This window comes from Amorphoplanes digitatis, from assembly GCF_014205335.1.
GTDB lineage: Bacteria > Actinomycetota > Actinomycetes > Mycobacteriales > Micromonosporaceae > Actinoplanes > Actinoplanes digitatus.
Genome location: NZ_JACHNH010000001.1, coordinates 1598880 through 1713831, shown reverse-complemented (window position 1 = coordinate 1713831; position 114952 = coordinate 1598880). Strand labels below are relative to the sequence as shown.

The following is a 114952-nucleotide window of genomic DNA, read 5'->3' as shown; positions in this document are numbered from 1 at the left end:
GCGGCCGCCAGCGCCAGCGACACCGCGTCCGGCCGGGCCCGGCTCGCCATCAGGACGGCCCGGTCGGCCAGGTCCGGGCGCGCCAGGAGCACCTCCTGCACCACGTACGCGCCGAGCGACGTACCGATCAGCCGGCACGGACCGCCCGCGACCCGCTGGATCACCGCGACCGTGTCCGCGACCAGGTCCGCGACGGTCAGGCCCGGCCGGGCCGGGCCGCTCCGGCCGACGCCGCGGTTGTCCAGGGTTATCGCCCGGTAGCCGGCGTCGACGAGGGCCGGCACCTGGTGCAGCCACCAGGTGCGGCCGCGCGCGGCGGTGCCGGGAATCAGCAGCACCGGCGCACCACTCCCGGACTCCTCGAAGTGCAAGGTGATGTCGCCGACATCGATCGCAGGCATGATCGTGAGGCTATCGGACGCCGAAGGGCGGATACTGTCCCGATGCGACCGGAGATCCGCCGGGTCACCGCCCGGCACCGCGAGAGCACGACAGCGGAGGGACCCGGCGCCGCAATCCTGGCCCGGCTTCCCGCAACGCGGCGGCGAACCGGCCCCCGCCATGGTTAGGTTTTCGGCGGGACTGTCGCTCTCTGAGGAGGAGTTTTCTCATGCCGTTGACCGGTGAATACGAGCCGAGCACGTCCGACTGGGCCCGCGAGCAGGTGGAGCAGTTCGAGGCCACCAACGGCGCCGAGGCGAACGAGCTCCAGGGCAAGCCGATCATCGTGCTCACCTCGGTCGGCGCGAAGAGCGGCAAGCTGCGCAAGACCCCGCTGATGCGGATCGAGCACGACGGCCATTACGCGGTGATCGCCTCGCTGGGCGGCGCGCCGAAGCACCCGGTCTGGTATTGGAACCTGGTCGGTAATCCGCACGTCGAGCTCCAGGACCTCGCCGTCAAGCGCGACTACGAGGCGCGCGAGGTGCACGGCGAGGAGCGTGAGCTGTGGTGGAAGCGGGCCGTCGAGGCCTGGCCGCCGTACGCTGATTACCAGACCAAGACGGACCGCGTCATCCCGGTCTTCGTACTCACCCCGACCTCCGACTGAGGAGTCCGCATGCCGCTGACCGGTGAGTACGGACCGAGCACGTCGAACTGGGCCCGCGAGCAGGCGGAGACGTACGAGGCGACGAACGGCGCGAAGGCCGGTGAGATCCTGGGCCGGCCGGTCATCGTGCTGACCTCGGTCGGCGCCCGCACCGGACTGCTGCGCAAGACGGCGCTGATGCGCGTCGAGCACGACGGGGAGTACGCGGTGGTCGGCTCGCTGGGCGGCGCACCGAAGAACCCGGTCTGGGTCTACAACCTGCGCAAGAACCCCGAGGTCGAGCTCCAGGACGGCGAGGAGAAGCACGAGTACGTCGCGCACGAGGTCTCCGGCGCCGAGCGGGCGCTGTGGTGGGACCGCGCGGTCGAGGCGTTCCCGAACTACGCCGGCTACGAGAAGAAGACCAAGCGCTCGATCCCGGTGTTCGTGCTGCGGCGGGCTAGCGCTTGAGGCGGGCGGCACGCGCCGCCGGTACCACCAGCGGCGTGTGCGTCTGCGGGTCCGGGATCACCTCGCAGGCCAGGCCGTACACGTCGGCCACCAGTTCGGCCGTGATGATCGCGCTCGGGTCGCCCTCCGCGACGATCTTCCCGCCCTTCATCGCGATCAGGTGGCTGGCGTAGCGGCAGGCCTGGTTGAGGTCGTGCAGGACCGCGACGAGCGTCCGGCCCTGCTCGTTCAGGTCGGCGCACATGTCCAGCAGGTCGATCTGGTGTGCGATGTCCAGGAAGGTCGTCGGCTCGTCCAGCAGCAGGATGTTCGTCTGCTGTGCCAGCGCCATCGCCATCCAGACCCGTTGGCGCTGGCCGCCCGAGAGCTCGTCGACCGCGCGGTCCGCCAGCGCCGTCACGCCGGTCGCCTCCATCGCCGCCGCGACCTGGTTCTCGTCCTCGGGGGTCCACTGGCGCAGGAGCCGCTGGTGCGGATACCGGCCGCGGGCCACCAGGTCCGCCACCGAGATGCCCTCCGGCGCGGTCGCCGTCTGCGGCAGCAGCCCCAGCCGGCGGGCCACCTCCTTGGCCCGGTACGAGCTGATCGACGCGCCGTCCAGCACCACGGCGCCCTGCTTCGGCGCGAGCAGGCCGGCGAGCGCCCGCAGCAGCGTCGACTTGCCGCACGCGTTCGGCCCGACGATCACCGTGAAGGAGCCGTCGGGGATGCTCACGTCGAGGCCGGAGGCGATCACCCGGCTGTCGTACGCGAGGGTCAGGTCCGAGCCGGACAGCCGCGATGTCATCAGCCCTCCCTTCGAAATTGGAGGCTGAGCAGCCAGGCCAGGTAGACGCCGCCGACCGCGCCGGTCACCACGCCGACGGGTAGCTGGGCGGGTGCCAGCAGCCGCTGCGCGACGAAGTCGCTGAGCACCATCAGCAGCGCGCCGGTGATCGCGGCCGGCAGCAGCTGCGGTGCGGGCGCGGCGGTGAGGCGCCGGGCGATCTGCGGCGCGGCCAGCGCCACGAACGCGACCGGGCCGGTCGCTGCGGTCGCCACCGCGCACACCGCGACCGCGAGGACCACCAGCATCAGCCGGGACCGGTGCACCTGTACGCCGAGGGACTGCGCGGACTCGTCGCCCATCTCGAGCATCCGCAGCCGCCGGCAGAGCAGCAGCAGCGGCGGCGTCAGCACCAGCAGGGCCAGGCCGAGCAGGCGCGTGTACTCCCAGGTCCGCCCGTTCAGGGTGCCGACAAGCCAGACCGCGGCGGACTGGGCCGCGTCGAGCCGGGCCTGGCTGATCAGGTAGCTGTTCACCGCGACCAGCATCGCGCCGATGCCGATGCCGACGAGTACCAGGCGCCGCACCGCGCCGCCACCGATCGCCGCCAGCCCGTACACGATCAGGGCGGTGAGCAGGCCGCTCACGATGGCCGCGCCGGCGGCGCCGGCCGGCCCGGCGCCGAGGACCACGATCGCGAGGATCGCGCCGGTGGCGGAGCCGGTGGTGAAGCCGACGATGTCGGGGCTGCCGAGCGGGTTGCGCGACAGGCTCTGGAAGACCGCGCCGGACATGGCAAGCGCGGCGCCTACGAGCAGGCCGAGGGTCACCCGGGGCAGGCGCAGGTCGAGCAGGATGAAGCGGTCGGCGCGCCGGCCGCCGCCGCCGGCGATCTCGACGATGTCGGCGAGCGGGAGCCAGATCCCGACCGCCGCGATTGTCAGCGCGACCATGGCGGTCACGGCCAGCAGCAGGGCGCCGCCGACCCAGAGGGTGCGCACGTCGAGGCGCAGGGCGACGCCCGGCGCGCGGACGGTGATCCGGCGCCTCAAAGCGGCACGATCCGGCGGCGCATGATCACGCCGAGGAAGACGGGCGCGCCGAGGAACGCGGTGACCAGGCCGGCCTGTAGCTCGCCGGGGCGCACGACCAGGCGTCCGATGATGTCCGCGAGCAGCAGCAGGGTCGGCGCGAAGAGCAGCGAGTACGGCAGCAGCCAGCGCTGGTCCGGCCCGACCAGCATGCGGGCGATGTGCGGCACGGCGAGCCCGAGGAACGCGATCGGCCCGACGGCGGCGGTGGCGGCGCCGCAGAGCAGCGTGACGGCGATCGCCGAGAGCACCCGCGTGCGGTTCAGGTCGGCGCCGAGGGCGCGCGCGGTGTCCTCGCCGAGCGCGATGACGTTCAGCGACGGGCCGAGGAGCAGGGCCAGCAGCGTGCCGACGGCGATGAACGGCAGCACACCCCAGAGGACGCCGAGGTCGCGGCCGGAGAGGGAGCCGACCGTCCACAGCCGGTAGCGGTCGAAGGTGGTGACGTCGAGCAGCGCGACCGCGTTCGTGACCGCCAGCAGGGCCGCGCCGACGGCGGCGCCGGCCAGCGCGAGGCGCTCGGGGGAGGCGGCGGAGCGGCCGCGGGTGCCGAGCAGGTAGACCACGACGAACGCGCCCGCCGCGCCGGCGAACGCGAACCAGATGTAGCCGGTCAGCGTGCCGACGCCGAGCACCCGGATGCCGAGCACGACGGCGGTCGCCGCGCCCGCGTTGATGCCCAGGATGCCCGGGTCGGCCAGGGGGTTGCGGGTCAGCGCCTGCATCAGCGCGCCGGCCAGGCCGAGCGCGACGCCCGTTGCCAGCCCGATCAGCGTCCGCGGTATCCGCAGGTCGAGGACGATCCGGGCGTCCTCGCTGGTGCCGCCTCCGGTCCGGATCGCGTCCCACACCGTGCCGAGCGGGATCGACTTGGTGCCGACCGCGACGCTCAGGGCCGCGACCGCGACCAGCGTGGCGGCGGCGAGCGCCAGCCCGAGGCCGCGGGTGGTGAGTCCGCCCCGGTGGCGGACCCGCGCCTCGAGGGTGGTGTATCCGGCCCGCTCGGCGGCGGCGTGGGTCACGCCAGGGCGTCCTTGACCATCGGCACGAACCTTTCGATGGTGTACGGCGTGCTCAGCACCGAGTTGGTGGAGAACGCGTTGGCCAGATCGGGGTCGTCGATGATCAGCATCCGGCCGTCCTTCGCGGACGGGATGCTGTTCAGGATCGGGTCATCCGCGAGCTCCTTGCCGGCGCCGATGCCGAAGACGACGGTGAGGTCGGCGTCGAGCAGGGCGACCTGCTCCTTGGAGATCGGGGCGTAGTAGGTGGGCGGGTTGAGTGCCTCGATCTTCGGCGAGTTTGTGAAGCCGAGCGCCTCCATGAACTGCACCCGGCCGTCGCCGCTGGTGTAGGCGCCGTACTGCCCGTTGAAAGCGGCCGCGACGACGACGGTCTTGCCCTGGAATCCCGGGTTGGCCGCCTTGGCGTCGGCGAGCGCCTTGTCGTTGGCCGCGACCAGGGCCTCGCCCTCGGACTCGCGGCCCAGCGCCTGGGCGATCGTGAGTGTCTGGTCCTCGAGCGTGGTGCCGTACGGCTGGGTGCCGGCGGGCCCGGAGAGCGTGGGTGCGAGCTTTTCCAGCTGCTCCCAGGTGGCCTTCACGTTGTCGCTCTTGGTCAGGGTGACGAAGTCGGGCCGCAGCGCGGCGACCTTCTCGAAGTTGATCTCCGGGCCGGTGAGGACGGTGGGCTTGGCGCCGCCCAGCTTCGGCTGAGCCCAGGGCCCGACGCCGGTCGGCCAGGCCTGGAACCAGTCGAGGATGCCGGTGGGCACGACGCCGAGGGCGAGCAGGGCGTCGGCGTCGGCCCAGCCGAGCGAGACGACCACGGCGGGCGACTCGTCGAGGGTGGTGCTGCCGAACTGGTGCGTCACGGTGGTCGGGAACGTGCCGCCGGAGGCGGCCGGGGAACTCCCCGTGTCAGGGCTGTCGTCATCGCCGCAGGCCGCGAGCATTCCGGCGGCCGCGACACCGGCCGCGCCGCGCAACAGGTTCCGGCGCGAGATAGGTGTCGCCACGTCGGTCTCCAAATCCTTGATTACACAGGGTTAGGTCAACCTAACGCGATCGAAGGTCGAGGATCTTGGAAACCGGGGACATGCGGGAAAACGGGATGCTCCTGCCCCACCCAGGGTCGATCATGGGGTAATGCGCACCCCCCATCAGTCCGTCGACCGGCTCGGCAGCCGCGCCGCCGAGCCGGCCGTCGCCGCCTCGCTGCCGCTGTCCGGTGCAGTCGACGACTGCGACCGGCTGGTGGACGTCGTCGACCTGCTCGCGCTCGATGCCTTCGTCACCGGACGGGAGCCGTACGGCCGCACCACGCACCTCGAGAACGTCCGCGCCGAGGCCCTGCTGACCACCGACGACGCCCGGATCGTCCGGGACGCGGTCGAGGAGGACGGCCACGGCCGGCTCTCCGTCGGCGAGGGCTGGACCCTGCACGTCACCCGCTGGAAGCAGAGCCGCCGCGCCCGCGTGACGGTCACCGCGGTCAGCGCCGAGATGGCCGAGTCGGTGCTTGCCGTCGCGGTGGAGAACGCCGTCGAGGAGCCGCCCCCGGCCGCGGACAGCGTGCCGATCGGCTTCTGGCACTTCGGACCGCACGGCCCGCGGCGCGTGCAGCGCGAGATCGACGCCGCGCCGTGGGAGAAGATCCGCGCCAACTACGCGGATCCGGTGGCGCGCACCCTGGAACGGCTCATGGCCATCGACGGCACGACGGTCAACGGCCGCCTCATGCTGCTGCACGGCGAGCCCGGCACCGGCAAGACGACGGCGCTGCGCGCGCTGGCCCAGCAGTGGCGCCCGTGGTGCCAGGTCGACTGCGTGCTCGACCCCGAGCGGCTGTTCGGCGACCCCGCGTACCTGATGAGCGTGGCGCTGGGCAGCGGCGACGACGACGAGCCGCGCTGGCGGCTGCTCATGCTCGAGGACTGCGACGAGCTGATCAGCGGCGAGGCCAAGGCGGCCGCGGGGCAGTCGCTCTCCCGGCTGCTCAACCTGACCGACGGGCTGCTCGGCCAGGGCCGCAACGCGCTGATCGCGATCACCACAAACGAGGATCTGGCGTCGCTGCACCCCGCGGTGGTCCGGCCGGGTCGGTGCCTGGCCAGCATCGAGGTCGGGCGCCTGCCGTACGGCGAGGCGGTCGCCTGGCTCGGCACCCCGGCGGGCGTCGGCCCGGACGGGGCGACCCTCGCCGAGCTGTACGCGCTGCGGACCGGCGCCCGCCCGGTGACCGTGCCGACCGCCCCGCCGGCGACCGGCATGTACCTATAGCACCGGCACCCGGAACCGCTTGTCGGTGCGGCACGGCCCGTGCGACTCGAGGAACACCGGCGCGTCCAGCAGGTCCGCGATCCGGGCCGCGAAGTCGCCGGGCCGCTCCAGGTCACCGGGGCGGGACCGGGCCAGCAGCGCCGTCAGCGCGGCCTGCCGGCCCAGGTCCCGCGGCGGCGCCGGGACGATGCGCTCCCACCGCGCGCCGTCGAGCTCGTACGAGGTGCAGACGCGCAGCCGCGGATCCCGCGCCGGGGCGTCGAGGTGGGTGACCGCCAGGGCGTCCACGCCGCCGGCGACCTCGGCGGCGTAGCGGTGCGCCACCGCGTCGAAGTGCCCGACCCGGAACTCGCCCTGCCACTCCCCCACGCCGTTGTGCGCCTCGGGCAGCTCCAGCGGCGCTTCGGTGACGAACGGCCCGGCGCCGTGCCGGGTGGTGTACGTCCGCACCACGCCCAGCCGCAGGAAGTCGGGGCAGAGCGCCGCCACGTTGTCGAACGTCGTGGTCGACCACGTCGTGTACGGGTGCCAGCCCCGCCACTCGTCCAGCAGCACCCCCTGCGCGCCCTCAAAGACGCACCGCCCGGCGTCCAGCAGCACGCCGACGTACGAGGAGTCCACAATCCGCACCGCGCGGCCGAAGGCGAGGAACGCGTCCACGACGTCGTCCAGCGGCGCCGCCGCCAGCGGGCCGAACGCGGCCTGCACCGCGGCCAGCCGCGACCGGAGCCGGGCCGGCGAGAGCACATCGCGCACCCGGGGCGCGTCGGCGTGGCCGAGGGCGTACTCCACGGTCTGCCCGACGCCCATGCCGCACGAGCCGTGCCGGTCCCGCCCGCGCCGCCGCTCGCGGGCCTGGTTCGCGGCCCGGTGCCACGGGGTGGCGAGCAGCGCGTCGCCGTCCACCGTGAGCAGGTGGAACGGGTTGCCGAGGGCGGCGGCCTCGGCCGCGAGCGCGAGCGGGTCGACCACCGTGAAGCGCGACAGGTGGGTGGGCACGCCCTGGAACGTGCCCGACCCGAACTGCGCGAACGTGTGGTGCCGGCCCTGCGGCGTGACCACGTTGTGCGCGGCCTGCGCACCCCCGTTGAACCTGATCACCGCGGTGACCGGCCCGGTCGCGCAGATCGCGTCCACCACCGTGCCCTTGCCGGCGTCGCCGTAGCCGAGATCGACCACGGCGACGTGCCCCGCAGGGTTCACAGCCGTTCGTTCCCGCTCGGCGTTGCCGCGCCGCCCGGGTCGAGGGAGGAACGAACGGCCGTGACCCGCCCCGCGCCGAGCGGCGCGAGCGCCCTGCTGACCGACGGGCCGGCCACCGATCCGACGTCGACCAGGTCGGCGAGGCCGGCGTCGAGGTCGATGGACTCCTCGCCGAGGCCGACGGTCAGCGCGATGGTCTCGCAGACCGCGTCGAGGTCGTCCAGCTCGATGACCTGCTGGCCGAGCAGGGTGCGCCAGTGGCCGAGGATCTCCGGGTCGCCGCCCCAGCCGGCCGCGGTCGGCATGATGTAGTAGACGTCGAAGCTGCGCCGCAGCTCGGCCAGCACCGCCTCGATCGCGATCGGCTCGCCGAGCCGGTCGCCGATGAAACGCTTGACCTCCTTCGGCTTGACCTGCGGGTACGGCATCTCGTCGCCGATGATGAACAGGTAGCCGCGGCGCCCCCGCGCGGCGATGGAGTCCAGGCTGGTGTGCCGGGCCATGAAGTACATGGCGAGCTCGTACGACTCGCGGCGCTGGCCGCCGCCACCGCCCTCCAGGACGATGCGGGCCAGGTCCTCGTCCATGCGGTTGTCGGATTCGAACTGCCCGATCTGCAACGGCACCCGGTCGCAGGTGGCGTCGCCGATCGCGCCGAACAGGATGTGCGGATCGGTGGCGTAGCCCTTGCGGGTCAGCAGGCCGAGCAGCTGCGGCAGCTTCGTCTGCAGCACCCGCGGCACGGTGCCCATCGAGCCGGTCACGTCGAAGAGGACGGCGATCGGCGTGCTGTGCGGGTGTTCGTCGCTGTCGCGGCTCTCCCGCTTGCCCACGTTCATCGGGTCGAGCGCCGGGTGTGCCTTGCGGGCGCCGCCGTCGCTGTACGCGAAGGCGCTCGTGCCGCTGGCGGCCCGATAGCCGGCTGCCGCGGCGTAGACGTCGGTTGACCAGTGTCCGCTTCCCATCTCATACCTCCTGGTGAGTCACGCCGGCATCGCGAACGGGCGAAAGCGGCGGGGTCCGTACAGGTTCCCGAGCAGCTCGTCGAGCTCCCCGAGCAGTGACCACGCGTCCTGCGGACGCATGCGTGGCGCGTCGTAGGTGCAGCCGGCCGCGAAGCGCGCGAGCGGTGCCGGCGGGTCGGCGATCAGGCGCAGCATCAGGCCGGTGGCCATGAAGATGTCGGTGGCGGCGGTGGCCGGCTTGCCGGCGGTCACCTCGGGCGGGTAGGCGGCCCGGTGCCGAGCGACCAGCGCCGGCACGGGCGTGCCGGGCGCCACCGAGTAGCACCAGTCGACGAGGACCACGCCGTGCTCCGCGGGGTGGACGATGACGTGCTCGGGCAGCACCGCGCCGTGCACGACGCCGGCCCGGTGCGCCCAGCCGAGCCCGGTGAGCAGCCGGCGCCACATCCAGGCGGCGTCGCGCGGGTCGATGCCGCCCGGGTAGGCGCGGCGCACGTCCGCGAGGGACACGAAGCCGTTCTGGCGTTCGACGATGGTCGCCGTCCGGCGCGCCCTCGCGCCGTCCTCGTGGGTGAAGCTCTCGATCGGCCGAGGCGCGTAGGCCCGGTATCGCGGGTCGCCGTCGGACGCCAGCCGGTCAAGTGCGGCGGCCTCGGCCCGCATCAGGTCGTTGTCGCCCGGCCGGCGGGGCAGCTTGAGCAGCGCCGCGCCGCCGTCGACGGCGTAGAGCTCGGCGATGTCGCCGCTCGCGACCACCTCGCCGACCCGGTAGGTCGCCCGCCCGGTCGTCAGCACCCGGCCGTCGCGGTCGGCCCAGAGCCGCGCGAGCCGGGCGAGGGCCGCCGTCGCGGCCGCGGCCCGGCCCGCCGGTGCGACGTCCGGATGCACCGCCTTGACCAGCATCCGGTACGCGTGCCCGGCGGTCTGCCCGGGCGCGTCGTCCACCAGGTCCGCGAAGGTGCGCGCCGCGGTGATGCGGCCGACGGCGTCCGCGAACGACGGCGCCGCGGTCATCGGATGCCGTCCTCTCGGGCCGGCCGCAGCAGCGCCGGGTGCAGCAGCCGCGCGTCGCCGGCCCGGTAGAGCCGCGCCTTGGGCCCGCCGCGCTCCCCGCCGCGGGCCGCCGTCTCGCCGGTGCTCTCGACGAAGCCCGGCACCGACAGCACCTTGCGGTGGAAGTTGCCGGCGTGCAACTCCTCGCCCCAGACCGCCGCGTAGACCGCCCGCAGCTCGCCGATGGTGAACTCGTCGCCGACGAACGCGGTGGCCAGCGGCGTGTACTCCAGCTTGGCGCGGGCCCGGTCGAGGGCGTCGGCGAGGATCGCCGCGTGGTCGAAGGCCAGCTCGCCGGCCTCGTCGACGGGCACCCAGAACGCGCCGGACGCGTCGCCGCCGGCCCTCGGGTCGGGCAGGCTCGGCGCGAACGCCAGGTAGGCCACCGAGACGACCCGCATCCGGGGATCGCGGCCCGGGTTCCCGTAGGACCGGAGCTGCTCGAGGTGCACCCGGTCCAGGTCGTCCTCGCCCGGGCGCAGGCCGGTCTCCTCGGCGAGCTCGCGCAGGGCGGCACCGTCGAGTGTCTCGTCGCGCACGAAGCCGCCGGGCAGGGCACGCCATCCGGTGAACGGGTGGCCGCCGCGCTCGACGAGCAGGACGTGCAGCCGGGCGTCCCGGATGGTCAGCGCCACGACGTCGACGGTGACGGCGACCGGGGCGTATGCACCCGGGTCGTAGCCCTCGAGGAACTCCCGTTCGTTCGTCATCGTCGCCCCGCGTTGTTCTCGATGTGAGTAAGACTCGATCTGAGAACAACCTAGCCGCTGCGCCCGGCCGGGTCAACCCCGGGGCCGGCGCGCAACCAGGCCCGACAATGAATAACGATCAGCAGAAAGGCCGCCGCCCAGATTTCCGGCGGCGGCCTTTTAAGGCAAGGCTTAGTTAATCGAAACGCTTATCGCGCCTCGAAGGTGAGGCAGTCCGCCCGATCCTGCGCGGCGCCGACGACGATCGACGGCGCGTGACACTCGAGCTCGGTGTTGTGCACGCACTCGGACCGCTTGCAGGCGCCGACCTGCGCCGTGGCCTGGCCCATCCCGCCCTTGTCGGTGGTTTCGACGAACGTGTCGCACGCCGAGTTCACGCCGCCGATGGTGATCGCGAAGGCCGTGCAGCCGCCGTGGTTGTAGCCGCAGGCCGTGACCGTGCAGGTCTGAACGCGCGGCATCTCCAACATCTGAGTCATGGTGGGGCCCCTTTCTTCTAGCCGACCATAAACTATGTGAAGCGGCTTCGCGCGGCATGACCGACGTCATTTTTCGCGGGTTTACAAATGAGGTAAGCCTCCATTCACCATTCTTTAGGGAAGGCAATCCTCACCCGATCAAAGCTGGCATAATCGGGCAAAACACTCAATCGTCGGAGGGACGCGCCGCATGACCGACGAGCGACCGCGTGGCCCGAGGCTGTGGCGGGCCGGCGTCGCGGCGCTGATCCTGCTCGCCGGGCTCGGCGTCGCCCTGGCGAACACCGCCGGCGAACCCCGGCCGGCCGCGACGCCGACCGCGACGCCGTCCAGGCCCACCTCCGCGTCCCGCGGCGCGCCGTCCTCCGCCGAATCGCGCTCCGCTCGGCGACTGATCGCGCTCCCCCGCCAGGACGGCGAATGGCCGGGCCCGAACGGCCTGTCCGGCGTCAACGGCGACCCGAAGTTCGACACCGCGCACGTCAACGCGTTCTGCGCCGCGCGCGGCCGGCCGTGCCATGTCGCGCAGACCTACACGGACCGGACGTCGTGGGAGTCGATGACGGCCGGCACCGGCTGGACGTTCGACCTGTTCGCGGACTTCGAGGGCATGCTCGTCGTCTCGCAGGGGCTGGTGCCCATCGGTGCGGCCGCGGACCTGGCGGCGTGCGCGAACGGCGAAAAGGATCGGGACTGGAGGAATTTCGGCGCCCTGATGACCCGCCACGGCCGCGGCGACTCGGTGGTGCGGCTGGGCTGGGAGTTCAACGAGCGGACCTCGCCCTGGCGGGCCGACGACCCGGCGACCTGGATCGCCTGCTACCGCCGCGCCGCCACCAACATCCGCGCCGGCAATCCGGACGTGCTGCTGGACTGGACGATCAACGCGCACGGCACGCCGGCCGGGGTGTGCGGCGGGGTGAGCACGAACTGCTACCCCGGCGACGCCTACGTGGACATCGTCGGCATCGACAACTACGACCACTACCCCTGGTCGCCGACGAAGGCGGCGTTCGACCGGGTGGCCGCGGCCCCCGAGGGCCTTGACTGGCTGTACCGGTTCGCCCGGGCGCACGGCAAGCTGTTCGCGGTCGGCGAGTGGGGCGTGGTACCGACCGGCGACGCCGGCCGGGAGAACCCGTCGTTCGTGACCTGGATGCACGCCTGGTTCGCCGGCCATGCCAGGTACCTGGCGTACGAGACCTACTTCTCCGACTGCGGCGCGGGCGGGGTGCAGTCGAGCCTGTACCGCACGGACGCCGGCTGCTTCCCCAATCCGCGGTCGGCGGCGGTCTACAAGAACCTCTTCGGCGCATAGGCTTGGCGGCATGCAGAGACGCGCGCTGGTGCTGGGTGGTGGCGGCGTCACCGGCGTCGCCTGGGAGATCGGCCTGCTGCACGGCCTCGCCGAGCGGGGCGTCGACCTCACCACGGCCGACCTGTTCGTCGGCACCTCGGCCGGCTCGGTCGTGGCCGCCCAGCTGACCGGCGGCGCCTCCGTCGCCGAGCTCTACGAGCGCGAGCTCGCCGACACCGGCGGCGACCGCAGCGCCACCATCGGCACGCGGGTGCTGCTCGGCTTCGTGATGGCCGCGCTCTGGCCCGGCGGCCGGGCCCGCGGCCGGGCCCGGCTGGGCCGGGCCGCGCTGAAGGCCCGCACGGTGCCGGAGTCCGAGCGGCGCACGGCCATCGCCTCGCGCGTGCGGCGCGACGACTGGCCCGCGGCCCGGCTGCTGATCCCGGCCGTCGAGGCGCGCACCGGCGAGGTCGTGGTCTTCGACAGCGACAGCGGGGCGTCGCTCGTCGACGCGGTGGCCGCGAGCTGCGCGGTGCCGCTGGTCTGGCCGCCGATGACGGTCGGCGACCGCCGCTACATCGACGGCGGGGTGCGCTCGGTCGCCAACGTGGACCTGGCCGCCGGTTACGACCGGGTGGTGGTGATCGCGCCGCTGGTCGCGGCGGCCCGGCGCGCCGACCGCCCGGGTGCGCAGGCGGCGGCGCTCGGTGCCGGCGTGCGGACCGCCGTGGTCAGCCCGAACCGGGCCGCCCTGACCGCGATCGGCCGCAACCCGCTCGACCCGGCCCGCCGTGCGCCCGCCGGCGAGGCCGGCCGGGCGCAGGCGGCCGAGGTGGCCGAGCGGGTCCGCGCGGTCTGGGCGTAGCGCTAGCCGACGCCGACCTGGTTGTTGCCCGCGGGCAGGGCGCGGCCGCCGCGGTCAAAGGCCTTCAGATTCGCGACGGCCTCGGTCGCCGGGTCGAACCAGAAGAACTTGATCCGGCGGTCCTTGCTCCACGCCGCAACCTTCGCCACGACGGTACGGCCGCCCGCCCGCGCGGTGATCCGCGCCGCGTCGCCGGCGTAGTAGCCGAAGGACGGTGTCGGCTCGCCCTCGACCTCCATGCCGCCCTGCACCGCGTGGAAGCCGGGCGCCCGGTCCCGCCCCTCGACCTCGTTGGTGACGACCACGTCGACGATCGTGCCGTCGGCCAGCCTGCGGCCGGCCATCACCCCGAAATGCGTGCCGGGCAGCGACTTCTCCTTGACCGGTACGGCGTAGAGCACCCACGTACCCTGCTTGGCCGCGAAGCCGGCGTCGACCACGTCGCCCAGCCGCTCCCGAGCGGACTCCGGCTCCGCGGAGGCGGGCGCGGAGGCGGGTGCGGAGGCGGGTGCGGAGGCGAGTGCGCTCGCGGCCGGCCGCGGTGCGGCCCCCGTGGGCGGAACCGCCGGCTTCTCCTGCGCGGCGTTGGCGGCCACGGCGCCCGCCACCACCACGGCGAGTGCGGTTCCGGTTACCCCGGCGGTGAGGATCCAGCGGTTTCGGGACAGTCCCATTGCGTATCTCCATCAGGATGGGCGGATGGTGCATGACGATGATCGAGACGGGCGGTCGCCGGGAAAGGTTGCCGCAACCTTTTCCGCCCCTCAGCCGTCATGGCCGTCGTGGGATTAGCTCGAAGAGGCGACGACGAGTTCGTCGAGTTCGCGCAGGCGAACTCGGCGCGGCTGCAACGCGCCGCGTACCTGCTGACCGGCGACCGACATCAGGCCGAGGACGCGGCACAGGCCGCCCTGGTCCGGGTGTACGCGGCCTGGGGCCGGGTGCGCCGCAAGGACCCGTACGCGTACACCCGCACGGTGCTGGCCAACCTGATCACCGACCAGTGGCGCCGCCCGATGCGCGAGTACGCGACCGAGCAGCTGCCGGAGCAGCCGCTGCCCCGGGACCTGGCCGACGACGTCGCCCGGCGCCGCTGGCTGATCGGCGCGTTACAGGCGCTGTCGCCGCGCGAGCGCGCGGTGGTCGTGCTCCGGCACTTCTTCGACGCGACCGAGGTCGACGTGGCCCGGGAGCTCGACATCTCCCTCGGCACGGTCAAGAGCCTCAACTCCCGGGCGCTCGCCAAGCTCCGGGTCTCCATCCCTTCACCCCGGCGCGCCGAAAGCGGAGTACGCACGTGAACGACCTCGATGACCTGAGAGACGCCATGAACACGCCGGACTTTTCGCCGAAACCCCTCGATCTCGGTGCGGTCATGGCCGCAGGCGGCCGCCTGCGCCGGCGCCGCCGCCTCGCCGTCGGCGCGACCTCCGGCCTCGCGGTGCTGGCCCTGCTGGTCGGCGGCGCGCAACTGGCCCGCCCGGACGGCGCCCAGCCCGTGAGCGCCGGGTCGCCCGGCACGGGGGTGAACGTCACCCCGGTCGAGCCGCGGCAGGACGGCGCGTTCGGCGACGTCGTCGACACCGGGATGACCATCGGCGGCGGGCCGCGGCTGCTGTGGGTCACCGAGCTCGAGGACCCCGCCCTGCCGGACACCGGCATCGGGATCGCGGTCGGCCGCCGGGACGCCGGGGGCGGGCTCGTCGTCGACGTCATGTCGAACGAGTCCGTGGGCTCGGATCGGGCGCCCGGCTTCCATGCCGCGCAGGCGCCCATGACGATCGGCAGCGGGCCGTCGCCGGCGTTCGGCTACTACGTCGGCGACGCGGCGAAGATCACCGTGACGGCCGACGGGAAGAAGGTCACGGCGCGGCAGGCCACCTGGAGCGAGGATCCCTCGGTCGTGCTGTTCTGGTTCACCCTCGATCAGGTCGCCCCCGGCGCCCGGCTGGGCAAGCTCAGCGCGCACGACCGGGACGGCCGGCGGCTGCCGGCCGGGAACGCGTCCTTCGGCGTGGGCTGACTCGCCGCAGGCCGGTTCAGCCCCGGAAGGTGCGGCGCAGCCGGTCGCCCAGCCCCACCGGGGGCGGTGCCGCCACGACCCGGTCGGCGCGCGAGGGCGTGGTCGGCCGGGAGCGGCCGATCGGCCGGTCGTAGTCGGCCGCCGCGATGGCGTCGATGATCTGCTCGTCGCCGAAGTTCTCCGAGCCGGGGATCGACGACACGAAGCCGACGAGCACCCCGTCGCGCATCACCTGCGCCTCGAGGCCGGCCGTGCCGTCGTTGTCCCAGATCGCCTCGCGCCCGTCGGGCAGGACGACCCGGATCCCGTACTGGGTGATGCCGGCGTGCGGCAATTTCACATGGGCGAAGACGTTGCGTCCGCGCAATGTCTCGACGACTCTCCGGGCCCGCTTCTCTTCCATGCCCCCGACGCTATTCCGCCGACCTGAGCGCGCGCTGAAGACCGGCTGGACTGCCGGTAAGAAATAATCGCGCTCCGCACACGAAACATGACTGCATGACATAGATGCAGGTCACATCGATGGATGTTACTACGAGGTAACAGGAATGTCACTATGTTTCTTTCCATGAAGTCTTGACTTACTGTTCGGTAACCGGAGCGCTCCGGCCCCCATCCCCCCGCGGATCCGGAGGCCAACCCGATGAGCAGACGCACCAACGTCCTCGCCTGCCTCGTCACCTCGACCCTTCTCAGCCTCGTCATCGCCGCGCCCGCCGCGGCGGCCGCGGCGGCCGTGTCCGACTGGGACTACGTCGCGCTCGGCGACTCGTACTCGTCCGGCGTCGGCGCGTCCGGGCAGACCGGGCTCTGCCTGCGCAGCTCGAACGCCTACCCCGGCCTGTGGAACACGGCGAACAGCCCGAAGACGTACCGGTCGAACGCCTGTAGCGGCGCGACCACCGCCACCCTGCGGTCCGGGCAGCTGTCCGGCCTGAACGCCGAGACCGACCTGGTCACGCTGACCATCGGCGGCAACGACATCGGCTTCGCCGACACGGTGATCACCTGCACGCTGGCCAGCGACAGCGGCTGCGCGTCCGCCGTGGCCGACGCCCTGGTCAAGGTGCGCGACCAGCTGCCGGCCAAGCTCAACGCCACGTACGCCGACATCCGGGGCAAGGCACCCAACGCCAAGGTCGTCGTACTCGGCTACCCGATCCTGTTCGACGAGACGGTCGCGAACTGCGGCGTCGGCGGCATGAGCGTGACCAAGCGCAAGTCGCTGAACAAGGGCGCCGTCGAGCTCAACAAGGTGATCGCCGCGCGCTCACAGGCGGCCGGCTTCACCTGGTCGAGCGTCGAGGACGAGTTCGCCGGCCACGGCATCTGCGGCACCAACGCGTGGCTGCACGGCCTGACCGTCGTACCGCCGACGAACTCGTTCCACCCGAACAACGCCGGCTACCGGTACGGCTACCTCCCGGCGCTGAACGCGGCGCTCGGCTGACCCGCCCCCCGAAAACGGCCCGGGCGGGATCCACCACCCGCCCGGGCCGGTGCGGAAGGCCCGGATCTGCGAAGATCTCTGGCCATGATCCGCCTCTACTCGCTTTTCGTGCTGATCGACCTCGCGCTGCTGGTCATCGCCCTGATCGACTGCCTCTCCGCCGAGGAGTTCCAGATCCGGGCCCTGCCTCGGATCGCCTGGGTCTTCATCATCCTGCTGTTCTCGCCGATCGGGCCGATCGCCTGGTTCGTCGCCGGGCGCCCGGCCCGCGCCGTCCAGCTCAGCAACGGCACCACGTGGCGGCCCGGCAGCGGGTTCCCGGAGGACCAGCGCCCGAGGAAGGGTCCGGTCGCCCCGGACGACGACCCGGAGTTCCTGAAGAGGCTCGCCGGCTCGCTGCGCGAGGACGAGTCGATGATGAAGCGCTGGGAGGCCGACCTGCGCCGGCCCGAGCAGGAGCTGCGCAAGCGCGAGTCCGAGGAGCAGTGACGGCCGGTGCCGCCCGGGCGGGTTCCCGGACGGCACCGGCACGTCAGTCGAGCAGCTCCGTGACCGTTCCGGCCGCCACCGTGTGGCCGCCCTCGCGGACCGCGAAGCCGAGGCCGGCGTCCATCGCGACCTCCTTGCCCAGGTACACGGTCACCTCCGCCGTGTCGCCCGGCATGACCATCGGCCGGTCGCCCAGGTCGATCGCGCCGGAGACGTCGGTGGTGCGGAAGAAGAACTGCGGACGGTAGTTGGCCACGAACGGCGTGTGCCTTCCGCCCTCCTCCTTCCTCAGCGCGTACAGCCGCGCGCGGAACGCGCGGTGCGGGGTGACGCTGCCGGGCAGCGCCACGACCTGGCCGCGCCGCACCTGGTCGCGCTTGATGCCGCGGAGCAGCACCGCCGCGTTGTCACCGGCCTCCGCGACCGGCAGCGACCTGCCGAACGTCTCGAGGCCGGTGGCGACCGTCGCCACCGTCGGGCCGAGGCCCACGATCTCGACCGGCTCGCCGACCCGCAGCGTGCCGCGCTCGATCTTCCCGGTGACGACCGTGCCACGCCCGCTGATGGTGAGCACGTTCTCGATCGGCATCAGGAACGGCTCGCCCAGCTCGCGCGGCGGGACCGGCACGTACGCGTCGACGGCGTCGAGCAGGTCGACGACCGACCGGGTCCACCGCGGCTCGCCTTCGAGGGCACCCAGCGCGCTGACCCGCACCACCGGCACCTCGTCGCCGGGGAAGCCGTACTCGCCGAGCAGCTCACGCACCTCCAGCTCGACCAGGTCGAGCAGCTCCGGGTCCTCGACCGCGTCGCTCTTGTTGAGCGCCACGACCAGGTACGGCACGCCGACCCGCTGGGCGAGCAGCACGTGCTCGCGGGTCTGCGGCATCGCGCCGTCCTGCGCCGAGACCACCAGGATCGCGCCGTCCACCTGCGCCGCCCCCGTGATCATGTTCTTCACGTAGTCGGCGTGCCCCGGCATGTCGACGTGGGCGTAGTGGCGGCCGGCGGTCTCGTACTCGACGTGCGAGATGTTGATGGTGATGCCGCGCAGGGCCTCCTCGGGTGCCTTGTCGATGCCCTCGAAGGCGACGAACCGGTTGGCGGCCGGGTCGCGGTCGGCGAGGACCTTCGTGATGGCGGCGGTCAGGGTCGTCTTGCCGTGGTCGACGTGACCCATCGTGCCGATGTTCAGGTGTGGCTTGTTACGGACGAACTGGCTCTTGGCCATGGGAATGCCTGTCCTCACTGGATGCGAGAAACGTCGGGTCGGAAAGCGGAACGCGAGCCTTGCCCAGGGACGCGCGCCAGAACGGCACGGGCCACCCTTCCCCGTGTTCTGCCGCAGTCTGGGGAAGGGTCAGATTCGCGTATCGCACGCGGGAGCCACCGGCAGGGTGATCCCTGCGGGCAGCTGCATACCGGGCGCGGCGAACATGGCGATCACGGTAGGTGGAAACGCCGGCGCGGGCGACCCTATTTCCCGCGCCGCCGTTCACCAGTCGAAGTCGTCGCCCGTCGCCTCGCCCGTCGTCGCCGGCCGGCCGGCCGGGGTGAAGGTCCACTCCACGACCACCTGGTACCGGTGGCCGTGCGGCGGGTCGAGGGTCACCGGGCCGCAGTCGTGCATCGGACGCTCCCGGCCGTAGTCGAGGCCCGCGCAGACCTTCGGTGCGCCGGCGAGGCGCCCGGTGCCGGCGTCCCGCAGGGCCACCGAGATCCGGCCCTCGCCCCGGCTCGGCGCGGTCATTCCGCCGCGGATCTGCACCTTGGCGCCGATCGCGTGGCAGGCGTTGTGCAGCATCGGGTTGCTGAAGTCGACGACGGTGAGGCGCCTGCGGCAGTTCTCGGGGCCGTACTCCTTGGCCTCGCGGACCGGGGGCCGGGTGCCGGCCGTGCGCGGCGCGGCGGGCCGGCGGGTCTCCTGTGGCTTGCGCGGGCGCACCGGGGTGAGCGCCTGCGCGGCGATCGGCGCCGGGCGCCGTGCGGTGCCCTTGGCGGGCGCGGCTGTCTTCACCGGCGAGTGGGGCGTGGTCGCCGGGGTCGCGGCGGCCGAGCCGGCCGGGCGGACCACCGGCACCCGCGGGATCGGCTCCTGCGCCACGGCGGCGCCGGGATCATCGGCGCGGCCGAGATGCCAGGCCGTCGTGGTCACGCCGGAGGCCACGATCGCCGCGGTGACCAGCCCGATCATCGCCCAGGGCCGCCCCCATCGCCAGCCGGCCGGCTGGTTGCCGCCGCGCGGCGCGGGTACCCGCGGCCGGCCGTCGAGCGAGGGGTGCACCGGTTCGGGCGGCGGGGTCACCGGGTGGTGCGACGGGGCCGGGGCGCGCGACGGCGCACCGGCCGTCCTGGGCAGCGCCGGCGCGCCCCCCGCCCGGCGCTCGACGTCGCCGAGGTCGGCGATCAGCTCGGCGGCCGTCGGGCGCAGCCGCGGCCTCTGGTCGAGGCAGCCGACGATGACGTCCCAGAGCACGTCCGGGATGCCGGGCGGCCGCACCGGGTTGCCCTGGAGGTGCAGCTGCATCAGCTCGTGGACGCTGTCGCTGTCGTACGGCGGCCGGCCGCAGACCGTCTCGTAGATGAGCACGCCGAGCGCGTACACGTCGGCGGCCGGGCTGGTCGGGGTGCTCTGGAACGCCTCGGGCGCCATGTAGTGCGGCGTGCCGACGACGGCGTTCGAGGTGGTGAGGCTCGGCGTGTTCAGCACCCGGGCGATGCCGAAGTCGGTCAGCCGGATGTCGAGGCGGCCGTCCTCGCGGTGCAGCAGGATGTTGTCCGGCTTCAGGTCGCGGTGCACGATGCCCAGCTCGTGCGCCTCGGCCAGGGCCGCGGCGACCTGCGCGGCGACGCGGGCGGCCTCACCGGGCCGCAGGGTGTGGTGCTCCCGCAGGTATTCGCGCAGGCTGCCGCCCGGTACCAGGTCCATGACCAGGCCCAGCGACTCGCCGACGGTGATCAGGTCGCGGACCCGCACCACGTTGCGGTGCCGCAGCATCATCAGGATCGTGCGCTCCTGCACGAAGCGGGTGACCAGCTTCGGCTGGCGCAGCAGGCTCTCGTGCAGCAGCTTGACCGCGACCGGCTCGCCCGAGGCCCGGTCGACCCCGCGCCACACCGTGCCGGTCGCGCCCTGCCCGATGGGGCGGACGAGGAGGTACGAGCCGCCGACGCACCGCCCGCTGAGATCGAGGGTCGACGCGCCGAGGGAATCCGGGCGTGCGCCGCCACCCGTGGCATCCTGGTCCACCGTGGTCGTGTCCTTCCGGCCGCTGTGGTGTGCTCCGTCGTCGAACCAGCTGTGCGGTCAACAAGCTCGAACCGACCGGAATAATGCTGTTTGTCCGGATCAACTTGCAAGTTTCAGGGTCGGAGTTCGCACGTGAGGTGGTTGTCCGGCGCTACCCGTCACCGCCGTCCCGGACTGTCGTTCATCGAGGTGGAGCGCACTTGACCAGGGAAAACGTCGACACGGTCTGGCCATGCGCCGACGACGAGGAGGATTTCGACTTCGTCGCCCGCGACGAGGAGGCGCTCGGCCCCGGCGTCCGCGCCCTCTGCGCGTCGCTCGGCGTCACCGGTGCCGCGTCGCGCTACCCGACCGGATCACTTCCCGTCTACGCCGTCGGCGACCTGGTCCTGAAGCTCTTCCCGCCGGTGCACGTCGACGAGCTGCCGGTGGAGGCCGGGGTCCTGGCGGCGGTGCACGGCCGCCTCCCGGTGCCGACGCCCGCCGTGCACGCCACCGGGAGCTTCGAGCGGTGGGGCTACGTCCTGATGGACCGGATGCCCGGCGTGCCGCTCTCCTCTGTCTGGCCGGGCCTCGCCGCGCCCGAGCGGGACGCCCTGGCCGATCAGCTCGGCGCGGCGATCGCCGCCCTGCACGCCCTCGCCGTACCCGAGATCGACGAGTGGTGGCCCGCCGACTGGGCCGAGTTCGTCGGCGACCAGGCGAGCGGGTGCGCCGGCCGGCAGCGGGCGCTCGGGCTCGGCCCGGCCTGGGTCGCCCAGATACCGTCCTTCCTCGCCGAGGTGCCGCTCGGCGCGGAGACGCCCGTGCTGCTGCACACCGAGATCCTCGACGAGCACCTGCTGGTCGCCGACGGCCGGCTGACCGGGCTGATCGACTTCGAGCCGGCCATGCGCGGCGCCGCCGAGTACGACTTCGTCGGGCCCGCCGTGTTCCTCGCGAACGGCGACGGGCGCTTCTACGGCCGGATGCTGCGGGCGTACGGGATCGAGCCGGACCGGGAACTGCGGCGGCGACTGATGGCCTGGACGTTGCTGCATTACTACAGCAACCTGGGCGCGTACCTGAAACGGCTGCCCGCCCCGGCCGAGCCCACGTTCGAGTCGCTCGCCGAGCGCTGGTTCGCCACGGCTTGACCGGGTGGTCGGTTGCATTGAGGGGAAACGCCCGCGCCGCACCTCGCTATTGCAGATAGTGAACTGCATGGGTGTCATGGCATATCCCCTCCGGTACGCGTTGGCCGACTTGGCGCTGGCCCTCAGCCGGGCAGCCGAGGACGTGGCCAAGATCCGTGCCACCGCGGCGCAGGCCGCCGCCGACATGGTCGGCGACGGTGCCGGGATCCAGCTGCTGCGCGAGGACGGCCGTTACGACGCGATCACGTTCCATCATCCCGATGATGGGCTCCGCGCGCCGTACGCCGGGCTGCTCGACCGCGAGGGTGAGCTGCCCGACGACGACTTCTCGACCGGGCTGGCCGCGAGCCGCCGTCCGGTCGTGCTGGCCGGCGAGGGCACCGAGCCGCTCACCGAGCTGTTCCGGCCGCCGGCCGGCGCCGAGCCGGGCGCCCGGCCGGCCGCCGTCCACGCGGCCGTGCTCTGCCCGGTCATCGTCGACAACACCTACGCGGGCTACCTGGTGGTGGTCCGGGGCACCCCCGGCGCGATCTACACCGAGGCCGAGGTCGAGCTGGCCCGCGACATCGCCGGTGAGCTGTCGCTGGCGCTGTCCTCGGCCCGGGCACAGGAGCGGCTGCGGGCCAGCGAGGAGCGCTACCGCCGGGTCCTGGAGACCATCCCGGAGGGCGTGCTCCAGCTCGACGACGAGGGCGTCGCCACGTACGCGAACGAGCCGATCGGCGTCGTCCTGGGCCTGCCCCGGGCCCAGCTGATCGGGGTCTCGCTGCGCGGCTTCCTCGACGACCACGGCCAGCGTGAGCTGATGCGCCGCCTCGCCGAGTGCCGGGCGGGCCGCTCGACGGTCGGCGCGACCCGGCTGATGCGCGCCGACGGCTCGCAGCGCAGCGTGCGGATGAGCATGATGCCGCTTGACGACGAGCACGGCCAGCACGGCCACGTGCTCTGCATGATCACCGACACGACCGACCACATCGACGCGCGCGGCCTCAAGCGCCAGCTCGACCACCTGCGCCGGCTCGACAGCATGGGCCAGCTCATCGGCGGCATCTCGCACGACTTCAACAACCTGATGACCGTCGTGCAGGGCTCCGCCGACATGATCGCCACAACCACCCCCGAGGACTCGCCGCAGCACCGGATGGCCGAGGACATCATGGAGGCGGTCAACACCGGGCGGACCCTGACACACCAGCTCCTGGCCTTCGGCCGGACCGAGGGCAACCGGCCCGAGATCATCCCGATCCCGGACCTGCTCACCGACGTGCAGAGCCTCTTCAGCCGTACGCTGGGCGAGCGCATCGGCCTCGACCTGGCGTTCGGCCCCGACGTCTGGCCGGTACGGGCGGAGCGCGGCCCGCTGGAGCAGGCGCTGGTGAACCTGGCGGCGAACGCCCGCGACGCGATGCTGCACGGCGGGATGCTGCGGGTGGCGGCGACCAACGAGGTGATCGAGCCGGGTCAGCTCGCCGAGGACGCGCCGAACGGCCGCCTCGTGCACATGGTCATCCAGGACACCGGGGTCGGCATGACCGACGAGACCCGCAAGCGGGCGCTGGAGCCGTTCTTCACCACCCGGCCCACCGCCGCCGGCCTGGGCCTGGCCACGACCGCCGGCATCGTGAAGGGCATCGGCGGGCACATCGAGCTGGAGTCGGAGCCGCGAATGGGCACGACCGTGCACCTGTACCTGCCCGCGGCCGAACAGCGCGCCGGTGTCGACCGGCGGACCAAGCCGGCGGTGATCGGCCGGGTGCTGATCGTCGAGGACCAGCCCGAGGTGGCCCAGCTGGTGCAGCGGCTGATCGCGCCGGCCGGCTACGAGATCACGGTGGCGACGGACGCGCTCACCGCGGTCACCGAGGTGGCCTCGGGCGCGCAGCCGGACCTGCTGATCACCGACGTGGTGATGCCGACGATGACCGGGCCCGAGCTGGCCGCCGCGCTGCGCACCCACCACCCGGACCTGCCGGTGCTCTACATGTCGGGCTACACGGCCGCGTCGCTCGGCCCGCAGCTGCACCTGGACGAGAACAGCATGCTGGTGGAGAAGCCGTTCACCCGCTCGACGCTGCTCGGCGCGATCCTGTCGCTCTGCGGGCCGCAACCCTCGCCGAAGTCGGACTAGCTACGCGAACAGCGCGCTGACCGACTCGCCGTTGTGGATGCGGCGCATCGCCTCCGCCAGCGCGGGCGCCACCGACAGCACGGTGAGCTTGTCGGTGCGGGTACCGGCCGGGATCGGCACGGTGTTGGTGCAGACGATCTCCTCGATGTCCTTCTCCGCCGAGAGCCGGGCCACCGCGCCGGCGGTGAAGAGCCCGTGCGTGCAGGCCACCCGCACGCTGCGGACGTGGCGCTCGCGGAGCCGGTCGAGCAGCTCGAAGACCGTGCTGCCCTTGGCGATCTCGTCGTCCAGCACGATCACGTCGCGGTCGGCCACCTCGCCGATCACCGAGCTGATCACGACCTTGTCGTCCGCGAACCGCTGCTTGGCGCCGGCCGCGACCTCGATGTCGAGCATCCGGGCGAACGCCGCCGCCTCCTTGGCGTTGCCGAGGTCCGGCGAGACCACGACGGTGTTGCTCAGGTCGTAGCCGCGGAAGTGGTGCGCCAGCTCGCGCAGGGCGTGCAGGTGGTCGACCGGGACGCTGAAGAAGCCGTGCACCTGCGGCGAGTGCAGGGTCATCGCCAGGATCCGGTGCGCGCCCGCGGTTTGCAGCAGGTCCGCGACCAGGCGTCCGCCGATCGAGATGCGCGGCGCGTCCTTCTTGTCGCTGCGCGCGTACGCGTAGTGCGGCAGCACCACGGTGATCCGCCCGGCCGAGGCGCCCCGGGCGGCGTCGAGCATGAACAGCAGCTCGACGAGGTTCTCCTGCACCGGCGGCACGAGCGGCTGGATCAGGAAGACGTCCCGTTCGCGGCAGTTGCCCTGCAACTGCACCTCGATGCAGTCGTTGGCGAACCGGGACGTCTTGGTCGGCAGCAGCGGCACGCCCAGCTGCTCGCAGATCTCTGCCGCCAGCTCCGGATGGGCACTCCCGGTGAATACCGCGATGTCACGCACGGGCACCACCCTAGGGGCTGCTCCCGCGACACCTTCGGGCGACCTGTACCCGGCGCCCGCCTCAGAGCTGGACGACCTGGCCGACCCGCGGCGGCGTGTGGCCCCGCAGGACCTCCAGCCACGCCTGCCGCAGGGCGTCGGGCCCGGTGCCGACCCGGACGTCGAGCCACCCGCCGACGACGTCGGCGAACCGCTGCCAGGCCTCGGCGAACCGCCGGTCGAGCTCGTCACGGCCCCACTCCTCGCGGCGCTTGCGCATCCGTACCGGCGCGAAGAAGAACTCCCCGGCGGCGTCCATGTTCGGGATCTGGTTGGTGAGCCCGACCGCGACATCGCGCACCAGCAGGTCGCCGAGGCGCCGCCGCAGGGCGGCCCGGGTCGCCGGCGCGCCGGACAGGTCGAGATACGCCGTCGGCACCTCGTCGAGGTCGCCGATCTCGTCGTAGGCGACGACGTCGTCGTAGCAGCCGAGCGACCGGGTGAACTCGACGTTGCCGCGCGAGGTGAGCCCGACCAGGCGCGGGCCGCGGCCGTGCAGCTCGAACGCGGCGGCGTAGGCGGTCTTGCTGGACGCCGACGACAGCACCAGTGCCCGCGCGCCGTAGTAGTCCTCGTCGATGACCTGGTCGGCCAGCATGAAGGAGGTGAAGAAGAGCGGCCGGAACAGGACAAGCAGGTCCTCGGCGTCCGGCCGGTACGCCGGGTCGCCGGTCGTCGCCCGGTACACGTTGTACGGCGACGGCAGGTCGGCCCGGTGCGCGCTCGCGTCGCGGAACCCGGAGGCGTCCACCCGGTCCGGCCGCACCACCAGGTGCCCGGCGGACGGGAAGTAGCCGTAGACCCGCAGGCCCACCGCGACGCCCGGCACCGTCGACGCCGCCACCTCGGCGAAGCCCCACAGCGGCGGCAGCCCCCAGCCCGGCCCGAGCCCGAACGCCCCGGGCGGGAAGAACTGCCAGTACCGCATCGACTCGCCGAGCACCGCGTAGGTCACGTTGTTGGCGGTGAGGCCGACGCGGTCCACCCGCAGCAGAGCCTCCCCGTCGGCCAGCGCGGGCGTCTCGCCCTCGATGAGCGTTGTCTCGCCGAGGTCGTCGCGGGCCACGGCGAACGTCCAGGAAGCAGGCATGGTGTGACGCTAGGTTTCTACGCACACCAAGACAAGTGCACGACGAGTGCAAAATCCCACTCGCCGCCCGGACGCCCGCCGCGGCCCGGGCGTCACGACTGCTCCCGCAGCCCGAGCCGGTCGTGCAGCGCGCGCAGCGGCCGCGGTGCCCACCAGTTCCAGCGCCCGGCCAGCCGCATCAGGGCGGGCACCAGCACCGGGCGTACCAGCAGCGCGTCGAGGATGATCGCGAGGCTGGCGCACAGGCCGAAGAACTGGATGAACGACACCCCGGACGACAGCATGGCCAGGAACGACACCGACAGGATCGCCGCGGCGGCGCTGATCACCCGCCCGCTGCGGGACAAGCCGTCGACGACCGAGGTGTGCAGATCGGCGCCCTGGCCGTGCCGTTCGATGATCCGCGAGAGCACGAAGACCTCGTAGTCCATCGACAGTCCGAACGCGACGCAGAACAGCAGCACCGGCATGGCCACCGCCAGCGGCGTCGCGGTATGGCCCAGGACGCCGGAGAGATGACCGTCCTGGAAGACCCAGACGGCGACCCCGAAGACGGCGCTCATCGTCAGCAGGTTCAGCACCAGCGCCTTGATCGGCAACAGCACGCTCCCGGTCAGCAGGAACAGCAGCGCGAACGTGGTGCAGGCGATCAGCACCAGCGCGACGGGCAACCGGTCACCGATCGAGCCGGTCATGTCGACAAGCTGCGCGGCCAGCCCGGTGACCAGCACGGGTACGCCCTGCGGCACCGGCGCGGCGCGAAGGGCGCGGGCCAGGTCGGCGCCGGCGTCCGAGTACGGCTCGAGGTTGCTGAGCACCGAGAACCAGGCCGTCTCGCCGGCGATGAAGGCCATGGGCGGCGCGGCCGTGACGACCGCGGTGCCGCCGCCGAACGAGCCGGCCATGCTGTCGACCCGCTGTACCCCCGGGATGCGGGAGAGCCGGGTGGCGTAGTCGGCGGCCCGGATGACGGCCTCCGGCCCGTGCCCCCAGTGCTCCGCGACGATGACGGCGGCGCCGTTCCCGGTACCGCCGAACTCGCCCCGGATCGAGTCGGCGACCGTCCGGCTCTCCGCGTGCTTGGGCAGCACCCGGTCGTCGGCGACGCCGAAACCCACGTGGGTGAACGGCAGCGCGAGAACCAGCAGCACGAGCACGACCGGCGCCGCCGTCAGCGCCGGGCGGCGCATCACGTGACCGGCGACCCGGCCCCAGAACGCGGTGTCGCCGCCGGCCGTCCGGTTCCGGGGCCACACCGGCCACTTGTCGATGCGGTCACCGAGCAGCACGAGCAGGGCCGGCAGCACCAGCAGCGCGGCGCCGACGGTCGCCATGACGACGGCGATTCCGGCGTACGCGAACGAGCGCAGGAAGTACTGCGGGAAGACCAGCAGGCTGCACAGCGCCACCGCGACGGTGGCCGCGCTGAACAGGATCGTCCGGCCGGCGGTACGCATGGTGACGCCGAGCGCGGAGATGATGTCCTTGTCCCGGCCGCGTTGCTCCCGGTAGCGCGAGACGAAGAGCAGGCTGTAGTCGACGGCCAGGCCGAGGCCCAGCGCCGTCGCCATGTTGACCGAGAAGACGGACACGTCGGTGAAGACGGCCAGCAGCCGCAACACCCCGAGGGTCATGACGATCGAGAAGATGCCGATCAGCAGCGGGGCGCCGGCCGCCCAGACGGTGCCGAAGACCAGCAGCAGCAACAGCAGGGTGATCGGGATCGCGATGGACTCGGCCCGGGCCAGGTCCTCCGTCACCTGATCGGCGATGTCGTTGTTGATCTGCGTCAGGCCGCCGAAGGACACCCGCACCGCGCCGGTCGTGCCGGCCAGGTCCTCGTGCAGGCGCTCGACCCGCTGCATGCTCTGGTCCTCGTCGCCGTCAACGTGCACCAGGATCATGCCCCGGTCGCCGGCCCGGTTGACCAGCTGCGGCAGCATGTCGTCCCAGTACACGCCGACGATGCTCGCCTCGGGCGTCATCGCGAGGCGCCGGACGACCCGCCGCGCCGCGTCGCCCGCGTCGGTGTCGAACGCGCTGCCGCCCGGCTTCTCGACCAGGATGACGAGGTTCGGGTCGGCACCGCGGAAGTGCTCGGCGAGCACCGCCCTCCCCCGCACCGCGTCCGAGTTGACGTCGTCGAAGCCGCCGGTCTTCAGCGCGCCGACCACGTCGCCGCTGAAGGCGACCGCCAGCGCCGCCAGCAGCAGCGCGGCGAGGATGACCAGCTTCGGGCGGCGGGCGACGAACGGCAGTACCGTGCCGGTGCCCGGGCCGCGGGTGGTGACCCCGTCGGGCCGGGCGGCCCGGGTCGGCGGAGATTTCACAGGGGTCATGTCAGGCGCAATCTGCGAAGGAGGCCGCGGGTCATGCCGGTTGCGGCACGATGGCCTGGCACGCCGGGTCGAGGTTGCGGGCCAGAAGGTCGACGGTGGTCTCGATGTCCTCCGGGCTGTGCTCGGCGGTGACGAAGAACCGCAGCCGCGCCAGCTCCTCCTTGACCGCCGGGTACAGGATCGGGTTGGCGCTGACGCCGTTCTTGAGCAGCGTGTCGGAGAGCCGCAGCGCCTTGACGGAGTCGCCGGTGATGCACGGGATCACCGGCGTGCCCGCGCTGGTGCCGACGTCGATGCCGGCCTCACGGGCGAGGCGCAGGAACAGGGCGGCGCGGTCGTGCAACCGGGCCAGCCGCTGCGGCTCCGCGCAGAAGATCCGCATCGCGGCCAGGGCCGCCGCGGCGTTCGCCGGGCTCATCCCGGCGCTGAAGATGAAGCCCGGCAGTGTGTACCGCAGGTACTCGATCAGCTCGTGCCGGCCGGCCACGTAGCCGCCGCAGCTCGCCAGCGACTTCGACAGCGTGCCCATCCACACGTCGACGTCGCCGCGGTCGACACCGAAGTGCTCACCGACGCCGCCACCGCCCGCGCCGAGCACCCCGATGCTGTGCGCCTCGTCCACCATGAGCAGGGCACCGTGCCGCTTCTTGAGCGCGATGAGCGCCGGCAGCTCGCAGATGTCGCCGTCCATGCTGTACACGCCCTCGACCACGATCAGCACGCGGCGGTAGCGGTCGCGGATCTGCCCGAGCATCGCGTCGAGCGCGTCCAGGTTCTGGTGCGGGAACGGCTGGCGGCTCGCGCCGGAGAGGCGGCAGCCCTGGAGGATGCTGTCGTGCGCGAGGGCGTCGTGCACGATCAGGTCGTCCGGGCCGACCAGGTGGCCGATCACGCTGACGTTCGTGGAGTGCCCGCCGATCAGCGTGATCGCGTCCTCCGCGCCGACCAGGTCGGCAAGGGCCTGGTCCAGCTCGTCGTGCAGGGCACGGTTGCCGGACAGGATCCGCGCCGCGGACACCGAGGAGCCGTACCGGTCGACCGCGTCCTTCACCGCTTCCGCGACGGCCGGGTGCCCGGCCAGCCCGAGGTAGTTGTAGCTGGAGAAGGAGATCAGCTGGCGCCCGCCGACCCGGGTCCGGCTGTCGATCACGCTGTCGTGCACGAGGAAGTAGGGGTTGGCCACCTGTAGCCGCTCGAGCATCACGCCGCGCTGCTGGAACGCCACGACCTCGGGCAGGTACGCCACGTCGGCGACCTCGGCGCTGCGCGGCTCGGGCCACACCTGGCGCGGCCCGGACTCCGCGGCCGGTGCGACCGGCGCGACCTCGGCGACCGGCGGCGCGGGTGCCACGGAACCGCCCGCGTGTGCCTTGGCCAGCGCCTGGGCGAGCTCGCCGACCGTGGTGATGCCGAAGACGTCCGCGGGGTCGAGGGACACGTGCGGCCAGCGGCGCTTCACGGCCGCGGTGAGCTCGGAACTCATGATCGAGTCGAAGCCCAGGTCGGCGGCGAACGAATGCTCCGCGCGCACCAGGTCCGGCGGGTAGGCGCTGATCCGGCCCACCATGACGCCCAGCTCGGTCAGGATCTGGCCGGCGTCGACCGGCGACGTCTTCTGCGCGGGCACCGGCGCCCGCGTCGCGGGCGAGGCCGGCAGCTCCGGCGCGGCCGGCGGGCGGGCGACGGCCGCCGTCGGGGAGCAGCCCGCGGCGGAGGACGGCGTGACGTCCCGCATGCCGGTGCCGGCATAGTGTTCCAGCGGCTCGGCGCTGAAGCTTTGCAGGGCAGCGAGTTGTTCCCGCAGCAGCAGGATGACGTCGTTCATGTACGTCCGCTCTCCATTCCTGGTTACGGCCGGAAGCGCGGCGCGCTCCGGTGGACGGGACTCGATCCGGGTGGGCTGCGCCGGCCCGGCCACCGGCGGGCGGCCGGCACGCGCGCCGGCCGGCCGCGGGCGACCGTCGCCGGCACCACGGCGGATCGAGTAGTGCTGGGTCGCCACCGGCGTGGGCGGCAGGGTCAGCAGGGGCACCCGCAGCCCCGCGAACAGCGGCATCAGATTCACGGGCACGCCGGCGACGGTCAGCCGGCCCAGCCCCTCGAGCAGCGCGTAGCCGTCGTCGGGCTCCGCCGGCATCAGCGCGATCGCCTCCAGCCCCTTGGCCGAGGGCGTCTGCGCCGCCATGCCGAGCAGGGCGTCCCCGGCGCAGACCTGCACCAGGATGTCGGCGCCGGAGTCGACCGCGACGTCGACGGCGTCGCGGAACAGCACGGGCGAGGAGCCCTGGCGGCTCCACAGTGCGCGCAGCGTCTCCGGATCGCTCGCCGCGCTCGGGTCCACGCTGGACACCAGCCTCACCGCGGGCTTGTGCACCGTCAGCTCGGCCGCGTGCGCGGCCACCAGGGTGTCGACCCCGGCGAGCAGCGGCGAGTGGAACGCGTGCGACACCCGCAGCGGCACGGCCTGGACGCCACGGTCACGGCACCGCTCCAGCAGGCGCGCGATCGCCTTCCGATGACCGCTGGCCACCGTCTGCGACGGATGGTTGTAGCAGCCGGCCCAGACACCCTCGATGCCCCGGCGCAGCTCCTCGAACCCGGCCGGGCCGATCTTCACCGCGGCCATGGCGCCGGGCGGCGGCTCCTCACCGGCGGTCACGGCCGCGCCGCGGTCGACCAGGAAGTCGATGCCGTCGCCGGGCGTCAGCGCACCGGCGGCGACGGCGGCGACCACCTCGCCGGCGCTGTGCCCGAGCGTCACCAGCGGCAGCACCCCGCAGTCGGCGAGCAGCTGGGTCATCGGAATCCCGGCGACGCCGAGCGCGGGCTGGCAGATCCGGGTCGCGTTCACCTCCGACTCGGCGTCCGGACCGGGCTCCTCGCACAGCAGCTTGGAGACCGGGGTGCCGGTGCGCTGGTCGACCAGGTCGGTGAGCGGGCGTACGTGCCGGTCCAGCGCGGGGAAGCGGGCCACCAGGTCGCGCAGCACGCCCGCCCGCAGCGAACCCTGGCCCGGGTAGAGGAAGGCGAGCCGGCGCTGCTCGGGCGGGAGCGGCGCCGCACCGGCGTACACGCCCGGCCCGAGCCGGCCGAGCGAGCCGGCGGCCAGCGCCCGCGCGGCGGCCACGAGCCGGTCGACGAGCTCCGTCCGGCTCCGGCACATCACGGCCAGGCGGGCGGGCAGCGGCAGGCGGCCGGCCATCGTGCGGGCCACGGCGGCGGGGGTCATCGTGTCGTCGTCGGCGACGACGGTCGCCATCCGTGCGGCGTACGCCGCCAGCAGGTCGGGCGTGTCCGCGGAGAGCAGCACGAGCCACGGGCGGTCGTCGCCACCCCGGTCAGCGTCGACGGGCTCCCGCTGATCGGACGCCTCGCTGAGCACGGCGTGCACGTTGGTGCCGCCGAAACCGAACGAGCTGACGCCGGCGCGCCGGCAGTCGTCCGGTACCTCCGGCCACTCCCGGGCCTCGGTGGTGATCTCCAGCCCCGCCGCGGCGAGCGGCAGGTCGGGGTGCGCTGTGAAGGCCGGCTGCGGCGGCACGGTGCGGTGGTGCAGCGCGAGCGCCGTCCGCAGCACGCCCGCGGCGCCGGCCGCCGGCAGGGTGTGCCCGATGATCGCCTTTCCGGACGACAGGTAGCAGGGCCGCCCGGCGGCGCCCGTCGCGCGCAGCCGCCGTACCGCCTCGATCTCGACCCGGTCGCCGACCGTCGTGCCGGTGCCGTGTGCCTCGAGGAAGTCGATGGCGCCCGGGGTGACGCCCGCGTCCCGGTAGGCGGCCCGCATCGCGGCCTCCTGGCCCTCGGCCCTCGGGGTCATCGGCCCGGAGCCCTTGCCGTCGTTGCCCGTGCCGATGCCGTTGAGCACCGCGTAGATCCGGTCGCCGGCCGCGACCGCGTCGCGCAGTGGGCGCAGCACGGCGAGCGACCCGCCCTCGCCGAGCACGAAGCCGTCAGCGCGGGCGTCGAAGGGCCGGCACACCCCGGCGGCGGACAGCGCGCCGACGCGGGAGAAGCCGATGAGCGCGTTGGGGGTCAGGTTGAGGAAGACCCCGCCGACCAGCGCCGCGCTGCACGACCCGGTCCGCAGGTGATTGACGGCCTGGTGCAGCGCGACGAGCGCGGACGAACACGCCGCGTCGACGGCGAACGAGGGACCGCCGAGGTCGAGCAGCTCGCTGACGGTGCACGGCCCCATGTTGAGCAGCGAGCCGGCGAGCGAGAAGGACTGCGGCGCGTCGACGGCCGTCGCCGCCGCCTCCGCCACCGCGCCGAGCAGCCCGGCGTCGGACGCCTCCGGCGACAGTGACCCGTCGGCCAGCATCATCGCGGTGACCCGCGCGGCTGCCACGTTCGAGTAGTCGGACGTGCTGAGGCCGACGAACACCCCGGTGGTGGCCCGGTCGAACTCGGACCGCTCCCAGCCGGCGTCCTGCACCGCCTCCCGGGCCAGGTCGATGAGCAGGCGATGCTGGGGATCCATGGCCTTGGCGCGCCGGGGCGGAATCCGGTGGTGCAGGGCGGCGAAATTCTCGACGCCGTCGAGGAAGGCCACCCGGTCGGTGTAGGTGGAATGCGCATCCCGGCGATCGTTTGAGAAAACTGTCTCGTGATTCCATCGCGCGGACGGAACACTCCGGAATTGATGAGCTGCGTTCAACGAGTTCGCCCAGAACTCCACGACGTCACGAGCACCCGGAAAACGGCAAGAAAGACCGACAATCGCAATGTCCACTGATGTCCCCATGCTTGCGTGCGGTTGACGGCTTGACCGGAAAGCCGCCACGAAAACGCAGAACTCACCGATGCGCGATCGCCGGCGGATGCGCTTTCAGGGATGCTAACCATACCTTTCGCAGTCCAAGGTAGAACACGCGACATCGGCAGGGTGATCTTGCAAGCGGGTCACCCGGTTGGGTTTCACCACCGCGTAAGTGCAGTACGTCGCAAGCCGCTCCGACCGGGATGGACGGTGCATACGCGAATGGTGTTTTCGCCGCCGTGTCGAATGTGGTCGGACCGGCCCGCAGGCGACCGGTCGCGTCCTGGCCCGCCGCTTTCTCCGTTGCCACGCCCGCTTCCCCTTTTTTGCCATTAGGGGCGCGGCACGCGAACCTGCGGGAGCCTCCGGGCACGCTTCTCGCCGAGCCCCTCGCATTTACCGGAGCGAGCGAATGACCGGGGCAACCAATGCGTCCGGGTAGAAGCGTGGCAACCCCGGCGACATCTCCTCGCCGCCGCCACGGAGGCGGGACCCCGGCGTGTCGGGCCGGCGAACAGGTGACGGAGCGCGGCGGTGACATGTCCAATACACCCGATGGTGGGCATTTGAACACGCTTGGGTGTGTCCGTGCCTGTTAGGCAGACAAATCACCTACTTTGTGCTCCATGAAGCAAACCATCAAGCGATTGCTCGCAATCGCCGTGGCGCTCATAAGCGTCGCTACTGCTAGCCCGGCCCAGGCCGTCGGGGCACAACCGCCGCCGCAGCGGCTTCACGCCACCGCCTACTACGGCACCCTGGACGTGATCGCCCGCGAGGTCCTCAACCTCCGGACCCGGATCACGACCCTCGACGGCCGCCCGGTACCGGGTCTTCCGGTCTCGTTCGTCACCACCGGCGAGCGCTGGTTCATGTGCGAGGCGACCACCGACTGGAACGGCGTCGCCGAGTGCCGCAACGGGCCCATCCCGCCGCCGATCTCCCTGGCGAACCTGCTGGTGAACGGCTACGACGCCATCTTCTCCGGCAACCGCTGGTTCCGGCCGGTCATGGCGCACAACAACATCGGCATCGGCTGACCGACCCCGCCGCACCCATCGCACCCGCCCGGCTCCGGCCGAGCGGGGCGATGGGGCGCCGGGGCCGGCCGCTGATCAGCCGAGACCGCGGTGCGCGGCCCACAGCTCGCCGGCACGGCCGGCGGCTCGCTCGACCAGGGCAACAAGCTCGGGCCGGTCGGGCACGGTGAACGAGACGTAGGCGCCGCGGCCACCGGCGGTCGGCCGGCCGTACGCCTTCGCCGCGAGGCTGCCGTCCTTGAGCAGCCGGACGTTGAGCGTGGTCAGCATGAACTCCACACCGCGCCGGGTGTCGGCCCAGCGGAGCTCCTCGGGGATCGTGACGTTGATCGCCAGGGCGCTCACCTCGGGGTCCACGTCACCGCTCATGAACGCAGTTTCTCACGCGGATCACCCATCGCGGATGAGGTGCCCGCGGGCCGGCTGGGTCATCGTCATCCCATGATCGAAGTGCTTTCCGACCTGCCGGACGGCGCCCTCGGCTTCCGATTCTCCGGGCCGATCAGCCGCGAAGAATACGTGAACATCCTGCTGCCGCCGATGAAGGCCGCGCTCGAGCAGGGCGGGATACGGCTCCTGTTCGTCGTCGAGGACGACTTCGGCTGGTTCCAGCCGGGCGCCTTCTGGGAGGACCTGAAGTTCGGCCTCGGACCGGCCCTGTCGCATCACAAGGCGTGGGAACGGATCGCGATAGTCTCCGACCTGGACTGGGTACGCCACGCCATGGGCCTGTTCGCCTGGATGATGCCCGGCGAGGCGCGCGCCTATCCGCAGCCAGAACTGGAGTCGGCCAAGCAATGGCTGACGGCATAAGGGGACCGCATTCCGATGAGTGACTGGAACACCAAGATCATCGAGGAGTTCCGGGCGAACGAGGGCCGCGTCGGCGGGCCGTTCGCCGGGGCGCCCATGGTGCTGTTGCACCACCGCGGCCGCAAGAGCGGACGCGAACTCGTCGCCCCGCTGATGTATCTGCCGCACGAGACCGACGACGACGTCATCGACGTGTTCGCGTCCAAGGCCGGCGCGCCGGAACACCCCGACTGGTACCACAACCTCGTCGCGGCCGGCCGGGCCACCGTGGAGCGCGGCACCGTCACGTACGCCGTGACCGTGCGGGAGCTGACCGGTGACGAGCGCGACCGGCGCTTCGACGAGCAGGCCGGCCGCTATCCCGGCTTCGCCGAGTACGCGCGGAAGACCGCCGGGATCCGGACCATCCCCGTCCTCGAACTCACCCGCACGGCGACCGCCGGATGACCCCTACCGCGCCCGGGCGCGGGCGCGGCTACGGACGACCACCTTGCGAATCTCCTCGAGCCACAGCACGACCGAGCCGGCGGCCAGGCAGATCGCGAACTGAGCCCCGCTCAGGTGGGTGGCGTTGAAGAACTCGCCCAGCCACTCGACCTTGACGATGGCGAGCTGGGCGACGGCCACGACGCCGACCGACATCCAGAGGTAGCGGTTCGAGAAGAATCCCGAGACGAACGTCGACGCCCGCTCGGAGCGCGCGTTGAAGACGTTGAAGAGCTGGGCGAGCACGAACGTGGTCCAGCCCATCGTGGCCGCGACCGCGACGCCGTACGCCGGCTCGGCCAGGGCCACCACCCCGAGGGAGCAGGCGGCCATGATCGCGGCGAGCCAGAGCAGCACCCGCAGGCGGGCCCCGGGCAGGATCTGGGTCTTCTTGGGCCGCGGCGGCTCGTCCATCGCACCCGGGCGGGGTTCGTCGACGCCGAGCGCCAGCGCCGGCGGGCCGTCGCAGATGAGGTTGACCCAGAGGATCTGGATCGTCGTGAACGGCGCGGCCATGCCCAGCAACGCGCTGGCCAGGACCGCCATGATGGCGCTCAGGTTGGTCGACAGCTGGAAGCGGACGAACTTGACGATGTTCTCGTAGATCGTCCGCCCCTCGCGGACCGCGGTCACGATCGTCGCGAAGTTGTCGTCCAGCAGGATCATGTCGGCGGCTTCCTTGGTCACCTCGGTGCCGGTGATCCCCATGGCCACGCCGATGTCCGCCTGCTCCAGCGCGGGCGCGTCGTTCACGCCGTCGCCGGTCATCGACACCACCAGGTCCTGCGACTGCAACGCCCGCACGATGCGCAGCTTGTGCTCGGGCGCGACCCGGGCGAACACCCCGATGTCGCGTACCCGGCCGGCCAACTCCCGGTCGTCCATGTGCTCGAGGTCGGCGCCGCGGATCACCTCGCCGGTGATGCCGAGGGCGTCGGCGATGGCGCCCGCCGTCGCCGGATGATCACCGGTGATCATCTTGATCTCGATGCCGGACCTGTGGGCGGCGGCGATCGCCTCCTTCGCCTCGATCCGCGGCGGATCCACGATGCCGACCAGGCCGAGGAAGGTCATGCCGGTCGCGGCCTGCGCGAGGTCGCCGTCGAGGTCGATCCGGTTGCGGGGCACCCACCGGCCCGCGGCCGCGAGGACCCGCTGCCCGCCCTCGGCGAGCCGCTCGGCGGACGCCCGGACCGCGGCGCGACCGGCGTCGTCGAGGGCGACCGGCTCGCCGTCGTGGTCCGCGATGTCGTCGACGCGTTCGAGCACGCTCTCGACCGCGCCCTTGACGCAGATCACGAGCTCGTCGCCGTGCTGCCGCAGCCGGTCCTCGTGGATCGTCGCCATGTACTTCGTGGTGGAGTCGAACGGCACCTCGCCGACCCGCGGGAACCGCTGCCGGGCGCCGTCGACGTCGATGCCCGCCTTGGCGGCCAGGACCACCAGCGCGCCCTCGGTGGGGTCGCCGATGCAGGCGCCGTCGCGGATGACCGAGTCGTTGCAGAGCGCCATCGCGGCCGCGAGGCGGCGCAGTTCGGGCGGCCGGCCGTCGAAGTCGGTGGCGACGATCCGCCCCTCGAGCGAGTAGCCCTGTCCGTCGACGGAGAACTCCTCGTCGCCGCGGACCAGGGTCCGCACGGTCATCTGGTTGAGGGTCAGGGTGCCGGTCTTGTCGCTGCAGATGACCGAGGTGGAACCGAGGGTCTCCACGGCGTGCAGGCGCTTGACCACCGCGCGACGCTTGGCGAGGCGGCTCATCCCCACCGCGAGCGTCACCGTGACGGTCGCCGGCAGCGCCTCCGGGATGGCCGCGACGGCCAGCGCGATCGCGCCGACGACCAGCTCGGCGAACTCCTGCCCCTGCGCGAGCCCGATCAGCAGGAGACCGAGCACGGCGAAACCGGCGATGATCGCCAGCCGCCGGCCGAGCTGGGCGGTCTGGCGTTGCAGCGGCGTCGGCTCGGCCTCCACCTCGGACATCAGCGTCGCCAGCTTGCCGATCTCGGTGTCCATGCCGGTCGCGGTGACCAGCACCTCCGCCCGGCCGGCCGTGACCGCGGTGTGGGTGAACGCCATGTCGGTGCGGTCCGCGAGGGCGGCGTCGCGGCCGACCGGGCCGGAGTCCTTGTCGACCGGCACCGCCTCGCCGGTGAGCGCCGCCTCCGCCATCGCCAGCCGGAACGCGGCGACGAGGCGCCCGTCGGCCGGCACCGTGTCGCCGGCCTCCAGCAGCACGACGTCGCCCGGGACGATCTGATCCGCCGGGATCTGCTGTACGGCGCCGTCGCGGCGGACCCGCGCCTGCTGCACGACCAGCGCCTGGATCGCGGCGAGCGACTTCTGCGCCTGCCGTTCCTGCCAGAACCCGAGCAGGCCGTTGAACACCAGGAGAACGGCGATGAAGGCGGCCTCTTCGATCTCGCCGATGGCCAGGGACAGCACCGCGGCGCCGAACAGCACCAGGATCAGCCCGTCGGTGAACTGGGCAAGCAGCGTCCGCCACCACGGCGTCGGCGGCGCCGACTTGAGCGCGTTGGGCCCGTACCGGGCCTGACGCGCGGCGACCTCGGCGCTCGACAGGCCCCGCCCGGCGTCGGCGGCCAGCGTCTCGGCCACCTCGTCGACCGTCATGGCATGCCAGCTCAGGCCGCGCATGTCGCGCAGATCGGGCTCCAGCTCGACGGACATTCCTTCTCCTTTGTGCTGCCCGCGCCGGCGTCAGAGCGACGAGGGCTTGAGATCGTGCGGGCCGCCGTAATCAAAGGATATGAGAGAAATATCCAGATTGTGATGATAGGCCATGCTGGCCAGAATAGGACGCGGATTCCCAGCTCAGGGCCGAGATGCCCCGGCCACCCTGACTCGCCGCCGTTACCGGGTCTGCGCCTCGGCGGGCGCGGGGCCGGCGTCGGCGGGGTAGGCGCGGGTCTCGGCGGCCTTGACCGCGGCCCACACCGCCTGCCCGGGTGCGAGGCGCAGGTCCGCGGCGGCGGCCGGAGTGACGTCGGCCGCGACGCCGATCGGGCCGGCGAGCTGCACCCGCAGGTTGTCGCCGTGTCGCTGTAGGCCGGTGACGGTCGCCTGCCAGGTGTTGCGGGGGCTGCCGTCCGGCCGCTGAAGGTGCAGCGCCACCGCCGACGGCGGGAACGCCACGAACGCGTCGCCGTGCAGGGCGTCGGCGGCGGTCAGGGCGAACCCGGACCCGAGCTGGACGGCGTGGCCGGCGGCGGTGCCGCGGTACAGGTTGAGCCCGACCAGGCGGGCGACGTAGTCGGTGCGCGGCCGGGCGGTGATGGTCGCGGCGTCGCCCTCCTGCACGATGCGGCCGTCCTCGATGATGACCAGCCGGTCGGCCAGGACCAGGGCGTCGAGCGGGTCGTGGGTGACCAGCAGGGTCGCGCCGGGGTGCGCGGTGAGATGGCGGTGCAGCTCGGCGCGGGTGTCCAGCCGGGTGCGGGCGTCCAGCGCCGCGAGGGGCTCGTCCAGCAGCAGCAGGACCGGATCGACCGCGAGGGCGCGGGCGAGCGCGACGCGCTGCGCCTGCCCGCCGGAGAGCTGCCGCGGCCTGCGCCGGGCGTGCTCGGCGAGGCCGACCCGGGCGAGCCAGCCCGCGGCCAGCCGGCGGGCGGTACGCCGGTCGGCGCCGTGCCGGCGCGGCCCGAAGGCGACGTTGTCCAGCGCGCTGAGATGGGGGAAGAGCAGGTAGTCCTGGAACACCACGCCGATCGGCCGGCGCTCGGTGTGCGTCCACAGTCGGCGGTCGGGCCGGTCGAGGTCGTTCCCGGCCAGGGTGACGTGTCCGGCGGTGAGCGGCTGGAGCCCGGCCAGGGCGCGCAGCGCGGTGGTCTTGCCGGCACCGTTGGGGCCGAGCAGGGCGACCACCTCCCCGGCGCCGATGCGCAGCGGCACGTCGAGGCGGAAGGCGCCCCGGTCGACGAGCAGGTGCGCGTCGAGGACCGGGCCGGAAGCCGGTAGTCCGGTCATCCGCTGGTGATCCACTTGTCGCGGAGCGCGGCGAGGATCGTCACCGACACGGCGAGCAGGATCAGGCTGAGCACGACCGCGCCGTCCAGGTCGCCGCCCTCCATGGTCTGGTACACCGCAAGGGGCATTGTCTGTGTGATGCCGGGATAGTTGCCGGCGAACGTGATGGTGGCGCCGAACTCACCGAGCGCCCGGGCCCAGCACAGCACGCCGCCGGCCGCGACGCCCGGCGCGACAAGGGGCAGCGTGACGTGGGTGAAGGCGGTCCACCGGCCCGCGCCAAGGGTGGCGGCGGCCTCCTCGTACCGGGTGTCCGCGCCACGCAGCGCGCCCTCCACGGCGATGACCAGGAACGGCATGGCCACGAACGCCTCGGCGACGACCACACCGGTGGTGGTGAACGGCAGCGTGACACCGAACGTGGAGTCCATCCAGGAGCCGAGCAGGCCCTTGCGGCCGAACACCAGCAGCAGCGCGACGCCGCCGACCACCGGCGGCAGCACGAGCGGGACGGTCACCAGCGCGCGGACCAGCCGCCGGCCGGGGAACTCGACCCGGGCGAGCAGCCACGCCAGCGGCACGCCGAACAGCAGGCACGCGACGGTGGCGATGGTGGCGGTCTCCAGCGACAGCCGCAGCGCGGTCAGCGCACCCGGCGCGGTGAGCTGCTGCCACATCGAGCCCCACGGCGCCCGAATGACCAGGCCGGCCAGGGGAAGCACGAGGAACGCCAGCCCGGCGACGGCGGGCAGCAGCAGCGGCACCGGCACCCGCTGGGTACCGCGGCGACGCGGCGGCCCGGCCGCGTCGCGCTCGTCGGTAAGGGTCATGGTCCTTCTAGGGTGCCTGGAAGCCGGCGGCGGTGAGCACCGCCGTGCCCTTGTCGGACAGCACATAGGCGACGAACGCCTGCGCGCCGGCCTTGTTCGGTGCGTTCTTCAACACGATGATCGGGTACTCGTTGATCGCGCCGGACGACTCGGGGAATTCCACGCCATCGACGTCGGAAGCGGACGCCTTGGCGTCGGTGCGGTACACCAGCGCGGCGTCGACCTCGCCGAGCTTCACCTTGGACAGCGCGGCCTTCACGTCCTGCTCGAGGGTGACCGGCTTGATGGTCACGCCGGCGGCGGCGATGACCTTCTGCGCCGCGGCGCCGCACGGCACCTCGGGTGCGCACAGCGCCACCTTGACGTCCGGTTTCGCCAGGTCGGACAGGCCCTTGACGCCCTTCGGGTTGCCCTTGGGCACCGCGATGACGAGCTGGTTCTTGGCGAACGTGACGGGCGCACCCTCGCCGTTGCCGGCGTCCGTGACGGTCTGCATGTTCTTCGGCGCGGCCGAGGCGAACACGTCCGCCGGCGCGCCCTGGTCGATCTGCGTGGCCAGGGCGGAGCTGCCGGCGAAGTTGAACTTCACCGCCGTGCCCGGGTACGCCGCCTCGAAGTCCTCGCCGATCCGGGTGAACGACTCGGTCAGCGACGCGGCCCCGAACACGGTCACCGTGCCGGTCACCCCCGCACCGCCGGTCGGCGCCGAACCACTGCCGGCGTCCTCGCCGCCACAGCCGACCAGCACCATCGCGGTCAATCCGGCCAGCGCGGCCCGAACGAAACGTGTACGCACCTGTTCTCCCCTTCGGTCCGGGCCGCCCGCGCTCACGCGCCGGCCCGCGTCCTGTGTGCCACGGCCGGCGCGGATCGCTCCACCACCACCGTGGTCGACTTGATCACCGCGACCGCGACCGACCCGACCTGGAGGTCCAGCTCGTCGACCGCCTCCCGGCTCATCAGCGACACGATCCGGAACGGGCCGGCCTGGATGTCCACCTGCGCCATCACCGTGTCCCTGACCACCGCGGTGACGATGCCGCGCAGCCGGTTACGGGCCGAGGAGTCCTCCGAGCCGGCGCCCGGATCGCCGGCCTGCGCGCGCGCGAACCCGGCCAGGTCGACCCCGTCGATCACCCGGTGCCCGTGCTCATCGCGGCCGGCGGCCAGCCGGCCCGCGTCCACCCAGCGGCGCACCGTGTCCACGCTGACCCCGAGCAGCTCCGCCGCCTCACCGATCCGAAACATCGTCACACCGAGCACCCTAGCCGTACGCATCTGCGGTGGGAAACAGGTAATCCTCCTCGCGGATGCCGCTCATCTAGCCAGAAAGATGACGTAACTGCATCATTACGGAATGGCCATGACCCGCGCGCAGCGACACCGGTGGACGTACCGCACCGGTTCCTTGCCACCGCCACCCGGACATGGGTCTAAATCCCACCAGAAACCCCGAACTTCAATCACATACGCGACTATCCGCTAACCACCATCGACGACGGTTGTGCACGATTGGCGCTCAGAGCCGTTCCCGCACCGAGAGCCGAGGCCATGGGAGTACGCGCGTCCGCCGCGGTGGTGCTCGTGTGCAGCTTGCTGGCCTCGGACCTGGTCGGATTGCGGCCCGAGGCGGACGGCCGAGCGGGCGTACCGGACGCGAGCGGACCCGGCGGCTACACCGACGTCCGGGTGGAGGTGCCCGCCTTCCGCGGTCTCGAACCGGCGCTGCGGCTGAGCTATGACGCGGGTGCGCCGAACGGCTGGCTCGGCGTCGGATGGTCGTTGTCCGGCCTGTCGGAGATCACCCGGACGGCGCCGGGCCGCGGGGTGCCGAGCCACACGGATCAGGACGAGTTCCACCTCGACGGGCTCCGGCTGGTGCGATGCCGGGCCGACGGTGCCGCACCGGTGCGGAGCCCCGGATGCGAGCATCCGTCCACACCGGCCGCACAGGGCTATGCCACGAAGGTGGAGGGCTACCGGCGGATCGAATTCGAACCCTCCGCCGCGGGCGGCACGTGGCGCGTCTGGAACCGGGACGGAACGCGGCTGACGTACCGGCCGCGGCTGCCGGTGGGTACGGACCCGGCGGCCTGGCACCTGGCCGGCGTCCAGGATCCGCGGGGCAACCAGGTCACCTACTCCTACTCGCAGAACGCCGATCCGCTCGGCACCGGCCGCGAATATCCGCGCGCCGTCTCGTACAACGGAGTTGTCGTCACGTTCCACTCGGAGCCGCGGCCCGATCCGATCGATCAGGCCGACGGTCGCGCACTCGTGGTGACCCGGCACCGCCTCAAGTCCATCGACGTCCAGGTACGCGGTGAGCGGCTGCGGGCGTACGCGCTGCGGTACGAGACGCGGACGGGCACCACCTCCCGGTCGATGCTGCGAGCGGTGCAACAGTACGGCCGGGACGCCGTGCTCGACGGCTCGGGCACCGTGGTGTCCGGCACGGCCGCGCCCGCCCTCACGCTGACCGCGCAGGCCGGCCCGGCGCCGGCCGACTGGTGGGCCGCCGAGCCCGTCGCGACGGTCCCCGATCCGGGCCCGCGGTGGACCGGCGCGCGACCCGGTTCGGTGTTCCGCGACCAGGTGGTCGACCGCGAGTTCCACAAGCGGCCGCGAGATCCGGAGGACACCCCGTACACGACGGGCGACATCAACGGCGACGACCGTACCGATTGGATCAAGGTCAACGCCAACGACGACGCCGGGCCGGCCCGGGTCGAGATCACCACCGGGGTGAGCGACCGCGGGCTGGTACCGATCTCGGTCTCCGAGATTCTCCCGTGGCCGGACCCGGACGGCTGGGGCGATCCGCTCGACCGTGGCCTCCAGGTCTGGGCGACCGACGTCAACGCGGACGGCAGCGACGACCTGATCCTGACCGTCGGCCATCGGCGTGGCCGGCCGGTGATCTCGTTCCCGGTGGGCGGCCAGACGGCACCGCAGGTGATGCTGATCTTCGTGGCGCTGTCCGAGCACGACGGCACCTTTCGGCTGCTGCCGTCGTTCACCGAGACCTCCTGGATCGACAACCCGAACTCGGGCTTCGACATGCTCTGCCGGCCCGGCGACGCGAACGGGGACGGTCGCGCCGACCTGATCTGCGTGTACTCGGACCCGTTCGTCAGCCCGATCTTCGAGCCGCTCCACCAATATCTCGGCACCGCGCTGGGCCGCGGCGACGGCACATTCACGACCGCCTCCGTCGCCGCCCCGGACCGCGGCTCGCACCGCGGTACGCCGGACCTGGCCGTCGCCGACGCCGACGCCGACGGCCGCGCCGACGTGAGCCTGGCGTTCAGTAGCCGCTGGTGGACCGGGTTCGGACGCGGCGACGGCACCTACTCGCTGGTGGATCACAAGACGGCGTTCCACGGATGGAACGGCCGCCTGCGCGCCGCCGACGTCAACGGCGACGGCCGCGCCGACCTGCTGCGGGTGGTCACCCTGCCGGGCCAGCCGACCCGGCGTGGCCTCGTGCAGACCCTGGTGAGCCAGCGCGGCGGCGGCTGGCTGGCGCGGGAGGACCAAGTTCCCGACCGGCTGATCGGCGACGAGCGGTACCTGATGGTCCACGTGACCGCCGGCGACGCCGACGGCGACGGGAACACCGACCTGCTGTTCCCCATGCTGACCCAGGCGCATCCGGCCACCGCCTGCTCGCCCGCGTTCGACCGCCCGCACACCAGCTTCACCCGGGTGTTCGGCGCCGGTGACGGCACGTTCCGGTGGCCGGCGAGTTGGACCGACTGCGGCACGTCCAGCGAACGCGCGTACACGTTCGACGACCTGCTGACGTGGCAGGGCGTGCACGCACCGGACGTCGACGGCGACGGCCTCGCGGACCTGTTCGGCCTCTACAGCGACGCCGGACCGCTGATCGCGGTGGATGACGTGTCGCCACGCACCGGCGCGGACAGCGCCCGGCGGTCGATCCATGCCGACGTGGACGGTGACGGCCGGCAGGACACGCTCTACGTCCATCCGGCCAAGGACTCGACCACGATCTACGCCCTGCTGCGGCGACCGGGCGGCGGCTACGTGCAGCGGTCACAGCGCGTGTTGCCGGGCCGCGGCGCTCAGGTCGCCCGGAACTGGAAGGTCGGCGACGTCAACGCGGACGGCCGCGCCGATCTCATCTACCTGGTGGACGAGCCCGGCCGATTCCGGATCACCTCCCTGCTCGCCGACGGCACGGGCGGGTGGACCGAACGGACGCGCGTCGCCTGGCCCAACTACGTCGCGCAGAACCCGGGTGAGTCCGGGCGCGACGACCCCGGCTGGCGGACCATGGATGTCAACGGCGACGGCCGGACGGACCTGGTCCATCTGTACCGCGCCGACCAGGTGCTCCGCGTCAACACCCTGCTCTCCACCGGCGACGCGGCCTGGACGCCCCGGCCGGGGCGGGTGCCGGGCGAGCCGCCGGCCGCGGGGCCGCTGAGCTGGCAACAGGCCGATGTGAACGGTGACGGCCGGACCGACCTTGTCCGGGTTCGCCCGGTCGCCGGCGGCGGCTGGGTGGACACCGTGCTGTCCACCGGCGACGGGCTCCGCTGGCGCCGGGCGACCCAGCCCTTCGCCGGCACGCACCTCGCCGTCGACGCCCGCAGGTGGCTGGTCGCGGATGCCAACGGCGACGGCAAGGCGGACCTCGTCCGGCCGGACCGTACGGCGACCGGGATCTCCGTCCGGTCCCTGCTGGCGCACGGCGACGGCAGGTGGCGGCCGGAGAACGCCGCCGACGCGTTTCCGAACCCCTTCGCCGACGACGCGGCGATCGCCGACACGGCGCGCTGGCGGGTCACCGACGTCAACCACGACGGCCGATCGGACCTGCTTCACCTGCTGCCCTTCCGGCTTCCGCCGCGCGTGCCCGGCGGTCAGCCGGAACTGGGTCTGCGGATCGACACGCTCACCTCGCTGGGGCAGGGTGTGTGGCGGCCCACCGCGCCGGTGCCGAACGCGCTGCCCGGCTACGCGCCACCGGGCGCCCTGGAGTGGGCGCCGGCCGACGCGGACGGTGACGCGGACGCGGACCTGGTCCGTCTCGACCTGAGGGCGGGATCGCTTCAGGTCACCACGATCCGCGCGGCCGCGGCGCCGGACCTTCTCGTCGGCGTCGACAACGGCCTCGGCGCCCGGACCGGCATCGGTTACCGGCCGTCCTCGGCGTTCCGGACGCGCAGCCCGCCGGCGCCGGAGTTGTCCGGCTGCCACCTTCCGCAGGGCGTCGTCCTGCACCTGCCGGCGACGGTGGAGCTACGCGTCGCGGGCACCTCGCCGGCGCGCGCGGAGTTCGACTACTCGTGTGCGCGCTGGTCGTACACCGATCGGCGGCTGCTCGGCTGGGCCCGGACCGCGACGACCCAGGCGGCCGCCGCGAACCGGCCGGCCCGCACGAACGTGCAGCACTACCGCATCGACGACACCTGCCTGGTGCGACCGGTGTCGTCCTTCCGCCAGGACGCGGCCGGCCGGCTGCTGGGCCGCACCGTCACCACGTACCGGCCCACCGGCGGCCGCGCCCCGGCCACCTGTCTGCCGGAGACCGCAAGCACCTGGGAATACGACACGCCGAACGGCGGCGGCCCGGCGGTGGGCCGGGAGAGTCGCATCGCGTACGCCTACGACCGTTTCGGCAATGTCGAGCGGTTCCAGGCCCTGGGTGATCCCGCCGACCCGCGCGACGACCAGGTACTTCTGCGGCGCTTTCGACCCGCCACCGAGCCGTGGATCGTCGACGCGCCGGCCGCCGAGGAACTTCGGGACGGCACGGGTGCCACCTCGAAACGGCTGCGCGACACCGGCTGGTGCTACGACGGCGACAACGGCACGCCGCGGGGTGCCTGCCCCGGCGTGCCGGGCCGGCTCGGCCTCCTGACCGCGGTCAAGCGGCTGGACGACCGGGGCCGCTACCTCACCACCACCCTCACCTACGACGCGTTCGGCAACCGCACCTCGGTCACCGACGCACTCGGTCACACCACCACGACCGCCTACGACCCCGAGCGCCACCTGCTGCCGGAGCGGGTGTGCAACGCGTTGCACCAGTGCACCGTCACCGACTGGGACCGCCGGCAGGGCCTGATCACGGCGTTCACCGACGCCAACGGCGCGCGCCTGGAGACCGACCCCGATCCGTTCGGCCGGCCGGCGACCGTGCGGCGGCCCGGCCGGGGGGCCGTCCGCTACAGCTATCTCGACTGGAACGATCCGGCCCGCCGGCGGATCCGCGAGGTACGCGACGACGGCACCCCCGACGGCCTCTGGTCGGAGACGTTCCTGGACGGGCTGGACCGCCCGACCGGCATCGAACGCGAGGGCGACCAACCCGGTCGCACCTTCGTGCGGCATCTCTTCTACTCCGACGCCGCGGCGCGGCCGGCCGCGACCACCAACTGGTTCAGCCTCCCGGCCGGCGAGGCGCCGGTGGTGGAGCGCTACGCCTACGACGCCGACGGCCGGCTGACCAGCCAGACCCATGCCGACGGCGCGGTACGCCGGTGGGCGTACCGCAACGACGACGAGTACGCCTGGGTCGACGAGACCGACGAGCGCGGCAACACCACGACGTTGAAGTCCGACGCGCACGGCCAGCTGGCCGTGGTGGAGCAACGCGACAACGGCGCCGTGTCCCGGCTGCGCTACGGATACGACGCCGCCGGCCGGCTCACGACGATGACCGACGACCAGGGCAACGTCAGCCGGTGGCACTACACGCTCCTCGGCGAGGTGGCCGCGATCGACGACCCCGATCTCGGGGTGTGGCGCTGGACCTGGGACCCGGCCGGGAACCGCGACACGCAGACCGACGCGCGCGGACGGCGGCTCAGGTACCGCTACGACGCCGCCAACCGGCCGGTGGCCGAGATCCGCCGGGACGGTTCCGAGGTCCGGTGGCACTACGACGAGCCGGGGCACGGTGCCGGCATCGGACAGCTCACCTCGGTCAGCGACCCCACCGGTCAGGGCTGCCCGGGCGGCCGGTCCCGGTCGCTGCGCTACCGGCCCGGCGGTGACCTCGCCGAGGACCTCAGATGCGTCGGCGGCGACCGCCAGGCCGTCGGCCTCGAGTGGGACGGCCTCGGCCGCCAACTGGCGGTGACCTACCCCGACGGCGAGCGGCAGACGTACGGATACGACACCGCGGGCCGCCTGCGGGACATGCCGGGCCTGGTGGGAGAGTTCCGCTACGACCCCGACGGGAATCCGACCTGGACCGAGCGGGCCGACAGCACCGTCACGGCGTGGACCTGGGATCCGAAACGGCGCTGGCTCAACGAGATCAGCACCGCCTCCCCCGTCACCGGGCCGCTGCTGCGGATCGGCTACACCCACGAGCCCGACGGCCTGGTACGTACCGAGTCCGTCACCCCGCCGGGACGGCAGCTGTCGTTCAGCTACGACGCCCTGGACCGGCTCACCGATGTGACCGGTGCCCTGGCCGAGCACCTGAGCTGGGACACGGTCGGCAACCTGCGGCGTTCTTCGGTCACGGGCCGGTACACCTATCCGCAGCCGGGCCCCGCCGGATGCGGCTCGGGAGCCGCGCGGTCGCCGTGCCGGGGTCCGCACGCCGCGTCGAGCATCGCCGACGAGTGGTACTACTACGACGCCAACGGCAACACCGTCGCGGTGGGCAACGCGCCCACGTACACCGTGCGCGCCAAACAACCCGGAAGGCGTCGCGACACGCTCTGGGCGATCGCGGCCGATCGCCTCGGCGACCCGCGGCGATGGCCGGAGATCTTCGCGCTGAACCGCGGCGAGCGGTATCCCGACCCGCCCGGCGGCCGCTTCACCGACCCGCACTGGATCTACCCGGGTCAGCGCCTGCGGCTGCCGCCCGCGGCCGCCGCACCGCCGGTGGCCGGCGCCGCGGCCTGCACCGCCGGGTCCTCGACGGCCCCGGCCACCCGGCACCTGGCCTGGGACGACGACAACCGCCTCGTGATGGTCGAGGACAAGGCCGGCCGGCGTACCTGCATGCGGTACGACGCCGACGGCACCCGCGTCGAGACCCGCCACGGTCCGCGGGTCCGCCGGTACTTCGGGCCGTGGCTCGAGGCCGGCGCGGGCGGGGCCGACAGCGTCAAGTACTACTGGGCCGGCTCCACGCTCATCGCCGGGCGCGACCGCAACGGTCTGCACTTCTTCCACACCGACCGGCTCGGATCGACCCGCCTGCTGACGACCGGGACCGGGGCGGTCGGCGCGCGCTACGACTACCGCCCGTCCGGGGCGTCGCCGGGCCAGCAGAGCACGGCCACCGACCTCCGGTTCACCGGTCAGCGTCAGGACCCGTGGTCCGGCCTCATCCAGATGGGCGACCGGTACTACGAGCCCCGGACCGCGCGATTCCTGAGCCCCGACTCCGTCGTGCCGGACCGCGGCCGCACCCAGTCCGGCAACCGGTACCTCTACGCGTACGGCAACCCGCTCGGCTGGACGGACGCCACCGGCCATCAACCCGACGATGTCAGCGACCCGGACGACTGGGCGCCGTGGCCGTACGAGGCGGATCCCGGAACCCCCGACTGGTCGGCGGAGCAGGCCCTGGCCGACCTGGGCGACCCCAACCTGTGGGGCGACGACATCAACGTGTACGGGCCGGCGCCCCTGCTCGAGGCCGCCGACTCGGCGTCCAACATCTTCAGCTACTTCGTCAGCGACTTCCTCCGGCAGACCGACGACATCCTCAGCGGCCGCGACGCTCAGTACTGGCACGCACGCAATCCCGACGACCCGTTCTTCGACCTGCCCAAGCCCGCGCCCCCCGGCTGGCGGGACGCCAACGGCAACGAGATTCCGATGGCGTACGGCATCATCCCGGTGCCACTCACCATGTCCGGGCCGGTGCTCATCAGAGCACCTCCGGCAGCCACCGCGGCGGAGATCGCGGAACTGGAGGCGTACATCAAGGGCAGCAACGAGGCGATCGCCGCCGGCCAGCTGTCACCCACCGGGCGGGTGCCGACCGCCGGCGCGCTGCGCGCCGCGGCGTCGGAGGCCGCTGCCGCCGAACGCGCAGCCGCGGCCGCGAGGGGAACCCCCTACCAGGGCCACGCCGGGCACGTTCCGGACACGACCTGGATGGGACGGCCCGAACCGCACAGCTGGCTGGATCTGTCGCCGCGAGTCAACATGAGCGTCGGCGGCCAGGCACCCCAGTATCCGTTGGGGTATCAGCCCACCGAGTTCGTTCTCGTCAAGTAGCGGAGGCGGGGAGGTCGGTCATCGACGGGTCGTGCACCTGTACGCCGTGCTTGCCCAGATGCTTGGCCCGGTACATGGCGGTGTCGGCGCGGCGCAGCAGCTCCTGCGGGGTGTCGCCGACGCGACCGGTCGCGACGCCGATGCTGGCCCGGATGGCGAGCGTGTCCTCGCCCATGCGCACCGGTGTCTCGGCCGCTGCGGCCAGGATGCGCTCGGCGGTGGCAACCGCGCTCGCCTCGTCGGGCACCTCGGTGGTCAGCACGACGAACTCGTCGCCGCCGAGGCGGGCCGCCACGTCACCGGCACGCACGGCGGCACGCAGGATCCGGGCGAACTCGCTGAGTATCGCGTCACCGGCGGCATGCCCGTACACGTCGTTGACCATCTTGAAGCCGTCCAGGTCGATGAGCAGCAACGCGATGTTCGTGTCCCGGCCCACCAGATCGGTGAGCCGAGCGTCCAGCCCGGCGCGGTTGGCCAGGCCGGTCAGCGGGTCCTGGAGCACCATCCGCTGCAGCTCCAGCTCGCGTTCGCGCAACTTCGTCTCGACCTGCTCGCGGCGTTCGATGTCGTCGCGCAGGGCGGCGGTCGCGGCGTCGACCTTGCCCATTGCCCGGTTCCGTGCGCCCGCCAGCAGGCCGACGATCAGGGTGAGCAGCGCGGTGATCGTCATCGCCACCCGGAACGCGGTGCCGGCGGCGCCCTGACGGGTCTCGCGAAGCAGCGCGTCGGTCGGGTACATCCGCAGGGTCCAGGTGCGCACGCCGATGGTGATGTGCGTGATCCGGTCCAGCGAACGCGGATAGTCCCGGGCCCGGTTGGCGGAGGCGGCGGCGACCGTCTGCACGACGGTGCCGTTCAGCTCCAGCAGCTCGGCGGCGACCGCGCCGTGCTCCTGCGCCACCGCCTGCGCCTGGAGCGCGCTGGTCAGCAGGTCGTGGCCGTGCACACCCATGGTGAGCCAGCCGCGGAACACGTTGCCGGTGCGGTACACCGGCACCGCGAGCCGGAACGACAGCTGCTGCTGCGCGACCGGCAGGGTCCGATCGAGCAACAGCACGTATGCGCGGCTGACCGCGAAGCCGCCGGCGTCCCGGGAGTGCCGCAGGGCCTGCGCCGCCTCGGGAACGCTGTACAGATCCGTGCCGGTGGGTCGCTGCCGGCCGTCGACCGAGCGCCGCAGGACGATGAACGCGTGCTGGCTGCCGACGGCGGGTTTCAGCTTCAGGTCGCGCGCGCCGCGCTCGCGCCAGTAGGACTCCAGGGCGGCGACGCCGCTGTCGGTCGAGTCGACGACCAGGTCGAGCGAGGTGGCGCCGGGCAGCCGGCGGTTACTGACCGTATTGGTGATCCAGGTGAAGTCGGCGGCGGTGAGGTCGGGCTGCGCCCCGATGGCCACCGCCACGTCGGTGAGCATGTCGCCGTACCGTTGGATCTCCGTGCTTATCGCCCGGCTGAGGTCACTGGTGTAGCGGTCCATCAGGTGGACCGCGCTGCGGTGTTCGTCAGCACGCTGGGCGACCCACGACGCGGTGGTCCCGGTGAGCGCGACCACCACGACCAGCGCGATGCCGGTCCAGCGTCGCCAGTTCGGCCGGATACGCACCCGCAGCATGTCCAGCAGATCGGTCATGTGGTCGTCCGGCTTAAGGTTTCGGGCTCCACGGCACTGACACGGACGTCACCTCCACCTGTACCTGGCGACGCTGATCGCGCCTACAATCGCGCTCCACATGTAGATCAACATCGCCGTACCTGGGAGAAGCCCGCATGTCGCACCCCCCGCGCCTCGCCACGCTCGGCATGGCCCTGCTCACCGCGGCTTCCGTCGGTCTCCTGGCCGCGCCCGCGCAGGCGGCCACGACCGGCCTGGCCTCGGTCGTGGAGACGACGAAGGTCCAGTACAAGGCCGCCAGGGGTAAGCAGAACAAGGTCGTCGTGACCCGGTCAGGCAACACCATCACGATCGACGACCGGGTGAGCGTCAAGGCCGGCAAGGGCTGCAAGGCGGTCAAGGGCGACAAGACCAAGGTCAGGTGCAGGACGTCGAAGGCGCCGACCCGGGTGCGGGTCTACACCTACGACCGGAACGACTCGATCGTCAACAGGACGGACCTCGGCATGACCGCCGACGGCGGCAGCGCCGCCGACACCATCACCGGCGGCCCGCGCGGCGACACGCTGCGCGGCGACACCGGCAAGGACAAGCTCCACGGCCTCGGCGGCGTGGACTACATCCAGGGCGGCGACGGCAACGACCGGGTGTACGGCGGCGACAGCGGCGACCACATCGACGGCGGGGACGACGACGACACCCTGTTCGGCCAGAACGGCGACGACTTCATCACCGGCTGGATCGGCGACGACCGCCTGGTCGGCGGCGCCGGCGACGACGACCTGCGATCGAACGCGTACGGGGACAGCCGCTCGGACGACGACGTCCTCGAGGGTGGCAGCGGCACGGACACCGCCAACTACTTCACCTACGAGCGCCCGGTGACGGCCGACGCCGACGGGGTCGCCGGCGACGACGGCATGAAGGGCGAGCACGACACCATCAGGACCGACGTCGAGAGGATCCAGGGCGGTCAGGCGAACGACCGGCTCTACGGCACCGGCCGCCCGGACATCCTCGTCGGTGGCCCCGGCAACGACACCCTCTACGGGTACGCGGGCCACGACGTCCTGGTCGGCGAGCTCGGCGCCGACGTGCTCGACGGAGGGTCCGGTGACGACGCCCTCGTCGGCGACGACCCCACCATGGGCACGGTGAGCGCCGACGTCATCCGCGGCGGAACCGGCCGGGACCTGGTGGACTACATGAACTACACCAAGGCCGTCGTGGTCGACCTGGACGGCGCGCAGCGCGATGACGGCCAGGCCGGCGAGCACGACACCGTTGGCGCCGACGTCGAGGGCCTCATCGGCGGTTCCGGAAGCGACCGGCTGACCGGCAACGCGAGCGCGAACGAGATCGACGGCTGGGCCGGCGACGACGTCATCCGGGGCGGCGAGGGCGACGACACCCTGTCCGGCGGGGACGACCGCGACAGCCTCTACGGCGAGGCCGGGGACGACGACGTCAACGGCGGCGAGGGCTACCAGTACGACACGCCCGACCGACTCGACGGTGGGACGAACGGCACCACGGGCGACCGGTGCGACCCGACAACGACCGACACCGTGGTCGACTGCGAGCGGTGACACCCACGCCGTTCAGGTGGCCCGCTGGGCCTTGGGCAGGCACAGCACGAACCGGCCGCCGTGTGGAACGACGTCCTCGTACCAGACTCGGCCGTCGTTCGCCTCGGCGAGCAGCCTGGACAGGTACAGCCCGAAACCGGCGCCGTTCCTCGCCGCGCCGGGCCGCTCGGCCTGGGTGAAGCGGTCGAACAGGTGCGCGACGAACTCCGGCGGCACCCCGTCGCCCTCGTCGCTGACGGCGAACAGGACCTCGTCGCCGGTGTCGTCGAGGGCCGCCGACATGTGGATATGACCCGGGCTGTACTTGACCGCGTTCGTGACGAAGTTGGTGAGTACCTCATGGGTGTGCACGGGGTCGGCCCACACGGCCGCGCCGGGTGGGCCGGAGCCGGCACTGACCCGCGCGCGGGCCTGCTTGGTCAGGTTGTCCGTGACCCGCGTCAGCGTCTGCTCGACCGGCAGCACGGCGGGCCGGGTACGGATTTCGCCCCGCTCGGCGCGGCAGAGCGCGAGCAGGTGCGCCGCCATGTCGAGCAGCTGGCTGACCCGGTCGCCCAGTGCCCGGGCGGCCGCCCGGCGTTCGTCGTCGGTGCTGGTGTCCCAGTCGTGGGTCAGCTCCTCGGAGCAGGCCGAGATCACCGCGAGGGGCTGGTTGATCTCGTGGGAGAGGGTGGCGATGATGTCGCTCTTCCAGGTGCCCGCGGCCTCCAGCTCGAGATTGGCGGCGGCGAGGTGCTCGGCCCGGCGGCTCAGTTCGCGGTGCGCCCGGTCGAGCCCCTCGTGCGCCGCCGAGAGCCGCCGGTAGAGGCTCGCGGTTTCGGCGAGGAGGGCCACCAGCACCACCCCGGCGGTGAGCAGCAGAGTGACCCGCGCCGAATACCAGCCGAGCGTGTAGCGGTACGGGGCGGCCAGGTACAGGATCGCGGTGGCCAGGGACGCGCTGATCGCCACCACCACCCACCGTTCCACCGGTGGCCGGCGGCGCAGATCCAGGGCCACCACCAGCAGGCAGACGGCCGTGCTCAGCGCCGCCGCACAGATCATCCACCGACCGGCCGGGGTCTGCGTGCCGCCCTGATAGAGCCGGGGCAGCCAGTCCGCGCCACCGAGGACGATGCTCGTCACCGCTACCGCGAGCGCGAGCACCGCGGCGGCCGCGACCAGGGCGGCGGCCCGCCGCCGGGTCCTGACCCGCCCGCCCCATCGGGCCGCTAGCGCCGCGACGAACCACTGTTGCGTCGCCACCAGCACCGGAAAGCCGGTGAAGACCGCCAGAAACAGCCACGGTGAGCAGACCTCGGCCCAGGTGGAGTCGGCACTCAGGTGTTGCATCCGGGTGAAGACGACGGCGTAGGGCACCATCATCACGCTGGAGTAGAGGTAGGCCGAGGACAGGCCCAGCGTCGCCAGCCGGCCACCGGCCAGGAACTGCTGCACCAGCAGGTGCGCGGTCAGCAGATCGGCCGCGGCCATGAGGACGAAGAACGCGACGATCAGGTACGGGTGAACGGCCAGGCGGTAGTCGGCGATCGGCGCGATGACCAGGGCGGCGGTGATCACCGCGATCGCGTAGATCCACAGACCCCGGCGTACCGGGGCCTCGTCCGGGTTCACGGCCATAGACCCCCAAACCATCACGGATCTCCCAAACAGAGGCTACCCGGCCCGCCGCCTGCCGCTATGCATGATCACGATCCGCGACATCAGTTGCCGCAGGCGCCGATGTACCAGGTGCCCGGCGCGGCCTGGGCGGGCGACTCCACGAACCGCAGTCTCGCCCCGCCCTCGAGCTGAAAGGCCTGTTCCCGCGCCGCCCGCACGGTTCCGGCCGCGCCGGCGAGCAGGAAACCCACCGGACGGGCCGGTCAGGCGTTCGTCCTTGGCCCCTCGACAGGGGCTGTCCGCGTGTTGAGGTCTTCGTCCGTGATCTGCCGGACGACTCGACAGGGCACTCCGACGGCGACGGTCATGGCCGGGATGTCGTGGGTCACGACGCTGCCCGCGCCCACCACGGCGCCGTACCCGATGCGAACGCCGGGAAGCACCACAACGTTGCTGCCTATCCAGACCTTGTCCTCGATCACGATGGGTTCGGAGAACCGCCGAAAGTCCACCCGCAGGTCCGGATGGACCGGGTGCCCGGTCGTGGTCAGGGTGACACCCGGCGCGATCATGACACCGTCGCCGATGCGGATCTCCACATCGTCGACGAAGGTCAGATTGACGTTGCCGAAGAAGTCGTCACCGATATGCACGTTGCTGCCGAACCCCGCATGGAAAGGGGAAAGCAGGACGGTACGAGCGCCGACGGACCCGAGGATCGCCTCGAGCAGTGATCGACGCCGTTCCGCGTCGCTCGGCCGAGTCCGGTTGTAGTCGAAGATCAGATCCGACCGACGCAGCGGTGCCTGAAAGGACGCCTCCGACTCCGTGTAGAGCAGCCCCTGCCGAATCCTCGTCAGCACGTCGCGGTCACGATCCAACATGGCTCCACCTCTTTGTCGGCGCGGACGTTCATCCTGACGCAGCGCCCGACCCGCCACCGCCCCCGCTGACCGGCTCACCGACCGGAGCCGCACCGCACCCGCACGGTCGGTGAGATTACGGCCGGGTACTGCCGCGCCGCCGCGCCGGCCCGCGACGGTTCCGCTCGTAGCCTGGAGTCCGCTGTGGTGGCTCGCTGTTGGCGAGGGCGCGCTGCCGCACCTCGCGGGCGGCGTCACGATGACCGAGCGCGGCAGCCCGGCGGTACCAGACGAGTGCGCCGCGAGGATCGTCCAGCTCCTCGCAGGCCACCGCCGCGCAGTAGGCGGTCTCCGCGTCGAGGTTCTCGGCATCGGCCTCCCACACCGTCAACGCCTGCCGGTACCAGCGATGCGCCTCCCGGAGGTCACCCGCCTGCTCCAGCTCGATCGCGAGGTTGTACGCACAGCTGGCGTTACCGCCGTCCGCGCCGGCCCGCCACAACACCAGCGCCTCCGGGCTACGCCCGGTCCGATCCAGGAGCAAGGCGAGGTTGTTGCGTGCGTCGAGGTCGCCGCAGGCGGCAGCGACCCGGTACCAGTATTCGGCCTCGTCGTCGTCGCCCGCGCTCTCCAGCCGATCCGCGAGAGCGTGTGCGCTGTCGGCGTCACCGCTTTCCGCGGCGGCGACCAGCAGGGGCCTTGCTTCCTCGTGGCGCCCGAGGCGGTCGAGCAGCAGAGCAAGCTGGTTCCGGGCGAGCTGGTCGCCGCCCGTGGCCGCGGTCCGGTACCAGTGCTCGGCCTGCTGATCCTGACCGAGCCTCTCGTGCAGCACCCCGGCATTGCAGGCGCCGAAGAGGTTCCCGGCCTCGGCCGCGGCCTCCAGAAATGTCAGAGCCTCCCGCTCACGACCCGTCCGGCCGAGGAACGCTCCAAGGTTTGTCAGCGCCCGTGGATCGCCGCCGCTCGCCGCCACCCGGTGCCAGCGTTCCGCCTGACCGTCGTCGCCCACCAGCTCCCATTCCAGGGCCAGGTTGTACGCGTCGACGAGATCGCCCCGCATCGCCCCGGCCTGCAACCGCTGGATCTTGCGACGCTGCGCCTTCGGAAAGCGTTTCATGCTCGCACCGACCTGGTCGGTGCCGACCGGGTATCGCCGCGATGTCCGTGACGCACACATCCGCGGGAAGATCCCATGGCCGGCATGTCTACGCTTGGCCGGCCGTGGTGGTGGGCTTGCCGCCCAGCAGCAGGCCGAGCAGGGCGCCGACCACGCAGAGGCCGGCCGTGAACAGGAATATCTCTCGGTACTCGGTGTGCAGGGCGGCCTTGATCGCCACCTCGTAGACGTCGAGCCGGGCGCGGTACTCGGCAGGGTCGACGCCGAACGGCAGCGGAGTGTCGAGGGTCGCGGTCAGCGTCTTGAAGCGGTGCAGGCCCCACGCGGTGAGCGCGGCGACGCCGAGCAGCATGCCGACCATCCGGGACACGACCGCGGCGGCGGAGGCCACGCCGTGCCGGTCCGGGGGTGTCACGCGCAGCACGGCCGCGGCGAGCGGCGCGATGACCAGGCCGAGGCCGAGGCCCGCGATGGCGAGGTCGGTGTCGAGGCGGGGCAGTATTCCGGCATAGCGGGTCGCGAGCACGTCGGCCGGCCAGTACGCGATCAGCGCGTACCCGCAAGCGGCCGTGAGCAGGCCGACCAGGGTGACCAGACGCTCGCTCAGGCGGGCCAGCACCAGGCCACCGAGCACGGCGCCGATCGGGAGGGCGATCAGGAAGCGGGTGAGCAGCAGCGTGCCACCGAACGCGTCCCTGCCGAGCAGCGTCTGCGCGACCAACTGGACGTCGACGAGCGTCACCATCAGGGCGGCGCCGGTGCAGAAGCTCGCGCCGAGCGCGGCGAGGAAGGGCGCCATGCGCACGCCCGCCGGATCGAACAGCCTGGTCCGGGCCCGGCTTTCCCACAAACCGAAAAGTACGAGTACGACGACGGCCGCGCCGAGGGTGGCGGGGCCCCACGACGGCAGCACCGCGCGTTCGGGATCCGGGTTGTAGAGACCCACGACGAGCAGGGCCAGACCGGCCGCGAGCAGGATGCCGCCGAGCACGTCGACGCCGGGACGGTGCGGCCGGGCGGCGGTCTCGCGGGGCAGCGCGAACAGTACGGCGACGGCGGCCAGCGCCGCCAGGGGGATGTTGATCCAGAAGATGCCCCTCCAGCCGATCAGCGCGGCGACCGCGGCGCCGTAGATCGGGCCGAGCACGCTGCCCAGTTCCTGCGCGGCGCCGACCGCGCCGAGGGCGACCGCACGGCGGTGCCGCTCCGTCCAGAGGTCGCCGGCCAGGGCCATCGTCACCGGCAGCAGCGCGCCGCCGGCCAGCCCTTGCAGCCCGCGGCCGGCCACCAGCAAGTGGATCGACTCGCCCGAGCCGGCGGTCATCGCCGAACCAACTGCGAAGCCGGCCAGGCAGGCGACGATGACCGCGCGGCGGCCGAGCCGGTCGGAGAGCGAGCCGAGCAGCGGCATCCCGGCCACATACCCGAGCAGGTAGCCGGTCACGATCGGCGTGGCGCGCTCGAGCCGGTTGAGCGGGATGTGCACGTCGCTCAGGATGTCGGTCAAAACGGTCACCACGACGTACGCGTCGAGGGCCGCCAGCAGGACGGTGGCGCCTCCGACGCTGATCGCCAGGCGCCGCCGCGTCACTGCCGGCGCGGCGGTCGTGGTGCTAGGGCGCACTGATCGTCACTGGTGCGTCGAACTCCTTGAAGATCGCGGTCGCCGTGCCGCCCGGCAGCGTGAAGGTCGCCTTGAGCAGGCGCTTGTCGGCGTCGGCGATCCACAACTTGGCCGGGATGTTGCCGGTCAGGCCGGGGATCAGCCCGGCCAGGTCGGTGCCGGTCGTGACGACCGCGACGCGCCAGGCGTCCTTGCCGTCGACCGACTCCGACGCCTCGGTGGTGACGCTGGTCGCCGATCCGAGCACCTTGGCGATGCCACGGTCGGGGTCGAGAATCGCGGACGGGTCGTAGACGGTGGCCGCCAGCGTGAGCGGCAGCGTCTGGTACCCGCCGGTCGGGCCCTTCAGGTAGAGCTTGTCGCCGACGATCACGAACTCCAGCTCGACGACCCCGCCGGCCTGCTCGATCTGAGCGGTGCCCTTCGCGCTGCCTTCCTCGGTCAGCGTGCCCTCGGCGCGGCGCAGGCTGAGCCCGGCGACCTCGCCCTCGGCGGTGATCAGGAACCGCGTGGTCTTGATCTCACGCATCGCCGTGGCGGACTCTTTCACCAGCGTGGCGCCGGACGGCAGGCTGGCCGCAGCCGCCTCACCTCCGCTGTTCCCGGCCTTGTCGGGGGTGCACGCGACCAGGGAGAACAGAACGGCGGACAGCGCGAGGACGGGGCGGAGTCGGAACATACCGCGAATGCTAGACGGGCACGCAAGTGATGCGAACGGCTGATCGTCGCGGGGATGCTGACGTCCCAGCCGATGCGACGGCCGCGCTATAGGTCACAGGGCTCCGGCTCTCACCCCGGGTTCCGCCCTGCCGATGAACCTCATGTATTCCGAGTGAGGAGGCGGCGGCGTGGCGACGTACGTGCTGACTCTGCTCTTCCTCACGGCCGCGGGCATCGCGGCGGCCGTCTCCGTCACCGGCTGGCGACGCCGCCACCAGGCGCCCGGCTACGGCGCGATGGCGGTCCTCGGTGCCGGCATCACCCAGTGGGCGGTCGTCGACGCCGCGTCCATGCAGTTCCGCGACCCCGGCATCGTGCTGGCACTTCTCGGCTCCGCCTTCATCGGGGTGTGCGCCGTCGTCGCCAGTTGGCACTGCTTCTCGTACACGACGATCGACCGCGGCTGGCGGCTGACCCGCAGGCACCTCACCTGGCTGGCCATCGAGCCGGCGCTCTGCCTGCTGGCGGTCGCGACCAACCCCTGGCACCACCAGTTCTTCGCAGGCGCCGAGCCGACCGGGTTCGACGGCGCGTACGTGGCGATCTTCGGTCCGCTCTTCTGGCTGCACACCACGTACTGCTACGTGCTGCTGGGCATCGCACTGACCCGGGTCATCCGGGGTTGGGCACGCGGAGCGTCGCGATACCGCGGCTACCTGATCGCCGTCATCATCTCGATGCCGTCGGCCATCTTCAACGCGATCGGGCTGTCGCTGCACGGCAAGCTCATCGACCTGACCGTCCTCGGCTTCGCCGTCAGCACGCCGATCATGTACGTGATGATGACCCGCTTCTCGCTGCCCGGTCTTGCCCCGGTCGCCCACGAGCGGGTCTTCCAGAAGATCGGCGACGCGGTCGTCGTGGTGGACGCCGGCGGCCGGGTGCTCAACCTCAACCCCGCCGCGGACCGCCTGCTGCACTCGCTGCTGCCGGAGGCGCCGAGCAGCTATGTCGGCGCCACGCTCCGCGTGCTGTTCGGCGCGGAGACGGGCATCAAGCTCGTCCTCGACGCCGACGTCGACGTCGATCACACGATTCAGAATGTCGCCGGCTCCGGGCATGACCTCGAGGTCCGCGTGTCGGCGCTGCAAGACCGCGCCGGCCGCAGCATCGGCTGGGCACTCGTCGCCCGGGACATCACCGAGCGCAGCCGACAGCGCCGCGAGCTCGAGCGCGTCAACAACCAGCTCCGGGAGCAGTTGCACACGATCGAACTGCTTCGCGCGGACCTCGCCGAGCAGGCGGTCCGCGACCATCTGACCGGCCTGCACAACCGGCGCTACCTCATGAACGCCCTGGCCGCCGCGGTCCAGCACGCCTCGAACGCCGGTACGCCGCTGGCCCTCGCCCTAGTCGACCTCGATCATTTCAAGCGGGTCAACGACGAGTACGGCCACGCCGCCGGCGACGCCGTGCTGGTGGAGCTGGCCCGGACGCTGAGCCGCGCCCTCGGCGACGGCGAGGTCGTGGCGCGACACGGCGGCGAGGAGTTCGTCCTCCTCCTGCCCGGAGCCACGCCGGCGGAGGCGGTGGCCCGGCTGGACGCGCTGCGGCAGACGGTGCGCGACAACGCGCTGATCTTCGGCGGCGCGACGATCGTCACGACGTTCAGTGCCGGCGTGACCGTCTACACCGGGCCGGAGTCCCCCGCCACCCTGCTGCAAGCCGCGGACGACGCGCTGTACGCCGCCAAGCAGGGCGGACGCGACCGCGTGGTCCTGGCCGCCGCCGCCCTACCCGCCGCCTAGCGGCGCCACCTCACGGTGGAACCGACGGTCACGACTCCGGGGCCGGGCGGACCACGATTCCACCGAAGCGATGCTCGTCAGCCCAACAGCGGATGCCGTCCACGAGCACGATGTGGTCGCGGCTCACCTGGTCCGCATCGGTCCCGTCGTCGGTGAAGACCGCCCGGAACCCACCGGAGAAGGCGACGTTGTAGAACGTCAGCGGCCGTCCCTCGGTGTCGACGGCTCTGGCAGCGCACCCCGCGCACAGGCGGTCGGGGTACCGCTCACTGGCGGGCAGATCGGCACGGCAGATCGGGCATTGCTGAGTCGTCACGTCCATCTCCTCATGTCCATCCCGGCGCCGCCGAGCCCGAAGATCATAATGCGCGCCGTGTGCGTCGGAGGCCTCGCCGTAGAACGGGCCGCCATCGCCGCTGCCTGCGGCCGAGGGTTGGCTCACAGTGCCCCGGGAATTCCTCAGCCGAGTTGCCTGGCCCCCGATAAGACGCGGTAATCGGGACCGGGGGGTGGATTCTTGGACGGCGGCGGGGCCAAGACCGAGCAACTGTCGGCTGCCGTGCTGGCGATGGAGGACCAAACCGTCACGGATCCCGAGGCTGGACAGGCCGCCGCGGCCGAGCTCGAGCGGCAGGCCATCGCCCTGGGCGAAGAGAATCTCGTCGTCCGCGCCCGCCTCCTCGGCGCCAACATGCTCCGCCGGACCGGCGATCTCGCAGGAGCGGCCCGGCAGCTGCCCGACATCGAACGCTGGGCCGTCGAGCACGGCGACCGCTGCCTTCAGGCCCGCACCTACGTGGCCTGGGCGAACGTCGAGCGGCTGTTCGGCGACACGGCCAAGTTCCTCGAGTACTCGCTGAGCGCGGTCGAACTGCTCGACGACACCGCCACCCCACACATGCAGATCTGGTACCGCTGCACGCTGGCCGATGCGCTGGCCGACAACGGCTACATGGACTCGGCGCGGCCGCGGTTCCAGCAGGTCGAGGCGCTGGCCCGGGAACTGCGGCAGTGGGAGCAGCTCCTCATGGTGCTGAACAACTGGGCATGTTCCGAACAGGAGGCCGGCGACCTCCCGCAGGCCCGGGCGGTCGCCCACCGGATGCAGGAGTACTCCACAGCGCACGGCCTGGACCTCAACCCCGGAATGCTAGACACGATCGGCGCGATCCAGATCGAGCACGGCGAGTACGCGGAGGCCGAGCAGGTGATGCTGGAATGCATCGCGCGGTTCCAGGCCGGGGAGCTCGACCACTCCGGCCAACTGGCCGAATATCAGCTCAATCTGGCTCGAGCCCAGCACGGCCTCGGCGCCCTCGACCGGGCACAGGTGAGCCTCGACGCCGCCCGCGAGCTGTGCGTCGAAGGTGACCTGCACACGCTCCTTGTCCGGGTACACCAGGAACAGGCCGAACTGCACGCCGCCCGCGGGGATTACGCCGCGGCGTTCGCCGCGCAGAAGGTCGTCTTCGCCACCAACGAGGACCTCCAGGCCCGGCAGCAGCTGGCGGAGGCGCTGAACCGGCACGCCATGTTCGAAACCGCGGAGGCCCGCGAGGCAGCCCGGCAGTTCCGGGAGCAGGCTCGCCGCGACCCACTGACCGGCTTGCGGAACCGCCGCTACGTCGATGAGAAACTGCCCGCGCTCCTGGCCGCGGATCCGGACCTGAGCCTCGCGATCTTCGACATCGACCACTTCAAACGGATCAACGACACGCTCGGCCACGACGGCGGCGACCAGGTACTCGCCGAGGTCGCCCGGCTCCTCGACACCCACCTCGCCGCCGCGGCAGCGACCGGGTTCGCCGCCCGACTCGGTGGCGAGGAATTCCTGCTGGTACTCCCGCTCACACCGGTCGCCGCCGCCACAGCGAAATTCGACACCATCCGCCGGGCCATCAGCGAACACGACTGGCACGACACCACGAAGGGCCTGCACATCACCGTCAGCGTCGGCGTCGCCGGCGCGAACGAGACCACCCCGCGCAGCCAAACCGCCACCCTGGCCGCCGCCGACCGGAACCTCTACGCCGCCAAACAAGCCGGACGCAACCGCGTCGTGACCGGAACCGAACCCGAGCCCCGCCACCGCGCCTACCGCGACCACGCCGCGCCCTGACCGCGCAGACGGCTGGACCGGCGGCTTCCTGTGCCATCATGCGTGCCGTGCCCCTCACTCGTCGCGGTCTGCTCGGAACAGGTATCTCCACCGCCGCGGTAGCGCTGACAGGATGCGGCGGGAAGGCGACGCCCATCTGGACGGAGCCCGCACCGACACTGGTGCCGGTCGCAGATCAGATTTCGGCCGCGGCGCCGCCGGCGTACGCGGCTCGGGTGCGGAACGTGCTGACGAGGTACCTGAAGCCGACCTCCGACAACCCGAAGCATCCCGGTTACGCCGGAGCGGTCGCCCTGGTCATGGTCGACGGAAAAACGACGCTGCATTCGGCTGTCGGTCACGCCCTGCGCTACAAGGCCGGCCCGGTGGAGTTGGCCGCGAACAAGCGGGTGGCGATGAAGCCGGACTCGATCTTCGATCTGGCCTCACTGACCAAGGTCTACACCGCGCTGCTGGTGTTGCAGCTCGTCGACCAGGGCAAGGTCGAGCTTGACCAGCCGCTGCGGAAGTACCTGCCCGAGTTCACCGGCACCGGAAAGGGCGCCATCACCGTCGCCATGCTGCTGGCCCATACGTCGGCGCTGCCGGTCGGTGCCAAGGTCACCGGCCTGGCCGACAACGCGTCCCGCTGGAAGGCGGTGCTGACCACGCCACTGGTCAAGGGTGGAGTGCCCGGCACGACGTTCCGCTACTCCAGCGTGGGTCTGATGGTGCTGGGCCGGCTTGTAGAAAGACTCACCGGCAAGAACCTGGACAAGGCGCTGCGTGACAATCTGCTGACCCCGCGCGGGCGGCGCCGCTGCCGCAGATTGCGCCGAACCCGATCGGGCGGTGGTCGCGTCTGTGGTCACGCAGCCGTTTCGAGGGTGCCGGGTCGTTCGGCGGTGAGCAACTCGTGCAGGGTGCCGATCGGGGCCGGCCGGGCGAAGTGGTATCCCTGGGCGAGGTGGCAACCGATGCGGCGCAGCCGCTCCGCCTGTCCGGGGGTCTCCACGGCTTCGGCCAATGTGACCAGGTTCAGGCTGCGGCCGAGGGCCACGATCGTGCGCACGAACGCGATCTCACGCGGGCTGCCGTCCTCGATCTGATGTGAGGTGAACGAGCCGTCCATCTTCAGGATGTCGACCGGCAGTTCGCGGAGGTAGGCCAGCGATGAGTAGCCGGTGCCGAAGTCGTCGATGGCGATCCGGACACCGTGGTCGCGTAGCTGCTGCAGTTGCGCGATGGTGTTGGCGGCATCGGTCACCGTGGTGATCAGGACGGTTTCGGTGATCTCGACGATCAGGGACTGGCCAGGCAGGTCGGCGGAGCGGAGGCGGTTCAGCACACGGTCGGCGAACCCCGCGTCACGCAGTTGATGCGCCGACACGTTCACCGTCACGGGTACCCGGTGCGCGCTCCACAGGCCGGCCAGATCGGCGCAGACCTGGTCAAGTACCCAGTCGCCGATGATGGTGATCTCTCCGCTCTGTTCGGCGAGCGGAATGAACTGTGCCGGTGAGACGGGCGTGCCGTCCGGGCGGGTCCAGCGCAGCAGGGCCTCGGCGGCGATGATGCCGCCGGTGTTCAGGTCGACGATCGGCTGGTAGTGCATGCTGAACTCGCCCGCCCCGACGGCACGCTGCAGGTCGGCGACGAGGTCGCGGTTGGCCCGCCATTGCGCGTACGCGCTCGGATTGAAAATGGACAGCCCGTTGCCCTCGGCTCGGGCATTCTGGAGAGCCAGATCGGCGTCGCGCAGCGCCGTGCCGGCGTCGCCGCCTGCCGTGATGGTGACGGCGCCGACGCTGGCCTGGACCCGGCGGCTGGTCAGGCCGGCCACCGGATACGGCTCGGCGATGGCCTGCCGCAGCCGCTGGGCGAGGTCATGCAACTCAGCCTCGTCGCCGCGGGTGAGTACGGCGAAGGCGTCGGCTTCGAGCCGTACCACCACGGCGTCGCCGGGTGCTGTCGCGCGCAGGCGCTGACCGCTTTCGACGAGCACGGCGTCGCCCGCCGGATGGCCGAAGGCAGCGTTGATCTCCCTGAAGCCGTCGAGATCCAGCACCAGGAGCGCCCGGCCATGGTTCGCGCGCCGGTGGAGATGGTTCTGCAGGACGGCCCGGTTGTCCAGGCCGGTCAGTGGGTCGATGTAGGCGCGCCGGTTGACGGCCGCACCGAGCTGTGCCAGCCGGGCGATCAGGAGAACCGACGTGGCGCAGCCGAGGCACAACACCACGCTCAGCCGCAACGTCAGATGACCGGACCCCAGGGTCGCGGCCACGAACACACCCAGGGCGGCGATGAGCCCGGTCAGCGTGACATAGCCGCCCAGCCTGGTCCGCGACAGCGGGGCGGCATTTCGCGGCATACTGCCGGTGCTGCGGGCCATGGACGGGTGCAACGCCGCAGCACCGATCAACACGTACGCCGTCAGCCCGCCCACCGATGCCCAGGTGGCCACCTGCACCGCGCCGACGGCCTTCGCGGCGTAGTAGATGGTGTCGGTCGCGATCCACAGGGCTGCGGCAGCGACCATCAGGCGGTATGCCATGGTGCGTACGCGGGAGACCACCGCGACCCGCACCGTCAACGCAAGGAACAGCAGGTCGAGGCCGACGTAGCAGAGGTAGGCGCCCAGCCGTAGCCCGGTGAACCGGTCACCGAAGAGCAGCGGATCCAAGATGATCACCCAGGCCACGGCGGCGCCACCGGTCAGGACGATCGCCGCGTCGATGAGTCCGCCGCGATATCGGCCCGGCCGGATCCACCAGTAGGCGCTGGTGATCAGAAGACACATCGAAAGCGCGTAGGACAGATCGCCCAGGGACGGGAATCGCACCACGCCGGCCGGTGTCATCGCCGTGGCCCATCCGAGATTGGCCAGCACCGACATTCCGATCGTGGCGACCATCAACCACCATGGCCGTGACCAGGCTGGGCGGTATCGGCGTATGCCGATGATCAGGGCGGTCAGCACCAAAGCGGCGAGCGACGTGTACAGCCAGACCCGTACCGTCGGCGATGCCGGCGGAACGGCAGCCAGAATCAGGCAACCAAGACCGAGGTACCAGCGAGGGATGCGCTCGCGGCCCTGGGCACGCCAAACAGCCGGTATTCCCCGTCCCGTCACGTCAGTAAGCTCACCAAGGCACAGGTGCGGCGGCGGTACGAATTCGGTGCGAACGGGCTGCGGGTTGCCGCCGACCTCACCACCGTGAGCCTGTGGCGCGGGGTTGATCTTGTGCTCCCACCATAAGGAGCAAAACGAAACGGCTCATTACCGAGGATCCGGTAGCGAGCCGTTGACCTGCACTAACTGTGGTGGACCATAGTTGGCAGAATACGAACCGCATTCCCGCAGCTCAGGACCCATCGTGACCCTAGCGGCAGTGCGTCGACGCACGATCTGATCGATTCATCACCGGTCGCTGCCCGCCGTATCGCCACCATGCCGATCCGATCCGTCGTCAGCATCGACAATGCGACCATGGCCGTCTGCCCCCCTGCTGGATCATGACCGCCAAGGCCGTGACCGCCGGATGCCCAGCCCCACCTGTCGGCTCTTCGACGGCTACCGGCGAAGGCTCAGGCACTGTCGTCGAGAGGCTGCCACGGGTCGATGATCTCAACGCCCGCGGGCGCGAAGTCGGCCACATTACGAGTGACGACCGGCATGCCGTGCACGAGTGCGGTCGCCGCGATCAGCGAGTCACGAACGGGCCGCGGATCAGGAACGTGCAGAGTAGCGCTGCGCCGCGCGACGGCGGTGTCAACCGGGAGAATCCGCTCGGCGAAAGCGGGCAGCACCTGCGCCTCCAGCCAACGACGCAGGATCGCACCCTGCGCCGGATCACGCCGCTCGGCCAGCAAAACCCCGATCTCCAACTCCTGAACAGTGATCGCCGAGACGAACATACTGCTGGCCGCAGCACCGGCCGCCCACGCGACGACGTTCTTGTCAGCCCGACCGGCCTTGGCCTTGCGCAACTCGGAGACGACGTTCGTATCCAGCAGAAACATCAGGTCAGGTCCGCAGGCCGGGCCAGGTCGCGCGACGCGGTGATCTCGAACTCGACGTCAGCCTCATCCGGAGACAAGCCGAGCAGGTCGACAATGCTCTCCTGGCCACCGGTCAGCCGCTCGTAGTCCTCGAACGTCAGCAGCACGTGCGCCGGCCTGCCCCGGTCAGTGATGAAGACCGGGCCGCTGCGAGCCGCGTTCTTGGCCCGTCCTGTGTCCTGGTTGAACTCACGGCTCGACAATCTGGTGACCGTCACAGCTCCCACCCCCAAGCGCGTGTAGCAATGTTACTACCCGCAGGGGCGCGTGACACCCGCGGTCCACGCCCCTCCGGACCGCGACCTGCGCCATCTTCGCGGCGCCTGCGGGATTGGCCGAGTGGATGATGACGACACCGACATCGAAAGGCCGGCCCTCGAAGGCAGCCCGTTCCAGGACTTCCACGACCGGCCAAATGGTGTCATCGCCGCCGAGGTCATGGTCGAGCCAAGCTCATCGAGCCGGTGGCTGCGATAACGGTCGAGGAACTCGACGCCAGCCGAGCTTGTGCGAGCCACCTCGGCTGGCCGACCGTCGACGAACGAGCGGAGATCGTCGACGAGGACGATCGTCGGCTTGCGGTCAGTCATCGCACGATGATGCCCGGTCTTCCCCAACGCCTCGATCGAATATCCGATCTGCGGCGGTACAGAGCTACCTCACCCAGGCCCTTCCGAGCCGGGTCGGGACAGGACCATAGTTGGACACGAACCGGCCTCCTGATCCGCATAATCGCAGGTCAGGAGACTCCCAAACAACAACAACCGGATACCCAAATCGGGCATCCGGTTGCATAGCGGTGCTGGTGGGCGATACTGGGATCGAACCAGTGACCTCTCCGGTGTGAACGGAGCGCTCTCCCGCTGAGCTAATCGCCCTCAACGGAGTCAGACTGTACCGGACCGGCGACCTCTGATGCGAACCAGGGTCCGGCGCGTCAACCCCCGGTGACGTAGTCCCAGATCACCGACGCCAGGTCGACGTCCATGGTGAGCTTCACCGACGTCCACACCACCGCGCAGATGAATACGCAGCCGACCAGGCCGATCAGCGCGCGCAGGGGCAGCGACTGCGCGAGCACCCATCGGGTCCAGCCCTGCACGTGCTTCTTGGTGAAGTGGAGCAGGTGCTTCGCCCAGACGAACTCGACGGCCCAGATCGCCAGGCCCAGGATCACGATCGCCCAGCCGGGGCCCGGGAACGGGATCAGCACGATGCCCAGGGCGACCACGAGACCACCGAGGATTCCGATACCGATCTTGAGTGCCAGCCGGCCGGTGGGATTGGCCCGGATTCGGTCGAGCACCCCGAGAGGTGAGTGCTCCTCGGGCGGCGTTTCGGTCATGGGGTCGGTTTGGGACATCTCGTTCACTTTCGCGGCAAAGATCGCGGGCTCCCCGTCATTTCATCCCCCAGTGTTCCCCAGCCCCGTCACTACCCGGGAGGAATGGACGTTACCGGAGTGAGTCAACTGCTGGACCACCCGACGCCGGGCGGAACCGAGTACATGGGCAGAACAGGACAAGATACCGTTTAACGGCTCGTTCGGTGAGCTTATCGGAACCGTCTTCCCACTACTGGGTGAGATCAGCGTATGGCGGAGCGTAATGACAGGGATCACCTGAGTATGGGAAACGCGGGGTTCACCAGCCTCGCAGCGGTGCCGGGGGGAGTTCGTCCATGAGTACCATTCGTCCAACGACCGTCGAGGTCGAAACCTCGCTGCGGCTCGTAGCGCCAGACGCCACGGCTCTGCCCGTGCGCGCCAGTCTGCGGTACGACCCAGCCGACCCGTACGCGGTCCACGTGTTGTTCCACGCAGAATCAGCCGGTGGGGAAGCCGTTAGCTGGTCCTTCGCGCGGGAACTGCTTGTGACCGGGCTTGATGAGCCCGCGGGGATCGGCGACGTCCGGGTGTGGCCGTGGGCCACGCCGCGGGGCGACTTCGTCGCCCTGGCGCTGTCGTCACCCGACGGCAACGCGCTTTTCGAAGTGCCGCGCAGCGTTCTGGTCCGGTTCCTGCGGCGCACCTATGTGGTGGTGCCGCGCGGCCGGGAGTCCGAACACCTGGACGTGGACGCGGCGGTGAACCGGCTGCTCGCCGGTCGATAACGACAGGAATTGCCGGGGCGACCCGTGCGGACACTGCCGGTCCGCGCGGGTCGCCTTTTACATGCCGGAACGGGCCGGCCGAGCCGATCGAACACAAGCCGGGCCGATAGAACGCAACAGGGTGAGAAACGGACATTCAACGGGCCTAAGCTGATTACCGGACAGAAAGCGAATAGCACCACCGACCACACCTTTATGTCTGATTTAACCCCATTAAAGTCCGCTCTCCGGGTTCGCACGTGCATCACTGGTCACGGCCCGCTACGGTCGGGCTCGATGGTCACCTCCGGTCCGAGCCTCGCCAGGCACGCACCCGCCCCGAACTGGGCGGGCGTCGGAACCTGGACGCTGCCGGAGACCGACCTCGCCGTCGCGGACCCGGCGCCGCGGCTGCTGCACTATCACCTGCTGGCCCTGACCACCGCGGGACACGGCACGGTCGAGATCGATTTCGCCGCGCACCCCTGCCGGCCGGGCACCCTGCTCTGGATCCGTCCCGGTCAGGCGATGCGCTTCGGCGTCGAGCCGGGGCTGGACGCGGCGCTGGTCTCCTGGGACCGCGAGCTGCTCTCGGCCGCCGAGGTCGCCGGCGTGCCGGTCGACGATCTGCCGGGGCCGAACCACTGGCAGCTGACCGGCGAGGACGCGGACGCGGTGATCAACGAGGTGGCCCAGCTCGGCGTCGACTGTGCCCGGCACTCCTCGGGGGTGGTCGCGGGTGCCCTGCTGCGTCATCAGCTCGCCGTCCTGTTGCTGCGGATCGCCCTGCTCACCGACTCCGCCGACGGGTTCGGCGGTACGACGACGTCGGAGAGCCGGACGTTCGCGCGGTTCCGCCGCGACCTCGAGGACGGCCACCCGCACAGCCGGCGGGTCGAGGACTACGCGGCGCGGATCGGCTGCTCGGTCCGCACGCTGACCCGGGCCTGCCTCGCGGTCACCGGCCGCAGCGCGAAGCGTGTCGTCGACGACCGGGTGGCGCTCGAGGCGCAACGCCTGCTGGCCTGCACGGACCTGTCCGTCGCCGAGATCGGCCGGCGGCTCGGATTCGGCGAGCCGACCAACTTCGGGCGCTTCTTCCACCGCGAGGTCGGGCTCAGCCCGGGCGCGTTCCGGACCGGCGTGGCGACGCCGATGCCCGACCAGGTGCCCGACGGCGTGGCCGACATCGGGGCCCGGGTCCCCGCTCAGCGACTGGCTAATGACTGAAAGTAATGCCCGAATTCCCATATTTCCCGGGGTGCGCGAGGGCGACGGGCGTAGACGCGGCATGATGGTGGTGTGCAGATCTCCGCGCGCGGCGACTACGCGGTACGGGCGGCGCTGAGCTTGGCCCACGCCTACCCGGCCCTGATGTCCGCCCAGGCCGTTGCCCAGGACCAGAACATGCCTCGAAAGTTCCTCGAGGCGGTTCTCGCCGACCTGCGCCGCGCCGGGGTGGTCAGAGCTCAGCGCGGCGCCGAGGGCGGCTACACATTGTCGCAGTCCCCACGCGACATCACGATCGGCCAGGTGCTGCGGGCCGTCGACGGTCCACTCGCGGGAGTCCGCGGGCTGCGCCCCGAGGAGACGCAGTACTCCGGCGCGGCCGAGAACCTGCCCAACCTGTGGGTCGCCGTGCGGTCCGCCGTGCGCGAGGTCGTCGACGAGGTGAGCCTGGCCGAGCTGATCAGCGGCCGCATGCCGGCGCACGTCCGCAAGCTCACCACCAGGCCCGACGCCTGGCAGCCGCGCTAGCGCGTTTGCGAATATCGACGATCGGGAACCTTCCGGCCAACCGGCTATCCACGGAAGGACTCTCACCGATGGGCATCATGTTCCGCAGTCGCAGGAAGTTCGGACCGCTGATCCTGAACTTCACCCAGCGGGGCTTCTCGTCCTGGTCCATCAAGATCGGACGTTGGTCGTGGAACTCGCGTGCGCGGGCGCACCGCGTCGACCTGCCCGGTCCGCTGTCGTGGAAGCAGGACAAGTCCCGCTCCTGACCACCTAACCGGCGGCGATCACCACGTCGCCGCCGAGCCTGCCGTGCTCCGGCCGCCGGGTCACCGACCCGGCGGTCAGCAGCGCGTGCAGCACCCTTGTCGCGTCCGCGGCCCGGTAGACGGTCTCGGTGAGCGCGAAGGTCCGCAGCTCGGTCACCGTCGCCTCGCCCACCTCGGCGAGGTGGCTGAGCAGTTCCCGCCGCAGCGGCCCGGGGTGCGGATTGAGCGAGATGTCGATCAGGTGCCGCTCCGGGTCGCCCGGGTCGCGGTAGCGCACCCCCGCGTACTCGTCGACGGCCCAGAGCGTGTCCTTGAAGCCCTCCAGGCTCTTGCCCGCGGCGGTCGCGAAGATCAGCACCTCACCGGGCCGCTCGTCGACGGCCAGCTCCACCGCGGCGACCAGCGGAAACCCCGCGGCGTGCAGCCCGGCCCGGTACTCCTCCGGCGCGAAGCCCTCGGCACGCAGCACGATGATGGCCTCCGCCGGCCGGCCCGCGGCGATCGCCGCGACGGTGGCCGCGGCCGGCGGCACGCCCGCGGCGGTCGCATCGAGAAAACCCAGCAACGGTACGCGGGCAGCGCCGGCCGCCGTCAGCGCGACGGCGAGCGAGGCGTCGGTACCACCGGCGACGGTGTGCACGCTCAGGCCCGCCACCGCGTCGGCGTCCCGCTGCACCGCGGCCAGCCGCTCACCGACCTCGGTGGTCTGCTCGCCCACCGCCACCATCGTCAGTTCCCGGCCTCTGACCAGGTCGGACTGTTCGGCGAACACGCGCAGGGCCGCCTCGGCCAGGTCCGGACCGGCGTCGGCGTACCCGTGCGCGTAGGTGGCGCGGCGGGCCCGGTGCAGAGCGGCGGGCGCCCACGCCTCGAGGTGCCGGACGAGGATCTCGCGCTTGACGTCGGCGACGCTGTCAGCGGTCATAACCGAGTTATACGGCGTCCGGGTCACGCGGGTGGGACCGGGTCCACGCGCGGAGGGACTTGAACCTAGGGTGTCCGAACAGACACTATGAGGCGTGGCACCTCCGCTCGCCGAACTGACCGCCCGAGCACAGACCCTGACCTCCGCAGGCGACCTCGCCGGTGCCCGGGAGCTGCTCGCCGACGTGCTCGACCCGGCCGACATCGATCCCCAGCGTGCCTCCCCCGACCTCGCGCTGGCCGCGGCGTTGCAGGCACGCATCCTGATCGCCCTCGGCGATCCGCACGGCGCGCGGACCTGGGCCGGCTTCGCGCACGCCGCGGAGGAGCGCCTGCACGGCCCGCACGACGAGCGCACGGTCGCCGCGGCGGCCACCCACGCCGCCGTCCTGCACCGGGTGGGCAGCCACGGCCGGGCGGCCCAGCTCTACCACGACCTGGTCGGCGAGCTGACCGCATTGGACGGCAGCCTGTCGCCGCGGGTGCTGGCCGCCGAGGCCGACCTGGCCACCGCCGAGCACGCGGCGGGCCACTGCTCCACCGCGCGCACCCGGCTCGCCGACGCCTGGGCCCGGCACCACGAGACGTACGGCGACGCGGCCCCGGCCGGGATCAAGATGCTGGCCCGGCTCGGCGCGATGGAGCGGGAGTGCGGCCGCGACCGCGAGGCGCAGGCCCATCTCGCGCAGGCGCAGGAGCTGTGCGCCCGCCACCTGCCGCCCGACCACGCGCTCGCCCAACAGGTCGCCCGGCTCGCCGGGGCGCCGGCCACCGGGCGGCACGTGTGCGGCCGGGTGCAGAGCTCCGTCGGACCGACCTCCGGCGGCCCGGCGTCGGGCGTGACCCGGGTGCCGGCCACGACCGTCCCGGGCGTGCACCCGGTACGCCGGCCCGCGCCCGGCGACCTGACCGGCCGGCACGCCCGCCCGGAACCCGCGCTCACGCTGCCGCTGACCTCGCCGCCCGCACCGGCGCCGGAGGACGCGCCCGCCGAACCGGCGGTCGACGAGCGGGCCGGCTACGAGCCGGCGATCCACCAGCCCGCCGCCCGGGTGCCGGACGGCGACGTGGCCGACCAGCCGTCGGCCGACCAGCCGTCGGCCGGCCGGCCGCCCGAGGCCTTCGAGCGGGCGCCGGAACAGGGCGTGCCGGCCGAGCCGCTGCCGCCGCAGGCCTGGACCGTCGAGCCGCCCGGCCCCTGGCCGCCCGACTCGTTCCCGCCCGACGCCTACCCGCCCGACGCCTATCCGCCGGGACCGAGAATCCCCCGGCAGCCCGTCGACCGGGCCACCGCACCGGTGACCGACCGCCGTCTGCCCGTACCGGTGGAGAAGACCCGCCCGCGCGCCTCCCGGCAGTCGCTGGTCCTGGCCGCGGTGCTCGTCGCGGGGATCGCGGTCGCGGCCGCGGTCGTGGTCGCGACGCTGCCGGGCGACGAGCGGGAAGCGGCGCCGCCCGCCGCCGCGCCCTCGGCGCCGGCGGCGACGGCCGGCACCTCGCCGGCGCCGTCGCCGTCGCCGACGACCACCGTGGTGGCGCCGGCCGGGGTGACGCTGAAGGACAACCGGGACAGCGTGTCGCTTACCTGGCGCTATCCGAAGGGCTCGGAGGGGCCGGTGCTGATCTCCGGCGGCCGCACCGGGCAGGAGCAGCGCGCCTTCCAGCAGCTTCCCGCCGGCACCACCGACTACGTCGTGTACGGGCTGAACAAGCAGATCGACTACTGCTTCACCGTCGCCGTGGTCTACACGGTCGACCAGGTCGCCGCCTCAAAGCCGGTCTGTACCCGGCGCAACTAACCGATTCGCAACTGGCGGACCCTCAGCATTCAGCGTGGGTACCCGATCGGGAGCTTGCCAAGGACCCGCCGGGACCCATGGGGAAAGCAGGACGCCAGTGACGACGGAGGCGACAACAGCCGTCGACGCCGTGGTCGCGGACGACCTCGCGGCGCTCGAGGCGACCCTGGTCGAGCTCGAGGCGCGCCCGCCGTCGCAGTTCCGCACCACGGCCGCTCCCGCCGCCGTCGTCGAGCGCCGGGCCACCGAGCTGGGCGGCGAGGCGCTGGCCATGCGCGCCCGGCTGCTGCGCGCCACCGTCCTGGTCCGCGACGGCAAGTCCGAGCAGGGCGGCCGCTGGGCGCATCAGGTGCTCGCCTGGTCGCAGCAGCACGGCGACGCGTTCCTGCTGTCCCGCTCCCACCGGGCGCTGTCGTTCTTCTACCGGCAGATCGGCGACCTCTCCGAGGCGCTCACCCACGCCGTGCAGTCCGTCGCCAACCTCACCGACGACGCGCCGCGGGTCGTCCGGGCCCGGCACCTGATGGCGCTCGCGGTGGCGCTGGACGAGAGCGGCTCGACCGAGGAGGGCGACCGGCGCTTCCGCGAGGCGCTCGCCCTGGCCACGGCCGAGAACGACCTCGAACTCGCCCTCAACATCCTGAACAACATGGCCTTCACGGCCTACGAGAACGGCGACGAGGCCGGCGCACAGAAGCTTGTCGCGCAGATGCGGGCCGTGCAGGCGCGCGGCGGCCGGGCGTTCGGCACGCTGGAGCTCGACACGGTGGCCCGCATCGACATGATGAGCGGCAACTACGCGGCGGTCGAGGAGGCACTGCACACGCTCGTCGACGGCGGCGCGGAGTCCACGATCGTCGCCCTCGAGGGCGACACCTCGGCGCTGTGCCTGCTCACCCTGGCCGAGGCGCGCCGGCTGGACCGGCGCTACGCCGGTGCGCAGGCCGCCCTGGACACCGCGGTGCGGCTCGCGGAGGAGCGCGGCCTGGATCGCGTACGGGCGCAGGCGCGCGAGGAGCAGGCGGCGCTGTACGCCGCCACCGGCCGCTTCCGCGAGGCGTACGAGGAGCACCGCGCGTTCCACTCCGCGGCCACCGCCCTGCACTCCACCCAGCGTGAGGCGCAGGCGCGGGCGCTACAGGCGGTCTTCGAGGCGACCGAGGCGCGCCGCGCCAGCGAGCACTTCCGGGAGATGGCCCACCGCGACGCGCTGACCGGGCTCTACAACCGGCGCTACGTCAACGAGCGGCTGCCCGCGCTGATCGGCGAGGCCGTCGCCACGCGGACGCCGATCTCGGTCGCGATCCTGGACCTGGACCACTTCAAGCGGGTCAACGACACGCTGTCGCACAGCACCGGCGACACGGTGCTCCAGAACGTCGCCCAGCTGCTGTCGGAGTCGGTGAGCGGCGCGATGATCGCCGCCCGGATGGGCGGCGAGGAGTTCCTGCTGGTGCTGCCCGGCATGGACGCGCAAGAGGCGACCGAGCGCTGCGAGCGGCTGCGGCTGCGCATCCGGGCGCACGCCTGGGAGCCGATCACCGGCACGCTGGCCGTGACGACAAGCATCGGCGTGACCACGGCGGCCGAGGGCCGGGCCACCCCGTCGGCGTTGCTGTCCCTGGCCGACCGCAACCTGTACGTGGCCAAGCGCGAGGGCCGCGACCGCGTCGTCGCCGACGCCTAGGGCCTAGAGGTCCAGCTCCACGACGAGCGGGTAGTGGTCGGAGGCGTACTCGGCCTCGGCGCCGCGGATCACCCGGACCCGCGTCACGGCGGCCGCGATCGGCGCCGTGGCCAGCACGTAGTCGAGCCGCATCCCGGCGGCGGAGAACTCACCGCCACCGCCGGCGGTCGTCGGCACCGTGAGCCCGTCGCCCTCCCCCGCCACCTGCCACAGGTCGGTGAGGCCGCCGGCCGCGAACTCCGCGATCGCCCGGGTGTCGGCCGCGCCGTCCGGGCCGAGATGGCGGCGCCGGTAATGCTCCGGCAGCCGCGCCAGCCGTTCGGCGTGATCGGTACCCGGGTCGAGCGAGTTGAGGTCACCGGCGATCAGCACCGGTCCCGGCGCCGCACGGCAGCGCGCCACCAGCCGGCGTGCCTCGCGGCGCCTGCGGCTCGGCGAGAACGGGTTCAGGTGGGTGCTGACCACCGTCACCGGCCCGGCCGCCGTCGGCGTGACCACCACCGCGGCGGCGTGGTGCAGCCGCCACCACAGCGCCGACCAGGAGACGATCCGCAGCGGCGGCCGGACCAGCACCGCGACCGGCTGGCCGAGGACCGACCGCGCGAGGAACGGCGTCATGTTCAGGGCGCGGGCCACGTCCCGCATCCGGCCGCCGGGAAAGCCGCGCAGCTCCTGGAGGGCCAGGATGTCCGGCCGCTCCCGGCGCAGCAGGTCGAGCGCGGCGTCGAGCCGGCCGCCGCTGCCACCGGTCTTGATGTTCCAGGTCAGGAATCGCAGCGTCACCTGGCGGGCACCTCGGCCGGTTCCCGGTCCGCGGCCGCGGGCGCACCCTCGGGGTCGCCGACGTCGGCGTTCGGCCGCAGCACGAACCAGAGCAGCGTGATCCAGCAGGCCGCCAGCACGCCCGCGCCCAGCGCGTCGGTCGGGTGGTGCATGCCGCGGTACATCCGCGACAGTGCGACCCCGAGCGGCATGACCACCGCCGCCGCCACGAAGAGCCACCGCCACCAGGCCCGCACCCGCGGCACCACCAGCAGGGCGATCGCGGCGTAGAGGCATATGGTCGCGGCGATGTGTCCGGAGGGGAACGACGACGTCGGCATCTGCCCGTCCAGCTGCTCGACCGGCGGCCGCGGGCGGCCGACGGCGGCAGCGGTGGTCAGGAAGAGGCTGAGTTCGCCGAACATGGCCAGCACCACGAAGAGCACCGGCCGCCAGCTGCGCCACGCCGCCACCGCCAGCGGGCAGAAGACCAGCGAGACGGCCAGGATCAGGTGGGTGTCGCCGGCCTTGCTCCAGGCGTAGCTGAGGTCGTCCAGTGCGGGCGTCCGGAGGCTCTGCAACGCGCGCACCGCGCCGACGTCGGCCGAGGAGATCCAGGTGCCGCCGGTGCGGTTGGTGAGGATCCAGCCGAGCACGTACAGCACCCCGAAGGTGAACACCCAGCCGACGATCAGCACCGCCGCGCCGGCCCAGGGGTGCGGCAGCACCTTCTCCCCGTCGGGCGCCAGGGTCACGTCGTGGCCGGCCTCCGGCTCGAGCCCCTGCTCGACCGGGCCGACGGGCCGGCCGACCTCGCGGCGCCAGACCCGGAACGCGTACGCGGTGACGCCGAGCCAGGCGGCGCCGAGCAGCCAGCCGGCGAGCACGTCGGAGAGGAAGTGCACGCCGAGCGCGATCCGGGTGACGCCGATGACGGCGATGACCGCCGCGGTCAGCCCGATGGCGAGGCTGCGCCGGCGCGGCGCGACGGCGGGCAGGAACACCAGCAGCAGGGCGCCGTACACGACCATCGAGCCGAGCGCGTGGCCGCTCGGGAAGCTGTTGCCGGGCGCGGCGGAGACCGGCGCCTCGACGACCGGGCGCAGCCGCCCGACGAGGGTCTTCAGCGACGGGTCGAGCAGCAGCGCGCCGGCACCGGTGACGGCCAGGTAGACCGCGAGCCGGAAGCTCCGGCGGATCAGCAGCAGCGCCACGACGACAGTGACGAGCCAGATCATGATCGGCCGGCCGCCGAGCCGCGCGACGGCCTCGAGCACGGTGACCGCCGGCGGGTACGGGGCGACCAGGCCGTTCAGGCCGTCCGCCACGGCCCGGTCGAGCCGTTCCAGCGGCTCCCAGCGCAGCCGCACCAGCAGCAGGAGCAGGCCGAAACCGAGCCCGATCACCACGACCGCCGACAGCCCGAGCACGCTGCGCTCGGTGAAATGGCGTGCCGGCGTCCAGCCGGCTCGCCGGTGGACCGTGCCGTGCTCGGTCGACATCCGTGTGACTCCCGCCCGCTCGGGGGCTCGCGCCCTGTGCGCGGGTGTTACCCCTTCGGGTCGGAACTCACACCGCTCTCGCGCTGCCGGGGTACGGCGGCGTCCGCGGGCTGCTCGTCCGTGCCCGGCTCCCACACGTCCTGCAGGGCGGGCCGGGAGACGCCGACCCGCTTCGCCTCCAGCTGGGCGGCGAACGCCAGGCCGAGGAAGAGCGCGATGCCGGTGAGGTTGGCCCAGAGCAGCAGCGCCATGATCGCCGTGAGCGGCCCGTAGGTGGCGCCGAACCCGTCGCTGACCCCGACGTAGCCGGCCAGCAGCAGGCTGGCGACCCACCACAGGATGGTGGCCAGCGTCGCGCCGAACAGCAGCCAGCTCAGCGCGGGCTGGCGGCGCCGCGGCGAGTGCCGGAACAGCAGCCCCACCGCGAACACGATGAGGGCCAGGCTCATCGGCCAGCGCACCCAGTCCCAGGCCGTCAGCGCGCCCTCGCCCCAGCCGTAGTGCCGGGCGACCGACTGCCCGGCGGAATGCCCCGCGACCAGCAGCAGGAAGCCGAAGAGGGCCGGCAGCCCGGCCACCACGGCCAGGACCGCCGCCCGCAGGTACTTGTGCAGCGCCTTGCGGTCGCGCTCGACGCCGTAGATCCGGTTGGCGCCGCGCTCGATCTGCGCCATCGCGGAGGTCAGCGCGAACAGGCCGGTCACCAGGCCCAGCGCGAGGGCGAGCTCGCCGGCGTCCTCGGTGCGGTCGTCGTCCTCGAGCAGCTCCGTGACCAGCGGCTCGCTGGCGCCGGGCGTCAGCGCGATAACGGTGTCCGCGACGACCTCGCCGCCCGCGGAGACGCCGAGGTCGGTGGCGAGCCCGGAGAGCGCGATGAGGAACGGGACGATGGCGAGGCAGAGTTGCAGCGCGAAGGCCCGGGAGTGGCTGAAGCCGTCGCCGTAGCGGAACCGGACGAAGGCGTCGCGCAGCAGATGCCAGCGGCCGTAGTGCCGCAGGGCCAGGAACGCGTCGTCGGCCGAGAGCTCGTCGCCCGGCATCATCCGGGTCTCCGGAACCGGCTCTGTGCTGCTCACGCGGCCGTACCCGGGTTCACCCTCACGGCAGCCAGTGTGCAGGAACCCACACCACTTCAGCGACCCCACCCCCGTGGGTTACAGTGGCCTCATATTTGAACACGTTCAAAGAAGTGGGTGGGTGCCATGCGGGTGCTGGTGAACCTCCTGGTGATCGTCGGCATGCTGGTCGTCGTCCCGGCCGGGCTGCGACTGCTCGCCGACCCCGGCATCGAACTCGCCCGCCGGTGCTGGCCCGTCGGCGCGGTCGCCGGCGCGGTCAGCCTGTGGCTGCCCCGGGGCCCGGCGGCCACCGCCCTGGCGACCGTCTACGCGGTGGCGGCGGCGCTGCTGTGCGCGTACGCGGTCAGTCGCCCGCCGCGACCCCGCCGCGAGTGGCCCGCCGAGGCCGCCGTGCTCACCGCCCTGGTCGGCCCGGCCGTCGCGGCGAGCGCGCTGATCGCCGAGCGGTCCGGATACCGGCTCTTCTCCTTCGACCTGGACGTGCTGGCGCTGACCGTCGCGCACTTCCACTTCGCCGGGTTCGCCGCCGCGCTGATCGCCGGGCTGCTGACCCGGGTGGCGCCCGGCCGGGCGGCCGACCTGGCCGCGCTGACCGTGCCCGCCGGCACGCTGCTGGTGCTGCTCGGCTACTTCACCGGCGAGGCTGTCGAGCTCGCCGGCGCGCTGGTGCTGACCGCGGGCATGTGGACGGTGGGCTGGCTGGTCTGGCGCTACGCGCGCACCGGCGCGGCCGACCGGCTCACCGCGGCGCTGCTCGGCGGCTCCGCGGCCGTGCTCGCGGTGTCGATGGCGCTCGCGGTGAGCTGGGCGCTCGGCGAGGCGACCGGGCTGCCGCACCCGTCGCTGGGCTGGATGGCGGCGACGCACGGGGTGGCGAACGCGCTGGGCTTCGCGGTGTGCGGCATGGTGGGCTGGCGCCGCGCCGGGGCACGACTCTGATCAGGGAGGAAATTCATGAGTGGGTTCACCTACGCCGAGGTCGGCGCGACCCGGCACGAGCCGCTGCCCACGGGCTACCGGCACCTGCACTACCGCACCGAACTCGGCCGCGACGACTTCGCGGCCGCGGCCGACGCGATCCTGACCCTGCGGATGCACCGCGCGACCGGCGCCCGGATCCGCACGGACGCCGACCGGGCCGCTCCCGGCGTACGGCTGACGGTCGGGCTCGGGCCCCTCGTGGCGCCGTGCGAGGTGGTGTGGGCGGCGACCGGCACCGAGCTGGCCGGCTTCGGCTACGGCACGCTGCCCGGGCACCAGGTCCGCGGCGAGGAGTCGTTCACGGTCGAGCGCGACGCCGACGGCCGGGTCTGGTTCACGGTGACCGCGTTCAGCGCGCCGGCCCGCCTGCCGATGCGGCTCGCCGGCCCGGTCGCGGTGCTCGGCCAGCACCTGTACGCGCGGATCTGCGGCCGCGCTCTCAGACGGCTGTGTGCCCGGTCCCGTACGGTTGGTATGTGAGCGGGACCAGCGTCACCTGGTGGGGGCACAGCACGATGTGGCTGGCCGACTCCGGCGTCTGCCTGCTCACCGACCCGCTGCTCACCAACCGGGTGATCCACCTGCGCCGGCTGGCCGGGCCCCGGCCGGAGCTGCCCTGCGCCCCCGACGCGGTGCTGCTGTCACACCTGCACGCCGACCACTTCCACCTGCGGTCGCTGCGGGCCGTGCCCGGTGAGCCGCTGCTGATCGTGCCGCGCGGCGCGACCGCGCTGGTCGCCAACGGCCTCGGCGCCGCCTACGCCGACCGCTGCGTCGAACTCCTGCCCGGCCAGGAGACCACGGTCGGCGCGGTCACGGTGCGAGCGGTCGAGGCGGCACACGACGGCGGCCGCGGCCCGTGGTCCCGGCTGCGATCGGTGGCGATGGGTTTCGTGGTCGAAGGCGCCGCCCGCACCTGGTACAGCGGCGACACCGGCCTGTTCGACGGGATGTCCTCGCTGGGCCCGCTGGACCTCGCGCTGATACCCGTCGGCGGCTGGGGCCCGACCCTCGGCTCGCAGCACCACCTCGACGCGGCCGACGGCGCCGAGGCGCTGCGCCGGGTGAAGGCCGCCTGGGCGGTACCCGTGCACTACGGCACGTTCTGGCCGGCCGGCCTGAGCCGGATCCGGCCGCACATGTTCCACGACCCGGGCACCGAGTTCGCCCGGCACGCCGCACGCACCTCACCCGACACCCGGGTCCGGGTGCTCGCACAGGGCGAGACGCTCAGCTTCGAGCCGGCCACGTGATATCCGAACTCGGGGCCCTGGCGTGGCTGTCGCTCGTGGTGGCGTTCGGCGCGATCGTGCCGGTCATACCCACCGGCGCGGCGGTCAGCGCCGCCGCCGCCCTCGCCTTCCACAACCACCCGCTGCTGATCGTCCTCGTCATCGCCGCCGGCGCGATCGGCGCCTACGCCGGCGACCTGGTCATGTACGCGATGTGCCTGATGGGCGGCGAACAACTCGCCCGGCGCCTGCACTGGCTGCGCGGCGAGGAACACCTGACGGCGATGAAGGAGCGGCTGCACCGCAGCCAGGTGCCGGTGCTGCTGGTCTCCCGGCTGCTGCCGGGCGGCCGGGTGCCCGTGCTGCTCGCCGCGGCGTTCCTCGGCCTGAGCTGGCGCACCTTCCTCGTGGCGAACGCGCCGGCCTGCCTGCTGTGGTCGGCCGTCTACGCGGGCATCGGCGTGGCCGGCGGCTCGATCTTCCCCGAACCGTGGCAGGGCGTGGTCGCGGCGGTCGTCCTGGTGCTGGTGGTCGGCCAGATCGCCAGCATGATCAGCAAGCGCCGGGCGGCCCGCCAGGAACAGACCGAGTCGGCGTAGCCACCCGCCAAGTACCGTCGGTGGCATAAGCCAGACTCCACTGTGGGTGACGATAGTCGGGTTCCTCATCGGTCCCGCGGTAACCGTGGCCGTGCTGACCTTCTTCTTCAACAGGCGCCTCAACAAGGAGAAGGCGGCCCTCGACGAGTCTGTCCAGAAACGCCTCAACGACCAGAAGTCTATGCGTCGCCTGGTGGCCCCGGTAGCGATCTTCCACCTGCTACAGGACCGGATGACCCTGGTCGACCTGCGTCTCGACGAGGAGACGAGGATCCAGTACTGGATGGCGAAACAACTGGCCTGGACCGTCACGGACGCCTACTCCTTCGCGAAGTGCGAACCCGAGCCGCTGCCGTACAAGCCGCAGGAGGAGCACCCGAATCAGGGTCTGCCGTCGGGCGTCGTCGAGGCGGCCGGCCAGTCCGTCATCATCTCCGGAGGGACTCCCCGGCTCGCGTCATGCGGTTCGGCGAGTTCGGCGCCGGCATCGAGCCGTGGACCACGATCCCGCCGCAGCGCCGCGGCGAATACGACTGGCGGCAGAGCGGTGAGACGACCGGCGACAGGGAGGTCCTGGCCGTCCCGTTCGATGTCGCCCGGAACTACCTGGAATCGCGTTACCGGGCCGCCTTGCCTTGATCACTACGATCGAGGCATGTTGATCGTCAGCTCCGATGAGATTCCCGGCTACCGGATCGAGGCGGTGTTCGGGGAGGTGTACGGAGTCACGGTGCGAGCCACCAACCTCGGCACCGGGATGGCGGCAAGCTTTCGGTCGCTCAACGGGGGCGAGGTCCCCGAGATGACCCAGCTGATGGTGCACAGTCGCAATGAGGCCATGAGCCGCATGGCGTGGCAGGCCCAGCAGCGCCAGGCGAACGCCATCGTCGCGTTCCGGTTCAGCAACGGTGAGCTCGGCCAGGCGTGGGCCGAGGTCTGCGCGTACGGCACGGCCGTCTGGGTCGTCCCGCTGACCGAGCACGCCAAGCAGCAGCACGAGGCGATGACCAGGGCCGGCGGCCTGCCCCACCAGGTCCAGCACGCCGGCACAGGCCCGTCGTCTCCCGAGAAGGTGAGCAACCAGGCCACGGCGAGACCTTAAACCGGTTACTCGGCGTCCGACCGGTGAGATTGCATCCGCGATTTCCACCACCCAACGGAGCCGTCCCGATGACCGAGCAGCCGCGCTTCACGCCACCTTCCGAGTACGTACCGCAGCACCCGCAGGCCTATCACTTCCAGCACGCTCCTGAGCAGCCGCAGTACCTGGGCTTCGGTGGGGCGCCGGCCCCCGCGCCGAAGAAGTCGCGCAAGGTGCCGATCATCGTGGGGGCGGCGGTCTTCGGCATGCTGCTCGTCGGTGGAGTCGCCACAGCGTCCGTCTCGCTGGCGGGTGAAGAGCTGCTGTCGGTGGCCACACACCGCTCGTCGTTCGAGGACGTGCAGGCGAGCTGTGACCCGTCCCGCAGCGGCACCAGCATCGCGGACAACGGGAAGACACTGCTCGTCGACACCACCGGCGAGGAAGACTATTCCGGCGTCTCGTACGACGCTCAGAAGTGCATCCTCGACGCACTCAAAATGCCGACCGCGGTACAGACGCACATCGGCGAGACCCGCGCTCTCGACGGTCGCCAGCAGGACAGCTGGGAGGGCTTCACCGCGTCCTGGACGTACCACCCGGACGACGGCTGCGACATGATCATCCAGACCGACTGACCACGGGCCCGCTCAGTACTTGAGGTACTGACGGGTCATCTTGGCTACCTTCTGGACCAGGGCGATGCCGCCGTCCATGCTCTTGTTGTTGTGCGAGAGCACCGCGACCGAGACGTTCACGTCGTCGCCCAGGGTCACCCGGCCGACCGTGTTGACGGCCCACAGGCCGCCGTCCTTGCTCCGGGTGTCCCAGCCGTTCTTCACCGTCGTGGTCTCGCCGGCCTTGGCGACGATCGGCACGCCCCAGTCCTGGCTGTCGTCGACCGTGTTCATCAGCGTGAACGTCAGCTTGCGCGAATCGGCGTCCAGCGGTCCCGCCTTGTCCACCAGTTCGGAGAGCAGCTTCACCTGGTCGTTGACCGTGGTCCGGGTGAGGCCCCAGGAGTTGCTGACAACGGTCTGGCTCAGGCCGAGGCGCTTGTTGCATTTGCTGACCGCCGTCGACTTGCCGAGCTGGTTGAAGAGCGACGTGGTGGCGTTGTTGTCGCTGAGCCTGATCATCCGCTTCGCCAGCGACAGCTGGCTCGAGGAGAGGTCGCGGCCGGCGTCCTGCGCCTTCAACAGCATGCAGGCCAGCACCTGGACCTTGACGATGCTGGCGGTGTCGTACTTCTCCGAGCCCCGGTACGAGTAACGCTGGCCGGTCTTCTTGTCGAGGACGGCGACGGAGAACTCGGGGACGGTGGCCGCGTACTTCTTCAGGGCCGCGTCGAGGGCCTTGGTGCGCTTGGCCCGCTCCTGCGCGGCCAGCTCCTCCGGGCTCGGGCCGGTCGGCGTGGGTGAGGCCGTCGGCTTGTCCTCACCGAACGTGAGGGCGCGCGGCAGAACTCCGCCGCCGGCGCCGCCGCTGTCGTCCTTCATACCCAGGCCGATCAGGGACGCGCCGCCCACGATCACCGCTACCGCGCACGGGAAGATCCAGAGTCGGGTTCGTCGCACGTATGTCATAGTGCCGCGCATCGCACGGGAACCCAAACTATACTACCGACCGCTCACCCGATCTCACTATCAGTCACTGGCACCGGCAGGCACAATGGTGGCCATGGCCCTGCTCCCGTCACCTGCCGCCCTCGTCGAGCTCAGCCGGTACGCGATCGGTCAGGTGGTGGAGACCGCGGCCTCCGTCGCCACGATCCCGGTTCGCGCGCTCAGCCTGCTCGGCCAGACCGAACTGCTGGTCAGCCGCATCACGGTGCTGGCCGAACGCGCCGAGGGGCTGATCGATCGGGTCGACGACGTGCTCGACCGCGTCGACGGGGTGGTCGACGGCGCCGAGGAGGCGCTGACCGACACCAAGGTGATCATGGCAGGCGCCGCGCTGGCCGTCGACGAGGCCGGCGTGCTCATGCCGCGCGCCGCGCAGCTGCTGGAGAGCGTCTCCGCCACCACCGACGGGGCCGCCGCGATCCTGACCGAGGCCGGCGCCGTCGCCGGCGCGGCCTCCGTGGTGGTCCGGCAGGCGGAGGCGACCTCGGCCGAGGCCCACGAGCTGCTCGACGCGTACGGCCCGACGCTGCGCCGCGCGGCTCCCCTGGCCCAGCGGTTCGTGGAGGAACTGACGCCGGAGGAGATCACCGCCGCGATCCGCATGATCGACGAGCTGCCCCGGCTGCGGGAGCACCTGAGCGACGACGTGATGCCGCTGCTCGGCACGCTGGACAAGGTCGGGCCCGACCTGCACGCGCTGCTCGACGTGGTGAGGGACCTGCGCATGGCGATCGTCGGGATACCCGGACTCAAGATGCTGCGCCGGCGCGGCGAGGAGCAGGTGGCCGAGGACGAGGCGAACGACCGCCCGTGAGCAGGCACTATTCACTGCTGTAAACATTGACGAAACACTTTCGGTACAGTTAGCCTCGCGGGACTGTGAGAGCGCTCTCTCACCATTGGTCGACCCCCGTTTCCCCATCGGAGGCACCCCCGCATGCATCCCCCGATCCCCCCGTCCCCACACGCACACCGACGATCACCGCGCGGCCGGCTGGCCGGCTTCGCCGCGGCCGTCGTCGTGGCCCTCGGCTCCGGCGTGCTCGCCGTCGCCGTGACCGGCACGGCGCAGGCGGCGACCGTCGGAGCCGGCAGCTACACCGAGACCCTGCCCGCCGGCGCGAAACTCCCCGCGGGCTGCGGCAACATGTCGGCCAACCCGCGGCAGTACCTGACCCCGAACGCGCCAGCCGGGCCGGTGCCGACGAACGACTGGTGGTCGTCGCTGCTGTTCAAGAAGGGCGACGACTGCAACTTCTCGCAGGCGCTGTTCGCCGGGCCGGCCGCGTACCGGCCGGTGGCGAGCGGGCTCGGGCTGTCCTACCAGACCGACGCGGCCATCAGCGGCAGCGCGACCGGCCTCGGCGAATACCACTTCCCGTACGCGCAGCACGTCGTCGTCGGCGTCGCCGGCCTGAACGCCGCGCAGTCGCTCGTGGACGGCTGGAGCGACTGGACGGTGACGCCGTCGTGGAGCGACGGCGCCCGGACCATGAAGGCGACCATCGGCCACGGCCTGCCGCTCTCCTACTACCAGGTGACCGGCGGCGACGCGCTGCTGACCGTCACCGGCCCGCCGACGGCCTGGCAGAACAGCGGCAACCGGATCGGCTTCTCGATCGGCGGCCACGACTACGTCGCGTACGGCCCGGCCGGCTCGACGTGGACGCTGAGCGGCAACACCATCCGCTCCAGCCTGGCCGGCAAGGGCTACTTCTCGGTGGCCGTGCTGCCGACGCTCTCCAGCGCCGCGACCGCCGACAAGGTCGCGCTCGCGGACACCTACGGCCAGTACGCGCAGAACCACGTGACCGGCACCCGGATGTCGTACACCTACAACCAGGCCGCCGGAACGGTGAACACCACGTACGCGTTCACCACCGTCGCGCGCGAGGGCAGCGCCACCGGCACCGTCATCGCGCTCTACCCGCACCAGTGGCGCTACCTCACCGGCTCGACCCCGCTGTCGCGCACCTACGTCTCGCCGCGCGGCGCCATGAAGATCGTCACCGGCGCGAGCTTCCAGACCTCCATGCGGTATACCGGCGTGCTGCCGGAGCTACCCGCCGTCGGCGACTCCAGCGGCGCCGACCTCAGCACGGTCACCACGTTCCTCAACAACGAGCTGAACAACCCGGCCGACTTCCGCGGCGACGACACGTACTGGACCGGCAAGGGCCTCGGCCGGGCCGCGCGGATCGCGGAGATCGCCGACCAGCTGAACATCACTTCGGTACGCGACTCGGCGCTCAACGTCATCCGTACCCGGCTGACGGACTGGTTCACCGCGTCGGCCGGCAAGTCGTCGCGGGTCTTCTACTACGACCGCAACTGGGGCACGCTGATCGGCTACCCCGCGTCGTACGCGTCCGACGAGGACCTCAACGACCACCACTTCCACTACGGCTACTTCGTCGCGGCGGCGGCGACGCTCGCCAAGTTCGACCCGGCCTGGGCCGCACGCGGCCAGTACGGCGGCATGGTCGACCTGCTCATCCGCGACGCCAACAACTACGACCGCGGCGACACGCGGTTCCCGTACCTGCGGGACTTCGACATCTACGAGGGCCACGACTGGGCCTCGGGCCACGGCGCGTTCGGGGCGGGCAACAACCAGGAGTCCTCGTCGGAGGGGCAGAACTTCGCCAACGCGCTGATCCAGTGGGGCCAGGCGACCGGCGACAGCGCCGTACGCGACGCCGGCATCTGGCTGCACACCACGCAGGCCGCGGCGATCAACGAGTACTGGTTCGACGTGCGCAACGAGAACTTCCCGGCGAGCTGGGGCCACAACTACTCGGCCATCGTGTGGGGCTCGGGCGGCGCGTACGCGACGTGGTTCTCCGGTGACCACGCCATGGTCGTGGGCATCAACATGCTGCCGATGACGGGCGGCCAGCTCTACCTCGGCGACTACCCCGAGTCGGTAAAGGCAACCTACGCCGAGCTGGTACGCAACAACGGCGGCGAGCCGACCGCCTGGCGCGACATGCTCTGGCAGTACCTCGCGCTCGGCGATCCGGACGCGGCGCTGGCGAAGTTCCGCGCGAACAGCTCGTACACCTCCGAGGAGGGCGAGAGCAAGGCGCACACGTTCCACTGGCTGCGCAACCTCGCGGCGCTCGGCCAGGTCGACACCGGCGTGACGGCGAACCACCCGCTGGCCAAGGTGTTCTCGAAGAACGGCGCGAAGACCTACGTCGCCTCGAACATCACCAACGCCGCGCTGACCGTGACGTACTCGGACGGCAGGACGCTGAGCGTCCCGGCCGGCCGGACCGTCGCGAGCGGGGCGACCAACTGGAGCGGCGGCAACGCCACCGGCGGCGGCACCACCACGACGCCGCCGACCACTCCGCCGACCAGTTCGCCGACCCCGACGCCCACCACCTGTGCCGGCGGCGCGCTGCTCTCGCAGGGCAGGACCGCAACGGCGTCCTCGGTGGAGGCCGGCTACCCCGCCGACCTCGCCGTCGACGGCAACGCGAGCACCCGCTGGTCCAGCACGTTCGCCGACCCGCAATGGCTTCAGGTCGACCTCGGCTCCGCGCAGGCCCTCGGCCGGGTCGAGCTCAGCTGGGAGGCCGCGTACGCGAAGGCGTACCGGATAGAGACCTCGACGAACGGGACCGCCTGGACCACCGCCGCGACGGTGACCGCCGGCACCGGCGGCAACGTCACGCACGCGGTCTCGGGCACGGCCCGCTACGTGCGGATGAGCGGCACCGAACGCGGCACGCCGTACGGGTACTCGCTGTTCGAGTTCAAGGTGTTCGGCTGCGCGGGCGGCACGACGCCGCCGACCACGCCGCCGACCACGGCCCCGACCACCGCTCCGACCCCGACCCCGACCGCGACGACGGACGCATGGGCGCCGAACACCGCGTACGCGGTGGGCCGGATCGTCACCTACAACGGCGTGCGGTACCGGTGCCTCCAGGCGCACACGTCGCTGACGGGCTGGGAGCCGCCGAACGTGCCGGCGCTCTGGGCGACCAGCTGACGCCGGGACCGGCCCTGCCGTCCGCGCTCGCGGGCGCGGCGGCAGGGCGGGTCGCGGTCAGGATTCCGGGTCGACCTCGACCCGCAGGCCGGTGAGCTCGTAGGACGCGATCTCCGCCCGGATGCCCACCTTCGGCGGATTCACCATCCGCAGGCCCGGCATGGCGAAGAGCTTGGTCAGGAAGATGTCCGTCTCCTGAATGGCGATGTACGAACCCGGGCAGCGGTGCGGCCCGTCGCCGAACGACAGCCCCGCGTCACCCGTACCCTCCGCCAAAGGCCGCCCCGGGCAGACCTGGCCCGGGTCCGCGCCGACCGCCGAGGGGTCGACGTTCGCCGCCGCGACCCCGATGTCCACCCGCGCGCCGGCCGGGATCGTCACGCCCCCGACCTCGATCTCCTGGTTGGTCCAGCGGTAAAGGTTCGCCACCACCGGTTCGAGGCGCAGGATCTCGTGCAGGATGGCGACCCGCTCGGCCTCCGAACCCTCCGTGTACGCCGAGCGCAGCGCGGGGTCCGTGAAGAGGTGCCAGGCCGCCAGCGTGATGAACTCGCGGGTGGTCACCATCCCCGCCGCCGCGAACGTCACGCACTCGCCGAGGATCTCGGGGTTCTTGCAGCCCTCACCCAGGAGGTGGCTGATCAGGTCGTCCTTGCCGCCGCCGCGGCGGGCGTTGATCGCCGGGCGGACGTCGTTCCAGTAGAACAGGAGCAGGTTTGACCGGGAGCGGAACTCCTTCCACATCCGGGCCGGGCGGCTGCCGGTCGTCTTCTCCTCGAAGAAGAGGTCGAGGCGCTTCGCCATGCCGGGGCCGCTCTCGGTCAGGCCGATGACCTCGGCCGCGACCGCCACCGCCAGGCGGAACGACAACTGCGACAGGTCCGCGCCGCCCCGGCCTCGCAGCTCCGCGCACTGCTCCTCGGCCAGCCTGTCCATCAGCGACCGGTACGCCGTGTCGACCCGCTTCGGGGTGAAGAACCGGGCCGTCTGGCGACGGTGCTCACGATGCTCGGGCCCGTCGCGGTAGAGCACCGGCATGCGCATCCGGCCCTCGTGCCTCGTGGCGTTCTCCGCGTCGAAGCCCGCCTGGCGGGTCTCGGTGCTGCGCAGCATCGACCGCGCGGTGGAGTAGTCCTGGATGCGCCAGACGCCGTCGGCGTCGGCGTGGGCGGGGCAACCCGGATCCAGCCCTCCTCGTCCGACCTTACGTTTCGACTCGAGCGGTGTTTCTGCAGGCATCTAAGGATTCTTGACTGTCGTTGCCATGCTGTCCAATCACGCAAAGCGGAAAGGCCCCACCGGGCGGGTGGGGCCTTTCCGTGGTGGAAGGTGGATCAGAATACCGAGACGCCGTAGACGTTGAGCGCCTCGACCACCGGCTGGAAGTACGTGGTGCCGCCGGAGCTGCAGTTGCCGCTGCCGCCGGAGGTCATGCCCAGCGCGGTGGTGCCGGAGTAGAGCGAGCCGCCGCTGTCGCCCGGCTCCGCGCAGACCGTGGTGCGGATCAGGCCGGAGACGGAGCCCTGGCTGTAGTTGACCGTGCTGTTCAGCGCGGTGACCCGGCCCGAGTGGGTGCCGGTCGTGCTGCCGCGGCGGTAGACCGTCGCGCCGACGGCCGGGGTGCCGGCCGACGTGATGTCCTGCGAGCCGACGCCACCGGTCTTGGTGATGGTGGTGTTGGTGTAGCGCACGATGCCGTAGTCGTTGCCCGGGAAGCTGGTGCCGGCCCGGGTGCCGAGCGTGGCGGAACCGTTCGTCCAGGTCGTGGCGCTGTTGGTGCAGTGACCGGCGGTCAGGAAGTAGTTGGTCGAGCCACTGCGGACGTTGAAGCCGAGCGAGCAGCGGCCGCCACCGCCGTAGATCGCGTCGCCACCGGAGATGGTGGTGCGCAGCTCGCCCGATACCGACTCGAAGGAGGCCCGGTCACCGAGCTTGGCGACGATCGCCTTGACGGCGTCGAGCTTCGCGCCGGTGACGGTGCTGTCCGCGGTGACCACGATCTTGTTGCTGACCGGGTCCAGGCCGAAGGACGTGCCGGGGGTCTTGAGCTGCGTCTTCAGGGTGGCGTCCGCGGCGGCGAGCACGGCGCCGCTGTTCGCGACGTAGCGGGGGGTCGCGCCGGCCACGGCCACCGACTCGGCGGTCGCGGCGTCGGTCACGTTGACGACGACCTTGCCGGCCGAGTCGATGAAGGAGCCTGCGGCCGCCGCGCCGAACTGGGTGTCCAGCTTGCCGGCGAGGGCGGAGGGGGCGAATGAGGGGTCCGATGCGACGCTCGGGGCGGCGGAAGCGGGTGACGCGAACGCACTGCCAGCAAGCAATACGGCGGCCAGGCCGACGATCGGTCGGCCGAGCTTTGAGCCGGGGTTACGCACTTGTTCCTCCCAGGGGGGATGAGGTGTACGCCGGGTGCCCGGAGTACCGGTGCCATCGGTAGTATCGAGAACATTCGATCTGGACTCAAGGCTCGCGGCGCTCGGCACAGAGTCACCTAGACGACCGTCAAACCGCCTCTGAGCTGCGGAAACTTTGTCGTCATATCATCGGGCTATCACTAGTTCGGGATGCCGCCAGCCCCGCGAAACCGCACCGATCCGGCCGTCCGCGGAGGCGGCCGCGCGCTCGCCACCCGGGCCGGCGACCCTCACGGCATCGGCGGTCCGCGCCTCGCAGAGTCGACCCGCCCGGACCGGGCACAGGTCACGGCAAGGGCGGTCACGACACTTAGGAAACGGTCTATATGGGACAGCGCCTCCGGCCGGACTTCCATCGGCCGGCACGACGGCGCCCACCGGGCAGTCCTCGCCTGGGAAACGAACGGCAGCCCCGATCCCAGGCGCAGCCGGGGCCCATACCCGGACAACAACGCGACCCCAGGCGCGGAACCCTACGGACAGGCCCACCCCGGCCCAGAACGGCAGCCCCCGATCCCAGGCGCGACCGAGCACCCGCAGGCGGGACAGGCGCCGCCCACGGGGCGGGGCATCGCCCACGGGACGGGGCATCACTCACACGGGACGGGCATCGCTCGCTCCGGCATTCAGCGAATGCCGGGAGTAATTACGGTCGCGTCAGGAGTCGCACGACATGAAGGACCTACGCGGCGGCCGCGACCCGAGCGCCCGCGTGCAGATCGGTGACAAGCCGCCGCGCCTGGGCACGGATCTCGGGCACGGCGGTGGTCTCCCACTGTGCGCCGCGGCGCAGCGGGCCGATGACCCAGAGCCGATCGTGCGCTCGTCCGCCGGCGCCGATCAGGCGGCCGTCGGCGTCGATGTCGAGGCCGAGACCGTGCGGGCCCACCCGGGCCAGGCCGGCGGCGAGCAGCCCGCCGACCAGCGGCCCGGCCGCACCCGGCAGCCGCCCGGGCCCGGCGCAGTTGACCACGGCCGCGAAGTCCGCGAGCCCCGGCCACGCGGCAACCCCGCCCCCGCGGATCTCCAGCAGACCGGCCGCCCGTAGCTGCGCGACCCGGGCGCCGACCTCCGGCGCCATCCGGTGCCGGTGGCACTCCCAGGGCCGGGCCAGGTGCCGCAGGAACGCATCCTGCTCACCCGGGGTGAGCGCGGTCCAAAGCTCATCCAGGTACGGCCGGAGCCCGTCGACGATGGGCCGCCAGTCCCCCGCCTCCCCGGCCGCGGCGCGCACGGCCCGGACGACGTCGCGCAGCGTGGCGCAGTCGTCGAGCGAGGGCACGGCCGGCGGCGCCGCGTCCGCGGTGTGCGTCAGCGGCAGCAGCCCGCGCCGGCTCACGGCCACCACGGGCGCGGCCCGGCGACCGTCGGCGGTCAGGGTCAGCGCGACGTCCACGGCGGTCAGCCCCGTGCCGACCAGCAGCACCGGCTGATCGGCGGGCAGCGCCTCGAGCACACCGGCCCGCCACGGATCCGCGATGTAGCGCGGATGAACAACGGCCTGACGCGAGGCCGCCGGGCCGCCCGTGGCGAGAACGACATGCTCGGCCGCGATCACCGAACCGTCATCCAGCGCGACGGCGGCGTCCGGGGTGATCGCGGTGGCCCGCGCACCGCGCAGGTGCAGCCGGCCGGGGTGCGCGGCGGCCGCCTCGTCGAGAACGGCGCGCAGGTACCGCCCGTACTCGGCCCGGGGACGGAAGGCCTCCGGGGTGGTGGCCGCCCAGCGCACGAAGTGGCCCGGGTCATCGGGGTCGGCACTCATCGCACCCGCCCGCGAGTTGAGCAGGTGCCATGGCTGCGCGGAGCCGTAGGCGACCCCACCGCCCGGCTCACCCGGCTCGACCAACACGACGTCGTCGTCGCTACATCGCAGAAGCTGCCGGGCCACCAGGACCCCGGAGCAACCTCCCCCGACCACTGCCACCACACGCGCCACGACCGCGCCCCCCATCTCCTATCGATACGATAGGCAAACGAGGGTTTCGGCGCCAGTGGCGCGCCGCAGAAAGAGCGGATACCGAGGGAACCCACCGCAAGGACGACGGCACACCGGCCACCCCCGCACAAAAACCGCACCCCGGCACACCGGGAGCACACCACGACGGAAAGGGCGCCACACACTGGTCGACGATCACGCCGCCCTCGCTGCCGGAGAGGACACCGCTCAAGCCCCGGCGAACCGCGACGCCCTCACCGCCGGGGACGACACCACCCAAGCGTCGCCGACCACGACACCGCACCGCCGGCGAGGCACCGCTCAAAGCCGGCGACCGCGATGCACGCACCGTCAGAGAGGACACCACACAGGCGCCGGCGACCACGACACCGCGCCGCCAGGGAGAACACCGCTCAAGCACCGGCAAGCACGACGCCGCACCGCGGATGAGGACACCACTCAAGCCAACGACCGCGATGACCACTCCACCAAGGACGACACCGCTCAACCGTCAACGACCACAACGGCGCACTGCGGATGAAGGCACCACTCAAGCCGCCAACCGCGATGACCACACCGCCAGGGACGACAGCGCTCAAGCATCGACGACCACGATGTCGCGCCGCCGGTGAGGGCACCGCCCAAGTCGGCGATCGCGGTGCCCTCACCGGCAGGGACGACAGCGCTCAGGCGTCGGTGATGGTGATGCCCGCGTCGTCGGCGAGGCGGTAGCCCACCCCGTAGACGGTGGTCACGATGTCCGGGTTGCCGAGCTTGGTGCGCAGCCGGCTCACGTGCACGTCGACGGTGCGGACGGTCGTGTGCAGGTGACCCCAGACGTGGCCGAGCAGCTGGCTGCGGCTGAACACCTGACGCGGGTGTGTCGCGAGGAAGAACAACAGTTCGTATTCGAGGCGGCTGAGTTCCAGGGGGCGGCCGTCGAGGGTCACCGCGCGGGGCTTCGGGTCGAGGTGCAGGCCCTCGGTGCCGCCCAGCGCGGCGGGGACGGCGGCGGCTGGGGCGAGATCGACGTTCGCGTCCGGGCCGGCCGCTACGACGAGATCGCGCAGCGCCGCGAGGACGCGCTCGCTCTCCTCGGAGCCCGGCGCGCCGAGCGTGATCGTGACGGTGACCGACGATTCGGGGGGCGCGACGCTGCGCAGCCGGGCGCGGGACCGGCCCGGACCGCGACGAACGGACGCGAGGCGGGTGGTGGTGGGCTCGGCGACGGCGAGAACGGACATGGTTTCCCCTCCGGAGGGTGTGGCCGCCAACCGGGTCTCGATCGGCGGCTGAACAATACTTTTCCCATGTGTGGGATAGGCTTATAGACGCATTCCAGCGCCGAGAGATCAGTCATTTTCGGGGGCTGCGGTCAGGACACGCGGGTCACCGATGGATCAGCAGGCACAACACCGGGCGCTCGCGCATCGGAGAAGATCGATGGCGAGGCGGGACGTGAGTCGTACGTCGCGCAACTGCATGCCCCCATTCTTCACGGCCGAGCGGTTCCGGTCAAAACAAAATCCATGATGCGGGAGCATTTTCCCCGAAAAACATAACAACGGCGCACCCCCACCAGGAAAAGGTGACGACGCGCACAAATGAACAATGGTTCAGGCGACCGCCAGGGTCGTCGCGCCACCCGGAAAAGGGATCGCCCGGATGGCGTCGAGCTTGCGGTCCACGATGGCCCCGGCCGACCTCAAGCCACTCGGCACGCCCAGCACGCCCCGCACGCTCGGCACACCCAGTGCACCCAATGCGCTCGGCCCACCCAATTCGCTCGGCACGTCCAGTGCGCTCGGCACGTCCAGTGCGCTCGGCACGTCCAGTGCGCTCGGCACGTCCAGTGCGCCCAGACCGTCCAGGGCACCCAGTGCACTCGGACCGCCCGGCACACCCAGTGCGCCCGAACCACCGAGCGCGCCCGGACCGCCCAGGGCACCCAGTGCGCTCGGACCGCTTGACGCACGCAGTGCACTCGGCGCGCACGGAACGCTCGGCCTCAGTGCGGGCGGCGCGCTCGGCGTGGAGGCGGAGCAGCCGCGGCCCGCGAGGCCGGCCGGGACCCGCGCGCTGGCGGCGGCGGTGGCGGACGTGGACATAGCACAGACTCTCGCCCAACCACGCCTTCATGTCAACTGAACCCCATAGGTTTACTAGGATATGGGATCGACATTGACACTCGCGCAGCGAGGGAGGCACGGTTGGCGACATGCCCATCCCCGCCGCGGACGCCCCGGCCCTACCGAAACAAACCTTGTCCCAATTGGTGGACCGGAAAGCGCCCCTGGCTGCGCACGCTGACGATCGACACCAGCCGGAGTTCCGCCACCGCTCTCCCGTCTCGGCTTAAGGGATCATCATGACCGTCATCCCGCTGCACCAGGACCGTGCCGTGGACGCCGACCTGTTCCGCGCGCTGCTGCGCCGCCACGCCGCCGCCGTCGTCGTGATCACCGCTCCCGGCGCGCCGCCCGCCGGGTTCACCGCCACCTCCTTCACCTCGGTGTCGCTCGATCCGCCGTTGGTCTCCTTCTGCCTGGCCAAGTCGGCCTCGGCGTGGCCGGCCGTGCACGCCGCGAGCACCATCGCCGTGCACGTGCTGACCCAGGAGCAGGAACACGTCGCGCGGACGTTCGCCACCCGCGGCATCGACCGCTTCGCCGCGCACGGCGCCTGGCACCCCGGACCCGACGACGTGCCGCTGCTGGACGGCGTGCTCGCCAGGATCGTGTGCAAGGTGACCCAGCACGTCGAGGCCGGCGACCACACGATCGTGCTGGCCACCCCTGAGCTGGGCGAGCACCACGCGGACGCGACCGCCACACCACTCGTCTACCACGACGGCACCTACGCCCACCTGCGCCGATCGGCATAACCGCCGCTCCGCCAGCCCGGCCCATCCCCGGCCTCAGCCCGGCTCCGGCTCCGGCTCCGGCTCCGGCTCCGGCTCCGGCCTTAGTTCAGCCCAGACTCAGCCCCCGACCCAAGCCCGGCCGCTGTCATCGCCGAGCGACTCGCGCCGGGATTGACCGGCCCAACCCGGCACGGCCCAGCCCAGCCCGGCACTGCCCAATACAACCCAACCCAACCGGCACCACCCAACCCGACCCAACCCGACCTGGCACGGCCCGGCACCACCCAACCCGACCCAAACCGACCTGGCACGGCCCGGCACCGCACAACCCGGCACTACCCAACCCGACCTGGCAGGGCACGGCTCAGCCCGGCACGGCACGGCCCAACCGGAGTCCTGTCAGAACACCCCGGGAGACCTGCCATTTCGGCGCCTCCCCCTACTGAATTCGGAGAAGAACCATGAGCAACCCTGCCGAGAAATCATCGAGGACCGCATGAGCGGGATCGTTGTCGTCTCCGGGAATCCGCGTCCGGGGTCGCGGACCTCGACGCTCGCCGTCGCCGTAGGCACCGCGCTCGGCGGGGCCGCATCGGTCATCGAGGTCGGCGCGTTGGGCACCGGCCTGCTGACACCGGGCGACCCGGGCACGGCCGCCGCGGTGACGGCCATCCGGGAGGCGGACGTGCTGGTCGTGGCGACGCCCACCTACAAGGGCAGCTACACCGGCGTGCTCAAGGTGCTGCTCGACCAGCTGCCCGCGAACGCCCTCGCCGGCAAGCGATCCGTTCCCGTGGTCACCGCCGGCGTCGCACCGCAGGCCGCGGCCGCGGCGGCGTTGCTCGCGCAGCTGCTGGGCGAGCTGGGCGCCGACGTCGCGCCCGCCCTGCCGGTGGTCGAGGCCGATCTGCCGGAGTCGCAGGCGATCGCGGAGAAGTACGCGGCGGCTCACGGCCGCTGACGTTCGGCCAGTTCGGCGACGGGGCGGCGGACGTCGAGCTCGACCGTGGCACCCCGGCGTCACCGCCAAGCGCCGACGGCGGCGCGTCCGATTGAGCCGGGTCGTCGGCTTCCTCTGGAGTCCGACGGCCCGGATACTCCGGCCCGGGACGAGGCCGAACCCACTGGTGGCGGCTTGCCACGATGGTCGGCATGGAGATCTTCGTGACGACCGCGCTGGCCCTGCTGCTGGTAGGCCTGGTCATGCTCGGAATGGCATCGGCGTCGAACTCGCGCCGCGAGCAGTTGCGGACGGCGAGCCGGCTCAGCGCGATCGAGTCCAAGCTGGACGCGGTGGTCGCGCATCTCGGCATCACCGTCCAGGAACGGGAGCTGCCGGAGGTCCTCCGCCTGATCCGGGAGGACAAGCGGATAGAGGCGGTCCGCGCATACCGGAACGAGACCGGATCGAGCCTGCTCGAGGCGAAGAACGCGGTCGACGCCATAGCGGCCCGCCTCGGCCTCTGAGTCTTTCAACGTGGCCCAGCCCGTGGCCAGGTGGAGCTTGCTCACCGAGCTGACTGGGCGGGCGGCGCGGACCGGTCGCGCGGGCGCACGCCGTGGTTCGCCGCGCGGCGGCAGACCACGGTCCTGGTTTTGGCTCTGTCGGGCACCGGGCGGGGCGCCGAGGGTTGGCGTGTGATCACACTCGCCTCACTGCTCGGCGTCACCGCCGTCGCCCTCGGCATGGTGCTGACGCCGGGCCCGAACATGATGTACCTCGTCTCGCGCAGCATCACGCAGGGAAGGCGGGCGGGCGTCGTCTCCCTGGGCGGTGTCGCTATCGGCTTCCTGGTCTACCTGACGGCGGCGAACCTCGGCCTCTCGGTGATCTTCGTCCACGTTCCCGAGGCCTATCAGGCGTTGAAGCTCGCGGGCGCCGCCTACCTGGGCTGGCTGGCGTTCAAGACGCTGCGGCCGGGTGGCACGTCGGTGTTCGCGCCGGGCGATCTGCCGGTTGACTCGTCGCGCCGGCTGTTCGCGATGGGGCTGCTCACCAACCTGCTCAACCCCAAGGCGGCGATCATGTATCTGTCGTTGATACCGCAGTTCGTGCGCCCGGACGACGGGCACGTGCTGGCACAGGGTTTCCTTCTCGGCGGGGTGCAGATCCTGGTGAGCCTCACGGTCAACCTGTTGATCGTGTCGGCGGCCGGGACGATCGCGGTGTTCCTCGCGCGGCGGCCGGGCTGGCTGCGGATGCAGCGCCTCGTCATGGGCACGGTGCTGGGCGCGCTCGCGGTCCGGCTCGCCACCGAACGCTCCCGGCCGGCCTGACTACCGGCCTGACTACCGGCCGGCCTAGCTCCCGGCCGGGTCGCCGGGCCAGACGAAGGCCGGGTCGCGGAGGTAGTCGTCGCGGCGTGCCTCCAGCGCCATCCGCACCATGTCGTGTGCGCCAACCCCAATGATCTTGCGAAGCGGTGGATCCGGCTCGTCGAGCAAAGCCAGCAGCGCCTCGGCCGCGACCTCCGGCGGCGCGTCGACCCACTCCTCGTCTCCGGCCGCTCCCCCGCCGGCCTCCCCACCTGCGACCGGCGCATCCGCGCCACCCACCGCCCACGCCTCGTCGGCCAAACCCTCCGCAGCCGACGCAGCCAGGGCTGCGTCGGCGGCAGGCGCAGCGGGCACGGAAGTGGGCACAGCGGGGGCGGGCGCGGCGGCGGGCGCGGAAGTGGGCAGGGCGGGGGCGGGCGCTGCGGGGGCGGGAGCGGCGGGGGCGGGAGCGGCGGGGGCGGGAGCGGCGGGGGCGGGAGCGGCGGGCGCGGGAGCGGCGGGCGCGGGAGCGGCGGGCGCGGGAGCGGCGGGCGCGGGAGCGGCGGGCGCGGGAGCGGCGGGCGCGGGAGCGGCGGGCGCGGAAGTGGGCAGGGCGGGGGCGGCGGGCGCGGGAGCGGCGGGCGCGGAAGTGGGCAGGGCCGGGGCGGGCGCTGCGGGCGTGGGGGCGCCGGCGGGCGCTGCGGGCGTGGGGGCGCCGGCGGGGGCGGGTGCGGGCGGATAGTCCGGCTGGCCGAGGATTGCCTCGCGGGTGGCGGTGTATGCCGGATCCGGTGTGGCGAAGCGCATGCTCGAGCCGGCCCAGTCCGTCGCGAAGCCACCCAGTTGCAGCAGATGCACCCGGATCCCGAGCGGCGCGACCTCCTCGGCGAGCGCCGCACTCATCGCCTCCAGCGCCCACTTCGTCGCGTTGTAAGCGCCGAAGAGCGGCAGATGGCCGACCGCGCCCACCGTAGAGACCTGCACGATCCGCCCGGAGCCCCGGCGCCGCAGGTGCGGCAGCACCGCCTGGGTCACCCATACCGCACCGAACAGGTTCACGTCGAACTGCGCCCTGAGCTCCGCCTCGGACAACTCCTCGACCGCGCCGACCAGGCCGTACCCGGCGTTGTTGACGACCACGTCGGGCACGCCGACCGCCGCGGCAGTCTCGTCGACCACGGCGACGACCGCCGCGCGGTCGGCGACGTCCAGTCGGCGCACGAAGAGCCGGCCTGGGTGCGCGGCGGCGAGGCCGGCGAGGGCGCCGTCGCGCCGTACCGTTGCCACGACCCGGTCGCCGCGGCGCAGCGCGGCCTCGGTGAACGCGCGCCCGAGCCCACGCCCGGCGCCGGTCACGAACCACAGCATGGCGTTCTCCCTCGACGCACGAAAGGACCCCCTGCGACTATCGCAAACCCGCCGGAACGGCCGACAGGGAGCGCCGGAACGCGATAGCCTGTAACGAGCAAGGCCGGGAATCCGCCGCCACGGGTTCCCGGTCTTTTGTCTTGCGCGTCTCTTGCAATGATGTGCCGATGGAACCTCGAGTGCACCCGGTAGCCTCCTCCGACGGCCTGACCCTGACGGTCGAGGAGTACGGCGCCGCCGGGAGTTCCGCCTCGGTGGTGTTCCTGCCCGCGCTGGGCGTCCCGGTGGCCTACTACCGGCCGCTGTTCGAGCACTGGGTCGCCCGGGGCCGCCACGTCGTCGGGGTCGAGCTGCGCGGCATGCCCCGCAGCCCCGTCTCCGACCTGCGCCGCGACTCGTTCGGCTACGCGCATCTGCTCCGCGAGGACCTGCCCGCGATCTTCACGGATCCCACGGTCGCCGCCGCGGACCGGGTCGTGCTGGTCGGCCACAGCCTGGGCGGTCAGCTCGCGCTGCTGTCGGGCGCCGCCGGCACGGTACGCGCGGACGCGGTCGTCGCGCTCGCCACCGGTACGAGCTCACCCGCCGCGCACCGCGGCACGCTGGCCCGGGCCCGCCGCGCCGCCGGGGTCCGCTTCATCGGCGCCGTCACCTGCTCGCTGGGCTACTGGCCGGGGCACCGCCTGGGCTTCGGCGGCCGCCAGCCGCGCACGCTGATGAGCGACTGGGGCTACGAGGCCCGGACCGGGCGTTACCGGCTGCGCGGCGACCGCACGGACTACGAGGCCGCGCTGAGCAGCCTCGCCGTACCGGCCCTGCTCGTGGAGATCGACGGCGACCGGATGATTCCCCGGGCGGCCGTCGATCATCTCGCGGGCCGGCTGCCGGCGCACGTGGGCCGGGCGACGATCGAGGCCGTGCCGGATCACTTCCTGTGGGCCCGCCGTACGCCGGAGAAGGTCGTCGCCGGCGTCGAGGACTGGCTGGTGGCGCAGGGGCTCTGAGCGCCGTCAGGCGCGGCGGGCGAGCAGCGCCAGCCGGACCCGGTTCGGGCTGGCGGTCTTCGTCATCAGGCTGGTGATGTGGGTCTTGACCGTGGTCACTCCGATGTGGAGGCGATCGGCGATCTCGGTGTTCGACAGGCCCTCGGCCACCAGTTCCAGGACGTCGCGCTCCCGGGCGGTGAGCCCGGACACCGGCCTCGGCGGCTCGACCCGCGCCGCCACCGCCCGCCGCACCAGCCGCTGCAACACCTCCTGGCTGAACGGGCTGTCACCGGACGCCGCCCGGCGGATCCCGTCGAGCAGCTCGGTGGGCGGCGCGTCCTTGAGCAGGAAGCCGCACGCGCCCGCGGTCAGCGCCGGGTACAGGTGGTCGTCGTCGCCGAACGTGGTCAGCACGAGGACCCGGGCGCCGGGCCGGTCGGCGAGGATGCGGCCGGTCGCGGTGATGCCGTCGACGCCGGGCATCCGCAGGTCCATGACGATGACGTCGGGTGCGAGGCGGGCGGCGAGGGCGACGGCGTCGCGGCCGTTGCCGGCCTCGCCGACGACGGTCAGGTCGGTCTCGGCGTCGCAGAGCATCCGCAGCCCGGCGCGGATCAGCGGCTGGTCGTCGGCGAGCAGGATCCGGATCACGCCGGCCCCGGTGCGGGCAGCGGCGGGGTGTCCGCCGGCGGCTGGACCGCCGGCAGGACGGTCTCGACGCGCCAGCCGCCGGCGACGGGCCCGGCCGTGAGCCGGCCGCCGAGCACCTCGACCCGCTCCCGCATTCCGGTCAGGCCATGGCCGCCGCCGGACGGCAGGCCGGGCGACACCCCGCCGCCGTCGTCCGACACCGACCAGATCAGGTCGCCGTCGACGACCGTCGCGCGCAGCCGGGCCCGGGCCGCCGTCCCCGCGTGTTTCGCCACGTTTGTCAGCGCCTCCTGGGTCAGCCGGAGCACCGCGAGCCCGCGTACGGAGTCGAGGGTGCCGACCTCCGGTGCGAGCGCGACGTCCACCGTCAGCCCGGCCCGGCGTGCCGTCTCCACCGCCGCCGCCAGCGCCTCCGGCAGTGCGCCGGGCTCGATCGCGGTGAGCGCCGCGTCCGTGCGTACCGAAGGATCACGCAGCACCGCGACCAGCCGGCGCAGGTCCGCCAGGGCCGCGGTGCCGGTGCCGTGCACGTCGTCGAAGACCTCGGCGACGCGGGGGTCGGCGTCCGGCAGCACGTGCCGGGCGACGCCGACCCGCAGCACCATCGAGGCCACGTGGTGCGCGACGACGTCGTGCAGTTCACGGGCGATCGCGGCGCGTTCGTCGGCGCGTGCCGCCCGGCTCTCCGACTCGCGCCGGCGCTGCTCCTCCAGCGCACGCTCCTGAGCCTGGATGCCCAGCTCGCGGGTCGTCCGGACGACCAGCCCCAGCAGCACCGGCACGCCGACGACGACGCAGATGCCGAGAATCGGCGCGGAGATCGGCGACGGCCCCCGGCCGAGGGTGAAGGCCAGGTAGACCGCCGTGACCAGGCCGGCGCCCGACCACAGGATCCGGGGGCGGGGCGCCCACATGGCGAGTTCGAGGAGCGCCCAGCTGGTGCCCACCTGGTTGATCATCGTGTCGTCGATGAGCCGGAAGGCGAGCACCAGCAGCACGGTCTGCGCGACCAGGTTGAGCACGCGCCGGCGGTGCAGGACCAGCGCGAGCACGAACGCGATCACGGCGAGGACCCACTGCGTCGTGGTCGGCTCGCGGCCCGCCTGGGTGCCGAAGAGCAGGTAGCTGATGCCGCTGAGGTCGAGCAGCAGCATCCGGACGAACGTGTCACGCGCGTCGAAGAGCCGCCCTACCCACCCCACGCCGCCCACTCTAGGCGCTCCCGGTCTCCGGGTAGCGCGTCCGGATCAGCAGGTAGGACAGCAGGCCCAGCGGGCCGAGCAGGATCGTGAGCAGCAGCACCGGCGACATGATCAGTGCCGGGACGCCGCGGGCCCGGCTGTCCAGCCATGACCAGCGGCCGGCAAACAGGTCGAACGCGATCATGTGCGCCCAGGCCGCCGCCGCGCCGTCCGCGGTGCCGAGCAGGTCGCGCAGGCCGTCGAGGGTCGGCGACACGACGGCCGGGAGCACCTCGCCGAGCGCCGGGAGCACCAGCAGGGCGTAGATCACCAGGCCGGGGAGCACGATCAGCGGCGAGGCGATGATCCGCCGGGTCCACGACCAGCCCGGCAGCAGGATCATCAGCGCCCAGAACGGCGCCGCGAGCGTGAACGCGAGCCCGAACAGCGCCCCGGTCACGCCGAGCCGACCTTGTCGGCGCGGATCGCCGGAGCCGCGGGCCCGGCGTCCGGGCGGCGGCGCCGGGCCAGCACCGCGACGGTCGCCGCGGCGACCGAGACGGCCAGTGCCGCCCACGCGGTGAGGGTGAGCGCGTCCGGCCGCAGCAGCGGCTGACCGCGCAGCGCCTGCCAGGTCAGGAGCACGACCAGGATCCCGTACGCGCACCCGCCGACCAGCAGCAGCCGGACCCGGGTGAGCTGGTCGAGCCGGGTGCCGAGCAGCAGGGCGAGCAGCGGCAGAACCTGCAGCGCGTGCAGCCCGACGAAGTGGCCGATCCGCAGGTCCCCGCCGGTGGTGCTCCAGCCGACCAGCGGCAGGCCGGGGCCGCCGTCGGCCACGCCGACGCTGTGCGCGCCGGAGACATCGTCGAACCCGGGCGGCGCCTGGCCGGGCGGTGCCTGGCCGGGCATGACCATCGGGACCGCAGCCAGCATGCCGACCAGCGAGAGCCCGAGTCCCCAGCGGACGGCGTGCGCCGACACCCGGTCGGCGAGCCGCGCGCGGAGAATCACGAAGCCGAGCACGAAGTGCGCCATGAAGAGGATCAGGATCGAGGTGCCCATGACCTGGAACAGGGCCGAGTTCAGCGGCGTGCTGTTGTTGTAGTGGCTGGTCGTGCCGCGCAGCACCTGGGTGACGATCACGACGATCTCGGCGACCGACGTCGCCAGGATCACGGTGGCCGCGATCTCGGCGACCCGGCTGCGGCGCGGCAGCAGCGAGAGCATCCAGGCGAGGGTGGCGCCGTACGCGACGAAGGACACCGCGAACTTGAACGGCTTGAGCCAGATCGGGGCGCCGGTGAGCACCCGGGGGTCGGTGAAGACGCCGATCCCGGCGATCACGGCGAGGACGGCCATCGCGGCGGTGAAGACCATCAGCGGGCGGTGCCAGCGCAGGACGTTTGTCATGCCTCGATGCTCGCGGCGCCGGGAGCGCGTTTCGCCCGTCCCGGGGCCGGTCCGGCGGCCCGCGGTCGGAGCCCGCCTCCTCCCTGGGTAGGAGGTGCCCGACGTTCCGGATCGGACGTACGCTCCCGGCATGGAGATCGCCGGTCTGGTGCTGGCGGCCGGCGCCGGTCGGCGGTACGGCATGCCGAAAGCGCTGGTGGCGCACCGCGGCGTGCTGCTCGTGCGCCACACGGCCGCGGTTCTGAGCGATGCCGGGGTCACGCCGGCCTTCGTCGTCGTCGGCGCGCAGGCGGCGCGGGTCCGCGCGGCCGCGCCAGAATTGACCTACGTCGCGAATCCGGACTGGGCGACCGGGATGGCCTCGTCGCTGCGCGCGGGCCTGGCGGCGCTGGCCGCCACGGCGGCCCGCGCGGCGGTGGTCCTGCTTGTCGACATGCCCGGCGTCGCCCCCGATGCGGTACGCGCGGTGACCGCCGGCGCCGGGCCGGACTCGCTGATCATGGGTGGGTACGACGGGCGCCGCTCGCATCCGGTGGTGCTCGGGCGCGACCACTGGGCCGGCGTCGCCGCCAGCGCGACCGGCGACCACGGCGCCCGCGACTACCTGCGCCGGCACGCGGCGCGGGTGCGGGTCGTGCCCGTCGGCCACCTCGCCGACGACGCCGACCTCGACGTGCCGTCGGCGGCGAGCCATGCGTGACGTCCTCGACGAGCTGCTGCGCGCCTGGCGCGCGGGCGAGGCCGCCGGCCTCGCCACGGTGACGGCGACCTGGTCCAGCGCGCCCCGCCAGCCGGGCGCGGCCATGCTCGTCGGCGCCGACGGCACGGCGACCGGCAGCGTCTCCGGCGGCTGCGTCGAGGGCGCGGTCTACGAGCTGTGCCGCGAGGTCGCCGCCTCGGGGGTACCGCAGACGACCCGGTTCGGCATCACCGACGACGACGCGTTCGAGGTCGGCCTGCCCTGCGGCGGCACGATCGAGCTGTTCGTCGAGCGGGCGGGCTTCGCCGAGCTGCCGCTGCTCGCCGCCGAGGTCACCGCCGGCCGCCCGGTGGCCGTGCTGACCTGTGTGGACGGCCCGCCGGAGCGGGTCGGCCGGCACCTGGTCGTCACGCCCGACAGCCGGCACGGTTCGCTCGGCGGCGACCGGATCGACGACGCCGCGACCGACGACGGCCGGGGGCTGCTCGCCGCCGGCCGCACCGGGCTGCTGCACTACGGCCCGGACGGCCAGCGGCGCGGTGCCGGGCTGAGCGTGCTCGTCACGTCGTTCGCGCCGGCGGCACGGATGCTCGTCTTCGGCGCCACCGACCACGCCGCCGCGGTCGCCCGGGTCGGCTCGTTCCTCGGCTACCGCGTGACCGTCTGCGACGCCCGGCCGGTCTTCGCCACCGCCCGCCGATTCCCGGAGGCGGACGAGGTCGTCGTGGACTGGCCGCACCGCTACCTCGCCGCCGAGTCCGGCGCCGGGCGCCTCGACGGCCGGACGGTGGTGTGCGTGCTGACCCACGATCCGAAGTTCGACGTACCGGTGCTGGAGGTCGCCCTGCCGCTGCCGCTGGCGTACGTGGGCGCGATGGGTTCCCGGCGCACCCACGACGACCGGCTCAAGCGGCTGCGGGAGACCGGCCTGACCGCCGGCCAGATCGCCCGCCTGTCCTCGCCGATCGGCCTCGACCTCGGCGCGCGCACACCCGAGGAGACCGCGGTCAGCATCGCCGCGGAGATCGTCGCGGCCCGCTGGAGCGGCACCGGCCGCCGCCTGTCCGGCACCTCCGGCCCGATACACACCTAAAGCTTGTTGAGCTGACTGACCAGGGATCGCAGCCACGGCTGCGCCAGGGCGGGCTCACCGTGGACGGCCCGGGCGAGGGCGCGGCGGCCGTCGCCGCTACGCCCGTAGGCGACCACGGCGACCGCCTCGGCCAGCGCCTGCCGGGTCTGCTCGTCGCGGCGCGGGCCCTCCGCGGCGGCGAGCCAGTCGCCCGGCCGGAACGATCTGGTGAGCTTCGTCTGGTGGTTGCCGAAGTAGGACCACACCCAGGGATCGAGGGACACGTTCAGGACCGCGCGCGCGGGCAGCCGCCGGGTCCAAGGCTCGTGCTGCTGCCACCGCCACGTCTTGGGGCTCGAGGGCCGGCGCACCGTGACGCCCACGAAGCGCAGCTTCTTCCTGATCACCTCCCACGGCTCACGGGACTCGACGATCCACTCGTCCAGCAGCGTGAACAGCTCGGTGAAGGTCCCGCCCGCGTCCACCACGTCGACGAAGACGGCCGGGCGGGCGCGCCGGGCGAGGGCGTGCGGCGTGATGCCGAGGCCGCCCAGCAGGCGGCGTGCGGCCGCCCGCTCCTCGGCCGACAGCGGTGCCCGCCGCCACTTCGAGCGGCGCACCGGCACGACCCGGCGCTGGAACGAGAACGGCGCACGGGCGACCCGGTTCGGCGCGGGCAGGTCCGCCAGCGCGCCGCTGAGGAGATCGAACATCGAGTCCAGGGACCGGCCGACGAAGAACAGGTCGCCGTCGCCGCTGCGCGCCAGGACCCTGCCGGCGCACCGCACCAGGTCCGGCATGAACCACAGGCTGGGCTCGCCGGTGCCGTCGAGCATCGTGCCGAGCTCGTCCGGGCCGACCAGCTCCCAGCGGAACGGCGGGCCGTCGACCGGATCGTGCATACCCGCGAGTGTGACCGCCGCCGCAGCGGCCGACCAGCGAATTCGCACGCCGCGATTCCGCGGTACAAGCCCTGCACTGATCGTTAATCGGGTGCGATCGGCCGCCTGAGCGGCGGACAATCGCCGGCGTGCATTCCGCCGTCACGGTGACCCCCGCCCACCTGCCCGGCCTGCTGCTTCACGTAGCGGTCGCGCGGCCGGTCTTCGTGTGGGGAGCGCCGGGGATCGGCAAGAGCTCGCTGGTGCGCGACTTCGCCGCGTCGCTGGGGCTGGACTGCGTCACGCTGGTCGGCACCCAGCTCGCCGCCGAGGACGCGGACGACTTCCCGCCGGCCGGGCCGATCCTGGTGATCACCGACGGGGATTGCGACGCGCTGCGGATCCGCCGGGCGCACGCCTTCCTGATGCCGCGCGGCGCCCGCCTGCCGTTCACACCGCGCGGTCCCGTCCTCCACCTGAGCTGAGCAGCCCGCCCAGCTCGGCGAGGGACGCGATGCGGTGGGCCTCGCCGGCCGGGCCGCGGCCGAGGCGGTCCAGGTGAGCCGCGCGCAGGCCGGCCGCGCGGGCGCCGAGCACGTCGAGGGCGTGGTCGTCGCCGACGCTGAGCACCGCGCCCGGCGCAAGACCCCAGCGCGCGCAGGCCCGGCGGAACGCGTCCGGATGCGGCTTGGCCACGCCGAGGTCGTCGATCGTGTAGATCGGACCGACCCGTCCGCCCAAGCCGGTCGCGGCGAGCTTGCAGCGCTGCTGGTCGCGGGTGCCGTTGGTCAGCACGGCGGTGCCGAGCCCGGCGGCCGCGATCGTCGCCAGGGCGCCGGCCACGTCGTCGTAGGCCCGCCATTCGCGCTCGTAGTGGGTCAGGTAGCCGGCGAAGACCTCGTCCAGTTCCGCGTCGCTGCCCCCGGTACCCAGAAAGTCGCGGAGCCTGCGGCGACGCTGCTCGGCGAAGCTGATCCGGCCCGCGCGCCATGCGGCGAGATGCGCCTCCTGCAGGGTGCTCCACCGCGCGACGGCCTCGTCCGTCGGTGCCAGGCCGAGGGACGGCAGCCAGGCCCGCAGGCCGGCCGCGGCCGCGCTCTCGTGATCGACCAGCGTGCCATCGAGGTCTAGCAGCACACCGCGCAATTTCACGAGCGGGATCTTAGGTCCAGAGCGCCGGGACGGTCCTAAACTCGGCGGCGTGGATGTGACGCCGATCTCACTGGGCACGTGGCCGACGCCGCTCGAGCCGGCGCCGCGGCTCGCCACGGCACTGGCGCTGGATGAGCTCTGGATCAAGAGGGACGACCTGACCGGCCTCGGCGGCGGCGGCGGCGGCAACAAGGTACGCAAGCTTCAGTACACCTGCGCGCAGGCGCTCAAGGCCGGCGCGACGACGCTTGTCACCACTGGTGCGGCGCAGTCGAACCACGCCCGGCTCACGGCCGCCGCCGCGGCCCGGCTCGGCCTGGGGTGCGTACTGGTGCTGGGCGGGCATCCGCCGGCGGCGGCGCGCGGCAACCTGATCCTGGATCACCTGGCCGGCGCCAGGATCGTGTGGGCGGGCGACGCGCCGATCGCGGAGGCGGTCGCCGCGCAGGAGGGCTTCGTGATCCCGTTCGGCGGCACGTCGGCGTTCTCGGCGCTGGGCTACGTCGACTGCGCCCGCGAACTGATGGTGCAGCTGCCCGACCTCAGCACGGTGGTGGTCGCGGTCGGCTCGGGTGGCACGATGGCCGGGCTGGTCGCGGTGCTCGGGCCGGACCGGGTGTTCGGTGTGGACACCGGCGCGCTGCCCGACGCCCGGGCGGCGGTCGCGGGGCTGCTCGACGGCATGGGAGTGTCGATCCGGGCCGAGGAGCTGCAGATCGACGGCACGCACGTCGGCGCCGGCTACGCGACGCTGACCGATCCGGTACGCGGCGCGCTCGAACTCGCCGCGCGCACCGAGGGCCTGTTCCTCGACCCGACCTACACGGGCCGGGCCATGGCGGGGCTGCGCGCGAACCCGCCGGACGGCAAGGTCGTGTTCCTGCACAGCGGCGGCCTGCCGGGCCTCTTTGGCCACCCCTCGATCTAGGTCCTGTTTCGGACCGTGTGCCCGCCGCAGCCCGGCCCCGGTCCGAAACAGGACCTAGCGGGACACGTTGTCGGTCGCCGAGAGCAGCGACTCCAGGTCCGGGCGGGTGGGCAGGCCCTCGCAGTCGCCCGGGAACGTCACCGCGAACGCACCGGCGGCGATGGCCGTGCCCAGCCGCGCGGCCGGGCCGGCCCCGGCCAGCCGGTCCGCGAGATAGCCCGCGACGAACGCGTCACCCGCGCCGACCGGGTCGACCACCGTCACCTCAAGGGCCTTCACCGCGTGGCGCTCCCCCTCGATCAGCGCCGTGCAGCCCCGCGCCCCGTCCTTGATCACAACCTCGGAAGGCCCCAGCCCGGCCAGGCGCTCGGCCGGGTTCCCGCCGGGGCCGAGCACCAGCTCGGCCTCGTCGGGCCCGGCGAAGACCACCTGCGCCCGGGTGACGAGGTCCCGCAGCACCGGCGCGGCGTCGTAGCTGGACCACAGCTTGCTCCGGTAGTTGACGTCGACCGACACCGTCACGCCGGCCGCGTGTGCGGCCTCGACCGCGTGGAAGACCGTCTCGCGGGCCGTGCCGCTCAGCGCCGGGGTGATGCCCGTGACGTGCAGGATGCCGGCCGACCGCACGGCGGCGGCCGGCACGTCCGCCGGTACCAGGCGCGAGCCGGCGCTGCCGGCCCGGTGGTAGTCGACGTGCAGCAGGCCGGCGGTCCGGCGGTGCTTGACCATCAGGCCGGTGAACGAGGAGTCGCGGATCACCGTCGCGCGCACGCCCTCGCCCCGCAGCCGGCGCTCGATCAGGTCGCCCGTCGCGTCCCGGCCGACCCGGCCGATCCAGGTGGCGCTTCCGCCGAGGCGGGCCACGCCGATCGCGACGTTGCTCTCCGCGCCGCCGATACCGAAGGCGAAGCCGCGGGCGAACTCGAGCGAGCCGATGCCGTCCGCCGCGACCAGGCCCATCGTCTCGCCGAGGGTGACCAGGCCGCCGCTCATGAGCGGGCGAACGCGACCGCGTCGGCCGCGTGGCGCGCGCGGGCCGCGAGCCGCTTCAGGCTGCCGCCCTCGGCGGCGTCGCCGATCAGCGGGCCGCCCAGGCCGACCGCCGCGGCGCCGGCGGTGAGCCAGTTCGCGATGTCGGCGATCTCGATGCCGCCGGTCGGCATGATGCGCACGCCGGGCAGCGGGCCGTGCAGGTCCTTCAGGAAGCGGGGGCCGAGGCTCGCCGCCGGGAAGAGCTTGACCAGCGGCGCACCGGCGCGGCTGGCGTTGAAGACCTCGGTGGGGGTGAACGCGCCCGGATAGACCGGCACCTCGAAGCCGTCGAGCGCCGGGACGTGCACGGGCGAGACCAGGAAGGCCGCGCCCGCGTCCACGCTGGCCTTGGCGTCGTCGAGGGTGAGCACCGTGCCCGCGCCGACCGCCACGCCGGCCGGCAGCTGGCGGCGCAGGCCCGCGATGGCCTCGAACGAGCCGCGCGACGTGAGGGTCACCTCCAGCGCGGTGACGCCCGCCTCGACGAGCACGTCGCCGATCGCCGCGAAGGCGTCGGCGGTCGGTGCCCGCAGCACGGCGACGACGCCGCTGCGGATGATCGCATCAGTGACCGAGATATCCGACATGGGCGCCTCCCGAGGTGTCCGCCGACGCCGTTCAGTGTCCACTAAGGCGCCGAGATCATCCAGAGACGCGGGACTCCTCGGCCTCGGCGGGAGTCCGCCGGATGTACGAACCAAGGCCCCGCCTCGGGTGCACCACCAGCGGCGCGGGCGGGGTCGCCCTGATCTCCAGCTCCTCGCGGATCGCGGCCTCGAACTCCTGCATCACCAGCGGCACGTGGCCCAGCATCTCGCGCACCGACTTGCCCGGGTCGACGCCCGGCGGCGGCGTGGGCCGCGAGGCGTACAGCCCCTCGATCAGCAGGTGCACCGCGAGCGCGGCGCTGCGAACCTGGCCCGAGGCGAGCAGGCGCACCTGCATGAGGGCCGGCCCGACGGCGTCGAGGTACGCGAACGGGCCGGGCGGGGGCCGGTCGTCGTCGTACGCGGCGCGCAGCCGGTAGGTGGCCCGCTCGAACTCCGTCATCAGCGCGATGTACGCCTCCTTGCGCTCGGCGTACCAGCGTTTGGTCCGTTTGGCGCGGCTGCGCGCGTAGCTGTCGCGGGCCGACACGAGCAGGGTCACACCCGCCCCGAACAGGGCAGACACGGCTGCGACGAGGGGAAGCCCCCACCACGGGATCTCAGACACCCGCCAACGGTAGCGATGCCCGGTCCGGTGGGAGCGGCGGAGGGTCAGATCGTGACCTGGCGCCGCGCTTGACCTCAACCCGGCTTCAGCTTGCAGAGTCACCGCATGAGAGCAGCGGTATTCGACAGGTACGGCCCGCCAGAGGTGTTACGCATCGCCGACCTCCCCGATCCGGAGCCCGGCCCGGGCCAGGTCCGGATCCGGGTACGGGCGGCCGGCGTGCAGCCCTTCGACATCGCCGTACGCCAAGGGTGGATCAAACGAGGACCGGAGAACTTCCCGCACCAGGTCGGCCAGGAGTACTCGGGGGTGGTCGAACTGCTCGGCGAAGGGGTCACGGGCCTGGCGGTCGGCGACCCGGTGCTCGGCTCGACGATGATGGCCGGCCAGGCGACCCACGTGGTCGTGCCCGCCTCGGACGTCGTGGCCAAGCCACCGGAGCTGGACTTCCCGACCGCGGCGGCGCTGGTGGCGGCCGCGCAGACCGCCTCCGGCGCGCTGCGCGAGCTCGGGGTCGGTGCCGGCGACACGCTGCTGGTCCACGCGGCGGCGGGCTCGGTCGGCACGATCGCGGTGCAGCTCGCCCGGCTGGCCGGCGCCACGGTGATCGGCACGGCAAGCCCGGCCAACCACGACTACCTGCGCCGGCTGGGTGCGCTCCCGGTGGCGTACGGGGACGGGGTGGTCGAGGCGGTCCGGGCGGTCGCGCAGGGACCGGTGACGGTCGCGCTGGACGCCGCCGGGCGCGGCGCCATCGCCGCGTCGGTGGAGCTCGGCGTCCCCCGCGACCGGATCGGCACGATCGTCGACGACAAGGCGGCCGCCGAGTTCGGCACCATGGTGGTGCGTGCGGGCCGCTCACCGGCCCGGCTCGGGGAGGTCGTCGCGCTCGCGGCCCGCGGCGTGCTCACCATGCCGGTACGGGCGTATCCGCTGGCCGAGGCCGCCGAGGCGCACGCGGTCGTCGAGGCCGGACACGGCCGCGGAAAGGTGGTGCTGATCGTGGAGCCCTGAGCGGACGCGTCAGGCCGAGACCGGTGGGCGGATCCAGGGTTCGAGGTTCTCCGGTAGTTCGGCCTTGCCGTACAGCCAGCCCTGTGCCAGGTCGCAGCCCTGCTCGCGCAGCCAGTCGCGCTGTAGTTCGGTCTCGACGCCCTCGGCGACGACGCGCAGGTTCATCGCCCGGGTCATGGCGAGCACGGCGCGCACGATGGGCTCGTTGGCGCTGTGCTCGCCGACCCGGCCGACGAACGACCGGTCGATCTTGACGATGCCGACGGGTAGGCGGTTCAGGTAGCTCAGGGAGGAGTAGCCCGTACCGAAGTCGTCGATACAGAGGGTGACGCCGAGGGCGCGCAGCTCGTGGAGGGTGACAAGCGCGGTCTCGATGTCCTCCATGACGCCGGACTCGGTGATCTCCAGCCAGAGCTGGTCCGGGCCGAGGCCGGTGTCGGCGAGCGCGTCGCTGACGATGTCGACGATCGCGCGGTCGCGCAGCTGCCGGACCGAGACGTTGACGGAGACGTGCAGCCGCCGGGCGCCGGGGCCGCGCTGGGCGGTCCAGTGTGCGAGCTGGGTCGCGGCCTCGCGCAACAGCCAGGCGCCGCTCTCCACGATCAGGCCGGTGTCCTCGGCGACCGGGATGAAGTCGACCGGCGAGACGGCGCCGAGCGTGGGGTGCGTCCAGCGCATCAGCGCCTCGAAGCCGTCGATCTGGCCGGTGGTGAGCTCCACGATCGGCTGGTAGTGCACCGAGAGCTCGCCGCGCGGCAGTGCCCGGCGCAGCGCCTGCTCCAGGTTCATGCGGTCACGGACCTCGTCGCGCAGCGACGTGTCGAACAGGGCGTACGCGTTGCGGCCGTTGTCCTTGGCCTTGTACATCGCGGTGTCGGCGTCCCGGATCAGTTCGAGGGCCCGGGCGCCACCGTGCGCCTTCGCGACGCCGATGGACGCGGAGATCACGACGTTGCCGACGGAGAGCTCGAACGGGCGGGCGAATTCGGCGAGCACCCGGTCGGCGAGCGATTCCGCGAGGGCCGAGTGCGACGGGCTGGCCAGCGCGATGACGAACTCGTCGCCGCCGATCCGGCAGACCAGGTCCTCGCCGCGGATCTGCGCGCTGAGCCGGCCGGCGACCTCGCACAGCAGCTCGTCGCCGACCTGGTGGCCCCAGTGGTCGTTCACCATCTTGAACCGGTCCAGGTCGATGAAGAGCAGGCTGATCTCCTGGTCTTCGTCGGCGGTTCGGTCGCCCCAGTGCGCGATCGTCTCGGCGAGCAGTTCCCGGTTCGGCAGGTCGGTGAGCGCGTCGTGGGTGGCCCGGCGGCGGGTGGCCCGCTCGGCGCGCGCCCGCGAGTTGTTGGAGCGCACCACCCGGGCGAAGACGGCCAGGATCAGCAGGGCGCAGAGGCCGGCGCTGACGATGCTGTTGAGCAGCGGGCCGGCCGGCTGGAGCGAGGTGATGATCGTCGGGACGACCACCAGCAGCGCGATGAGCGTCGTCCGGACCTTGCTGAGGTCCTTGACGACGATCTGCTGCGGCTCGGTCAGGGTGCGCATCGACGGGTGCAGTCCGGCGGCACCGACGAACAGGAAGGTGGTCATGAACAGCACGTCGATGGCGTGCGCCGGCACGTCGGCGAGGCCGCCGTCGCGCAGCATGAAGATGAAGTCGCCGGCGAACATCGCGCTCGCGGCCGTCATGAGCAGCCACAGTGACGGCTGCCGGGCGCCGCCGGAGAGCGCGAGCTGCGCGACGAGCACGAGCAGCACCACGTCGGCGACGGGGAAGAACGAGTTGGCGATGCGCAGCGGCGTCAGGTCGGTCTGCGCCATCGACGGCACGATGAGGTAGGTCCAGCACATGAACGCCGCGGCCAGGCCGACGAGCATCGCGTCGATGCGGGCCGGGTCGTCCTCGGAGGCGCGCCGGCGGCGCAGCATGTTCGCGAAGCCGTAGCCCATCAGGATGTAGCCGGGCACCACGAAGGCGTCGGGGATGAGCGCCATCGAGGTCGGCGGGGACGCGCCCGCGCCGGGCACGACCGCCCGGATCACGATGCCGACGAGGAAGAGCGCCGCCGAGACGAGCAGCAGGCACCAGGGCCTGCGGTGCGCGGGCAGGGCGACCCGCCGGACGGCGTAGACCGTCGCGCCCAGGCCGGCGACGATGGCGAGCAGCATCACCGGGTCCTGCAACCAGGGCGGGCCGAACACGGCGCCGGCGATGGCGGCGACGGAGCCGGCGATGTAGAACCAGGCCGGCTTGGCGCTGCGCCTGGGCGGCGTCATGGGCGCGGACTGCGAGTCGAGTTCGCCGCCCACCAGGCCGGCTGCCAGCACAGGGTTCACGCATACCATTTCGGCAGCCCGTCGCGCAATCAGAACACTTCACCCTCAAGGGTTCGTGACCGGCATCACTCAACAGTCAACCCGGCACATTGTCCCCGTGCTCGACTCATCCTGATCTAGGCCAGTTTGATGCTTTTGCGGGGGGACACGTGGGGAAGACGCACGGGCGAGTCATTGCCACGATGCTCGGCACCGCAGTCGCGCTGAGCGGCGCGGCGACAGTGGCGGCGAGCGGGGGCGGCGCCGCCCCCGCGATGGTGGCGGCGGGCCGGGCGCCCGCCGGGCCGACGCTGGAGACGATCGAGCTGGTGTCCGGCCGGGCCGCCGCGGCGGCCGGCGCGGTGCCGCGGCGGACCACCCGGCCGTTCAGCCTCGTCGGTGCGACCTGGACCGATCCGCGCGCCGCGCTCGCCGGCGCGGTCGAGGTACGCACCCGACGGGCCGCGGACGGCACGTGGACCGGGTGGCAGCCGCTGGAGGCCGACGGCGTCTCCCCTGCCGAGCCCGGTTCCCGGGGCGGCACCGACCCGCTCTGGGTCGGCGACTCCGACGGGATCGAGGCCCGGGTCGTCGCGGGCCCGGGCCGCGCCGGGGCGCCGGCCGGGCTGCGGCTGGACCTGATCGACCCCGGCGACCCGCCGCCGGCGGCGGCACCGCCCGCGGCACCGCCGCAGGGCACCGCGCGCGTCGCCGTCCAGCCGAGGCCGGCGCCGAGGCTGGTGAGCCGGGCCCGGTGGGGCGCGGACGAGTCCATCGTGCGGGCCGTACCGGAGTACTCGACGGACGTGCAGGTCCTCTTCGTGCACCACACGGCCGGGACCAACGGCTACCGCTGCTCCGAGTCGGCGGCGATCATCCGCGGCATCCAGGCGTACCACGTCAAGAGCAAGCACTGGGACGACATCGGCTACAACTTCCTCGTCGACAGGTGCGGCACCCTCTTCGAGGGGCGCGGCGGCGGGGTCGCCCGGGCGGTGGTCGGCGCGCACACCCTCGGCTTCAACTCGCGCAGCAGCGCGATCGCGGTGCTCGGGGACTACTCCGGGCGCTCGGTGACGGCGAAGGTCAAGCGGGTGATCGCGCAGGTCGCGGCGTACAAGATCGGGGCATACGGGAACACGCCGGCCGGCCGGGTCGCGCTGATCTCGGGCGGCAGCGACCGGTACCGCAAGGGCAGCCGGGCGACGCTGAACCGGATCGCCGGGCACCGCGACACGGGCAAGACCGAGTGCCCCGGCAGCTCCCTGTACGCCCAGCTCGGGTCGATCCGCAGCATCGCGGCGGCCGGGCCCCGCAACCTCGCGCTGTCCAAGCTGAACGGCGCGACCCGGGTCGGCCGCACCTGGTACACCCGTGGCGTGATCCGGCCGTTCTGGCGCGTCGCCACGCCGACCTCGCTGCTGTACCGCTTCGACCTGCTTGTCGACGACGCGCTTGCCGCGTCGTCGCCGAGCGGGCACCGCAGCGATCCGCTGCGGATCCCCGCCGGACGCCACAAGCTGCGGATCCGCGCGGTGGCGCTGAACGGCCGCACGGCGAACGCCACCGTGACGATCGTGTCGGACCGCACGCTTCCCCGGTTCACCGGTGGCCCGAGCGTGCTGCTGCGCACCGGCTCGCTGAACGGGGTCGTGCCGGTACGGGTGCGCTGGGCCGCGGCGGACGTCGGCGGGCTGCGCCGCGTCACGCTGAGCGGCCCGGCCACCGTCGGCCTCGGCGGGGGCGTGCGGACCTGGGCCGGCGCGGTGCGGGCCGGGGTGCCGACCACGTACGGCCTGCGCGCCACGGACCGGGCGGGCAACGCACGGTCGGTGACCGTCGCCCGTACGGCGGTGCTCGTCGCGGAGTCCCGTGCCGCGCGGACCGGTGCCTGGCGCACGCTGGGCGGCCGCGCGTACCTGGGCGGC

General features: G+C 72.4%; 99 protein-coding genes, 1 tRNA gene and 3 pseudogenes (2 of these 103 only partly in view). 44 read left to right on the top strand and 59 right to left on the bottom strand.

What is annotated here, in order from left to right; translation table 11 throughout:
- On the bottom strand, positions 1–401 hold the 5' end (the start) of the coding sequence (locus tag BJ971_RS07830) for an alpha/beta fold hydrolase (RefSeq protein WP_184991159.1). 409 nt of this gene lie to the left of the window's left edge; the window shows 401 of its 810 coding nt (coding positions 1–401); it begins with the start codon at positions 399–401; its stop codon lies off the left edge, out of view.
- Positions 402–610: 209 nt separating this feature from the next.
- Between BJ971_RS07830 and BJ971_RS07825 the strand changes: the two genes are divergently transcribed.
- The gene (locus BJ971_RS07825; protein WP_184991157.1) at positions 611–1051 is read left to right on the top strand and encodes a nitroreductase family deazaflavin-dependent oxidoreductase; all 441 of its coding nucleotides are present in this window, start codon (positions 611–613) and stop codon (positions 1049–1051) included.
- 9 nt (positions 1052–1060) lie between these two features.
- Positions 1061–1501 carry a nitroreductase family deazaflavin-dependent oxidoreductase gene (locus tag BJ971_RS07820; RefSeq protein ID WP_184991155.1) on the top strand — a complete coding sequence of 147 codons (441 nt, stop codon included), beginning with the start codon at positions 1061–1063 and terminating at the stop codon, positions 1499–1501.
- Here BJ971_RS07820 and BJ971_RS07815 read toward each other — a convergent pair.
- From BJ971_RS07815 to BJ971_RS07800, 4 genes are read right to left on the bottom strand one after another with little or no spacing between them, the layout of a single operon-like run.
- Complete coding sequence (locus tag BJ971_RS07815) at positions 1491–2288, bottom strand: ABC transporter ATP-binding protein (RefSeq protein WP_184991153.1); 798 nt, start codon at positions 2286–2288, stop codon at positions 1491–1493. The two genes, BJ971_RS07820 and BJ971_RS07815, sit on opposite strands and share 11 nt — an antisense overlap.
- Positions 2288–3319 (bottom strand): FecCD family ABC transporter permease, encoded by a 1032-nt coding sequence (locus BJ971_RS07810; RefSeq protein ID WP_239087543.1) that lies wholly within the window; start codon positions 3317–3319, stop codon positions 2288–2290. The genes BJ971_RS07815 and BJ971_RS07810 overlap by 1 nt, the downstream gene beginning before the upstream one ends.
- Positions 3316–4380 (bottom strand): FecCD family ABC transporter permease, encoded by a 1065-nt coding sequence (locus BJ971_RS07805; RefSeq protein ID WP_184991151.1) that lies wholly within the window; start codon positions 4378–4380, stop codon positions 3316–3318. Before BJ971_RS07805 ends, BJ971_RS07810 begins: the two co-directional genes overlap by 4 nt.
- The gene (locus BJ971_RS07800; RefSeq protein WP_184991149.1) at positions 4377–5375 is read right to left on the bottom strand and encodes an ABC transporter substrate-binding protein; all 999 of its coding nucleotides are present in this window, start codon (positions 5373–5375) and stop codon (positions 4377–4379) included. Before BJ971_RS07800 ends, BJ971_RS07805 begins: the two co-directional genes overlap by 4 nt.
- Positions 5376–5505: 130 nt before the next feature.
- Here BJ971_RS07800 and BJ971_RS07795 point away from each other — a divergent pair, with 130 nt between their 5' ends.
- Positions 5506–6639 carry a DUF5925 domain-containing protein gene (locus BJ971_RS07795; RefSeq protein WP_184991147.1) on the top strand — a complete coding sequence of 378 codons (1134 nt, stop codon included), beginning with the start codon at positions 5506–5508 and terminating at the stop codon, positions 6637–6639.
- Here the strand turns inward: BJ971_RS07795 and BJ971_RS07790 are convergent.
- The 5 genes from BJ971_RS07790 to BJ971_RS07770 form a co-directional block, all read right to left on the bottom strand.
- Positions 6634–7842 carry an adenylosuccinate synthetase gene (locus tag BJ971_RS07790; protein ID WP_184991145.1) on the bottom strand — a complete coding sequence of 403 codons (1209 nt, stop codon included), beginning with the start codon at positions 7840–7842 and terminating at the stop codon, positions 6634–6636. The two genes, BJ971_RS07795 and BJ971_RS07790, sit on opposite strands and share 6 nt — an antisense overlap.
- Positions 7839–8807: a hypothetical protein gene (locus BJ971_RS07785; RefSeq protein ID WP_184991143.1), complete on the bottom strand. Its 969-nt coding sequence runs from the start codon at positions 8805–8807 to the stop codon at positions 7839–7841. The genes BJ971_RS07790 and BJ971_RS07785 overlap by 4 nt, the downstream gene beginning before the upstream one ends.
- An 18-nt stretch (positions 8808–8825) precedes the next feature.
- Positions 8826–9821 (bottom strand): protein kinase family protein, encoded by a 996-nt coding sequence (locus tag BJ971_RS07780; RefSeq protein WP_184991141.1) that lies wholly within the window; start codon positions 9819–9821, stop codon positions 8826–8828.
- A complete protein-coding gene (locus tag BJ971_RS07775; RefSeq protein ID WP_184991139.1) occupies positions 9818–10570 on the bottom strand; it encodes an NUDIX hydrolase in 753 nt (250 codons plus the stop codon). Before BJ971_RS07775 ends, BJ971_RS07780 begins: the two co-directional genes overlap by 4 nt.
- Before the next feature lie 188 nt (positions 10571–10758).
- Positions 10759–11049, bottom strand: coding sequence for a DUF1540 domain-containing protein (locus BJ971_RS07770; protein WP_184991137.1), 291 nt, complete (start codon positions 11047–11049; stop codon positions 10759–10761).
- A 190-nt stretch (positions 11050–11239) separates the two neighbouring features.
- Between BJ971_RS07770 and BJ971_RS07765 the strand changes: the two genes are divergently transcribed.
- Positions 11240–12367: a glycoside hydrolase family 26 protein gene (locus tag BJ971_RS07765; RefSeq protein ID WP_184991135.1), complete on the top strand. Its 1128-nt coding sequence runs from the start codon at positions 11240–11242 to the stop codon at positions 12365–12367.
- A gap of 10 nt (positions 12368–12377) precedes the next feature.
- The gene (locus tag BJ971_RS07760) at positions 12378–13211 is read left to right on the top strand and encodes a patatin-like phospholipase family protein (protein ID WP_184991133.1); all 834 of its coding nucleotides are present in this window, start codon (positions 12378–12380) and stop codon (positions 13209–13211) included.
- 2 nt (positions 13212–13213) lie between these two features.
- Here BJ971_RS07760 and BJ971_RS07755 read toward each other — a convergent pair whose 3' ends face one another.
- A complete protein-coding gene (locus BJ971_RS07755) occupies positions 13214–13885 on the bottom strand; it encodes a hypothetical protein (RefSeq protein ID WP_184991131.1) in 672 nt (223 codons plus the stop codon).
- 108 nt (positions 13886–13993) lie between these two features.
- On the opposite strand from BJ971_RS07755, the gene BJ971_RS07750 reads away from it, so the two are divergent.
- Positions 13994–14512 carry a SigE family RNA polymerase sigma factor gene (locus BJ971_RS07750; protein ID WP_239087542.1) on the top strand — a complete coding sequence of 173 codons (519 nt, stop codon included), beginning with the start codon at positions 13994–13996 and terminating at the stop codon, positions 14510–14512.
- Complete coding sequence (locus BJ971_RS07745) at positions 14509–15234, top strand: hypothetical protein (RefSeq protein ID WP_184991127.1); 726 nt, start codon at positions 14509–14511, stop codon at positions 15232–15234. The genes BJ971_RS07750 and BJ971_RS07745 overlap by 4 nt, the downstream gene beginning before the upstream one ends.
- A gap of 16 nt (positions 15235–15250) precedes the next feature.
- On the opposite strand, the gene BJ971_RS07740 is transcribed toward BJ971_RS07745, so the two are convergent.
- Positions 15251–15637 carry a hypothetical protein gene (locus tag BJ971_RS07740; RefSeq protein ID WP_184991125.1) on the bottom strand — a complete coding sequence of 129 codons (387 nt, stop codon included), beginning with the start codon at positions 15635–15637 and terminating at the stop codon, positions 15251–15253.
- Between the two features lie 240 nt (positions 15638–15877).
- Between BJ971_RS07740 and BJ971_RS07735 the strand changes: the two genes are divergently transcribed.
- On the top strand, positions 15878–16684 hold the full coding sequence (locus tag BJ971_RS07735; RefSeq protein ID WP_184991123.1) for an SGNH/GDSL hydrolase family protein: 807 nt from the start codon (positions 15878–15880) through the stop codon (positions 16682–16684).
- An 84-nt stretch (positions 16685–16768) separates the two neighbouring features.
- The gene (locus tag BJ971_RS07730; protein ID WP_184991121.1) at positions 16769–17173 is read left to right on the top strand and encodes a PLD nuclease N-terminal domain-containing protein; all 405 of its coding nucleotides are present in this window, start codon (positions 16769–16771) and stop codon (positions 17171–17173) included.
- 43 nt (positions 17174–17216) lie between these two features.
- Here the strand turns inward: BJ971_RS07730 and tuf are convergent, their stop codons facing one another.
- Both tuf and BJ971_RS07720 read right to left on the bottom strand, forming a co-directional pair.
- Positions 17217–18404: an elongation factor Tu gene (tuf, locus tag BJ971_RS07725; RefSeq protein WP_184991119.1), complete on the bottom strand. Its 1188-nt coding sequence runs from the start codon at positions 18402–18404 to the stop codon at positions 17217–17219.
- 264 nt (positions 18405–18668) lie between these two features.
- Positions 18669–20423, bottom strand: coding sequence for a serine/threonine protein kinase (locus tag BJ971_RS07720; RefSeq protein ID WP_184991117.1), 1755 nt, complete (start codon positions 20421–20423; stop codon positions 18669–18671).
- A 200-nt stretch (positions 20424–20623) separates the two neighbouring features.
- Here BJ971_RS07720 and BJ971_RS07715 point away from each other — a divergent pair, with 200 nt between their 5' ends.
- Together BJ971_RS07715 and BJ971_RS07710 are read left to right on the top strand one after the other, a co-directional pair.
- Complete coding sequence (locus BJ971_RS07715) at positions 20624–21559, top strand: aminoglycoside phosphotransferase family protein (protein ID WP_203709401.1); 936 nt, start codon at positions 20624–20626, stop codon at positions 21557–21559.
- A gap of 76 nt (positions 21560–21635) precedes the next feature.
- Positions 21636–23687: a hybrid sensor histidine kinase/response regulator gene (locus BJ971_RS07710; protein ID WP_239087541.1), complete on the top strand. Its 2052-nt coding sequence runs from the start codon at positions 21636–21638 to the stop codon at positions 23685–23687.
- On the opposite strand, the gene BJ971_RS07705 is transcribed toward BJ971_RS07710, so the two are convergent.
- The 4 genes from BJ971_RS07705 to BJ971_RS07690 all read right to left on the bottom strand — a co-directional run bounded on the left by BJ971_RS07705 (position 23688) and on the right by BJ971_RS07690 (position 32838).
- Positions 23688–24626, bottom strand: coding sequence for a ribose-phosphate diphosphokinase (locus tag BJ971_RS07705; protein WP_184991111.1), 939 nt, complete (start codon positions 24624–24626; stop codon positions 23688–23690).
- Positions 24627–24687: 61 nt separating this feature from the next.
- Positions 24688–25755 carry a DUF2855 family protein gene (locus BJ971_RS07700; protein ID WP_184991109.1) on the bottom strand — a complete coding sequence of 356 codons (1068 nt, stop codon included), beginning with the start codon at positions 25753–25755 and terminating at the stop codon, positions 24688–24690.
- Positions 25756–25847: 92 nt separating this feature from the next.
- The gene (locus BJ971_RS07695) at positions 25848–28094 is read right to left on the bottom strand and encodes an MMPL family transporter (RefSeq protein ID WP_184991107.1); all 2247 of its coding nucleotides are present in this window, start codon (positions 28092–28094) and stop codon (positions 25848–25850) included.
- Between the two features lie 31 nt (positions 28095–28125).
- The gene (locus BJ971_RS07690; RefSeq protein WP_184991105.1) at positions 28126–32838 is read right to left on the bottom strand and encodes a type I polyketide synthase; all 4713 of its coding nucleotides are present in this window, start codon (positions 32836–32838) and stop codon (positions 28126–28128) included.
- A gap of 641 nt (positions 32839–33479) precedes the next feature.
- Here BJ971_RS07690 and BJ971_RS07685 point away from each other — a divergent pair.
- Positions 33480–33893: a hypothetical protein gene (locus tag BJ971_RS07685; RefSeq protein WP_184991103.1), complete on the top strand. Its 414-nt coding sequence runs from the start codon at positions 33480–33482 to the stop codon at positions 33891–33893.
- 75 nt (positions 33894–33968) lie between these two features.
- Here BJ971_RS07685 and BJ971_RS07680 read toward each other — a convergent pair whose 3' ends face one another.
- Positions 33969–34262: a hypothetical protein gene (locus BJ971_RS07680; RefSeq protein ID WP_184991101.1), complete on the bottom strand. Its 294-nt coding sequence runs from the start codon at positions 34260–34262 to the stop codon at positions 33969–33971.
- 72 nt (positions 34263–34334) lie between these two features.
- On the opposite strand from BJ971_RS07680, the gene BJ971_RS07675 reads away from it, so the two are divergent.
- Both BJ971_RS07675 and BJ971_RS07670 read left to right on the top strand, forming a co-directional pair.
- Positions 34335–34706, top strand: coding sequence for a SpoIIAA family protein (locus BJ971_RS07675; RefSeq protein ID WP_184991099.1), 372 nt, complete (start codon positions 34335–34337; stop codon positions 34704–34706).
- A gap of 15 nt (positions 34707–34721) precedes the next feature.
- On the top strand, positions 34722–35153 hold the full coding sequence (locus BJ971_RS07670) for a nitroreductase family deazaflavin-dependent oxidoreductase (RefSeq protein ID WP_184991097.1): 432 nt from the start codon (positions 34722–34724) through the stop codon (positions 35151–35153).
- A gap of 3 nt (positions 35154–35156) precedes the next feature.
- Here the strand turns inward: BJ971_RS07670 and BJ971_RS07665 are convergent, their stop codons facing one another.
- The 5 genes from BJ971_RS07665 to BJ971_RS07645 all read right to left on the bottom strand — a co-directional run bounded on the left by BJ971_RS07665 (position 35157) and on the right by BJ971_RS07645 (position 41260).
- On the bottom strand, positions 35157–37880 hold the full coding sequence (locus tag BJ971_RS07665; RefSeq protein WP_203709399.1) for a cation-translocating P-type ATPase: 2724 nt from the start codon (positions 37878–37880) through the stop codon (positions 35157–35159).
- 183 nt (positions 37881–38063) lie between these two features.
- Complete coding sequence (locus tag BJ971_RS07660) at positions 38064–39176, bottom strand: ABC transporter ATP-binding protein (protein WP_184991095.1); 1113 nt, start codon at positions 39174–39176, stop codon at positions 38064–38066.
- Positions 39173–40006 (bottom strand): ABC transporter permease, encoded by an 834-nt coding sequence (locus BJ971_RS07655; protein ID WP_184991093.1) that lies wholly within the window; start codon positions 40004–40006, stop codon positions 39173–39175. Before BJ971_RS07655 ends, BJ971_RS07660 begins: the two co-directional genes overlap by 4 nt.
- A 7-nt stretch (positions 40007–40013) precedes the next feature.
- Positions 40014–40757 (bottom strand): molybdate ABC transporter substrate-binding protein, encoded by a 744-nt coding sequence (gene modA, locus BJ971_RS07650; protein ID WP_184998713.1) that lies wholly within the window; start codon positions 40755–40757, stop codon positions 40014–40016.
- Between the two features lie 77 nt (positions 40758–40834).
- The gene (locus tag BJ971_RS07645; protein ID WP_184991091.1) at positions 40835–41260 is read right to left on the bottom strand and encodes a TOBE domain-containing protein; all 426 of its coding nucleotides are present in this window, start codon (positions 41258–41260) and stop codon (positions 40835–40837) included.
- Between the two features lie 297 nt (positions 41261–41557).
- Here BJ971_RS07645 and BJ971_RS07640 point away from each other — a divergent pair, with 297 nt between their 5' ends.
- Complete coding sequence (locus tag BJ971_RS07640; protein WP_184991089.1) at positions 41558–49234, top strand: FG-GAP-like repeat-containing protein; 7677 nt, start codon at positions 41558–41560, stop codon at positions 49232–49234.
- On the opposite strand, the gene BJ971_RS07635 is transcribed toward BJ971_RS07640, so the two are convergent.
- Positions 49227–50867 carry a sensor domain-containing diguanylate cyclase gene (locus tag BJ971_RS07635; protein WP_239087540.1) on the bottom strand — a complete coding sequence of 547 codons (1641 nt, stop codon included), beginning with the start codon at positions 50865–50867 and terminating at the stop codon, positions 49227–49229. The two genes, BJ971_RS07640 and BJ971_RS07635, sit on opposite strands and share 8 nt — an antisense overlap.
- A 137-nt stretch (positions 50868–51004) precedes the next feature.
- Between BJ971_RS07635 and BJ971_RS07630 the strand changes: the two genes are divergently transcribed.
- Entirely contained in the window at positions 51005–52438 is a 1434-nt protein-coding gene (locus BJ971_RS07630; RefSeq protein WP_184991087.1) for a calcium-binding protein, read from the top strand.
- Positions 52439–52450: 12 nt separating this feature from the next.
- Here BJ971_RS07630 and BJ971_RS07625 read toward each other — a convergent pair whose 3' ends face one another.
- The 6 genes from BJ971_RS07625 to BJ971_RS07600 form a co-directional block, all read right to left on the bottom strand.
- Positions 52451–54058 carry a sensor histidine kinase gene (locus tag BJ971_RS07625; protein WP_184991086.1) on the bottom strand — a complete coding sequence of 536 codons (1608 nt, stop codon included), beginning with the start codon at positions 54056–54058 and terminating at the stop codon, positions 52451–52453.
- Positions 54059–54141: 83 nt separating this feature from the next.
- Complete coding sequence (locus BJ971_RS07620) at positions 54142–54291, bottom strand: hypothetical protein (RefSeq protein ID WP_184991085.1); 150 nt, start codon at positions 54289–54291, stop codon at positions 54142–54144.
- Between the two features lie 12 nt (positions 54292–54303).
- A complete protein-coding gene (locus BJ971_RS07615; protein WP_184991084.1) occupies positions 54304–54924 on the bottom strand; it encodes a sugar O-acetyltransferase in 621 nt (206 codons plus the stop codon).
- Between the two features lie 115 nt (positions 54925–55039).
- Complete coding sequence (locus BJ971_RS07610; protein ID WP_184991083.1) at positions 55040–56020, bottom strand: tetratricopeptide repeat protein; 981 nt, start codon at positions 56018–56020, stop codon at positions 55040–55042.
- Positions 56021–56108: 88 nt separating this feature from the next.
- Complete coding sequence (locus BJ971_RS07605; protein ID WP_184991082.1) at positions 56109–57611, bottom strand: MFS transporter; 1503 nt, start codon at positions 57609–57611, stop codon at positions 56109–56111.
- A gap of 22 nt (positions 57612–57633) precedes the next feature.
- Positions 57634–58323: an LppX_LprAFG lipoprotein gene (locus BJ971_RS07600; protein ID WP_184991080.1), complete on the bottom strand. Its 690-nt coding sequence runs from the start codon at positions 58321–58323 to the stop codon at positions 57634–57636.
- Between the two features lie 169 nt (positions 58324–58492).
- Between BJ971_RS07600 and BJ971_RS07595 the strand changes: the two genes are divergently transcribed.
- Positions 58493–60112, top strand: coding sequence for a diguanylate cyclase (locus BJ971_RS07595; RefSeq protein WP_184991078.1), 1620 nt, complete (start codon positions 58493–58495; stop codon positions 60110–60112).
- Positions 60113–60140: 28 nt separating this feature from the next.
- On the opposite strand, the gene BJ971_RS07590 is transcribed toward BJ971_RS07595, so the two are convergent.
- Positions 60141–60428, bottom strand: coding sequence for a hypothetical protein (locus BJ971_RS07590; RefSeq protein ID WP_184999367.1), 288 nt, complete (start codon positions 60426–60428; stop codon positions 60141–60143).
- A gap of 252 nt (positions 60429–60680) precedes the next feature.
- On the opposite strand from BJ971_RS07590, the gene BJ971_RS07585 reads away from it, so the two are divergent.
- Both BJ971_RS07585 and BJ971_RS07580 read left to right on the top strand, forming a co-directional pair.
- Positions 60681–62231: a GGDEF domain-containing protein gene (locus BJ971_RS07585; protein ID WP_184991076.1), complete on the top strand. Its 1551-nt coding sequence runs from the start codon at positions 60681–60683 to the stop codon at positions 62229–62231.
- Positions 62232–62269: 38 nt separating this feature from the next.
- Positions 62270–63319, top strand: coding sequence for a serine hydrolase domain-containing protein (locus BJ971_RS07580; RefSeq protein ID WP_239087539.1), 1050 nt, complete (start codon positions 62270–62272; stop codon positions 63317–63319).
- Here BJ971_RS07580 and BJ971_RS40960 read toward each other — a convergent pair.
- The 6 genes and pseudogenes from BJ971_RS40960 to BJ971_RS07550 form a co-directional block, all read right to left on the bottom strand.
- Positions 63208–64581: pseudogene (locus tag BJ971_RS40960) on the bottom strand (putative bifunctional diguanylate cyclase/phosphodiesterase); the annotation flags it as partial. The gene BJ971_RS07580 and the pseudogene BJ971_RS40960 sit on opposite strands and share 112 nt — an antisense overlap.
- 1217 nt (positions 64582–65798) lie before the next feature.
- On the bottom strand, positions 65799–66233 hold the full coding sequence (locus BJ971_RS07570; protein ID WP_184991072.1) for a type II toxin-antitoxin system VapC family toxin: 435 nt from the start codon (positions 66231–66233) through the stop codon (positions 65799–65801).
- On the bottom strand, positions 66233–66490 hold the full coding sequence (locus tag BJ971_RS07565; RefSeq protein WP_127501662.1) for a type II toxin-antitoxin system Phd/YefM family antitoxin: 258 nt from the start codon (positions 66488–66490) through the stop codon (positions 66233–66235). Before BJ971_RS07565 ends, BJ971_RS07570 begins: the two co-directional genes overlap by 1 nt.
- Positions 66462–66862: pseudogene (locus BJ971_RS07560) on the bottom strand (cyclic-phosphate processing receiver domain-containing protein). Before BJ971_RS07560 ends, BJ971_RS07565 begins: the two are co-directional and overlap by 29 nt.
- A 213-nt stretch (positions 66863–67075) precedes the next feature.
- A tRNA-Val gene (locus BJ971_RS07555) sits at positions 67076–67150 on the bottom strand.
- Between the two features lie 59 nt (positions 67151–67209).
- A complete protein-coding gene (locus tag BJ971_RS07550; RefSeq protein ID WP_184991070.1) occupies positions 67210–67617 on the bottom strand; it encodes a TIGR02611 family protein in 408 nt (135 codons plus the stop codon).
- A 335-nt stretch (positions 67618–67952) separates the two neighbouring features.
- Between BJ971_RS07550 and BJ971_RS07545 the strand changes: the two genes are divergently transcribed.
- The 4 genes from BJ971_RS07545 (at position 67953) to BJ971_RS07530 (ending at position 70369) form a co-directional block, all read left to right on the top strand.
- Positions 67953–68384: an SsgA family sporulation/cell division regulator gene (locus tag BJ971_RS07545; protein ID WP_020514863.1), complete on the top strand. Its 432-nt coding sequence runs from the start codon at positions 67953–67955 to the stop codon at positions 68382–68384.
- A gap of 276 nt (positions 68385–68660) precedes the next feature.
- Positions 68661–69593, top strand: coding sequence for an AraC family transcriptional regulator (locus BJ971_RS07540; protein ID WP_184991067.1), 933 nt, complete (start codon positions 68661–68663; stop codon positions 69591–69593).
- Between the two features lie 72 nt (positions 69594–69665).
- Positions 69666–70121, top strand: a complete 456-nt coding sequence (locus BJ971_RS07535) for an RrF2 family transcriptional regulator (protein ID WP_184991065.1) — start codon at positions 69666–69668, stop codon at positions 70119–70121.
- Positions 70122–70189: 68 nt separating this feature from the next.
- Complete coding sequence (locus BJ971_RS07530) at positions 70190–70369, top strand: DUF4236 domain-containing protein (RefSeq protein WP_184991063.1); 180 nt, start codon at positions 70190–70192, stop codon at positions 70367–70369.
- Between the two features lie 4 nt (positions 70370–70373).
- Here BJ971_RS07530 and BJ971_RS07525 read toward each other — a convergent pair whose 3' ends face one another.
- Positions 70374–71294, bottom strand: coding sequence for a hypothetical protein (locus BJ971_RS07525; RefSeq protein ID WP_184991061.1), 921 nt, complete (start codon positions 71292–71294; stop codon positions 70374–70376).
- A 94-nt stretch (positions 71295–71388) separates the two neighbouring features.
- Between BJ971_RS07525 and BJ971_RS07520 the strand changes: the two genes are divergently transcribed.
- Positions 71389–73092, top strand: coding sequence for a fibronectin type III domain-containing protein (locus BJ971_RS07520; protein ID WP_184991059.1), 1704 nt, complete (start codon positions 71389–71391; stop codon positions 73090–73092).
- 97 nt (positions 73093–73189) lie between these two features.
- Positions 73190–74779 (top strand): GGDEF domain-containing protein, encoded by a 1590-nt coding sequence (locus BJ971_RS07515; RefSeq protein WP_184991057.1) that lies wholly within the window; start codon positions 73190–73192, stop codon positions 74777–74779.
- Between the two features lie 3 nt (positions 74780–74782).
- Here the strand turns inward: BJ971_RS07515 and BJ971_RS07510 are convergent, their stop codons facing one another.
- The 3 genes from BJ971_RS07510 to BJ971_RS07500 are packed head-to-tail and all read right to left on the bottom strand — an operon-like array spanning position 74783 to position 78119.
- The gene (locus BJ971_RS07510; RefSeq protein WP_307837397.1) at positions 74783–75562 is read right to left on the bottom strand and encodes an endonuclease/exonuclease/phosphatase family protein; all 780 of its coding nucleotides are present in this window, start codon (positions 75560–75562) and stop codon (positions 74783–74785) included.
- Positions 75559–77043, bottom strand: a complete 1485-nt coding sequence (locus BJ971_RS07505) for a phosphatase PAP2 family protein (RefSeq protein ID WP_184991055.1) — start codon at positions 77041–77043, stop codon at positions 75559–75561. The genes BJ971_RS07510 and BJ971_RS07505 overlap by 4 nt, the downstream gene beginning before the upstream one ends.
- Positions 77044–77090: 47 nt before the next feature.
- Entirely contained in the window at positions 77091–78119 is a 1029-nt protein-coding gene (locus tag BJ971_RS07500) for a YihY/virulence factor BrkB family protein (protein ID WP_184991053.1), read from the bottom strand.
- 126 nt (positions 78120–78245) lie between these two features.
- Here BJ971_RS07500 and BJ971_RS07495 point away from each other — a divergent pair, with 126 nt between their 5' ends.
- The 6 genes from BJ971_RS07495 (at position 78246) to BJ971_RS07470 (ending at position 82653) form a co-directional block, all read left to right on the top strand.
- Positions 78246–79061: a YndJ family protein gene (locus tag BJ971_RS07495; protein WP_184991051.1), complete on the top strand. Its 816-nt coding sequence runs from the start codon at positions 78246–78248 to the stop codon at positions 79059–79061.
- Positions 79062–79076: 15 nt separating this feature from the next.
- Positions 79077–79583, top strand: coding sequence for a DUF1990 domain-containing protein (locus tag BJ971_RS07490; RefSeq protein WP_184991048.1), 507 nt, complete (start codon positions 79077–79079; stop codon positions 79581–79583).
- Entirely contained in the window at positions 79580–80356 is a 777-nt protein-coding gene (locus tag BJ971_RS07485; RefSeq protein WP_184991046.1) for an MBL fold metallo-hydrolase, read from the top strand. Before BJ971_RS07490 ends, BJ971_RS07485 begins: the two co-directional genes overlap by 4 nt.
- Positions 80353–80934, top strand: coding sequence for a DedA family protein (locus BJ971_RS07480; protein WP_239087538.1), 582 nt, complete (start codon positions 80353–80355; stop codon positions 80932–80934). Before BJ971_RS07485 ends, BJ971_RS07480 begins: the two co-directional genes overlap by 4 nt.
- A gap of 85 nt (positions 80935–81019) precedes the next feature.
- Positions 81020–82036 carry a YbjQ family protein gene (locus tag BJ971_RS40510; protein ID WP_203709397.1) on the top strand — a complete coding sequence of 339 codons (1017 nt, stop codon included), beginning with the start codon at positions 81020–81022 and terminating at the stop codon, positions 82034–82036.
- Positions 82037–82104: 68 nt separating this feature from the next.
- The gene (locus BJ971_RS07470) at positions 82105–82653 is read left to right on the top strand and encodes a hypothetical protein (protein WP_184991044.1); all 549 of its coding nucleotides are present in this window, start codon (positions 82105–82107) and stop codon (positions 82651–82653) included.
- Between the two features lie 12 nt (positions 82654–82665).
- On the opposite strand, the gene BJ971_RS07465 is transcribed toward BJ971_RS07470, so the two are convergent.
- Entirely contained in the window at positions 82666–83601 is a 936-nt protein-coding gene (locus BJ971_RS07465) for a serine hydrolase (protein WP_184991042.1), read from the bottom strand.
- Positions 83602–83695: 94 nt separating this feature from the next.
- Here BJ971_RS07465 and BJ971_RS07460 point away from each other — a divergent pair, with 94 nt between their 5' ends.
- A complete protein-coding gene (locus tag BJ971_RS07460) occupies positions 83696–84454 on the top strand; it encodes a hypothetical protein (RefSeq protein WP_184991040.1) in 759 nt (252 codons plus the stop codon).
- Positions 84455–84577: 123 nt separating this feature from the next.
- On the top strand, positions 84578–87643 hold the full coding sequence (locus BJ971_RS40955; protein ID WP_184991038.1) for a glycosyl hydrolase: 3066 nt from the start codon (positions 84578–84580) through the stop codon (positions 87641–87643).
- Positions 87644–87700: 57 nt separating this feature from the next.
- Here BJ971_RS40955 and BJ971_RS07450 read toward each other — a convergent pair whose 3' ends face one another.
- The 5 genes from BJ971_RS07450 to BJ971_RS07430 all read right to left on the bottom strand — a co-directional run bounded on the left by BJ971_RS07450 (position 87701) and on the right by BJ971_RS07430 (position 94104).
- Positions 87701–88882 (bottom strand): cytochrome P450, encoded by a 1182-nt coding sequence (locus BJ971_RS07450; protein ID WP_184991036.1) that lies wholly within the window; start codon positions 88880–88882, stop codon positions 87701–87703.
- Positions 88883–88977: 95 nt separating this feature from the next.
- On the bottom strand, positions 88978–90018 hold the full coding sequence (locus BJ971_RS07445; RefSeq protein ID WP_184991034.1) for a S1 family peptidase: 1041 nt from the start codon (positions 90016–90018) through the stop codon (positions 88978–88980).
- 721 nt (positions 90019–90739) lie between these two features.
- On the bottom strand, positions 90740–92011 hold the full coding sequence (locus tag BJ971_RS07440; RefSeq protein ID WP_221478746.1) for an FAD/NAD(P)-binding protein: 1272 nt from the start codon (positions 92009–92011) through the stop codon (positions 90740–90742).
- A 671-nt stretch (positions 92012–92682) separates the two neighbouring features.
- Complete coding sequence (locus BJ971_RS07435) at positions 92683–93240, bottom strand: winged helix-turn-helix domain-containing protein (protein WP_184991029.1); 558 nt, start codon at positions 93238–93240, stop codon at positions 92683–92685.
- A 372-nt stretch (positions 93241–93612) separates the two neighbouring features.
- Positions 93613–94104, bottom strand: a complete 492-nt coding sequence (locus tag BJ971_RS07430) for a hypothetical protein (protein WP_184991027.1) — start codon at positions 94102–94104, stop codon at positions 93613–93615.
- A gap of 260 nt (positions 94105–94364) precedes the next feature.
- Between BJ971_RS07430 and BJ971_RS07425 the strand changes: the two genes are divergently transcribed.
- The 4 genes from BJ971_RS07425 to BJ971_RS07410 all read left to right on the top strand — a co-directional run bounded on the left by BJ971_RS07425 (position 94365) and on the right by BJ971_RS07410 (position 97136).
- Positions 94365–94880 (top strand): flavin reductase family protein, encoded by a 516-nt coding sequence (locus BJ971_RS07425; protein ID WP_184991025.1) that lies wholly within the window; start codon positions 94365–94367, stop codon positions 94878–94880.
- A 475-nt stretch (positions 94881–95355) separates the two neighbouring features.
- Positions 95356–95820 (top strand): NADPH-dependent FMN reductase, encoded by a 465-nt coding sequence (locus BJ971_RS07420; RefSeq protein ID WP_184991023.1) that lies wholly within the window; start codon positions 95356–95358, stop codon positions 95818–95820.
- A gap of 191 nt (positions 95821–96011) precedes the next feature.
- Complete coding sequence (locus BJ971_RS07415; protein ID WP_184991021.1) at positions 96012–96326, top strand: hypothetical protein; 315 nt, start codon at positions 96012–96014, stop codon at positions 96324–96326.
- Positions 96327–96497: 171 nt separating this feature from the next.
- On the top strand, positions 96498–97136 hold the full coding sequence (locus BJ971_RS07410; protein WP_184991019.1) for a LysE family translocator: 639 nt from the start codon (positions 96498–96500) through the stop codon (positions 97134–97136).
- A 24-nt stretch (positions 97137–97160) separates the two neighbouring features.
- Here the strand turns inward: BJ971_RS07410 and BJ971_RS40500 are convergent, their stop codons facing one another.
- Entirely contained in the window at positions 97161–98483 is a 1323-nt protein-coding gene (locus BJ971_RS40500) for an SDR family NAD(P)-dependent oxidoreductase (RefSeq protein ID WP_221478745.1), read from the bottom strand.
- Positions 98484–98650: 167 nt separating this feature from the next.
- Between BJ971_RS40500 and BJ971_RS07395 the strand changes: the two genes are divergently transcribed.
- Entirely contained in the window at positions 98651–99487 is an 837-nt protein-coding gene (locus BJ971_RS07395; protein ID WP_184991017.1) for an alpha/beta fold hydrolase, read from the top strand.
- A 6-nt stretch (positions 99488–99493) separates the two neighbouring features.
- On the opposite strand, the gene BJ971_RS07390 is transcribed toward BJ971_RS07395, so the two are convergent.
- Genes BJ971_RS07390 through BJ971_RS07375 form a run of 4 tightly spaced genes read right to left on the bottom strand, consistent with a single transcriptional unit; the run spans position 99494 to position 102714 of the window.
- A complete protein-coding gene (locus tag BJ971_RS07390) occupies positions 99494–100120 on the bottom strand; it encodes a response regulator (protein ID WP_184991015.1) in 627 nt (208 codons plus the stop codon).
- Positions 100117–101322: a sensor histidine kinase gene (locus tag BJ971_RS07385; protein ID WP_184991012.1), complete on the bottom strand. Its 1206-nt coding sequence runs from the start codon at positions 101320–101322 to the stop codon at positions 100117–100119. Before BJ971_RS07385 ends, BJ971_RS07390 begins: the two co-directional genes overlap by 4 nt.
- Before the next feature lie 10 nt (positions 101323–101332).
- Positions 101333–101761 carry an ABA4-like family protein gene (locus BJ971_RS07380; RefSeq protein WP_184991010.1) on the bottom strand — a complete coding sequence of 143 codons (429 nt, stop codon included), beginning with the start codon at positions 101759–101761 and terminating at the stop codon, positions 101333–101335.
- Positions 101758–102714, bottom strand: a complete 957-nt coding sequence (locus tag BJ971_RS07375; RefSeq protein ID WP_184991008.1) for a hypothetical protein — start codon at positions 102712–102714, stop codon at positions 101758–101760. Before BJ971_RS07375 ends, BJ971_RS07380 begins: the two co-directional genes overlap by 4 nt.
- 130 nt (positions 102715–102844) lie before the next feature.
- Between BJ971_RS07375 and BJ971_RS07370 the strand changes: the two genes are divergently transcribed.
- Positions 102845–103414 carry a nucleotidyltransferase family protein gene (locus BJ971_RS07370; RefSeq protein WP_184991006.1) on the top strand — a complete coding sequence of 190 codons (570 nt, stop codon included), beginning with the start codon at positions 102845–102847 and terminating at the stop codon, positions 103412–103414.
- A complete protein-coding gene (locus tag BJ971_RS07365; RefSeq protein ID WP_184991004.1) occupies positions 103407–104507 on the top strand; it encodes an XdhC family protein in 1101 nt (366 codons plus the stop codon). Before BJ971_RS07370 ends, BJ971_RS07365 begins: the two co-directional genes overlap by 8 nt.
- Here the strand turns inward: BJ971_RS07365 and BJ971_RS40950 are convergent.
- On the bottom strand, positions 104504–105388 hold the full coding sequence (locus tag BJ971_RS40950) for a hypothetical protein (protein ID WP_239087526.1): 885 nt from the start codon (positions 105386–105388) through the stop codon (positions 104504–104506). The two genes, BJ971_RS07365 and BJ971_RS40950, sit on opposite strands and share 4 nt — an antisense overlap.
- Before the next feature lie 146 nt (positions 105389–105534).
- On the opposite strand from BJ971_RS40950, the pseudogene BJ971_RS42610 reads away from it, so the two are divergent.
- Positions 105535–105717 (top strand): annotated as a pseudogene (locus tag BJ971_RS42610) (AAA family ATPase); the annotation flags it as partial.
- A 100-nt stretch (positions 105718–105817) separates the two neighbouring features.
- On the opposite strand, the gene BJ971_RS07350 reads toward BJ971_RS42610, so the two are convergent.
- Entirely contained in the window at positions 105818–106519 is a 702-nt protein-coding gene (locus tag BJ971_RS07350) for an HAD family hydrolase (protein WP_239087525.1), read from the bottom strand.
- 49 nt (positions 106520–106568) lie between these two features.
- Here BJ971_RS07350 and BJ971_RS07345 point away from each other — a divergent pair, with 49 nt between their 5' ends.
- Positions 106569–107447, top strand: a complete 879-nt coding sequence (locus BJ971_RS07345) for a pyridoxal-phosphate dependent enzyme (protein ID WP_184990999.1) — start codon at positions 106569–106571, stop codon at positions 107445–107447.
- Positions 107448–107501: 54 nt separating this feature from the next.
- Here BJ971_RS07345 and BJ971_RS07340 read toward each other — a convergent pair whose 3' ends face one another.
- Genes BJ971_RS07340 through BJ971_RS07330 form a run of 3 tightly spaced genes read right to left on the bottom strand, consistent with a single transcriptional unit; the run spans position 107502 to position 109694 of the window.
- On the bottom strand, positions 107502–108440 hold the full coding sequence (locus BJ971_RS07340) for a sugar kinase (RefSeq protein WP_184990997.1): 939 nt from the start codon (positions 108438–108440) through the stop codon (positions 107502–107504).
- Complete coding sequence (locus BJ971_RS07335; protein ID WP_184990996.1) at positions 108437–109066, bottom strand: bifunctional 4-hydroxy-2-oxoglutarate aldolase/2-dehydro-3-deoxy-phosphogluconate aldolase; 630 nt, start codon at positions 109064–109066, stop codon at positions 108437–108439. Before BJ971_RS07335 ends, BJ971_RS07340 begins: the two co-directional genes overlap by 4 nt.
- 55 nt (positions 109067–109121) lie before the next feature.
- Positions 109122–109694: a hypothetical protein gene (locus BJ971_RS07330; RefSeq protein ID WP_184990994.1), complete on the bottom strand. Its 573-nt coding sequence runs from the start codon at positions 109692–109694 to the stop codon at positions 109122–109124.
- 105 nt (positions 109695–109799) lie between these two features.
- Here BJ971_RS07330 and BJ971_RS07325 point away from each other — a divergent pair, with 105 nt between their 5' ends.
- Positions 109800–110708, top strand: a complete 909-nt coding sequence (locus BJ971_RS07325) for an NADP-dependent oxidoreductase (protein WP_184990992.1) — start codon at positions 109800–109802, stop codon at positions 110706–110708.
- Positions 110709–110717: 9 nt separating this feature from the next.
- Here the strand turns inward: BJ971_RS07325 and BJ971_RS07320 are convergent, their stop codons facing one another.
- Positions 110718–113045: a putative bifunctional diguanylate cyclase/phosphodiesterase gene (locus tag BJ971_RS07320; protein ID WP_239087524.1), complete on the bottom strand. Its 2328-nt coding sequence runs from the start codon at positions 113043–113045 to the stop codon at positions 110718–110720.
- A gap of 182 nt (positions 113046–113227) precedes the next feature.
- On the opposite strand from BJ971_RS07320, the gene BJ971_RS07315 reads away from it, so the two are divergent.
- On the top strand, positions 113228–114952 hold the 5' portion of the coding sequence (locus tag BJ971_RS07315) for a peptidoglycan recognition protein family protein (RefSeq protein ID WP_184990990.1). It continues 285 nt past the right edge of the window; the window shows 1725 of its 2010 coding nt (coding positions 1–1725); the start codon lies at positions 113228–113230; its stop codon lies off the right edge, out of view.

Excerpts from the sequence above, each read along its gene's own strand:
- BJ971_RS07490 (WP_184991048.1), top strand. The coding sequence starts at position 79,077 with ATGAGTGGGTTCACCTACGCCGAGGTCGGCGCGACCCGGCACGAGCCG.
- BJ971_RS07825 (WP_184991157.1), top strand. The coding sequence starts at position 611 with ATGCCGTTGACCGGTGAATACGAGCCGAGCACGTCCGACTGGGCCCGC.
- BJ971_RS07815 (WP_184991153.1), bottom strand. The coding sequence starts at position 2,288 with ATGACATCGCGGCTGTCCGGCTCGGACCTGACCCTCGCGTACGACAGC.
- BJ971_RS07710 (WP_239087541.1), top strand. The coding sequence starts at position 21,636 with ATGGCATATCCCCTCCGGTACGCGTTGGCCGACTTGGCGCTGGCCCTC.
- BJ971_RS07755 (WP_184991131.1), bottom strand. The coding sequence starts at position 13,885 with ATGGGACTGTCCCGAAACCGCTGGATCCTCACCGCCGGGGTAACCGGA.
- BJ971_RS07700 (WP_184991109.1), bottom strand. The coding sequence starts at position 25,755 with ATGCCTGCTTCCTGGACGTTCGCCGTGGCCCGCGACGACCTCGGCGAG.
- BJ971_RS07545 (WP_020514863.1), top strand. The coding sequence starts at position 67,953 with ATGAGTACCATTCGTCCAACGACCGTCGAGGTCGAAACCTCGCTGCGG.
- BJ971_RS07340 (WP_184990997.1), bottom strand. The coding sequence starts at position 108,440 with ATGAGCGGCGGCCTGGTCACCCTCGGCGAGACGATGGGCCTGGTCGCG.
- BJ971_RS07760 (WP_184991133.1), top strand. The coding sequence starts at position 12,378 with ATGCAGAGACGCGCGCTGGTGCTGGGTGGTGGCGGCGTCACCGGCGTC.
- BJ971_RS07695 (WP_184991107.1), bottom strand. The coding sequence starts at position 28,094 with ATGACCCCTGTGAAATCTCCGCCGACCCGGGCCGCCCGGCCCGACGGG.
- BJ971_RS07610 (WP_184991083.1), bottom strand. The coding sequence starts at position 56,020 with ATGAAACGCTTTCCGAAGGCGCAGCGTCGCAAGATCCAGCGGTTGCAG.
- BJ971_RS07525 (WP_184991061.1), bottom strand. The coding sequence starts at position 71,294 with ATGACCGCTGACAGCGTCGCCGACGTCAAGCGCGAGATCCTCGTCCGG.
- BJ971_RS07665 (WP_203709399.1), bottom strand. The coding sequence starts at position 37,880 with ATGTCCGTCGAGCTGGAGCCCGATCTGCGCGACATGCGCGGCCTGAGC.
- BJ971_RS07625 (WP_184991086.1), bottom strand. The coding sequence starts at position 54,058 with ATGGCCGTGAACCCGGACGAGGCCCCGGTACGCCGGGGTCTGTGGATC.
- BJ971_RS07640 (WP_184991089.1), top strand. The coding sequence starts at position 41,558 with ATGGGAGTACGCGCGTCCGCCGCGGTGGTGCTCGTGTGCAGCTTGCTG.
- BJ971_RS07730 (WP_184991121.1), top strand. The coding sequence starts at position 16,769 with ATGATCCGCCTCTACTCGCTTTTCGTGCTGATCGACCTCGCGCTGCTG.
- BJ971_RS07630 (WP_184991087.1), top strand. The coding sequence starts at position 51,005 with ATGTCGCACCCCCCGCGCCTCGCCACGCTCGGCATGGCCCTGCTCACC.
- BJ971_RS07735 (WP_184991123.1), top strand. The coding sequence starts at position 15,878 with ATGAGCAGACGCACCAACGTCCTCGCCTGCCTCGTCACCTCGACCCTT.
- BJ971_RS07765 (WP_184991135.1), top strand. The coding sequence starts at position 11,240 with ATGACCGACGAGCGACCGCGTGGCCCGAGGCTGTGGCGGGCCGGCGTC.
- BJ971_RS07635 (WP_239087540.1), bottom strand. The coding sequence starts at position 50,867 with ATGACCGATCTGCTGGACATGCTGCGGGTGCGTATCCGGCCGAACTGG.
- BJ971_RS07570 (WP_184991072.1), bottom strand. The coding sequence starts at position 66,233 with ATGTTTCTGCTGGATACGAACGTCGTCTCCGAGTTGCGCAAGGCCAAG.
- BJ971_RS07550 (WP_184991070.1), bottom strand. The coding sequence starts at position 67,617 with ATGACCGAAACGCCGCCCGAGGAGCACTCACCTCTCGGGGTGCTCGAC.
- BJ971_RS07670 (WP_184991097.1), top strand. The coding sequence starts at position 34,722 with ATGAGTGACTGGAACACCAAGATCATCGAGGAGTTCCGGGCGAACGAG.
- BJ971_RS07425 (WP_184991025.1), top strand. The coding sequence starts at position 94,365 with ATGACCGTCATCCCGCTGCACCAGGACCGTGCCGTGGACGCCGACCTG.
- BJ971_RS07820 (WP_184991155.1), top strand. The coding sequence starts at position 1,061 with ATGCCGCTGACCGGTGAGTACGGACCGAGCACGTCGAACTGGGCCCGC.
- BJ971_RS07530 (WP_184991063.1), top strand. The coding sequence starts at position 70,190 with ATGGGCATCATGTTCCGCAGTCGCAGGAAGTTCGGACCGCTGATCCTG.
- BJ971_RS07785 (WP_184991143.1), bottom strand. The coding sequence starts at position 8,807 with ATGGGAAGCGGACACTGGTCAACCGACGTCTACGCCGCGGCAGCCGGC.
- BJ971_RS07540 (WP_184991067.1), top strand. The coding sequence starts at position 68,661 with ATGGTCACCTCCGGTCCGAGCCTCGCCAGGCACGCACCCGCCCCGAAC.
- tuf (WP_184991119.1), bottom strand. The coding sequence starts at position 18,404 with ATGGCCAAGAGCCAGTTCGTCCGTAACAAGCCACACCTGAACATCGGC.
- BJ971_RS07430 (WP_184991027.1), bottom strand. The coding sequence starts at position 94,104 with ATGTCCACGTCCGCCACCGCCGCCGCCAGCGCGCGGGTCCCGGCCGGC.
- BJ971_RS07335 (WP_184990996.1), bottom strand. The coding sequence starts at position 109,066 with ATGTCGGATATCTCGGTCACTGATGCGATCATCCGCAGCGGCGTCGTC.
- BJ971_RS07685 (WP_184991103.1), top strand. The coding sequence starts at position 33,480 with ATGAAGCAAACCATCAAGCGATTGCTCGCAATCGCCGTGGCGCTCATA.
- BJ971_RS07690 (WP_184991105.1), bottom strand. The coding sequence starts at position 32,838 with ATGGGGACATCAGTGGACATTGCGATTGTCGGTCTTTCTTGCCGTTTT.
- BJ971_RS07600 (WP_184991080.1), bottom strand. The coding sequence starts at position 58,323 with ATGTTCCGACTCCGCCCCGTCCTCGCGCTGTCCGCCGTTCTGTTCTCC.
- BJ971_RS07440 (WP_221478746.1), bottom strand. The coding sequence starts at position 92,011 with ATGGGGGGCGCGGTCGTGGCGCGTGTGGTGGCAGTGGTCGGGGGAGGT.
- BJ971_RS07470 (WP_184991044.1), top strand. The coding sequence starts at position 82,105 with ATGACCGAGCAGCCGCGCTTCACGCCACCTTCCGAGTACGTACCGCAG.
- BJ971_RS07795 (WP_184991147.1), top strand. The coding sequence starts at position 5,506 with ATGCGCACCCCCCATCAGTCCGTCGACCGGCTCGGCAGCCGCGCCGCC.
- BJ971_RS07740 (WP_184991125.1), bottom strand. The coding sequence starts at position 15,637 with ATGGAAGAGAAGCGGGCCCGGAGAGTCGTCGAGACATTGCGCGGACGC.
- BJ971_RS07775 (WP_184991139.1), bottom strand. The coding sequence starts at position 10,570 with ATGACGAACGAACGGGAGTTCCTCGAGGGCTACGACCCGGGTGCATAC.
- BJ971_RS07450 (WP_184991036.1), bottom strand. The coding sequence starts at position 88,882 with ATGCCTGCAGAAACACCGCTCGAGTCGAAACGTAAGGTCGGACGAGGA.
- BJ971_RS07585 (WP_184991076.1), top strand. The coding sequence starts at position 60,681 with ATGGAGGACCAAACCGTCACGGATCCCGAGGCTGGACAGGCCGCCGCG.
- BJ971_RS07680 (WP_184991101.1), bottom strand. The coding sequence starts at position 34,262 with ATGAGCGGTGACGTGGACCCCGAGGTGAGCGCCCTGGCGATCAACGTC.
- BJ971_RS40950 (WP_239087526.1), bottom strand. The coding sequence starts at position 105,388 with ATGCACGATCCGGTCGACGGCCCGCCGTTCCGCTGGGAGCTGGTCGGC.
- BJ971_RS07660 (WP_184991095.1), bottom strand. The coding sequence starts at position 39,176 with ATGACCGGACTACCGGCTTCCGGCCCGGTCCTCGACGCGCACCTGCTC.
- modA (WP_184998713.1), bottom strand. The coding sequence starts at position 40,757 with ATGGTGCTGGTCGGCTGTGGCGGCGAGGACGCCGGCAGTGGTTCGGCG.
- BJ971_RS07495 (WP_184991051.1), top strand. The coding sequence starts at position 78,246 with ATGCGGGTGCTGGTGAACCTCCTGGTGATCGTCGGCATGCTGGTCGTC.
- BJ971_RS40955 (WP_184991038.1), top strand. The coding sequence starts at position 84,578 with ATGCATCCCCCGATCCCCCCGTCCCCACACGCACACCGACGATCACCG.
- BJ971_RS07420 (WP_184991023.1), top strand. The coding sequence starts at position 95,356 with ATGAGCGGGATCGTTGTCGTCTCCGGGAATCCGCGTCCGGGGTCGCGG.
- BJ971_RS07780 (WP_184991141.1), bottom strand. The coding sequence starts at position 9,821 with ATGACCGCGGCGCCGTCGTTCGCGGACGCCGTCGGCCGCATCACCGCG.
- BJ971_RS07460 (WP_184991040.1), top strand. The coding sequence starts at position 83,696 with ATGGCCCTGCTCCCGTCACCTGCCGCCCTCGTCGAGCTCAGCCGGTAC.
- BJ971_RS07615 (WP_184991084.1), bottom strand. The coding sequence starts at position 54,924 with ATGTTGGATCGTGACCGCGACGTGCTGACGAGGATTCGGCAGGGGCTG.
- BJ971_RS07435 (WP_184991029.1), bottom strand. The coding sequence starts at position 93,240 with ATGTCCGTTCTCGCCGTCGCCGAGCCCACCACCACCCGCCTCGCGTCC.
- BJ971_RS40500 (WP_221478745.1), bottom strand. The coding sequence starts at position 98,483 with ATGCTGTGGTTCGTGACCGGCGCCGGGCGTGGGCTCGGGCGCGCGTTC.
- BJ971_RS07325 (WP_184990992.1), top strand. The coding sequence starts at position 109,800 with ATGAGAGCAGCGGTATTCGACAGGTACGGCCCGCCAGAGGTGTTACGC.
- BJ971_RS07580 (WP_239087539.1), top strand. The coding sequence starts at position 62,270 with ATGCGTGCCGTGCCCCTCACTCGTCGCGGTCTGCTCGGAACAGGTATC.
- BJ971_RS07655 (WP_184991093.1), bottom strand. The coding sequence starts at position 40,006 with ATGACCCTTACCGACGAGCGCGACGCGGCCGGGCCGCCGCGTCGCCGC.
- BJ971_RS07415 (WP_184991021.1), top strand. The coding sequence starts at position 96,012 with ATGGAGATCTTCGTGACGACCGCGCTGGCCCTGCTGCTGGTAGGCCTG.
- BJ971_RS07395 (WP_184991017.1), top strand. The coding sequence starts at position 98,651 with ATGGAACCTCGAGTGCACCCGGTAGCCTCCTCCGACGGCCTGACCCTG.
- BJ971_RS07375 (WP_184991008.1), bottom strand. The coding sequence starts at position 102,714 with ATGACAAACGTCCTGCGCTGGCACCGCCCGCTGATGGTCTTCACCGCC.
- BJ971_RS07675 (WP_184991099.1), top strand. The coding sequence starts at position 34,335 with ATGATCGAAGTGCTTTCCGACCTGCCGGACGGCGCCCTCGGCTTCCGA.
- BJ971_RS07365 (WP_184991004.1), top strand. The coding sequence starts at position 103,407 with ATGCGTGACGTCCTCGACGAGCTGCTGCGCGCCTGGCGCGCGGGCGAG.
- BJ971_RS07505 (WP_184991055.1), bottom strand. The coding sequence starts at position 77,043 with ATGTCGACCGAGCACGGCACGGTCCACCGGCGAGCCGGCTGGACGCCG.
- BJ971_RS07770 (WP_184991137.1), bottom strand. The coding sequence starts at position 11,049 with ATGACTCAGATGTTGGAGATGCCGCGCGTTCAGACCTGCACGGTCACG.
- BJ971_RS07465 (WP_184991042.1), bottom strand. The coding sequence starts at position 83,601 with ATGACATACGTGCGACGAACCCGACTCTGGATCTTCCCGTGCGCGGTA.
- BJ971_RS07370 (WP_184991006.1), top strand. The coding sequence starts at position 102,845 with ATGGAGATCGCCGGTCTGGTGCTGGCGGCCGGCGCCGGTCGGCGGTAC.